This window comes from Paenibacillus sp. FSL H7-0735, from assembly GCF_038008505.1.
In the GTDB taxonomy this organism is placed as follows: domain Bacteria; phylum Bacillota; class Bacilli; order Paenibacillales; family Paenibacillaceae; genus Paenibacillus_AQ; species Paenibacillus_AQ odorifer.
Genome location: NZ_JBBOZH010000001.1, coordinates 5,305,783 through 5,421,125 on the forward strand (window position 1 = coordinate 5,305,783; position 115,343 = coordinate 5,421,125).

General features: G+C 45.6%; 80 protein-coding genes and 1 pseudogene (2 of these 81 only partly in view). 9 read left to right on the forward strand and 72 right to left on the reverse strand.

Features of this window, described 5'->3' with window-relative positions:
* The 21 genes and pseudogenes from NSS82_RS24230 to NSS82_RS24330 form a co-directional block, all read right to left on the reverse strand.
* A pseudogene (locus tag NSS82_RS24230) lies at window positions 1–788 on the reverse strand (cysteine ABC transporter substrate-binding protein) (it extends 87 nt beyond the left edge of the window).
* A 19-nt stretch (window positions 789–807) separates the two neighbouring features.
* Complete coding sequence (locus tag NSS82_RS24235; RefSeq protein WP_076272184.1) at window positions 808–1,563, reverse strand: amino acid ABC transporter ATP-binding protein; 756 nt, start codon at window positions 1,561–1,563, stop codon at window positions 808–810.
* Window positions 1,564–1,585: 22 nt separating this feature from the next.
* A complete protein-coding gene (locus NSS82_RS24240) occupies window positions 1,586–2,263 on the reverse strand; it encodes an amino acid ABC transporter permease (RefSeq protein WP_036683130.1) in 678 nt (225 codons plus the stop codon).
* Window positions 2,244–2,909 (reverse strand): amino acid ABC transporter permease, encoded by a 666-nt coding sequence (locus NSS82_RS24245; RefSeq protein ID WP_076272185.1) that lies wholly within the window; start codon window positions 2,907–2,909, stop codon window positions 2,244–2,246. The genes NSS82_RS24240 and NSS82_RS24245 overlap by 20 nt, the downstream gene beginning before the upstream one ends.
* Window positions 2,910–3,131: 222 nt before the next feature.
* Complete coding sequence (locus NSS82_RS24250; protein ID WP_076272186.1) at window positions 3,132–4,247, reverse strand: glycoside hydrolase family 88 protein; 1,116 nt, start codon at window positions 4,245–4,247, stop codon at window positions 3,132–3,134.
* Entirely contained in the window at window positions 4,237–6,102 is a 1,866-nt protein-coding gene (locus NSS82_RS24255; RefSeq protein ID WP_256718382.1) for a DUF2264 domain-containing protein, read from the reverse strand. The genes NSS82_RS24250 and NSS82_RS24255 overlap by 11 nt, the downstream gene beginning before the upstream one ends.
* A gap of 24 nt (window positions 6,103–6,126) precedes the next feature.
* Window positions 6,127–7,725 (reverse strand): response regulator transcription factor, encoded by a 1,599-nt coding sequence (locus tag NSS82_RS24260; RefSeq protein WP_036683135.1) that lies wholly within the window; start codon window positions 7,723–7,725, stop codon window positions 6,127–6,129.
* Window positions 7,700–9,499: a cache domain-containing sensor histidine kinase gene (locus NSS82_RS24265; protein ID WP_076272187.1), complete on the reverse strand. Its 1,800-nt coding sequence runs from the start codon at window positions 9,497–9,499 to the stop codon at window positions 7,700–7,702. The genes NSS82_RS24260 and NSS82_RS24265 overlap by 26 nt, the downstream gene beginning before the upstream one ends.
* A gap of 104 nt (window positions 9,500–9,603) precedes the next feature.
* A complete protein-coding gene (locus tag NSS82_RS24270; RefSeq protein ID WP_076272188.1) occupies window positions 9,604–10,968 on the reverse strand; it encodes an ABC transporter substrate-binding protein in 1,365 nt (454 codons plus the stop codon).
* A gap of 140 nt (window positions 10,969–11,108) precedes the next feature.
* On the reverse strand, window positions 11,109–11,891 hold the full coding sequence (locus NSS82_RS24275; protein ID WP_052097522.1) for a carbohydrate ABC transporter permease: 783 nt from the start codon (window positions 11,889–11,891) through the stop codon (window positions 11,109–11,111).
* Between the two features lie 63 nt (window positions 11,892–11,954).
* Window positions 11,955–12,860, reverse strand: coding sequence for a carbohydrate ABC transporter permease (locus NSS82_RS24280; RefSeq protein WP_036683142.1), 906 nt, complete (start codon window positions 12,858–12,860; stop codon window positions 11,955–11,957).
* A 191-nt stretch (window positions 12,861–13,051) separates the two neighbouring features.
* Window positions 13,052–14,434, reverse strand: coding sequence for an MATE family efflux transporter (locus NSS82_RS24285; protein WP_076272189.1), 1,383 nt, complete (start codon window positions 14,432–14,434; stop codon window positions 13,052–13,054).
* A gap of 18 nt (window positions 14,435–14,452) precedes the next feature.
* Window positions 14,453–14,884, reverse strand: coding sequence for a MarR family winged helix-turn-helix transcriptional regulator (locus tag NSS82_RS24290; protein WP_038572665.1), 432 nt, complete (start codon window positions 14,882–14,884; stop codon window positions 14,453–14,455).
* A 156-nt stretch (window positions 14,885–15,040) separates the two neighbouring features.
* Window positions 15,041–17,971, reverse strand: coding sequence for an insulinase family protein (locus tag NSS82_RS24295; RefSeq protein WP_076272190.1), 2,931 nt, complete (start codon window positions 17,969–17,971; stop codon window positions 15,041–15,043).
* 71 nt (window positions 17,972–18,042) lie between these two features.
* Entirely contained in the window at window positions 18,043–20,184 is a 2,142-nt protein-coding gene (locus NSS82_RS24300; protein WP_076272191.1) for an S-layer homology domain-containing protein, read from the reverse strand.
* Window positions 20,185–20,352: 168 nt separating this feature from the next.
* The gene (locus NSS82_RS24305; protein WP_076272192.1) at window positions 20,353–22,158 is read right to left on the reverse strand and encodes a DUF4838 domain-containing protein; all 1,806 of its coding nucleotides are present in this window, start codon (window positions 22,156–22,158) and stop codon (window positions 20,353–20,355) included.
* Window positions 22,159–22,184: 26 nt separating this feature from the next.
* Window positions 22,185–23,345: an N-acetylglucosamine-6-phosphate deacetylase gene (locus tag NSS82_RS24310; protein ID WP_076272193.1), complete on the reverse strand. Its 1,161-nt coding sequence runs from the start codon at window positions 23,343–23,345 to the stop codon at window positions 22,185–22,187.
* Entirely contained in the window at window positions 23,342–24,127 is a 786-nt protein-coding gene (locus NSS82_RS24315; protein WP_306031460.1) for a glucosamine-6-phosphate deaminase, read from the reverse strand. The genes NSS82_RS24310 and NSS82_RS24315 overlap by 4 nt, the downstream gene beginning before the upstream one ends.
* 37 nt (window positions 24,128–24,164) lie before the next feature.
* Complete coding sequence (locus NSS82_RS24320) at window positions 24,165–25,727, reverse strand: extracellular solute-binding protein (protein WP_076272195.1); 1,563 nt, start codon at window positions 25,725–25,727, stop codon at window positions 24,165–24,167.
* A gap of 44 nt (window positions 25,728–25,771) precedes the next feature.
* A complete protein-coding gene (locus NSS82_RS24325) occupies window positions 25,772–26,641 on the reverse strand; it encodes a carbohydrate ABC transporter permease (RefSeq protein WP_076130282.1) in 870 nt (289 codons plus the stop codon).
* Between the two features lie 15 nt (window positions 26,642–26,656).
* Window positions 26,657–27,637, reverse strand: coding sequence for an ABC transporter permease (locus NSS82_RS24330; protein ID WP_081386549.1), 981 nt, complete (start codon window positions 27,635–27,637; stop codon window positions 26,657–26,659).
* Between the two features lie 263 nt (window positions 27,638–27,900).
* Between NSS82_RS24330 and NSS82_RS24335 the strand changes: the two genes are divergently transcribed.
* On the forward strand, window positions 27,901–30,189 hold the full coding sequence (locus NSS82_RS24335) for a helix-turn-helix domain-containing protein (protein WP_076272196.1): 2,289 nt from the start codon (window positions 27,901–27,903) through the stop codon (window positions 30,187–30,189).
* 75 nt (window positions 30,190–30,264) lie between these two features.
* Here the strand turns inward: NSS82_RS24335 and NSS82_RS24340 are convergent, their stop codons facing one another.
* The 5 genes from NSS82_RS24340 to NSS82_RS24360 form a co-directional block, all read right to left on the reverse strand.
* Window positions 30,265–32,244 (reverse strand): beta-galactosidase, encoded by a 1,980-nt coding sequence (locus NSS82_RS24340; RefSeq protein ID WP_340960910.1) that lies wholly within the window; start codon window positions 32,242–32,244, stop codon window positions 30,265–30,267.
* Between the two features lie 50 nt (window positions 32,245–32,294).
* Window positions 32,295–33,719, reverse strand: a complete 1,425-nt coding sequence (locus NSS82_RS24345) for a family 43 glycosylhydrolase (RefSeq protein ID WP_076272198.1) — start codon at window positions 33,717–33,719, stop codon at window positions 32,295–32,297.
* Between the two features lie 86 nt (window positions 33,720–33,805).
* Window positions 33,806–35,479, reverse strand: a complete 1,674-nt coding sequence (locus NSS82_RS24350; RefSeq protein WP_076208408.1) for a hypothetical protein — start codon at window positions 35,477–35,479, stop codon at window positions 33,806–33,808.
* A 41-nt stretch (window positions 35,480–35,520) separates the two neighbouring features.
* Window positions 35,521–36,390 carry a carbohydrate ABC transporter permease gene (locus NSS82_RS24355; RefSeq protein ID WP_081383383.1) on the reverse strand — a complete coding sequence of 290 codons (870 nt, stop codon included), beginning with the start codon at window positions 36,388–36,390 and terminating at the stop codon, window positions 35,521–35,523.
* Between the two features lie 42 nt (window positions 36,391–36,432).
* Entirely contained in the window at window positions 36,433–37,389 is a 957-nt protein-coding gene (locus NSS82_RS24360; protein WP_081382600.1) for an ABC transporter permease, read from the reverse strand.
* 228 nt (window positions 37,390–37,617) lie between these two features.
* On the opposite strand from NSS82_RS24360, the gene NSS82_RS24365 reads away from it, so the two are divergent.
* From NSS82_RS24365 to NSS82_RS24375, 3 genes are all read left to right on the forward strand, one after another.
* Entirely contained in the window at window positions 37,618–39,348 is a 1,731-nt protein-coding gene (locus tag NSS82_RS24365) for a sensor histidine kinase (RefSeq protein WP_076272199.1), read from the forward strand.
* Complete coding sequence (locus NSS82_RS24370; protein ID WP_076272200.1) at window positions 39,329–40,684, forward strand: response regulator; 1,356 nt, start codon at window positions 39,329–39,331, stop codon at window positions 40,682–40,684. The genes NSS82_RS24365 and NSS82_RS24370 overlap by 20 nt, the downstream gene beginning before the upstream one ends.
* 75 nt (window positions 40,685–40,759) lie before the next feature.
* On the forward strand, window positions 40,760–41,638 hold the full coding sequence (locus NSS82_RS24375) for an AraC family transcriptional regulator (RefSeq protein ID WP_076272201.1): 879 nt from the start codon (window positions 40,760–40,762) through the stop codon (window positions 41,636–41,638).
* Between the two features lie 1,212 nt (window positions 41,639–42,850).
* On the opposite strand, the gene NSS82_RS24380 is transcribed toward NSS82_RS24375, so the two are convergent.
* On the reverse strand, window positions 42,851–45,040 hold the full coding sequence (locus NSS82_RS24380) for an alpha-galactosidase (RefSeq protein ID WP_076272203.1): 2,190 nt from the start codon (window positions 45,038–45,040) through the stop codon (window positions 42,851–42,853).
* Between the two features lie 235 nt (window positions 45,041–45,275).
* Window positions 45,276–47,741, reverse strand: a complete 2,466-nt coding sequence (locus NSS82_RS24385) for a beta-mannosidase (RefSeq protein ID WP_341109902.1) — start codon at window positions 47,739–47,741, stop codon at window positions 45,276–45,278.
* Between the two features lie 134 nt (window positions 47,742–47,875).
* Here NSS82_RS24385 and NSS82_RS24390 point away from each other — a divergent pair, with 134 nt between their 5' ends.
* On the forward strand, window positions 47,876–48,727 hold the full coding sequence (locus NSS82_RS24390) for a helix-turn-helix domain-containing protein (protein WP_076272205.1): 852 nt from the start codon (window positions 47,876–47,878) through the stop codon (window positions 48,725–48,727).
* 69 nt (window positions 48,728–48,796) lie between these two features.
* Here NSS82_RS24390 and NSS82_RS24395 read toward each other — a convergent pair whose 3' ends face one another.
* From NSS82_RS24395 to NSS82_RS24405, 3 genes are all read right to left on the reverse strand, one after another.
* Complete coding sequence (locus NSS82_RS24395; protein ID WP_076272242.1) at window positions 48,797–50,410, reverse strand: extracellular solute-binding protein; 1,614 nt, start codon at window positions 50,408–50,410, stop codon at window positions 48,797–48,799.
* A gap of 107 nt (window positions 50,411–50,517) precedes the next feature.
* The gene (locus NSS82_RS24400; protein WP_076272206.1) at window positions 50,518–51,408 is read right to left on the reverse strand and encodes a carbohydrate ABC transporter permease; all 891 of its coding nucleotides are present in this window, start codon (window positions 51,406–51,408) and stop codon (window positions 50,518–50,520) included.
* Between the two features lie 26 nt (window positions 51,409–51,434).
* Window positions 51,435–52,391: an ABC transporter permease gene (locus tag NSS82_RS24405; protein WP_051491272.1), complete on the reverse strand. Its 957-nt coding sequence runs from the start codon at window positions 52,389–52,391 to the stop codon at window positions 51,435–51,437.
* 257 nt (window positions 52,392–52,648) lie between these two features.
* Between NSS82_RS24405 and NSS82_RS24410 the strand changes: the two genes are divergently transcribed.
* Complete coding sequence (locus NSS82_RS24410; protein ID WP_162164272.1) at window positions 52,649–54,373, forward strand: cache domain-containing sensor histidine kinase; 1,725 nt, start codon at window positions 52,649–52,651, stop codon at window positions 54,371–54,373.
* Here NSS82_RS24410 and NSS82_RS24415 read toward each other — a convergent pair.
* The 4 genes from NSS82_RS24415 to NSS82_RS24430 all read right to left on the reverse strand — a co-directional run bounded on the left by NSS82_RS24415 (window position 54,353) and on the right by NSS82_RS24430 (window position 65,264).
* Window positions 54,353–54,550 (reverse strand): hypothetical protein, encoded by a 198-nt coding sequence (locus tag NSS82_RS24415; RefSeq protein ID WP_038572698.1) that lies wholly within the window; start codon window positions 54,548–54,550, stop codon window positions 54,353–54,355. The genes NSS82_RS24410 and NSS82_RS24415 overlap by 21 nt on opposite strands.
* Window positions 54,551–55,754: 1,204 nt before the next feature.
* Window positions 55,755–60,776 (reverse strand): S-layer homology domain-containing protein, encoded by a 5,022-nt coding sequence (locus NSS82_RS24420; RefSeq protein ID WP_076272207.1) that lies wholly within the window; start codon window positions 60,774–60,776, stop codon window positions 55,755–55,757.
* Between the two features lie 382 nt (window positions 60,777–61,158).
* Entirely contained in the window at window positions 61,159–62,700 is a 1,542-nt protein-coding gene (locus tag NSS82_RS24425) for a response regulator (protein ID WP_076272208.1), read from the reverse strand.
* A gap of 242 nt (window positions 62,701–62,942) precedes the next feature.
* A complete protein-coding gene (locus NSS82_RS24430) occupies window positions 62,943–65,264 on the reverse strand; it encodes a glycoside hydrolase family 95 protein (RefSeq protein ID WP_076272209.1) in 2,322 nt (773 codons plus the stop codon).
* Between the two features lie 211 nt (window positions 65,265–65,475).
* Between NSS82_RS24430 and NSS82_RS24435 the strand changes: the two genes are divergently transcribed.
* Window positions 65,476–66,345: a helix-turn-helix transcriptional regulator gene (locus tag NSS82_RS24435; protein ID WP_076272210.1), complete on the forward strand. Its 870-nt coding sequence runs from the start codon at window positions 65,476–65,478 to the stop codon at window positions 66,343–66,345.
* A 53-nt stretch (window positions 66,346–66,398) separates the two neighbouring features.
* On the opposite strand, the gene NSS82_RS24440 is transcribed toward NSS82_RS24435, so the two are convergent.
* The 10 genes from NSS82_RS24440 to NSS82_RS24485 all read right to left on the reverse strand — a co-directional run bounded on the left by NSS82_RS24440 (window position 66,399) and on the right by NSS82_RS24485 (window position 83,217).
* Window positions 66,399–68,453 (reverse strand): alpha-galactosidase, encoded by a 2,055-nt coding sequence (locus NSS82_RS24440; protein WP_076272211.1) that lies wholly within the window; start codon window positions 68,451–68,453, stop codon window positions 66,399–66,401.
* Window positions 68,454–68,701: 248 nt separating this feature from the next.
* Window positions 68,702–71,086 (reverse strand): glycoside hydrolase family 95 protein, encoded by a 2,385-nt coding sequence (locus NSS82_RS24445; protein ID WP_341109903.1) that lies wholly within the window; start codon window positions 71,084–71,086, stop codon window positions 68,702–68,704.
* 11 nt (window positions 71,087–71,097) lie between these two features.
* Window positions 71,098–71,259, reverse strand: a complete 162-nt coding sequence (locus tag NSS82_RS24450) for a hypothetical protein (RefSeq protein ID WP_178420309.1) — start codon at window positions 71,257–71,259, stop codon at window positions 71,098–71,100.
* Between the two features lie 13 nt (window positions 71,260–71,272).
* Entirely contained in the window at window positions 71,273–71,608 is a 336-nt protein-coding gene (locus NSS82_RS24455; protein ID WP_218642160.1) for a hypothetical protein, read from the reverse strand.
* Window positions 71,605–72,738: an SGNH/GDSL hydrolase family protein gene (locus tag NSS82_RS24460; RefSeq protein WP_076099832.1), complete on the reverse strand. Its 1,134-nt coding sequence runs from the start codon at window positions 72,736–72,738 to the stop codon at window positions 71,605–71,607. Before NSS82_RS24460 ends, NSS82_RS24455 begins: the two co-directional genes overlap by 4 nt.
* 96 nt (window positions 72,739–72,834) lie before the next feature.
* A complete protein-coding gene (locus NSS82_RS24465) occupies window positions 72,835–74,460 on the reverse strand; it encodes an extracellular solute-binding protein (protein WP_076099855.1) in 1,626 nt (541 codons plus the stop codon).
* A 137-nt stretch (window positions 74,461–74,597) separates the two neighbouring features.
* Window positions 74,598–75,500 (reverse strand): carbohydrate ABC transporter permease, encoded by a 903-nt coding sequence (locus tag NSS82_RS24470; protein WP_036683268.1) that lies wholly within the window; start codon window positions 75,498–75,500, stop codon window positions 74,598–74,600.
* Window positions 75,501–75,515: 15 nt separating this feature from the next.
* A complete protein-coding gene (locus tag NSS82_RS24475) occupies window positions 75,516–76,370 on the reverse strand; it encodes an ABC transporter permease (RefSeq protein ID WP_038574727.1) in 855 nt (284 codons plus the stop codon).
* Window positions 76,371–76,720: 350 nt separating this feature from the next.
* Window positions 76,721–78,931: a helix-turn-helix domain-containing protein gene (locus NSS82_RS24480; RefSeq protein WP_081382526.1), complete on the reverse strand. Its 2,211-nt coding sequence runs from the start codon at window positions 78,929–78,931 to the stop codon at window positions 76,721–76,723.
* A gap of 365 nt (window positions 78,932–79,296) precedes the next feature.
* Window positions 79,297–83,217, reverse strand: coding sequence for a X2-like carbohydrate binding domain-containing protein (locus NSS82_RS24485; protein ID WP_256718385.1), 3,921 nt, complete (start codon window positions 83,215–83,217; stop codon window positions 79,297–79,299).
* A gap of 365 nt (window positions 83,218–83,582) precedes the next feature.
* Between NSS82_RS24485 and NSS82_RS24490 the strand changes: the two genes are divergently transcribed.
* On the forward strand, window positions 83,583–84,425 hold the full coding sequence (locus NSS82_RS24490) for a DNA-binding protein (protein ID WP_143761235.1): 843 nt from the start codon (window positions 83,583–83,585) through the stop codon (window positions 84,423–84,425).
* Window positions 84,426–84,502: 77 nt separating this feature from the next.
* Here NSS82_RS24490 and NSS82_RS24495 read toward each other — a convergent pair whose 3' ends face one another.
* The 3 genes from NSS82_RS24495 to uxuA form a co-directional block, all read right to left on the reverse strand.
* A complete protein-coding gene (locus NSS82_RS24495; protein ID WP_076272213.1) occupies window positions 84,503–84,943 on the reverse strand; it encodes a hypothetical protein in 441 nt (146 codons plus the stop codon).
* Between the two features lie 472 nt (window positions 84,944–85,415).
* Complete coding sequence (locus tag NSS82_RS24500) at window positions 85,416–87,026, reverse strand: mannitol dehydrogenase family protein (RefSeq protein ID WP_076106082.1); 1,611 nt, start codon at window positions 87,024–87,026, stop codon at window positions 85,416–85,418.
* A complete protein-coding gene (gene uxuA, locus NSS82_RS24505; protein WP_038572722.1) occupies window positions 87,027–88,103 on the reverse strand; it encodes a mannonate dehydratase in 1,077 nt (358 codons plus the stop codon).
* 219 nt (window positions 88,104–88,322) lie between these two features.
* Here uxuA and NSS82_RS24510 point away from each other — a divergent pair, with 219 nt between their 5' ends.
* Complete coding sequence (locus NSS82_RS24510; protein ID WP_036683283.1) at window positions 88,323–88,976, forward strand: GntR family transcriptional regulator; 654 nt, start codon at window positions 88,323–88,325, stop codon at window positions 88,974–88,976.
* Between the two features lie 158 nt (window positions 88,977–89,134).
* Here the strand turns inward: NSS82_RS24510 and NSS82_RS24515 are convergent, their stop codons facing one another.
* The 24 genes from NSS82_RS24515 to NSS82_RS24630 form a co-directional block, all read right to left on the reverse strand.
* Window positions 89,135–90,595: a glycoside hydrolase family 1 protein gene (locus tag NSS82_RS24515; RefSeq protein ID WP_076272214.1), complete on the reverse strand. Its 1,461-nt coding sequence runs from the start codon at window positions 90,593–90,595 to the stop codon at window positions 89,135–89,137.
* A gap of 18 nt (window positions 90,596–90,613) precedes the next feature.
* A complete protein-coding gene (locus tag NSS82_RS24520; RefSeq protein WP_036683289.1) occupies window positions 90,614–91,912 on the reverse strand; it encodes a PTS sugar transporter subunit IIC in 1,299 nt (432 codons plus the stop codon).
* A 3-nt stretch (window positions 91,913–91,915) separates the two neighbouring features.
* Window positions 91,916–92,221 (reverse strand): PTS sugar transporter subunit IIB, encoded by a 306-nt coding sequence (locus NSS82_RS24525; protein WP_036683292.1) that lies wholly within the window; start codon window positions 92,219–92,221, stop codon window positions 91,916–91,918.
* Between the two features lies 1 nt (window position 92,222).
* A complete protein-coding gene (locus tag NSS82_RS24530) occupies window positions 92,223–92,561 on the reverse strand; it encodes a PTS lactose/cellobiose transporter subunit IIA (protein ID WP_038572728.1) in 339 nt (112 codons plus the stop codon).
* 27 nt (window positions 92,562–92,588) lie between these two features.
* Window positions 92,589–94,511: a BglG family transcription antiterminator gene (locus tag NSS82_RS24535; protein ID WP_076272215.1), complete on the reverse strand. Its 1,923-nt coding sequence runs from the start codon at window positions 94,509–94,511 to the stop codon at window positions 92,589–92,591.
* Window positions 94,512–94,848: 337 nt separating this feature from the next.
* Window positions 94,849–96,270: an amidase gene (locus tag NSS82_RS24540; RefSeq protein WP_076272216.1), complete on the reverse strand. Its 1,422-nt coding sequence runs from the start codon at window positions 96,268–96,270 to the stop codon at window positions 94,849–94,851.
* Between the two features lie 15 nt (window positions 96,271–96,285).
* Window positions 96,286–97,914 (reverse strand): ABC transporter substrate-binding protein, encoded by a 1,629-nt coding sequence (locus NSS82_RS24545; protein ID WP_076272217.1) that lies wholly within the window; start codon window positions 97,912–97,914, stop codon window positions 96,286–96,288.
* A gap of 19 nt (window positions 97,915–97,933) precedes the next feature.
* Entirely contained in the window at window positions 97,934–99,088 is a 1,155-nt protein-coding gene (locus tag NSS82_RS24550) for a M20/M25/M40 family metallo-hydrolase (RefSeq protein WP_256718383.1), read from the reverse strand.
* Window positions 99,089–99,112: 24 nt separating this feature from the next.
* Window positions 99,113–99,991, reverse strand: coding sequence for an oligopeptide ABC transporter permease (gene opp4C / locus NSS82_RS24555; RefSeq protein WP_143761236.1), 879 nt, complete (start codon window positions 99,989–99,991; stop codon window positions 99,113–99,115).
* A gap of 15 nt (window positions 99,992–100,006) precedes the next feature.
* Window positions 100,007–100,957, reverse strand: a complete 951-nt coding sequence (locus NSS82_RS24560) for an ABC transporter permease (RefSeq protein ID WP_076272219.1) — start codon at window positions 100,955–100,957, stop codon at window positions 100,007–100,009.
* The gene (locus tag NSS82_RS24565) at window positions 100,954–101,958 is read right to left on the reverse strand and encodes an ABC transporter ATP-binding protein (RefSeq protein WP_038572738.1); all 1,005 of its coding nucleotides are present in this window, start codon (window positions 101,956–101,958) and stop codon (window positions 100,954–100,956) included. The genes NSS82_RS24560 and NSS82_RS24565 overlap by 4 nt, the downstream gene beginning before the upstream one ends.
* Window positions 101,945–102,940: an ABC transporter ATP-binding protein gene (locus NSS82_RS24570; RefSeq protein ID WP_076272220.1), complete on the reverse strand. Its 996-nt coding sequence runs from the start codon at window positions 102,938–102,940 to the stop codon at window positions 101,945–101,947. Before NSS82_RS24570 ends, NSS82_RS24565 begins: the two co-directional genes overlap by 14 nt.
* A 296-nt stretch (window positions 102,941–103,236) precedes the next feature.
* Window positions 103,237–104,115, reverse strand: a complete 879-nt coding sequence (locus tag NSS82_RS24575) for a LysR family transcriptional regulator (protein ID WP_038572742.1) — start codon at window positions 104,113–104,115, stop codon at window positions 103,237–103,239.
* A 140-nt stretch (window positions 104,116–104,255) separates the two neighbouring features.
* Complete coding sequence (locus tag NSS82_RS24580) at window positions 104,256–105,146, reverse strand: AEC family transporter (protein WP_256718384.1); 891 nt, start codon at window positions 105,144–105,146, stop codon at window positions 104,256–104,258.
* A 148-nt stretch (window positions 105,147–105,294) separates the two neighbouring features.
* Complete coding sequence (locus NSS82_RS24585) at window positions 105,295–106,752, reverse strand: glycoside hydrolase family 1 protein (RefSeq protein ID WP_178944179.1); 1,458 nt, start codon at window positions 106,750–106,752, stop codon at window positions 105,295–105,297.
* Between the two features lie 18 nt (window positions 106,753–106,770).
* A complete protein-coding gene (gene licT / locus NSS82_RS24590; RefSeq protein WP_076272223.1) occupies window positions 106,771–107,607 on the reverse strand; it encodes a BglG family transcription antiterminator LicT in 837 nt (278 codons plus the stop codon).
* Between the two features lie 44 nt (window positions 107,608–107,651).
* Window positions 107,652–109,556, reverse strand: a complete 1,905-nt coding sequence (locus tag NSS82_RS24595) for a beta-glucoside-specific PTS transporter subunit IIABC (protein ID WP_076272224.1) — start codon at window positions 109,554–109,556, stop codon at window positions 107,652–107,654.
* 261 nt (window positions 109,557–109,817) lie between these two features.
* Window positions 109,818–110,954 (reverse strand): amidohydrolase, encoded by a 1,137-nt coding sequence (locus NSS82_RS24600; RefSeq protein WP_076272225.1) that lies wholly within the window; start codon window positions 110,952–110,954, stop codon window positions 109,818–109,820.
* A 31-nt stretch (window positions 110,955–110,985) separates the two neighbouring features.
* Window positions 110,986–111,438, reverse strand: a complete 453-nt coding sequence (locus NSS82_RS24605; RefSeq protein ID WP_052097244.1) for a MarR family transcriptional regulator — start codon at window positions 111,436–111,438, stop codon at window positions 110,986–110,988.
* A gap of 164 nt (window positions 111,439–111,602) precedes the next feature.
* Window positions 111,603–112,295 carry an SDR family oxidoreductase gene (locus NSS82_RS24610; protein ID WP_052097246.1) on the reverse strand — a complete coding sequence of 231 codons (693 nt, stop codon included), beginning with the start codon at window positions 112,293–112,295 and terminating at the stop codon, window positions 111,603–111,605.
* Window positions 112,296–112,334: 39 nt separating this feature from the next.
* Entirely contained in the window at window positions 112,335–113,111 is a 777-nt protein-coding gene (locus NSS82_RS24615) for an ABC transporter ATP-binding protein (RefSeq protein ID WP_038572752.1), read from the reverse strand.
* Window positions 113,112–113,131: 20 nt separating this feature from the next.
* A complete protein-coding gene (locus tag NSS82_RS24620) occupies window positions 113,132–114,280 on the reverse strand; it encodes an ABC transporter substrate-binding protein (RefSeq protein WP_076272226.1) in 1,149 nt (382 codons plus the stop codon).
* 16 nt (window positions 114,281–114,296) lie between these two features.
* Window positions 114,297–115,100, reverse strand: a complete 804-nt coding sequence (locus NSS82_RS24625) for an ABC transporter permease (RefSeq protein ID WP_076272227.1) — start codon at window positions 115,098–115,100, stop codon at window positions 114,297–114,299.
* A 53-nt stretch (window positions 115,101–115,153) separates the two neighbouring features.
* On the reverse strand, window positions 115,154–115,343 hold the 3' portion of the coding sequence (locus NSS82_RS24630) for a VOC family protein (RefSeq protein WP_169744797.1). The gene runs 653 nt beyond the window's last position; the window shows 190 of its 843 coding nt (coding positions 654–843); the start codon falls outside the window, past its right edge — the gene reads right to left on this strand; its stop codon occupies window positions 115,154–115,156.

A 115,343-nucleotide genomic window follows, 5' to 3' on the forward strand; every position in this document is an offset into this window, starting at 1 on the left:
GATAAATTGTTCTTTACCAAGGGTATCAAGTTCTGTATTAATCCAGTCCAATAATTCCTTATTCCCCTTTGCCACTGCTGGAGCAATTGTATCCTGACCCCCGAAAGCAGGAATGCTGACCGTAAATCCAGGATTTGATTTAGCCCAGGCAATGAGTTCTGTATTATCGTTAGCGATTGCCGCCCCCCGACCATCTTTAAGCGCTGCAAAAATCTCTGTGTACTGATCAAATTTGAGCAATTCAATATCCGGATATTCTTTGGTAAAATAGGTTTCCGCTGTCGTACCTTTAGCTACAATGAGCTTTTGCTTGTTCCCTTTTAATTGATCAATGGAAGTGATTGGAGCACTGTCTGGGGATACGACCCCAAAGGACAATTTCATGTACGGATTAGCAAAATCCACTTTTTCTTTTCTTTCCTCGGTGACCGTAAAGTTAGCCATAATGATATCAACCTTACCCGATTCAAGATAAGCCACGCGGCTGGCAGCATCAACTAATACAAATTCAACCTTCGATTCATCTCCTAGCAGATCCTTGGCAAAAGCTTGGCAATATACACATCAAACCCTTGGTTTTTACCCTCAGAGTCCACATAACCAAAAGGTGGTTTGTCTGCAAATACGCCGATCTTAATCTTCCCTTTCTTCTTTAGCTGTTCAATAGAAGTGAATTTAGAAGATGCTGAGTTTCCATTGTTATCCGAACTATTGCCACAAGCAGCCAATCCCATCAATAATATACTTACACTTACCAGCATCGTTAGCCATTTCAAACTTTTCTTCATCTCTCTTCCTCTCCTATTTCTATAATTTTTCGTACTGAAATATATCCAGAAAATGCTGGGCACGTTCTGTCGCAGGGTGGGTAAAAAATTGTTGCGGGGCAGCGATCTCACATATCTTGCCTTGATCCATAAACACGATCCGATCCCCAACCGATTTGCCAAACCCCATTTCATGAGTCACGATGATCATCGTTATTCCTTGCTGAGCAAGCCCTAAGATCACATCAAGCACTTCCCGAACCATTTCCGGATCCAAGGATGCCGTCACTTCATCAAATAACATAATCTCCGGATTCATACATAAAGCTCTTACTATAGCTATTCTCTGCTTTTGTCCACCGGATAGCTGCCGTGGATAGTCAAGTTTACGCTCAAGCAGCCCAACCCGCTCTAAGAGCTGTTCCGCTTGCTGCGTTGCTTCTTTGAGCTCTCTCTTTTGTACTTTCAGAGGACCTAAAAGAATGTTATCCATAACCGTCATATGCGGGAATAACTCATAATTTTGAAAGACCATTCCGATATGCTGCCTAACTTCACGCCAATCTACAGCAGCCCCCGCAAGGTTCTGCCCACGATATTGTATCGCCCCTTCCTGAACCGGCTCCAAACCGTTAAGACAACGCAGGAACGTACTTTTTCCACAACCAGAGGGACCGAGAATAACGATTACTTCTCCTTTTGCCACCTGCAATTCAATGCCGTCCAGAACCTTTCGCTCTCCAAAATATTTGTGTAATTGTGTAACCTCCAGCAGGAGTTCTCCGGAATCTGCCATTACAACCGTTCCTTCCTAAGCCTTAATTTTGCCATCTGCTTTCAACTTTTTTCGAAAGTCTGGATAACGGAAAACATACAGAAAAATATAATATAAAGATAAAGCCGTATACCCAGAAGGAAGCGGTGGGCGCTTTTATCACGCCGAGTTCAATAATCTGCTGCCCGATCTTTACCACCTCAATCACTCCAATCAGCACCACCAGTGATGTTGTCTTGATCATTCGTGTGGCAAGATTAATCATTCCCGGCAGCATTCTGCGTACAGCCTGCGGAATCAAAATATGCCGATAAAGTTGACTGCTGCTCAGACCTAGCGCCCTGGCAGATTCCACCTGATGTTTTGGCATAGATTGCAAAGCTCCACGAACAAGATCCCCAATCTCCGCAGCTCCCCATAAGCTGAACACCAATATAGAGGTAGCCTCCCCGCTGATATCGATATGAAGTAATGGAGAGAAACTGAAATGTACTACATACAGCCACACTAGAATCGGAATAATTCTAAAGGTCTCCAAATAAAGACGTAATATAAACCTTAAAGGCCTCGATCCCAGCGTCCGGAGCAATCCCATAAGGATACCTAATAACGTACCGATTCCAATAGAGAGGAATGAAATTTCAATCGTTACAAGTAAGCCCCCTAATAATCGTTCGAAATTAGAACCTTCAAAAAGCACCTCAATCCCCGAATTCTGCATATCTCACCTTCCTTTCCACCCAAGTCAATAAAAGCGATAAGGGCAGGACTAACACAAAATAGGCGAGTACCAGAAGGAGCAGAGACTCCGCTGTTTTGTAATGCATGCCGATCAAGTCTTTTGCCACATTCATCAAATCCATTAAAGCAATGGCACCTACAATAGAGGTCTCCTTCAGAAGAAAGATCGCATTTGCCCCTAAAGAAGGAATACTTATCGCAAAGGCTTGGGGAAAAATAACATATCTGACCAGCTGCAGCTTAGACAGTCCAATGCTCTGACCTGATTCAATCTGCGATTGGCTAACTGCCTCGAACCCACCACGAAAAGCCTCCGTCATATAGCTCCCGCCCAAAAATGTCATGCCTACAATCGCACAGGTCATCTCACTAAAGTGAATTCCGATCTTAGGTAAGCCATAGTAAAGAAAAAAGAGCTGCACAAGTAAAGGGGTGTTCCGTGAAAGCTCAATGTAGATCTTAATAACATCACTAACGATTTTGACTTTATAGTACAAGACGATACTGAACAGTAAGCCAATAAGGAGTGAGAAGACAATAGCTAACAACGCTAGCTTCACTGTCAGCCACATCGCCTCACTATAAAGCGGCAAACTCTCATAGATAAACTCCCAGTCTAAATTCATATCTGAGTAACCCGATCCCCTTTTCTTAATTTCTAATAATTATCAAAATCTTACATTAAACCTTACGTGTGGTGATATGATTTTATTCATACTATTCCAAGTAAATAACTATGTTTTAAAATTCTTGTATAGTAGTCCACAAAAAAAAGAAAACCGCTAAGAGATTAGTCTTAGCAGTTTCCTTTTTCTATAGGCTAAACCTTTCCACATTCTAACATCCCACTACCAATAGCCTCGGATGCCAGTCTGCAAGCGGATCAACGCTTCCAAATAATAATAATCTCCCCAAATCATATGACCATCAGGCACACGTCCACCTCTCACATGATAAGAACCATGCTCTAAAAGTCCCTCTGCTTCCGGATTTCCAGATGTCGCATAATGTTCCACTAGGGATTTCATGCTACGGTGTAAAGCAACTTCATAAATGGCCCGGTCCGGATCATCTACGCCTAGGTGATCGAGCAGTTCCAAAAGACCGGCCGCAGCAATCGCCGAAGCCGAGCTGTCGCGAGGGGTATCCGCTCCCACTGGCACATCGAAATCCCAATAAGCCACACTGTCCTCCGGTAGATGGCTGATAAAATAATCCGCTAGGCTCTTAGAGGTCTTAAGAAAATCCTCATTCTGCGTATAGCGATACGCCAGAGCAAAACCGTATATTCCCCAAGCTTGACCCCGTGTCCAGGTCGATCCGTCCTCATAACCTTGATGTGTTCCTCCACGAATTGCATTTCCGGTAGCCGGATCAAAATAAAAAGTATGGTAAGAGGAGGCATCCCCACGCACAAGAAATTTCCGGCTCTTAAACGCATGTTCGAGCGCTATTTCATAATAGCGCTTATCTCCTGTTTCCTCCGCTGCCCAGAACAATAGAGGTAAATTCATCAAGCAGTCAATAATAATACGTCCCGCATTCTCCGGGTCACTCTCCAGTCCCCAGGCCTGAAGAATCCCTGCTGGTTCACGCCAGCGCTTGCACAGCGTGTCCGCAGCTTGCAGGCCGACAGCTCGCGCCGCTTCGCTGCCCGTTATTTTCCACTCCGCTACTGCAGTCAGTGTATACAAGAAACCAATATCATGATGGTCCAGGGCAATGTGCTGATCCAGACGATGCTTGAAGTCCCCTAACCAAGAGGCTGCCGCCTCCTTATAGCATGAATCCTTACTATATTCATAAGCAAGCCACATCATCCCAACATAGAAACCCTCTATCCAGTCGTCGTTGTCTCCCCATTCGTACTGTTGCCCCTCAGCGATATGAGGCAGTTTGCCCGGATGGTTAGCAATATTGCTCCCAACTTTGTGAATCGCATCCTCAATAGCCTTATTCCACATCTTTGTTTCTCCCTTCCCTTAAATCAACAGTATGCAAAAGTGTATCGTTACTAGGTTCGTATACAGCAACCCTTCCGTCCGAGTGCCATTGAATAAGCGGTGGTGAAGCAAGACTTGCCTGGTTCTCCGGAGTATTCGTCGCTCCGAAGACAGCAGATATCAATACTTGATCTCCCGGTTCCAGTCTGGAGCACAAGCTCGGAAGAAGTGTCCGCGGCTTCAGCAGATTGGTATTCGGCTCGGGATGTACGCACTCTCCCCGATCAAAGCCGCTTAGCCTATGTATGGCACTGATTCCCCAGGGCAGCTGCACCGAAACAGCAGTGTTTGATACCTTAATGGTTTCCCGTTCACTGTGCGAGAAGCCAGCTGACTGGCCAATGGCAAATCCACCCTCCGCTACATCCAGCCGCCGGGCAGTATGAATGCTGTGAACACGAACATGCCATAGACCTGCCGGAATAATCCATGTCTCCACGTGTACATCACTCCAGGGATGCCAGCGGGAATATACATAGCTGTCTCCGATTTCCCAGGTCTCGCAGAATCTGCGTACCCGATAGTGTTCATCACATTCGCATAGTGCGAGTGTAGAATCGTAAGCGCCTTGAACCAACCCGTAACCCGCTTTCGGGACACTAAAGCCAAACAGAGTGGAATATGCAAATTTAGAATATTTGGCTGCGCTATGGGCCATATCAAAGTTAGCCATCTGGCCAGAGGTATAGGCAATAACATGCCGATTTGCTTCCGGGCGACTCACTAGCATACGCGCCTCTTGGAGAGCCCGTACCTCTTTCAAAATAGGCAGCGGCTCTTCCTCCGCCTGCCAAAAAGGATGATCATCTGGCAAGGCAAGAATAAGCATAGCTTTAAAGGCCCAATACGGAGATCCGGGGGCGTTGTAGCTCTCTGTCATGACTAGATTCGGATAAGCATATCCGATGCTAAGCAGTCCGTCTAATCCCATAATAGGTTGTTCAAACCACCAACGAAAATGACGCATAATGATTCCTTTAAGAACGCCATATGAAAAAGGAACCACTTCTGCATACACCAGCGCACTCCAGAAAGAAACCTGTGCAAAACGATAGGTCAGGCTACGACCAAAAGGAAGTGCACTTCCGTCCTCAGCGAACCAATAAATGAAATCCTCGGCAAATCGTGCGGATCTTTCCCGATAAACAGCAGCTCTCTGAGGATCATCATCCGCCATCAACTTAGCGTATATCAGCGTATAATAATGCATAGCAAAAGCAATATAATAATCCCTCTGATCGGTCAATCCATCGGAATACCAACCGTCACCAAGATAGTAATTATCGATCTTCGCTAGATAATCATCCATTATGCTCTGATCATAAGGCAATCCGACTTTCTTGAAGCCCACATTCACAAGAACCGTGAACATCAGCCAGTTATTCGGATTGGAACGATCCACATGATTAATCTGATTCAGCCAGTTATATACATTCATTTTCTGCGTGTCGCTCAGCGGCTCCCACATTTTATGTGGTGCAAGAGCAAGCCCCAATCCCAACACGGCCTGCTCTACCATACGCTGATCTTTGGTAGTAAATCGCCCCCAATATTCTTCATGCTCCGGGTCTGTCCCGTTGATGATCCCTTCCAGAAACATCGGCCAGAGTGCACTTTCCCCTCCACCGCTGGCATGGGGAACAAGACCCCATAAAGGACGGGCGAAAGCTTCCATAAGCGCTGTAGCTTCATTGTAAATCGATCCTGTAGCGCCCATATTAATTCCTGCACAGCCAGAAGTAAATCTGCTCTCCAGTGGAGTATATAGTTCATTTAGGAACATCTGTAATTCATTTTTAGTACCCTTTATTTCCACAGCAATGTTTCCTCCTGTCCACACTCAATGCCAAGCCGCATATTCACTAGGCCTCATGCCCATTTCCCGTTTAAACAGCTTGATGAAATAACTTTTGTTGGCATATCCCAGATACTCGGAGATCTCTTCCACTGTCTTTTCAGATTGGTTAAGCAGCTCCTTTGCCTTCTGAAGCTTTAGCATATTTACATATTCAATGAAGTTCTGGTTGGTTTCCCGTTTGAATAAGCGGCTGAAATAACTGGCATTTAAGTTAAGGCGGCCTGCCATGTCCTCCAGCGTTATTTTCTCCGTCACATGACTAATCACGAACTGCTGGGCTTTGATGACTTCACTCCGTTTAGACTTGATGGAGAACATACTTATTTTCCGCGCTAATTCCTCCAAGTACTGCACCAGCCATTGTTCCAAATGCTCCAGAGTTTCAATGTCACCAACCACGCTAAATAGCTTTTCTTCGGTTATAGGCAATGGAGATTGCAGAAGCTGTTTCGTCTTCATCTGCAAGTCCATCAGCAAGCGAAGCACACATTCCTTGACTTCATTCGGATGGAATTTTTGCGAGGCCACCCATTCCCTCCATTCCTTTACATGAACGCGAAGCTCCGTGTTCCTGTTCAAGGCAATATCATCATTGATAACAGCGTACAAGGTTCCATATTCAGCATAAATATCTTCTCCGGAAAAGCAGACTTCTTCAAAACGGTGAATTCCCGCCGCAGGGAGATAAAAGCGCTGTATTTTCTCCTTCAGCATCCGCTGCAATGTTCCGCGAATTTCCTCAGGACTGCGCGCCTCAGCGCCAAATAAGCAAGAGACAGAAAGTTTAAGATATTTCTGAACCGCAGAGGCTGCATTTTGAATGGAGTGATAGATTGCCTGGTGATCTTTGGAAGGCTGGTCGCTACAAAAGAGAATGACTATCTCCTTATGGCTGTATCTCGAAATAAACAGACTGTGATCAGCCTCAAGCACTTCCTGCATAATATTCTCAACCGCAAAAGAAATCGTATATTCACTCATCCGGCGCACCCTTGAAGCTTCCTCTGGACGGTCAATTACAATAACCAGCGGGATATAGTTTTTGGCATGGATCATAATTCCGTTTGATCGGGCCTGCTCGATCCAAGCCCCCTTGTCCCAGGATTGATACAAGGTATCTTTTAGAAACTTTTCCTTCAGCGCGGCGCGATTTTGAGACTGCTTTTGCTTATAAACCAGCATCTCCGTATGCTGCTGCCTATTCAGTCCCACTTCCGCCACAAGGGTTCTAATCGCTTGCTGTAACTGCTCAATATCCAGTGATTCCTTTAAAATATATTCTCCTACGTTTAATTTCAGCGCTTGCTGGGCGTATTTGAATTCGTTGTGGCAGGAGAGAATAATCGCACGGATTCCGGGCTGCACAGCTCTGAATAGCTCCAGCATCTCCAGCCCGTTCATCTTGGGCATGCCAATATCGGTAATAATGAGATCTGGTGGACTCTGCTGTGCTTTTTCCCAAGCCTCGAGACCGCTATAATAACATCCGGTGAGTTCAATACCGAGCTCGCTCCAAGGTACGGCCTGCGACAAATAACGGATAACCGGATAGTCATCATCCACCAATATTGCCGTCAGCATTCTCCACACCCACCTTTCCGTAATCCAAAGGAAACTCCAGACAAATCTCCGTGCCCACATCAGGTTCACTTTGAATATTCAGCTTAAAAGAAGCCCCATAAATCATACTGAGGCGTTGGGCCACATTGCGTAAACCTATGCCGGAGAACCCTTTTCTGTCCTCCTCTGTAATTTGTTCGCTGCTGTATGCGGTTTCACGAAGTCTTGTTAAAGTTTCCGGTGACATCCCGATCCCATTATCCTTAATGGTGATAACCAAGCTTCCCGTAGTTGCAACAATACGAGCTTCAATAAAAATCTCGCCACCAAACTGCTCGAAGCCATGGATGATGGCATTCTCGATCATGGGCTGAATCATAAATCGAGGCACCAGTGCTTCAGCGCTCCCGTCCGCTAAATTCATTTCCAGCCTGACCTGATTGGCATGGCGAAAATTCATTAAAGTGACATAATGCGATATCGTATCTGTCTCCTCACAAAGCGGGATAAACTCATTGTCCCTGTTAAAGGTCATACGGAGCAAAGACGACAGCGAACCAATCAACTCAGCATTCTCCCGATCGCCTTGCATCAGAATATTTAAGCGAATCGAATTCAGCAGATTAAACATAAAATGTGGATTGATCTGCGCTTGCAGCATCTCTAGTTCGGCTTTTCTTTTTCCCGTCTGTTCATAAGTGATTTGTTCAATCATAGACTCGATCCGATCTAGCATCTGGTCAATGGTGCGGGCGAGCTGTGCTGCCTCATTATTCCCTCGAATGAACGAACGTTCATCTAACTGACCACGACCTATTCGCTTTACAAAAGCGCTTAATTTTACGATAGGCTGAGTCAGCTTTGAGATTAGAACGGTTAAGAGAACGGAAAACAAAGTAAAGAAAAGAATCTGCACCGCCAGGCTGATAAATAAAATCTGCTTATTTTTTGACAAGGCTGCCTTCAGCGGGATAATGCTGACCATCCGCCATTTGTTGCTGCTCAGCTCCTGATCAACATATAAAAACTTTTCTCCGTCGATTTCCACAGTGTCAAGCTCGCCATCCTTTTTCAACCACGTCATCGTCTCTCCGATTCGGGCCTTATCAGCATGGGAAACTACAGTTCCCTTGTCATCCAAAAGCATCATCTCTTTATCATTATCGTTATTTAGATAAGGACGGAGCTTGCGCTCATTGATATTAATAATTAAATATCCGATGGTACTGCTAGAGGTCGATTGAATCGGCCTTGCAATGGTTACCCAATCAGCTGAGCCTTTATCAGAATAATTGTAGTAAGTATCGTGCTCCGCTCTCCAATAAGTCGAGATGGGTTGAATTTGTTTCAGCAACGATGTCCAATTCTTGTTGTAGAAATTACTCGGATTAAAGTCACTGTAAGGATAGCTGGTATAAATAAGACCATTTTTTCCGATTAACGTCACCTTCAAATATTCTGTTAAAACAAACATATCATCCAGCATCCGCGACATACGGTTATACTGAATGATCTGCTTTGGTGCACGGAGCGACTCTGAATCGGCAGACATCATCTGCCTGATCTCGCTGTTCTGGAGCACAAAGTTGGACTGTTCCAGTGTCTGTTCAAATATGGCATTCATATTGGCGCTGGCTGCATTTAAAGATTCTCTTGCGCTACCAACCGCTTTCTCCAGAATGAGATCCCGGGTCAAATAATCAGTAACCATGTAAATGCAGATCAGCGGGATCAGGACGCAGATCAGCGATGACCACACAAGTTTCTTACGGAGGGATAGATGCTTTCTAAACACGGATTACAGGCCCCACATCTGTTTGAATTTGGAGCAGGAGGCAGAAATGCTTTCCTGCCCCCACATTATAAGCCCCCTTTGAAAAGCGTACAATCAGCCTCCGCTTACTTTCCGCTATTGTTCTGAACAACTTCCGTTATTTTTTTATCGATATTGGCAACTGTGACATCCAGATCCTGTTGGCCTAGGAGATACATCTCCGCTTCTGGAATAACGTTGTTCTTAGCTTCATCCGCATATTTAGCCGGAACCTGCGTTGCACCAGGTGTCGAGTTCTCCATCGTATATTTCAGAGAATCGACGTCAATCTTAGAGGCATCCTTAGAACCACTCACAATTGTATCCACTAATTTGTTCGTATCCGATTTGGCCCAGCCAGAGAAAACGCGTCCACCGATTTCCAGTCCTTCTGAGGTATACCAGCGCACAAAGGTATAGGCAGCCTCCTTATGCTTGGATTTAGCGGCTATTCCCATGTAGGTCGGCTGTACGGGCGAGTAGTGTTTGCTCTCACTGTCAAGTCGGGGAATCGGCGCAAACGCGGTAACAAAGGTTGCCGGAATGGCATCCGTTCCACCCGATTCCGCAACCATCCAGTCGCCCATCGGAAGCATCGCTGCTAAACCGTTAAAATACTGATTCCGGTAGGCTAGTTTTTGCGAAATAATATCCTCATAAGGAGTGGCACTCTTATCTTCGTACATCATTTTCTTCATCATCTGCAGATTAGCCTTAAATTGCGGGTCAAGTGCATTGGAGGTTCCATCAGCTTTTAGAAAAGTATTATCCGTAGACTTGCTCATCAGCTGGAGCTGGAAATAATCCGGCCAATTATGCAGATATGCGCCAAAACGTTTCGTTGCGCCCTCACCCTTGGTCAATTTCTTGGCATACTCTTCGAAATCCGCCCATGTCCAGTCGGTCGGAACCGGAAGGCCCGCCTCATCTAACATTTCTTTGTTAAGGAGCACGAACCAGCGCTGCATGGAAGACGGTAATGCATAGATTTTGCCATTGACCGTAGTGTCCACCAGATATTCATCTGCGAGCTTATAACCTTCCTTCTGAATATAGTCATCCATCGGTTCCAACAAACCGATATCTGCACGCTGTGAATAGTTGGTATAAGGCAGTTCGACAATATCCAGCGGATCGCTCGCAGCCGCCATCAAATCCAGCTTCTGCATAGAGGCTACCGAATCACCTTTTTCATTCAGCAAATCTACTTCCACATGAATATCGGGATGCGTCTTCTCAAACTCCGCGATAATCGTGCTCCATTTCGCTTTGGCTTCTGTCTGCCAGGTGCTCAGCTTCAGGGTAACCTTCTCTGCTGCAGGCTCTGAATTCCCGCCAGCATCGGGTGCATTAGTCGCCCCTGCATTATTGGTTTTCGCATTTCCGCCGCAAGCGGCCAATGATAACGCCATCGATGTGATGATGAATGCAGATAATAATTTCTTTTTCATATAGACCCTCCTATAAATGTGTTGGGCATTACTCGCTTAATAACCAGCGACTATGTAACTGCTTACAAGAACATCCTAACATGCAGGATTGACGAGGAAAGTTCTCATATTCTACCGAAGAGAAACTATTTTGACTTTTATTATCCTTTCACACCTCCGAGGGCAATTCCCTCAATAACCTGCTTCTGTCCGAGTGCAAAAATGATGAGCAACGGCAGAATTGCAGATACCGCACCAGCCATCATGAGTGAATAGACATCCCCGTATTGATCCCCGAACAACCGGATCCCCAGCTGAATCGTAAACAACTCTTTAGATTTCAAAAAAATGAGTGGATATTGATAGTCGTTCCAGGTCCAAATAAAGCGCAAAATAGCATAAGTAGCTACAGCGGGACGGATCAGCGGAAAGGCAATCTGTAGAAAAGAGCGAAAATGCCCTGCTCCATCCATCCGCGCCGATTCAAGATACTCGTTGTTTACCCCCATAAAAAATTGCTTGAGCATAAACGCTCCAATAATACTAAAGCTGTTAATCAGGATCAATCCCAAATGTGTGTCAATTAAATTCAGCCAGTTAAACAGTAGAAACTGTGGAACCAACGAAGCCTGCGGAGGAACCATATAAAGTGCCAATACAACTATAAACATCGCATCCCTGCCCGGAAAACGCAGCTTGGAGAACCCATAAGCAGCAAGTGCGCATATCAGCACATTAATTATAGTCGTAGCCAGCGTAATATAAATGGAATTTCCATAATAGCGAGCGAAGTCACCCGACCATACCTGTTTATAATTTTCAATGAGGTTCCACTGCTGTGGCAACCATTGAATCGGAAAGTTAAACACATCTTTCTCCAGCTTAAAGGAAGTGGATAACATCCATAGGAACGGTAAAAGAAATGCGATACCTAGCAGTCCCATGGCGATGGTCCAGAAGGTTCTGGATAGAAGCTCTTTTTTCACTGTAATTTCTCCTTTCCGCCTTTAATAGTTGACCCATTTTTTTTGCGCCAACATCTGCAAGGCTGTAATAATCAGGCAAATAAGGAACAAAACGAGTGCCATGCTAGAGGCGTAACCTGTCTTCAGCTGATTGAAGGCTGTATCATATAACTCGTAGACGATAACGGTCGTGGAGTTAGCCGGTCCCCCCTGGGTCAGCACTTGTATCAGATCAAAGATTTTAAATGAACCGATAACCCCTGTTACCAGCAGGAAAAAGGTAGTGGGCGAAATGCAGGGAACCGTGATGTTGCGGAATTTGCGCCAGACGTTGGCACCATCGATATCAGCCGCTTCATAAAGATCCTTTGGAATACTCTGTAAACCTGCGATAAAAATAATAATGTTGTAACCGAGCTGAATCCAGACTTGAATCAGCATCAGCGACGGCAGAGCATAATGGATATCCGCTAACCATTTGGGTGGGTTGTTCCACCCCAGTGACATCAGGAATTGATTGACGGGTCCCAGCGAAGGGTGAAACATAACCTGCCAAACCATAGCGATGGCTACTACACTGGAGATATAAGGAAGGAAATAAATCACTTTAAACAAATCCTTCAGAAAAACCTGTTTATCAATCAGGATAGCCAGCAGCAGGGCAACGATGATCGTAACTGGTACTGTGATAATAAAAAGCAAATTGTTCAACAAGCTTTTCATAAAAGCATCATCATGAAACAGCCTGATGAAATTATCCACGCCCGCGAACTTAATGCCCCCTAACCCAGCCACAAAGTTCCAATCCGTGAAGCTTAACAGCAGTGAGCCCAGCACCGGGATCAACGTCAAGATGATCAGCCCAAGCATAAGCGGTGCAACGAATAGATATCCCGCCATCGCTTCGCGTGTGTCCATGTTAAGATGAAACCTTTTTTTGCGTATCATAGTTCTCCTCCTTTACTTATCCATAATTGTAGAAAAAGTAAGCAGTCATCATAAGAACTAGAATTGTTCATTTTGGAACGAATTTTACCGATCCAGCAGTTTTATATTCCTTTTGCACAACGTAAAAAAAGCGCGAGCTAAGCTCCCGCAGCAAACAAAATCCATATTGAGTTTTACATAAAGCAATCGCGTTATACCGGCGTAACCTCTACAGCGCCTTTTCCATCCCCGCCCGCACTATTCAGTTTTTTCCGAAAAATCATAAACAAAACCACACCCATCACACTCGTTATTACCTCAGTCACAGTCATCGACCAAATCACACCGTGCAGGCCAAAAATAGAATGTAATACGATAATCATCGGTATAAATAATACACCTTGGCTTATCGCCATAATAGTGGTGGGTGTGCCTTGCCCCGTTGCTTGAAAAATGCTCATAAATAATCCGGTAAATCCATTAAATAAAGCCGAAATCAGCATAGCTGCCAAAATATAAGTTCCCATGCTTAACACAGAAGGATCGCCTGAGAACCAATGAAGAATCGTTCCTCTAAACACATATACTAGACTCACAAAAACAACTGCAATGCTGCCTATATATGCAAAAGCGTATTTGATGCTGGATTTAAGTCTCTCCGTATTTTTACTAGCAAAGTTAAAAGCAAATAGCGGAATCAATCCCAAAAATAAACCCATCGATAAAAATTCTGGAATCTGCACAATTCTTAAAGCCACACCAAATCCGGCGACCACACTCTCCCCATATTGAATGGAATAGTTATTTAACAAAAGCGTGCTGACAATTAAAAAACTGGCTTGCAATAGCTCCGCTGTACCTATTTTATAAACCTCAAGCTGATCTCGTACAGATATCTTGAAATGCTTCAAAAATCCTCTTAAATGCTCACTTTTCGTTTCCAAAAAGTAAATATAATAAATGGCAGAGCCCAAATTTGCTAAAACCATAGCCAAAGCAGCTCCGGCAACATGCCAATTCAGCACGAGAATAAATAAAGGATCAAAAATCAAACTTAAAGCCGTACTGATAAAAATACCATACATTGATTCCTTCGAGGCCCCTTCCGAACGGACCAGTTGTTCCAAAGCAAAATTAAGCACAACAGCAAATCCGCCTGCAAAAAGAGTGAGCGCATAAGACTTCGTAAAGTCTAAGGTAGCAGCATCTGCACCAAGCATTCGCGTGATCGGATTAATAGCTAACCAAGCGATGAGCGCGATAAGAAGCCCCACTACAATACTCCCGTAAAAAGTATATCCGGCAACCTTTTTCCCTTTTTCCGTCTCTTTTTGCCCCGCCAAGCGGGTTATAAATGTTCCTCCGCCTACCCCCAATACATTTCCAAAAGCCATTAAAACGGTGAAAATAGGCAGGCCCAGCGTGATTGCGGTCAGCATACTTGTATTGTGCAATAAGCCGATGAAGTAAGCATTGATTACATTATAAATAGTACCCACAGACATCCCAATCATCATGGGAATCGATAAATGAGCGATCGCTTTTTTCATGGGCGCCGACTCTAAATAATATTGATTTGAGAACTCATTTGTCATAAGTGAACCTCCGAACGTTTATAAACTTGAACTAACTTTTTGAAGTAAAGACTTTAGGGTTGCAGTTTCTTCCGGACTAAGCGCCTTAGTAATGCTTGCTTCTACCTCAGAGAAAATCTCATTGAACTCTTCCACTAAAAGAGCACCTTTTTCCAATACAAAAATACTCTTTTGACGTTCATCATTTTCAGGAGTGACACGCTGGATATACCCTTTCTTCTCCAACCCCTGAAGCATACTGGTGATGCTCGCCCCCTTCCTGTTAAAGACCTCCGCTAAATCCTTCTGAATAACCCCTTCTGCTTGATTCTCAAAAATATAGCCGATCATGCGGCCTTGTTGTGAGTTCAGACCTAACTCATTTAACCTGGTGTCAGCTGTACCTTTTATTTTCATCCCAATCTCTCGTATTAAATTAGAAAATGGTGTGTCTACAACGGGTTTGTTCATTGTGATTTCCTCCTCTTGCGGATTAGTTAGAACTCTAAGTAACATCATTATCATAATAGTTAGAACTCTAACTGTCAAGGTTCTAACTAAATACAAAAAAACTCCTCTCCAGCACTTGTCGGCAGACAGGTACTGAAGAGGAGTTTATAGAGAGAATTACATTACTAGTTCTTCTAGGTTTCCGAATAAGACTTTTTTCGCTTTCAACTTGGAGGCATTGCCGACAACTGTGAAATAATTTTGTTCCGTCACAGCCTTAAGCAAATAGGCATACTGTCTGATGTCTTCCGGTGTGGTCGACAAGATTTCATCCCGTTCCTGCTGCAGCTCGGCCCCGGTTACCTGCTCAAAATAATGCCGGTCCGCCCGCCGTCCCTGAGCGCTTGGGCTCAGCGGCTGGTCCAGCATGGACAGGGTGCCGATAATTGCTTTGGTCATCTCGTCGGCATCCGCTTCATATCCTTCGGTGAATCGGTACGCCTGATCATAAACCTCCAGCGTCTCCTGCAAATTGGGATCACGGTAGGAAGTGAACATCAATATCCCATCTCTGCGCAGCATCAGGCTTCCGCCATAAGCTCCGCCCTTCACGCGCACGGCATTCCACAGATAGGTGAGGCTCATGATTTTTTTGAGCACCTGCATTTTGCCGGAATACGTAAATCCTAGCTTGTTGAAGTCGTAGCCTTTAACCACATATTGCACCTGGCTGGAAGACATAAAGCCTTCATTATCCGCATGCCCCTGCGCCGTAATCTTAGGTTTATTCACCACTGGCCGATCCTGAATATCCAGCTTCGCTACATTAGCGGCGAATTCTTCATACAAATCAGGGGTACCCGTCACGCTGATGATTAAATTCTGTTTATTGAATAAAACCGTGCAGATATCCTTCAGCGTGTCTGCCACCTCAGCTCCCTGCTGATCGATCTTCTCGGCAAGCTCACGGATAAAGCGGTAATAGGCCACGCCACCCTGTTGTTCCTGATACGCTCCCATGTCCGAAAAATAAGACATCAGGCGGCTGGCCGCGATTTCATTGCCTTTTTGGTTCAGAACCGATTCCATCTGCGAAGCTTCCCGGCGCACGATTTCCTGTAGCTTCGTCAGGTTATCGAGCGCGCTGGTATAGAGCAGCTCGCGCAGCAGATCCAGCGATTCACCAATATGCCCCGCCATCACCTTAACCTGCGCAGTGAATTTAGGCTGATAACTGGCTCCAGTATCTTTTGCAGCGCCAAAGATCTCATTTTTGAAATGAATGCCTCCGGTTTTGATCCCAATTTCACTAGTGAGCTCTTCAATGCTGTAAGAAGCTGTCTCCATTTGGCCCAATACCTCTGCCAGCAGCACAAGATAAGGAATTTGCTCAGGAGCCACAACACTCGTATCCCAATAAAACTTGCAGTACGCAATCTTTTGAGTAGATACGTTATGGTGGATCAGCTTTAGACCCTCAAGGTTATATTCATGGGATGGCACCTGAGGTTCAGCACTGCGGTTAATATCCTGTAGAGATAAACTTGGCAGCTTCTGCAAATCCTCGGCTGCATCTGCACGGCCTTGCCGCGCCAGAAGATGCTGTGTACTCTGCACAAGCTGCTCCAGCTGGTCTGGTTGCTGCGATGATTTGTATTCACTTAATTGACACTGGGTGCTCGCTTCCTTGTCGGCTGCAATCGTCTTGGACGGGTTCAGCACCACCAGACTGCAATGATCACTATTCAGTAAGTAGACCTCAATCAGCTTCTCAAAATAACGATCCGTTATTTTTTCCCGAATGGTAGTGAATACCTCTTCATAAAGCATAGGAGTAGACGGCTGACCGTCATAGAGCCAGGACTTCATCACTTCGATATTGTAAGTAAGTCCCTTTGGATATCGGCTAAAGTCCGCTTCCCGCAGTTCAAATTCCTTGCTGTTGACCGCCGCCAGCACCAGCTTCTCATCCAGCCCGTTCTTAACCAAGCTGCTTAATGTGGTCTTCACCAGCTCCACGAAGGCATCTTTGGCGGAGGCGTTCGAATGTGTCAGGGTAATGCCAAGCAGCGGCTGAACCATACTGTCGGAATAAAAAGCAAAGGCATCTTTACCTAGACCGCTTTCCAGCAGGGCTTGCTTAAGCGGAGCTGCATTGCTGTCCATCAGCATGCTTTTCAAAATATCAAAAGCCAGATTCAGTTCCCGATCCGTAGAGGTTCCAATTACATAGTTCAGACTCAAATATGTTTTGTCGTCGGCCGTTTCTGCTTCCAGAATCGGATAATCCGCTACCAGCTCCGTCATTCCGGTAGGCTGTTGTAGGGGAATGGTGGTATCAAAGCTGTTTTTTTCATAACGGCTAAGGTATTCCTGGTCTATAAATTGCAGCTTCTCTTCAATAGAGATGTCTCCGTACAGATAAAAATAACTGTTGGACGGGTGATAATAATTGCTGTGCGCCTTAAGGAATTGCTCATACGTAAGCGCAGGAATCTCCTGCGGATCTCCACCTGAAGAATGGCGGTAAATCGTGTCTGGATACAACGACTTTTTGATCCTGTCCATCAGCACTGTAAACGGCGAGGAATAGGAACCCTTCATCTCGTTGTAAACCACGCCTTTATAGATCAGCTCGTCTTCTGTTTGCTGAAGCTCGTAATGCCAGCCCTCTTGCTCAAAAATCTCCTTTTGCTTATAAATATTCGGCTGAAATACACTATCCAGGTAGACCTCCATCAGATTGGAGAAATCCTGCTCATTCCGGCTCGCCACCGGATACATCGTCTTATCCCCAAACGTAAATGCGTTCAGGAATGTCTGCATCGAGCCCTTTAGCAATTCTACAAAAGGTTCCTTCACCGGATATTTCTCCGAACCACATAATACAGAATGCTCCAAAATATGAAAGACCCCTGTACTATCTTCAGGAGGGGTCCTGAAGCTCACGCTGAATACCTTGTTGTCATCCTGATTCTGCACGAAAAGCAGCCTGGCGCCGCTCTTCAGATGTTCCATCGTGAATACGGCGGAATCGATCTCCCGGATAAATTCCTCATTAACGACCTGAAATCCATAATATATGTTGCCTGTGATCAAGCGGCTCATAGATTTGCCTCCTCTGCACTGGATGTGATAACTCTATCTGAAGCTTATCATATCCCTGGACGTTTATTCCATTAATAGAAGGCTTCCGGGATTAATTTCTGCAGTCTGACTAAAATTGCCGCTGCCTGCTCACGCACCAGAATCTGCTTAGGATCGAAACGGCTCCCGCTGCCGGTCATTACTTCATGTTCATTCACGGCCTGAATCGCCTGGCGGCTCGCCTCTGACAAACTGGAAGTATCGGCAAACTTCACACGGTCCGGGCTGCCGTACGTAGACAACCGGGCAGCTTTGGTTACCATATCCGCCGCTTCTTCCCGCGTAATACCGCGGTCCGGTTCGAACTTGCCGGCTGAAGAGCTGATAATGCCCAGCTCCTCAGCCTTGGCGATGGTACCGCTGTACCATTTGTCCGCCGGAACATCCTTAAAGCTAGAAGTGGCCTTGGCATCGGGGAACTCATGCAATAGCCGCAGCAGCAGGGTCAGAAATTCAGCCCGGGTCAGCTTCTGCTTAGGAGCCAGCACATTTCCGCTGGCACTCACGCCCTGAATATATCCGCTGCTGAGCGCTGTTGCGATATCCAAACGTGCCCAAGCTGCGACTTTATTGGCATCCGTAAAGCTGGCCAATTCCGGGGAAGAGACATGCAGCGCAAACGTCCGTTTGGAAAGTGCTGGAGCGGCATCTTTACGGTATTTGGTGACTTGCACAGGATAGACACCGGGCTTCATCCCGGCAAAAGACACCTTTCCCGTGCTGTCAGCCACTACGCTTTTTCCTTGAAGTGTCACTGTAGCGCCGAAAGCCGGAAGACCGCCCAGCTGACCGTTTGACTTGGTGATATGGAGGGAAAACGGCATATTGGCGCTTGCGTATCCACCCATTTCCTGGCCGTTTTTATCTTTCCACTTCACTTCCATCCGGTCAAGCAGTTCTGTATCGTCCGCGTAGTAAACGAGCAGCTGATCCCCATTGCCTATCGTCAGTCTGTACGGGCTATTCTCAGGATACATCCATGCACTGCCCCCGCTGAATACAGCAATCTTCCATTCTCCGCGTCCATTGTATCGCCCGTTCTGAATCCCTTCTATAGCTGTGAAGGCCGGTTTAGCTGCATCCGCATTCAGCTTATACGCCAGACCCTTCGCCTGTAAAAAAGCTGCCGCTGCCTTCACAGCATCTCCGCCAACAATATGCCCCCCGGCAAGGGTGCCACCGGGTCCTTCGACCTGAATCGTTGCCCGGTCAAGTCCAGCATGATGTAGTCCGCTATACAGCATGCCAGCCTGCTTGGACAGCAGCTTATAGGAAGTCAAGGCAAGGTAGGCTTGCACAGTAGCGGGACTATCGTTTCCTCCGCCTGCTGTCTGCGCAAAGCCGCCACCCGGAAGCTTCCGCGCCAGCAAATGGTCCAGCAACGAGGCTCCGCCTTCCTTGGTGAAATCTGCTGCATCAACTCCCTGCGAGGATAAAGCAACAATCACCTGCGCTGTCGTCGTAGTTTTACCATCGAATCCTCCGTCTAGCTGCTGCTTGCTCTTAAGCCACTGCAAAGCCTTCTCAATCAGCTGCGCAGTTTGTTCTGAACTCACTTCGGAAGCAAGTGCCGTCAGTACCCAGGCAGTAGCTACCAGATCTCCTTGCTTCTGCCCGGCCAGCGGCCAGCTGCCATCCGCTAGCTGCATATCAAGCAGCTGATAAAACAGCAAATCGGGGTAACGGTTTGTCCGCTCCAATGAATTTGAAATGGAGTTCTTCGAGGTAATATAGGCGGCTGCTACCGCTGCTGCCCCTTCCGAATCAATTCCGGCATGATTCATCAGGAATGGATAAAGATCAATACCCGCGATGTTGTTGATGTTGCCCCCCGCAGCACTGTAAGCCAACGCTGTTCGAGTTAGCTCTGCCACCTTGGTGAACTTGCCCCGCTGTTCCAGAATCTTATCGGCAGTCTGCTCCAGATATCCCTTGGGCAGACTGCGCCCATTCTTGAAGAAACCTACGGCTGCTTCGTCCGGGAATGGCTGTATCGTAAGCAGCACATTCTGCGCCCCTTCCAAGGTACTCTGCATCTCCGCTGTGAATACCGCGGTTGTCTTTTGTGCCGGAGACGGCTCCGCCATTACCCTGCCACTCAGCAATACAAGCAAAATACATAATGCGGTAAGTGTAACCTTCCTTATCGTCCTGTTTATGGGTGTTGCTCTCATATTCATTCTCCTCCAATGTAGTTTGCTAGAACTTTATAAGGTTAGACGCAGCGAAATGGGATTTTGTTCCTGACTATGTTTCAATATACATTTTTTATCCAGATAAGAATAACAAAAGACCGCACAGCTACCCGCTTACACGGTAGCCGTACGATCTTTTCAAAACCTTTATTCAGCCTGGCCAAACCCCAGCTCACGGTATAATGTCTGCTCCAGATAATCGTGAAGATAGAACCGGGATTTCACAAAATGCTCCGCCATATCGGATGGCTGGTAACGCTCCAAAACCGCTTTCATGCGAGGCAAAACGTTCTCACGTCCACGGCGATTTCTCATGTAATTGTTCAGCAGCGAATGCCATTCCGCATCGTCTCCCGGATAGAGCTCCCAGCGGTAGACATATTTGTGGATCGCCCGCGAACGGTCCGTCGCCGCTTCAAAATCATGCATAATGGCAATCAGCTCTGCTTCATCCTTGTGATCCTTCACCTTGTCCAGCAGCTTCCAGATAACATCATAATAATCTTCCAGCTGATAATTCCCGAGCTGAGCATGACCTGTTCTAGGATCAATGCCATGAAACCGCTCCATGAATCGATCGATAAATGTTGAGGCGTCCGCTTTGCGGTTCCAGGCCAAATCGGCGTGCAGCAGCATCGGATACCACGTCGTCTCGAAGATACCATAAGGAACGCCAAGGCTGAACGGCCCCGTCCAGTTCGTGGCGACGATGCAACCGAGGTCCAGCTTATCCGCTGTCTCCGCCCATTGGAGCAGATTATCCGTCCGGTTCAATAGTACCGGATAATTCTGATGTTCAGCCCAGTCAAAGCTGCGAACCGCCGGTGCTCCCATAACCTCGATGCCTAGTGACCTGAATTTATCCGCAAGAGAAGAAACCTCAGCTTCAATATTACGTCCGTTGTATATCCAGATCATCGCCGCACTCCGCTTATCCAGCTTTGCCAGTTCCTCCGGCGGGCATTTGTCCAGCATGTCATGCCAGAAAATCACTTTTTTACCACGGCTGGCTGTAAATTCAATCAAAGCGTTCAAAAAAGCGATAAACGCCCGCTCCCGTACCCCTCCGAACAACGTTTTACAGCGTTCGCATTCACATAAGCTGTACACCTCGTCGCAGCCAAGGTGAATATAACGGGAATCCGGATGAGCTTCCATCATCTCCTGCAACAAATCAGTAATCAGCTCGAAGGATTCCGGATGCGACGGGCAGATCTCCCCCAGGGATAACTCCGTTTCGCGCAAGTGCCGCCAGGTGCCGTGGCGGAGTACATACTCCAGATGCCCAAAACTCTGCTGCAGCGGAATGATCTCAATAAAATATTCATGGGCTGTGCGTTTCAGCTCTTCTAGCTGTGTGAGACTTAACGAATGCTGTGGATGCACGAATTCCGGGTACTTCTGGAACGGGAATTTATCTTCGTATTCAATCAGAACCGCATTCGTTTTATACCGGGCAAAATCCGCCAAATACGATAGCAGCAGCTCTGGCTTGGAAAAAGTCTGGCGAAGATCAAAATTCATCGCCCGCAAAGTAGTGTCAGGCCAGTCCATGATAGACACGGCAGGAACTTCCCCTACTGACTTACGCAGTTGTAATAACGTTTGTAACCCGTAAAATAGACCCGGCGCGTCCAGTGCACGAATTACCACCCGGCGCTCCGACACTTCCAGCCTGTACCCTTCCGCCCGGCCGTTAAGCAATTTCAGATCTACTTCATCTGGCTGTGCTCCTTTCGTTTCTGGCTGCGAGAGACTCTGAAGAATAAGTGAATATCCCCTCCCCGAGATAACATGTGTACATTCCAGCTCCGGAAACGCCCGGCGGCAATGAACCACCAGTCTCAGATCATGCCGCTCCATATAGAGGCTCAGGCTTACATCCTCGCTGAACTGAAAAGCTTCGCCATCTTTCGCTTGGATCTGCTTCGGTTGCGGTATCAAGCTCTGCATCGTTCTCCTCCTAATCTTTGCTGTAATTAATTACTGCAAGCCTTGCTATGACCCTTTTTCCAGCATTCCAGCACGTTAAGTGTCCTGTCGTCATAGCAGAAGCTCACGAGATCGGCAGGTGCTCCAGCCCTTAGCCCTGCCGCCTGCTCCAGCCCCAGCAAAGTGGCCGGATGAGCAGAAGCACAATCCCAGGCTTCATCCAGCCGGGCTAATCCAGCCTCCGCAAGATAGGCCACCTGATCTGGAAGCATCATGGTGGAACCTGCCAGCAGCTGAGAATTGCCGGCCAGATGCAGCCGCCCTTCTGCTGCTAATACAACCTCTCCACCAATGTGCAGGTGATAAGTTCCCGGCGGCATTCCGCTCAGCGATACAGCATCGCTGACCAAGATGGTGCGGCTGCGCTTCATCCGCAGAATTACTTTCAACAGAGCGGGCGGCAAATGTTGGCCATCTGCAATCATACAGCCGTAAAGCTCATCCGCCGCCAGCTGCTCCCACAAGTAGTTGGGATGACGGGGCAGCGTCAGATGTGTACCATTGCCGAGATGCGTAGACATCACCGCTCCTGCCGCAACCGCTTCCCTAATCTGCTCGGAGGAAGCTGCTGTATGCCCTATGGAAACAAGGATGCCTGATTCACTGCACCGGGCGATAAATGCAGCGGCGTTTGGCCATTCCGGAGAGACGGTGAGGATACGGATAAGCCCTTCAGCCGCTTCTTGCCAGCGGCACAACATATCCCAATCCGGCGGGCCAATATATTCCCTTGGATGGGCGCCGCGTGGACCCTCTTCTGGTGACAGAAAAGGACCTTCCAGATGAATTCCTACAATCCCCTCAGCATCTTCCGGATACAGCGAAGCGGCTTCCGCAATGGCGGAGACCGCTTGTGCCAGCGCTTCTTTGCCATTAGTAATCAGAGTTGGACAATAGCTGGTTACCCCGTTTCCTAGTAGAAGTCGGGACAGTTCCAATATCGTTTCAGGCTGCAAAGGCAGCGTGTTGAGATCCAGCCCCCAGCCCCCGTTCACTTGCAGATCCACCAACCCGGGTGCCAGCCAGGGCCAATCGGCCCTGGCTGGACTCTCCGCAAGTTCGGTGACCGAAGTGATTCGCCCCTGCTCGACACTTACCTCAACCGGCAGCCCAGTCTTGTAGTGCCTTCCTTTAATTGGCGCGTTCATAGGCCAAAGGCAGCCCGATCCGTGAACATCGTGATCTCCGGATGGGTGCGCAGTATAGTAGCTGGACATGCCGTGCTGATCGAATCATGGAGCGCCGCCTGTAAAGCATTGCGTTTGGACACCCCAGGTACAATTCCGTACAGGTGACGGCCAGCCAGCAAGGCTGGTACCGTAAGCGTCAGCGCATGGGTTGGCACCTCGTCCAGCCCGGTAAAACAACCGTCATTCACCTGCTGGCGACGGCAGGCTTCCTCCAGTTCGACCGCTTTGACCAGCTGCGGGTCGGTAAAATTAGCAACTGGCGGATCATTAAACGCGATATGCCCGTTTTCCCCGATCCCGAGGCAAACGATATCAATAGGAGCCTCGCTCAACAGGGCCGAATATCTCTGGCATTCCTGCACCACATCAGCGAGACCATCCAGCAGTTCTACCCGGCCAGGGTTAACCCGACTATATAGCCGATCTGTCAAAAAACGGCCGAAACGCTGGGGAGCCGAAGCCGCAAGGCCAATATATTCATCCATATGAAAAGCATTGACCCGGGACCAATCAATCCCCTGCTCCCGCACCAGCCCCTCGTACAGTTCATTTTGCGAAGGTGCGGCAGCAAACACAATTCGGACCTGACGCGCAGAATCTTGAAGCAAAGCTCTAATTTTCTGCGCAACCTGCGATGCCGCCGCAGCGCCCATTAGGCTACGATCTTCATAAACCTGAACGGACATCTGCTCTACTCTGTGTGTCTCTAAAGGCTTAATGATGTCATTCATCCCGCTCATCCTTTCCGGGCAACTATTGCCCTTGGCACCAGACAGATTAATTCCCGTTTAACTGAATGTTCTGAACACGGTCGTAAGCTTCCTTATAAGTAGCCAGCAGCTTATCCACGCCGAGATTGTTCATCTCCTCCACATATTTGTCCCAGTCGGCCAGCTTTCGGGAGCCGGTAACAAACTTGGCAAAGCTTTCATCGCGGTGTTTTTGGATCGCCTGGCCGGTTATCGCAATAATTTCATTCTCTTTCTCCGTAAATGCAGGCCGTGGCTGCATCATGGACGGATCATATTTCGTCGCTTCTTCAAAGGCATACTTTAAATTGTCTGAGAACAACGACAGATGTGCCCCAAAGTCGATCCAGGTGTATGTTCCGCTAGTCTGAAGTCCTGTCTGCTTCCGCATTTCGATCACATCGTTGTACTCTGGTTTGAACTTAATCGTGTCGCCTTCCTTCACATACGTCTCGCCCTCCACGCCCCAGCTGCTGAGCGTACGTCCCTCTTCGGAATAAAAAAAGTCCATATAGCTCATCACATCATCGATGTTCTTTGAGGTTGATGCCACGGTTAGGCCACCTTCCATATAATGAAAATACGGGTTCAGTTGCTTGCCGCCGGCAATGCCCGCTGGAGGAGCCATGAACTGCATGTTGAACTCCGGATTTTCCTGCTGCATCGCATTGTTAAAAAAATCGATCCGGCTGATGTAATCAATGGTCACAAACGATTTGCCCGTGGACACCATGTCCTGCCATTGCTTAGTTTGCAGAGATAGAAAGTCGGGTGGAATCAGCCCTTCGTCATAAAATATTTTCCACATGCCAACCATTTCCTTGTAACTATCTTCCGTGGGTCCAAAAAGCCACTCTTTTTTAGCAAAATCATAATAAGCCCCTTCACCCGTCCCGTAATTCACTGTCATATTGGCATTCATTTCATCGGGAATTTGTCCGTAGCGGATCGAAAGCGGATAGCTGTCCGGATATTTTGCCTTCAAGGTTTTTAGAGCTGTATGCAGCTCCTCATATGTGGCTGGTGCCTGGATTCCTTCTTTGTCAAAAATGTCTTTACGGTATAACCAGATCATGCGGTTCGTCTCGCCAAAGCCCTGATTCGGGAACATATACATTTTGCCATCAGCAGACAGTGCAGCCTTCGCTTCCTCTGGATACTGCTTTACCCAGGCGGACAGATTCGGCATTTTGTCCATATACTCCATCAAATCCACCAACGCACCCTGTTGCCCGAATTTATTCGATTCTTTGCGGTTAGGCATATACATCAGATCCGGCATTGCCTTCGAGGCAATCGCCAGGTTCAAGCTCTCTTCAAGCTTTCCGGAAGGGGTCTGCACCTCGAGTGTGACACCGGTTTTCTCCTTCAGCCAGCTCCAAATGGGCCAGCTTTTCGAATAAGGGAACGTAGCATTGTTGTCTAAGAGCGCAGTGAAGGTTTTTTCCGTTTTGGACGAGTCAGTAGGTGAAGCGGTACTGCTGCCCTGAGTACTACTCTGCGGCGAGGTGTCATTGCCCCCTCCGCTGCAGCCAGTTACTACGGTTGCTGCAATCATCAGTGGCAGCAGTACAGATTTCCATTTGTTCATTACGATCTCTCCCTTATTCTGAATTTGTGACGGTTCCACCCGCCTCAGCCTTTAACCGCGCCAATCATAGCCCCCTTAACGAAATACTTCTGCACAAATGGATATACAATCAGAATCGGAAGCGTCGAGACCATAATCGTCGCGTACTTCAGCGATTCTTCTATCACCATGTTGTCACCTCCAATGCTAGTGACATCTCCCGAGCTAGCACTGCCAGCCAGCACCAGATTGCGCAGCAGTACTTGCAGCGGGAACAAATCCGGTGAGCGCAGGTAGAGCAGCGGGTAAATAAAGTTATTCCACATGCCAACCGCGTAAAAGAGCGCTATGGTGGCGAAGGAAGCCTTGGAAAGCGGAACAATAATACGGATAAATATACCGATATCATTCAGTCCGTCGATGCGGCCTGACTCCTCCAGCTCTTTAGGAATGCCGGAGAAAAAGGTCCGCATCAGAATCAGATTCCAGGTGCTAACCGCACCCGGCAGCACCATACCCCATACGGTATCGACCAGATCCAGGGAGCGAACCACGAGGAATGTGGGAATCATCCCTCCGCTGAAAAACATCGTCACCACAATCAACAGTGTGAAGCTCTTGCGCAGCGCCATATCACTGCGTGAGAGTGCATAGGCACCCGTGGAGGTGACCACCAGCGAGATCAGGGTGCCAAGCACGGTGTAAATGAGTGTATTTTTGTAAGCCACCCAGATTTGCGAATCTCCGAGTACAAGCTTATACATATTCAGGTTAAAACCCTTAGGCCAAAAAGAAACTGTATTCTTCATGACATGCACATCACTACTGAGAGAGACAGCGAGCATATGCAGGAACGGATAAAGCGTGACCACCACAACCACAAGAAGGATAAAAGTGCTCACGACATTAAACCAGGATAAACGGGGTGATCTCATCACCACACCTCTTTTCTACCATAAACTTGTCTCACTTACACGACGGCTGATGTAATTTGCTGTATAGATGAAGATCAAGCTAATCACGCCCATAAAAAGATCAATAGAAGCGCCATAGCTGAAGTTCCCCTGCACCATACCCACCCTATAGACATAAGTACTGATAATATCCGCTGTGTCGTAGATCGCCGGGTTCTGCATCAGGAATACCTTCTCGAAGCCAATCTCGAGCACTTTACCGATATTAAGAATCAAGGTGATCACGATGGCGGGTGAAATGCCGGGCAAGGTGACATGCCATATTTTACGCATGCGGCTGGCTCCGTCCATATCAGCAGCTTCATACAGCTGAGGGTCGATAGCGGTCAAAGCGGCCAAGTAGATAATAGTCTCCCAGCCGATATGCTGCCAGATTTCCGACAGGACATAAATACCGCGGAACAATCCAGGTTCATTCATGAAATTGATCGGTCCAATCCCTATGGCACCAAGCAGATTATTAATCAGCCCTCCGGTTGGGGATAAAAACATGATTACCATACTGGCTACAATGACATTTGAGATAAAATGTGGAAGATAGCTGACGGTCTGCACAACTCGTTTGAAAGCAGCCTTGCGCACCTCATTAAGCAGAATCGCCAGTAGAATTGGTGCCGGGAAGCCAAAAAACAGCTTATATAAACCAAGCAGAAAAGTGTTTTTCATCAGCGGCCAAAAATCGGGATTCTCTATAAACATCCTGTAATATTTGAGTCCCACCCAATCACTGGCCCAAATCCCTTTAAAAAGATTGTAATCCTTGAAAGTGATAACTAATCCAAACATCGGTGCATAGCGGAAGATCAAATAATACAACAGGCACGGCAGGAACAGCAGCCAGAGCGCCTTGTTTTTATTCCAAGTTCGAAGGATTCCCGCTTTGTGGCGTTGAGGTCGTTGGGGTCGCCGGTGCACTTTCTTTCGCATTTTGTCCTGCACTACGCTAGCTTGAGCCATATGCATGTCTCCTCTTGTTAAAATGATCATAACTCATATAGATGTCAGATTACTTCCCCCTTTTTTCCGGGATTTGTCTCCGAATTATAGCTGCATTTCTTTGGAAAGCGCTATCTACATGTTATATAACATTTCGCCTTAACTGCGGATTTCCATAGAATAGCGTACAAATCAGCAAAATTGCATATTGTTGGTGTTAGCTTTTTGCCGCTATGATAGAATTAATCCAATTCATTTACGGGTGCATCCAAAGGGGGATACATATGAAGGGATCGGTTACTGGCAAATTTGCGCTGAATGCCCTGTTCGTTAAGCTGATGCTAAGCTTCCTCAGTGTCATCTTGATTTTGGCATCATTTAATCTGTTCTCCCATCTGTATTTAAGCGGCAAAATCTATAAGGAGATGATCCGGCAAAATGAGCTTGGCCTCGCACAAACGGTCGAAGGCTACGAAAATCATTTCCGGTTGACCCAGAACATCATTCTTGCCCTCACCCAATCCGATTCATGGACTGCCAATCTGGGCATTCTAAGTCACCTCAAAGAGAACCGCCGATATGATATCCCGGCAGAAGTGATATCGGATCTCTCAACGCTGTATGCTAATCCTTTTCTGCATATCGAAAATTTCATTCTCTATTTTAAAAAGGAAAATTATGTACTGGAGAGGGAGGGCCTAAGCAGCGCCGCAGATATGTTCGGTAAATACTACTTCAGTGCAGAATACCCTCCGGAGTACTGGAGCCGGCAAACGATGGACAATCAATTTTTAAAAGTCATGCCCGCCGCAACCTTTACCGAGAAAACCATAAATTCCACCCGTACGCTCGGAAGGTTAATGCCAGTGCTGGTCAAAGCGATTCCTTATGAGGAGGTGTACGGCATTGTCATGCTGAATCCACAGCGGATGCAGGCTGCCTACGGAGATGCCGGCAATACCCCGTTCTATATTCTGGATGCGCAGAAGAATCTATTGTTTTCCACATCAGAGGGTAAACTGCAAACAAGCCAGCTTCTGGAAAGTGACAATGCCCATGAGCGGGTCGGAGATCAATATTACTTCTATGAAAAAGGTAAACAAACCGGATTCACCTATATCCGAGTGACCGAGGTAGCGGCTATTGCCGCAGAAATGCGTGGTATGCAGCTATTGCTGGCTGTGTTACTCTCTGCGGCAGTACTGATCAGTGTTCTCTCATCCCTGATCTTCAGCCATCGGCTTAACCAGCCGCTCCAGCGCCTGATTGCTGCCTTGGACCGTAAAGCGGGCAGCCGGCCAGAAAAATTGAGCAGTGTGAAGGAATTCGCCATTATCGGCGACCGCCTGAGCTCCATTTTGGAGAATAACCGATTCATCCAGACCGATCTTGATCATAAGAACTCACTGGTACGCCAATATGCCTACACTCATAAAGTGAAAAATATCCCGCTGAGTAAAAGTCTTGCGGAGCTTGAAGATGTCCGGCAATCCGAACTACCCTATGCCTCCATTCTGTTCAAGGTCAGCTTCAAAACCTTGCCGGACGAATTTGAGAAACACACACTGATGTTATGGAAACTAATCCAAACCTTGATCACCGGAGGTGAAAGCGACAGCGTCGCACTCCAGCCGGAGCAGGATCAGCTCTTGCTGCTCCTGTTCAACCCCGGACCGCAGAGCAGTTTTCTGCAGGCTCTTGATAAACTGAAAGAACTGCTGGATTCGGAGACATCCTTATATCTGACTATTGCTGTAAGTCCGGTATATTCAGGCGAAACCTCATTTACCGATGCCTACAATAATCTATCGATGTTGTTAAATGAGCGTAGATTGAACGGGGAAACACAAATTATCGTAGAACCTAGAGCCTCGTCCGCCAAATCCTTTCATTTAAAGGTGACCCACGGAGAGGAGCTGCACAATCTGCTGCAGTCTGGCAATGAGGAGGCTGTATTCGCTTGGCTGGATCGTCAGCTGGAGCAGCTGCAGCACAAGGACGCAGCGGCGGCGGATTTTCGGGCATTTGCCTTGGGAGCAGCGGAACAGACGAGCAAAACGGTGACGAAGCTGAATCTGCCCCAAGCGGAAGCGGAGCGTCTCTTACCACCCCGACTAGAGCCATTTAACGCTTTCCACTCAATGGATCAATACAAGGAATGGCTGCGTGATCTGGTTCGTCCTGTGCTCGTGGTCATCAGTAACCGCTCGGAATCGCGCGACCCCATTATCAGCTTTGTGCTGGATTACTTAGACAAACATTACGGCGAGGACATCAACCTCAACCTAGTAGCAGACAAGTTGAATTTAACTCCAGGTTACCTGTCCAGCATTTTTAAAGAGAAGACAAACATCAACTTCAGTGAATATCTGAACAATCTGCGGATTGAGCGGGCGAAAGAGCTGCTAATGAATCTGGAACTGCGGATTCAGGATATCGCGCTTCAGGTCGGTTATCAGAACGTAAATTCCTTCATCCGTATGTTCAAACGTTGTGCGGGAATAACTCCGGGCGAATACCGCAAGCGCTATTCCCGTGATGATTCACTCCCCTCCTCCGGCCTTGGCTTGTAAAGGGGCTACATTTCAGAGGAGAGGACAAAAAAGGCCCCCATTGGCTGGGGGCCTTTTTGTTGTAAAGATTTGCAATCAGAATCCCGTTTTTGGAATCTCTATTGGCACAATATTATAGGGCGCTGTCATACCCGTCCGCACCCGATACATCTGGTCATGAGCCTTTCTCGCTGCTTGTACGAAAGGTTCATATGGACGGTTGCAGACATCCACTACACCTATTTGATAGTTTTCTCCGTCATAACGTCCAAGCACGGGCTGATCATTCCACTGAAAATAATGAACTCCGATCAGCTGCGGGATGGCTGCCCCCTGCTCCACATAATAACGGTAAGCTTCACCGCGCTCCTTCTGAGTTGCCACCGCACGGATCCCATAAGCCAACATGCCGCCTTCAGCCGCACCAAAATGATATTCCCCAATCATGACTGGTTTGTTCAGTCGTCCGCTGATCTGGGCGATCTGTTCCTTGTCAGGACTGAACTGATAGCAGTTCATAGAGAATACATCAAACCATTCGCAGCCCTCCAGCACCTCATCACTGCCAACCCAGGCATAACGCATTCCCAAATTCAGATGATTCGGATCCGTCTGCTTGCAAAGACGGGCTGGCACTTCTACATACCGCCGGATCATGATCCGGTTGAACTGGTTATAATCCACTTCTCGGGCAGAAGTGAGATTATCCCCGGTTACATTCACATTCGATACATCGTATAAATCCTCGAACTCTTCAAAAACGCTATCCCACGCCTTGTTTAATTGCTCCACTGTTTTGTACTTTTCTGCAAGCCAGCGAATGAATTCCTTCTTGCTGGCATAACGGACCGGAGATTTCAGCATCTGCCCGGTCAAATTCAAGCCATCCACGAATGCCCAATGTGGCTCATTACGCATGAAATAGCCAACCATTCTCTGGTCCTCCCTTAATGGAAGAAGCTGCTCCGCAAAGCTCCCGGCATTCCGCTCATACTCCGGGCTAAACACATCCGGGAAATCGCGGAAAATAGATTGCTCCGTCATAGGAAAGTCCACTAGAGGATAAACATACGGAAGCTGAGATTCCTTAATGAAAAGATCATTGGACCAGTTACCGATGGTGTTGTATCCCCATTGTTGTAAGCGAAAATCCGTCATAGCCACCCAGTTAGGGCGCCACTCCGCCCCAAAAGCAGTGATCAGATTAGCAATCTCGAAGCTGAATTCCTCGCCATCCTGTGACCAAGCTTCTTGATAGATTCCTTCCCGCTCCGGCAACGAGGGTATCAAGTGTTCCATACCCGTTACATGCATAGAACAGGCTGGACCCACACAGTCCATACCCGTACTAAACAGGGCATAACCCTCTGGATCAACGAACCACCAGCGGCTGCCGTCAAACTCCGTGCGGAAATATCCGGTTGCCGCGAAACTCAGCGCTCTCCAACCTCCGTACCTGCTGAGGTCACCTCCACTGTGATCAACTTGTGCCACAAATTGCCGCTCTGCGCGCAGCCGATCGGTCAACGCTTCTGCATCAACCGTTTTTCCTGGCCAATCCCTTCCCTTTAATTGGCCCAGATCATCTATATATGGTTGCTGTTCATACTCAAAGGCGGGCTCAGTTAGACTTAGAGCCAAGCCACTAATTTGCACAGCTCTACTTGTTGTTGAAGGGAGAGTAGCGATAGAGAATCGGGTGATATGCTTGCGATCGATGCCTGCATCTCCCCTCAGTACTGTCTGCATCACACCCGGATAACGGGGAAGGAACAGCTTCTCCCCATTTAAATGAATCAAGGGTAAACAAATTTTCGTGCGTACACCAGGTAAAATTCCTACATGATAAGTAATGACGCGATGATCCCGATCATAAAAACTGAATAACAGCACCAGAACGTCATGGCTTTCATGGTAAACCTCCGCATTAACGAAACCATAATCGCACCAAGCGGCGGATTCCAGCTGCCCTGGCTGAAGCTCAAATCCACCACCTTCTGGTGTAGTGATTAACTGAAACGCCTCAGAGGAAGTCGCAGTAAGTTGTGTATGGGGGGCACTTTTAAACCATTCCATAGGGAAGGAGACAGATAAACTCATCGGTATACCTCTTTTCTCTAAACTGTTTACCTTACTGAAATCAGTTGAAAAAGCTGCGGGTCTGCACCTAGACGGGGATCATGGTAGCGTTTGGATTCAAGAAACACACAACCCCAGCCCCCACGCTGTTCTCCTGCTACGGTAAGAACTCTTCCGTCATTGCTCCCAATAGTCAGTGAACCTGCTTCTGACTCTGTAAGCAACCATATAAACTGATCTTCGTTGTCACGAATAGGCTCCAGCAGCAAGGAATTCAACGGGCCAATAGATAAGGCCTTTTCACTGTTTCGAATTCTTGCCCTACCCGTCTCCCCGTATTCAACCGTCCATCTCTGCTGCTGATCTTCATACGAAAGCGTCCGGACTTCGACGTTCAGGGTCCCCTCATGTTCAATGGATTGATTTCCCGCCGCCAGATAAAGCCCCATTCCTAAGCTTTTCAATCTGAACAGATCACTACCAGAGCTGCATTCCACAGCTACGACTCCCTTCCTAAGGTCAATCATCGTTCGCTCTGCCCAGTCAAGCTTCATTTCCCGGCCAGAAGGAAAGCTGAGCGGCAGAAATACATAGGAAGAGGCATAATAATCCGCAGGGTCCCAGCGATCCCCAACATACAGGTAAGAGCACTGGTCATTGTCTGTTCCTACAATAGGAACTATAAAAGCAGGCTGGCTGTCGTATGTAGTGATGTCGCCCAAAGGCAGCAAGGGTGACCAACGACCAAATAATTCCTCAGACCAGGCATAGGTTCCTTGGTTAGGCAACCAGCCCGTACAGGCGGACGAGATGAGAAAGTATACACCCTGACGTTTCATTAATGCAGGTGCTTCACGCGCTTGTCCGGGCCACAAGGTCTTGACCTGTTCTTCTATGCTGAGGTAATCAGGTGACAGACGATACATAATAAGATCAGCATTTTCCCTTGCCGCGGAGATAAAATAAGCCGTCCCATCGTCATCCTGGAACAGGGTGCAGTCACGAGACATGTTACCTATCGGATTAAAGCTGCCCCGGTAAACATAATCCCCATCTACCGTCCCGCAATCAGCGATCGCGCAGCGCGCATCAGAGTAGTCGCGTCCATTTTCCCAATGCATCCACATAACAAATCTCCCTGTAAGTTTGTTGTAAAGTACTTTTGGACGCTCAATTACCGCACCCGTTGGGCGACCCTCCCTGTCCAAGGGTTCAAGCTCTAATGTGGTGCGATGATAAATTGGCTGTACCGGTGAATCGAGTGTGAGCACATCATTGCGCCATTCCCAATTCACTAGATCCACAGACCGGTAGCAGCTCACTCTCCGCCGATCCATCCGGTTCTCACCAAACCAGTAATAATATCCATCCGTACAGAGCATATGTCCACCGTGTGCATGTACAGGATTTCCGTTCATATCCAGAAGCGGAGCGCTATTTAGTAGGGTGACTGTATTCGCGTTTTCGTCCATGATTATCCTCCAGAGGATCAGATTTTTATACAAAAAAGCAGGTTCGGCCAAGGATGATCTTAACTGAACCTGCTGTTCTTGCGAACTTATTTCAATCCCATCTGAGACATCACATCCACCTTGCTAGCATTGTTATACCATTCGTTGATTTCTTCGGAAATTATCGTACCGCCTTTGTCATGCCATTGCTTCACGAAGTCATCGTACGCAGTTAGCGGCTCTTTACTGTAAATAATTTTGGTGAAGGTTTCCTTTTCCATCGTATTCAGTTGCTCCCAGGTTGTCTGCATAGTCTTGGTAGGAGGACCGTTAAATGCATTTGGAAGCAGCGACTCTCTATTCTCATAGGAAATCACATATCCCTCTTTGGCTGTTTCATCATTTGCTGCCGATCTGATCAAGACCCCATTCTCTGCTTTTGCACCTTTGGAAAGATCATAAAAAGATTTACCTGGGCCATCAACACTTGGTGTATTTTTGGTAAAAGCCATTTTTCCTACACCTTGAGCGGCATCCAAAGGAGTATTGAATTTTTTGGAATCGAATACCACTTCATCGCCTACGATGTCATAATCATATCCCTGAGCATAACCATATTTGAAATCTCCGGTACCAAATGCTGCATCGTAAAGCTTGTCATAATACAAGAAGAAAGCTTCCATATTGTTGAAGTCTTTATTAAACATAAAGACACCATCGTTCTGTTGACCGGATTGGTAGGTTCGATCCCCACTTACACCGTTGATTGTTGGGTAAGCTTTGATTTTAGCCCCTTTTACGTTAGTTTCCACATCTTTAACACTGCCGTACAGCCAAGGACGGCCAATAATAATCCCTGCTTTGCCTTCAGTGAAATCCGCCAGTGCATCCCAGGCACCCTGTGTAGCTAACTCCTTATTTAAATACCCTTTGGAGTACCAATCGCGTAGTTTAGCTAACGCATCTTTTGTCCCATCAGCGACGGAACCGTAAGTGAGTTTACCATTGTCGTTATACCATTGGCCGGGGAGACTCTTCCCTGTATAAGCACTAAAAATCATTACAGAATCGCTTACCCAGCCCGTGTTGTAAGAATCTTTTCCCGAGAAATCAAATCCATAAGTATCATTTTTTCCGTTACCGTCCGGGTCATCATTCGTAAAAGCAGCGATTACCTGTTCAAATTCATCTATATTTGTTGGCGCTTTTAAATTTAATTTATCTAACCAATCTTGACGGATAAGCATGACTTCACCTTCAGTGAGATTGGGCGAGATCGCCATCCCATAAACCTTGCCGTCCTGGATAACCGGGTTGAACGTTGTTGGATATTGTTTATATATTTCTTTCAGACGCTCAGGCATATATTTGTTAATGTCTTCCGCAATATCTTTTACAAGTCCAGATTGAATCAGATCATTTTCTAATGAGGTGTCATACACTGGCAAAACATCCGGAAGCTTCTCGGAACCAGTGAGCGCTAAACGAAGTTTCGTATTATATTGGGAGGCATCACCGCCCAAAAGAGTAGTTTGGATGTTAATTCCTAGATTCTCGACACCCCAGCGGGTCAACACATTATCATTTAAGCTCTCCCCGTTGATATATTTACCGGCATTCTCATCTTGTTGCTTGGCGATGTTGATAGTAATAGGAGGATCGTATTTGCCGTCTTTGAGAACCGCTTCTGCCGCATTAGATTCTTTACCGTTTGAGCCGCAGCCCGCTAGCAATCCTGCCATCAATACAGTAGTCGTTATTAAGGCCCCTGTTTTTTTCATCAATAAGCTCCTTTGAATTAAAGTTTTATATGTTGGTCACGTTATTCTTTTACAGCACCCAGAACGATGCCTTTGACAAAATACTTCTGTAGAAACGGGTACACAAGGATAATGGGCAGTGTGCTAATAAAAATTTGCGCAGCTTTGATACTCTGTTCTGACAACGCGGCTGCTTCTGATTGACTAAGTGCCATACTCTGCGCTGAACCTTGCACAACTACAGTCTGTAAGAATGAAGCTAACGGATAGTCCGTTGTATTCGACATATACAAAATCCCATCAAACCATGCGTTCCAGCTCCCCACCATGATAAACAATCCGACGGTTGCCAGACCGGGAAGGGAAAGCGGAAGATAGATTTTCCGGAAAATGACGAAGAACGAAGCCCCATCGATAAATGCCGCCTCTTCAAGCGCCTTAGGGATTGTTTTAAAGAAATTCATAATCAGAATCAAATTATAAGCTCCGAAGGCACCGGGAAGCACGAGCGACCAGATCGTGTCCTTGAGCCCAAGTTTCGTAACCAATATATAAGAAGGAATCAAACCACCGGAAAACAACATCGTGAATATAAAAATCCACATTAAAGCATTACGCCCCCGGAAATCTTTGGACAAGGCATACCCTGCCGTTGTAATAATAAACATACTGATTAACGTCCCCAGCACCGTCCGGACCACTGAGATTCTCATCGAGCCTGTAAAATTCGTGTTTTTAAAAGTTTTCACATAGGCTTCGATATTAAAGTCCACCGGCCAAAAGGATACCAAATTCCCATTTACCGCTGTCTTACTACTAAATGATTGTGCTAGCAAATGAAGCATAGGCAATAAACACGATAAGGCTACTAGAATCAGGAGGATATGATTGAAAATCGAAAATATCCTATATCCCTTGGATTTATAATACACTCCCATTCCTCCTAACAGTTTTGTAAGCTTAACAACGTCGATTTAAAATATCTTGTAGTTAGCTACCTTGTAAGCAATTCGATAGGAAATTACGATTAATATGAAGCTGATGCCGGATTTAAACAATCCAACAGCGGTACCAAAACCGTATTGGCCATTCAATAAGGATGACCGGTAAACATAAGTATCGATGATATCTCCCGTACTATAGACGAGTGGATTGTATAAGTTAAAGATTTGGTCAAATCCTGCATCCAGGATATTCCCAAGGCTTAACGTTGCAATTACGATGATCATCGGCATCATACTCGGTAAAGTAACATGGCGTATTTGTTGGCGGCGTGAAGCGCCGTCGATCTCGGCTGCCTCATAATAAGAAGGGTCGATCCCTGTAATCACCGCTAAGTAAACAATCATGCCAAATCCGAAGTTTTTCCATAAATCACTGATGATGATCGTCGGTCTGAACAGCGTAGGATCGCCCAAAAAGAAAATCGGTTTCAGTCCGAGGAAATTCGTAAGAAAATGATTTATGCCCCCATCCAGACCTAAGATATCAATCATGATTCCGGCAACGGTTACCCAAGAGAGAAAATGCGGTAAATAGACCAAGGTTTGAATGCTCTTTTTAATCCCCATGTTTCTAATCTCGCTTAGCAGAATCGCCATAAAGATAGGAACTATAATTCCGACTATAATTTTGATTACAGCAATAATGAGGGTGTTGATAATGGATTGTGTGGCCTCTTTATATTGAAAGATTCTTGCGAAGTTATCCCAACCAATCCAAGTTGAACCTGTAATTCCAAGCCAGGGCTTGTAATCCTGAAAGGCCATCACTAATCCGACCATAGGACCGTAGGCAAAAATTAGAACGAATACCAAAGCTGGGATACATAAAACATACAATGGCCAATTTTTTTTGATTTCCTTTTTCCAAGGATTTTTTCTGCTTTTTTTAACGTTGGCCTTCTCACTCCATTTAAGCTGGGTATTCATTATCTGTGCTATTGTGCTTACCCCCTTTTACATTCTTGGCTGCTAATTTCTTTCTGGTTTAATGTTAACAAAAGCGCTTTCATTCGAAAATGTCTCAAATTAAATATCATAACCACTCGCTAAACATCTTTATAAACGCTTTCATTTTGCAAAGGCTCTTCTCTTTTTCTTTTGGAATATATGGCTTATGATGAATTCACAAGAGTCCTAGCGACAGGAGTAATGCTTATGATTAAAAAAGTAAATATGAAACGATTCATATATTTTTTCGTTTTTTTCCTTTTACTGACCTTAAGTTTGTTTTTCGTAATGAACTCCCTAGGTTCCAAAACCATTCAAGAGAGCTTGGTTAACTCCTCCAAAAATCAGCTAGCTTATACGGAAAGCATACTGGATGGCATCATCTCTGAGGCAAGTTTGTATGGCATCCAATATACAGCCGACACCTCCGTACGTTTCTATCAAAGCAAAATACAAGAGATGAACAATTACGATACACAGATGAAAAAAAACGATATCTATGACCGCATATCAGCACCACTCCTCTCCAGTCAGGCCATTGAATCTATCGGTATCTACTGGAAAACGGACGGCACTTTTATTTTTACGGGTCATGATTCGCTTGCCAAACAGCCCTTTCAGAAGGTAACGCAGCGAGGCTGGCAGATTGTTAATAACAATTTGTATTATTTTTCAATCTACCCTTATATTCATGAACCTAAGAATCCTGCCAATATTCAGTACATTGTGGGTGTTAAGCTGAAAAAGGAGTATTTAACAAGTCTGTTAGAGAAAGCAGTGAGTGGCGGTGAGAGCTCCAATGCCTTTTTGCTTGTGAACAAGAGTTTAATGATTAGCAATAAAGCGGTGGATATTCGAATCGAGGAAAAAGCCAAGGAGACGATAACACCCAATGCACATGAAATTCTAAAGTTTGACTATCATATCAACGATGACGATTATTATGTTTTATCAAAGTATATTGAGCCGATTGATACGTATCTAGTTACCTATACGCGAATGAGTGATTTTTTGAATCCGCTTAACCGGAATAAACAGGTGTTTTTTGTCAGCATCTTAATGATCTTGATCATTGGCCTTATCGTGATTTTTATGTTCTATCGAAACTATTATCGCAATGTATATCTGCTCGACAAGAAATTCTACCAAGTGGAACAAGGGAATTACAGCACCAGAATTAGTGAGAACCCGGACAATCAATTTTATAGTCTATTTAAAAGCTTTAACCACATGGTCGCCAAAATACAGGCTTTATTCGCTTCATTAAAAATAGAAACCGAGCTGCGCAGAAACGCGGAAGTGAAACAGCTGCAGGCTCAGATCAATCCACATTTTCTTTACAATAATCTGTTTTTCATTATGGCTGTGGCAAAAACTTCACCGGAAGCCGTAATGCAGATGAGCAAACATTTAGCAGAGTACTATCGTTATTTAACAAAAATGAATTCAGATAATGTTACGTTGGCTTCTGAATTGCAGCTTGCCGATCATTTTTTATCCATCATGTCACTTTCCAAAAAAATAAATTATGAAATCAACCTGCCCCCTGAACTGGGAGAGCATCTGATTATGCCACTGATTATCCAGCCTATGGTCGAGAACGCGATTCAGCATGGGATTGAAGAACAGCAAGGGGCTTACCGCGTTACTATAGATGTAAAAGCACTTGATACTGGAGCGTTAATTATTGTAGCCGATGATGGTAAGGGGCTTACTGCTGAGGAAATACACCAGCTAATGGCCAGGCTTGAGAATGAATCCCCTCCTGAAGGATCAAGAGGAATTGGTCTTTGGAACATTCATCATCGCCTCAAAAATGCGTATGGTGAATTAAGCGGACTGCGGTTCTTCATTAATGACTGGGGCGGTTTATCCGTGCTGGCATTCATAGATTTCTCGCTGGATGAAGGAGGACAATATGCGATTACTGATAGTTGATGACGGGCATTACATCGTTGAATATTTAAAACACCTGCTGGATTGGAACAAATTTGGAATTGAGCATATGGAGACGACAACAAATTCGATTGAAGCCAAGGAGCTATTGAATCAGAATCATATAGATATCCTTATTACAGATATTCGTATGCCCGAAGTATCCGGCATTGATTTACTGCATCATGTTCATGAGAAAAAGCTCAATACCAAGGTAATTTTCCTCTCCGGTTATTCTCAATTTGATTATGCACAACAAGCCATTCGTCTGGGTGCACTCGATTATTTACTCAAGCCGGTAGATAAAGAGGATATGGAAAAAGCCATGAGTCAAGTTATTAAGAGTATCGCAGAGAACCCCCCAAAAACTCCAGTGGCAGAGAAAAAGATAGATGGGCTAGGTTATTTGCTTTCTGTTATTAGCGATCCTTCCCCACTACGTTATGATCACAGTACATTCGATCCTACCTTCCGGAATGAGCATTTTTGCTTTTTTCATATCTCAGGGGCTACTGGGAAAGATGAAATGATGTTAAAAGATCATAATGGTGGACGAGACTTTATTTGGACCACTCCATCAGCCATTACTGGAATTATTCCAGAATCAAATATCGAAACTGTGACAAGCAGCGTCGATTCCATTTCTTTTTCCGAGCCGTTTGAATTTTCTCAAAAGCATGCTGTTCGGCATATTTTTTATCATTTCTTTTTTAATGAAAATATAGGTACCAGTGACTTTACTATGCTGCATGACTCTAGTGCTCTCCCTAAATTAGAGCTGGGAGAATGGGAGCAAACCAGAAAAAACATTTTAAAAAACTTTGCCAAGCTCACTGTCAAAAAACAAAAGCTCCTCTACCTGCTCGAATTCATTAATTTGCTGTATTCCACAACCGCTAAAATACAATCAGCTGAGGCCGCAGACTGGATTTTCAATCAATTATCAGAGCCAAATACGGCTCTTCAATCCATCTTGCAGAGCCTCACCCAATTAGATAGAAGCGCTAAATTTTCCAATCAAAATATTGTTCATACCATTCAAGCCTATATCTCCAATCATATTAGTGAATGCTTGAGCCTGGAGGACTTAGGGAAAATTGTTCACCTCCATCCTGTTTACCTGTCCAAATTTTATAAGCAGGAGACGGGCGAAAATTTATCGAGCTACATTTCTTCTAAACGCTTGGAAAAGGCCTCCAAGTTATTGATCGATTCCAACTTACATGTGCTCGATATTTCACATCTAGTCGGCTACAAAAAGCCACAATATTTCATTAAGCTGTTCAAAGATCAGTATGGCATTACGCCTTATCAATATCGAAGACAGCAGATTAAATGAAACAAAAATTGAACAGATCAGCAAAAAAGTTTACACTTTGAATGAAGTAACGAACCATGGAAAGGAAACCTGCTAATGTTGCGCTCCTCCTACACCATTCGCTCGGAAGAACAAGCTTCTATGCTTCTGTTTGATTCAATTGGCTGGGAACAAGCCGAGACTCCGGCATATTCATTTAACGGCCAGAACCGGACGGAGAGAAGTTGTGTTATTTTTCAGTACACCTTATCTGGAGAGGGTAGAATTGAAATAGACGGGGTTGTTCACCCATTAACGAAGGGCAAAGCTTTCCTAGTGACTGTCCCCAGTATACACAGATATTATTATCCGGAGGAAGGTACAGAGCCCTGGGAATTCATTTGGCTGAATGTACGAGGACCTCTAGCTATTTCACTCTGGAACCAACTGATCGCACATGGCGGTCCCATTATAGAACTCCCTCAGGAATCGGTTCCGATGGATTTATTGTGGAGTATGTTCAAGGACATACAGGTTGATGAGGAAAGAGATTTGCATTTTCTAACGGGGAAAACCTTTCAGTGGATATTGTCCATGGAGAAATACCTCAAAAAACCGAGTTTGTTAACCACCTATATAAAAAATGACAAACTCCATGCCGCTATACAATTTATGAAAAATGATCTGCACAATAATAACCTTAGCTTAGACGATGTCGCCGCACATGTTGGAATTTCCAAACATCATCTTTGCAGACTATTTCAAAAAAACATCAATCTTTCGCCTTTTGAGTATTTAAGAAGGAGACGGATCGAGCTGGCAGCATCTATGCTGAAAACAACAGATCAGACGATCTACCAGATCGCTGTGGACACCGGGTTTGACAATGCCAGCTATTTTGGCAAAGTCTTTCGTTCCTATTTTGGAGTCAGCCCCTCCACTTACCGCGAGCAGGATCTGGAGTTCCTGTCCAAACATGTGTTTTTTGAAAATTGATGTTGCTCGGCATAACCGTTCGGCTTCGATAGAGCTGAGTGGCATGCGTGGCGTGCTAATTCGGGTCCGGTGGATGCAAGTAGTAACCATTCAGATTTGGTGGCGCCAACTCAAAACCATCCCCCGCCGCTTTCGGACTCAGATGACGCTATTTGCTAATTTTTCGCCTTTTGAGCACAGTTTCGGACTCCAGTGCAGCTATTCCTTCGAAAGAGGTGCATATTAGGTACTTTTCGAGTCAATAGCGACTATGCGGTCCGATAAAACTCCAAATGTGTGAAAAGGCTGCGGTTAGCGGCAGTTGAGTCCGATAGCACTACGTTGGATGGGTAAGCAACTTTCATGTCGCATAATTGGCGTCCAGCAGGCCCCGGCTAGGTAAGCATCTTGCTAAACACCCTAATTCGTGTCCGGCAGCACCGACTCACAACCATCCCCCGCCACTTTCGGACCCCAATGACGCTATTTGCCAATTTCTCGCCTTTTGAGCACAGTTTCGGACTCCAGTGCAGCTATTCCTTCGAAAGATGTGCATATTTGGTACTTTTCGAGCCAATAGCGACTATGCGGTCCAATAAAACTCCAAATGTGTGGAAAGAGAGCGGTTAGCGGCATATGAGTCCGATAGCACTGTGTTGGTTGGGTAAGCAACTTACAAGGCGTACCAATTCGCGTCCAGCAGTCCCCGGCTAGGTAAGCATCTTGTTAAACACCCTAATTCGCGTACGGCAGCACCGAGTCACACCCATCCCCCGCCGCTTTCGGACTCAGATGACGCTATTTGCCAATTTTTCGTCTTTTGAGCACAGTTTCGGACTCCAGTGCAGCTATTCCTTCGAAAGAGGTGCTTATTAGGTACTTTTCGAGCCAATAGCGACTATGCGGTCCGATAAAACTCCAAATGTGTGAAAAGAGAGCGGTTAGCGGCATTTGAGTCCGATAGCACTGTGTTGGCTGGGTAAGCAACTTACATGGTGCACCAATTTGAGCCCGCCGGCTTCAGTATAAACAATCAGCTCCAGTGGCGCCAAGCTACTTGCAAGTAGCACTAATTCACGTCTGGTAGTCCCCGGCCAAGTAAGCATATCTCGCAAAGCGCCTCATCCAATAACAGCTTCGGGCGCGCAGCTAGTCACAAAAGAACTCAAAAAAGGAGAAAAAAAAGGAAGGTGCCCAGCAGCCAATGGCTTTCGGGGCACCCTCCTTTTTTGATTAAACTTCTCTAAGCACGAAAAGTAGGCTTCTGAAATCGCCCTCGAGCTGTGGAATCGTGAGTCCGAAGTGCATCAGCTCATCCCCTCTGTATACTCCGCCGTTAAGCTCAAGCTTATACGATTTTGCAGGGTCGAGTCCTTTCAGACGCAATCTGCGCAACGGTGGATTAGGCCCGGCCAGAACTTGGAAGTAGGTGGCGAAGGCTTCTTTTTTATCAGCGGAAACAAACATCCATGCCGTCTCGTTTCCTTCAAAAGGACTAAGCAGTCGATAGAAATCACCGTACTGAATCAGCATTCTCAGTTCCTTGTACTCCGAAACCTGCTTGCGGATATCCTCGCGTTCAGCTTCAGTAAGCTTGGTCAAATCCAGCTCGTAGCCGAAATTACCCGACATCGCGACATGACCACGTGTCTCCAAAGGAGTAATACGATGTACCTGATGGTTAGGAACAGCCGACACATGCGCACCCATTGAACTCGCAGGATACACCATACTTGTTCCGTATTGGATCTTCAATCTTTCCACGGCATCCGTATCATCGCTAGTCCAGGTCTGTGGCATATAATACAGCATTCCCGGGTCAAATCGTCCGCCACCGCCGGAGCAGCTTTCGAATAAAATATGAGGGAAACGGGAAACGATACGTTCCAGCACATCATAAAGTCCAAGGATATAACGGTGTGCCGTTTCGCGTTGACGTTCGGCTGGAAGAAGCGCTGATCCAATCTCTGTCATATTCCGGTTCATATCCCATTTCACATAAGTAATCGGAGCAGATGACAATACCGAGCTAACTGACTCGACGATATAATCGCATACATCCTTGCGGGATAAATCCAGCACTAGCTGCTGGCGGGCTAACGAACTTTTATGCCCAGGTACATGGAGACACCAGTCTGGATGTTCACGGTAAAGATCACTTTCTGGCGATACCATTTCTGGCTCGAACCATAATCCGAATTCCATGCCCATTGCCGTGATATCTTCCCCTAGCTTTCCAAGACCTTCAGGCAGCTTGCGACGATCCTCTACCCAGTCTCCCAGGGAGCTGTCGTCATTATCACGTTTGCCGAACCAGCCGTCATCCAGCACGAACAGCTCCAGGCCTAGCTCTTTGCCTGCTTTAGCAATTTCTTTGATTTTATCCGCGTTAAAATTAAAATAAGTCGCTTCCCAGTTGTTAATCAGAATAGGACGCTTGCTATCGCGGAATTCACCTCTGCATAACCGTGTCCGATAAAGACGGTGATAGGTTCTCGATAACCCACCAAGCCCTTCACTGGATCTTACCAATACGGCTTCAGGAGCTTGAAAGGATTCGCCCGGTTCAAGCAGCCACTGAAAGTTGAAAGGTTGAATACCGATCCCTACTCTGGATATTCCGTATTGATCCACTTCTGCTTGGGCGAGGAAGCTACCGCTATACACAAGGCTGAATCCATAAACTTCGCCATGATCCTCTGTTGCATCTTTTGCAAGCAAGGCCATAAAAGGATTCTGCTGATGGCTGCTGGAGCCGCGTTTGCTGTCAATCCGCTGGATGCCAGGAACGAGTGGTCTTTTGTGAATATGGCGTTCTCTAGTCCAAGTACCGGATAATTGCAGCATGTCATAGTCAGAATCATGGAAGTCAACATTCGCGCTTAATACTCTTTTCAGAACCAGATTATCCTTACCCAGATTCTCAATCCGCACGGAACGTGTTATAACATCCTGATTGTTAAATACGGTATAGCTCAAGGCAGCGATCAATCCTGTTTTATCATCTTGCAGTATAATTTCCAGGGTCTCTGCTTCTTCTTCACTTTCAACATAAGTAGCAGGCAGACCCTTGAGTGCAGGTTTTCCTTTATTAATGGTGTGGCTCTTATAACGGAAATCCGTTACGGTCGTGCCATCTACTAGGTGAACCTCAAGTGCCGGCTCGCGGAAATCACCGTTTCCATAAGAAGGGAATTCGCTTGGCAAGGTGTCGAGGGAGATATTTTTATCCTCCTGCAAATAAGTTGGACTAAAAGAGCAACGTTCCACCAAATTCAACGTGTGTTGAAATTTTCTCCCTGCCAATTTTGGGCCCCAGTAGACATGCGCTGGAATAACACCTTTGATCAATTCAATAATATAGCTGGATTTCTCAGACTGTAAATGAAACACCTTGCGGTTGTCATCATAATAAATACCCATAATATGTTTGCACTCTCCTTAAGGTAGCTCAATAGAACGTTTATAGTTTGTAATTAATGCTTCTTCGAAGTCTATTTTAGAGTGAAATGGAAGGGTATACAATCTTAATATCTATACCTATTATAGTAAAATATTGATCTAGCTATACGCAGGATCTGAACCACTAGAATATATATCATCAAACTGTCATTTGGAGATTGACAGCCTAGGATATAGTAGGAAAATAACCTTTTGCTCAAATATCAAAGACGGAGCGCACAGTAAGCTGGGAACGCAATTCCTCAACCGTAGCTGGTTTGTCGAGATCTTTTTTGGCAATCGTAACGGTTCTTGAAACGCCAGCTGATAAATCGAAATAGTTATCACTGAAGATCGCATCTCTTTCCTTGAAATCAAGCCCGACGAAACGGGCATATGCTTTTGACTTCACAGTAATAACGAATTGTTCTGCTTCCTCAGTGAGTACGGCTTCAAGCTCAGGATCAACAAAGCTGAAATGTTTCGGCTTAACGAACAAGACGGTTCCCCCGCTTATCGTCTCCCTCTCTACCTCAAATACATATTCCAGATAGGCTTCACGTTTCTTCTCTTTTGTATCCAAGACATGACCAAAATCAAGCCGATCGAACTCGGCACTGCTTAAAGCCTCAATCTTCACCGACTTCGCACCTTCCATTAGAACCTCTGATGTCGGAGTAAGCAGTCTCCATCTTAATTCACCACTCACCTTCTCTCTGCTCTCATTAGAGACATGCAGGGAAACTACGGTTCCTTCGTCATGTGCAGAAGCAAGAACTGGAGCAAAAAAACGTCTAGCTGTATAATGCATTGCTTTCCACCGGCCATAATAATCGATGCTAGACCAGGAAGCAACCGGCCAACAATCGTTCAACTGCCAATACAATGCGCCCATGCAGCGCCCTCTATGTCTACGCCAATGCTCTACGCCACAGCGCATGCCTTCGGCTTGGATAAGCTGGGACGCATAGAGAATAGATTCAAAATCCTTCGGATATTTGTAGGTCTCGCCGATATAATAGAGAATTTTCTCATTTCCGATATTGTTCTTCTGGTGGGACTCCATGACATAGCAGAAAATATTGCGATCCTCCGGCAGCGTAAAGGATTCAATCGTCTTCAAGCTTGGGAAGGATTGCAGGCCAAACTCAGACATATAACGCGGATAGAGCTTCCGGTAATCGGTAAAAGGCTCCTTGCCATGCCAAACGCCCCAGTAATGCATGTCTCCATAGTTCTCGTCATTCGGTTTATCAAAGCTTCCTTTAGAGGAAGGAGAGGCACGCCAGTAGAAGGTATTGGGATCAACTTCCTTAGCGATAGCCGGCAGAAGCACTTCATACTGCTTGATATAGTCGGCCTTTAGCTGGAGCGAATAATGATTCTCCCAATCCCAATCGACCCAAGCCATCTCCTGTTCGCTGTTACCGCACCACAAGCCTAACGATGCGTGATGGCGTAAGCGCTTCATGTTGTCCATCGTCTCATGTGTGATATTGTCCTCAAAAGATTCTGTCAGTGCATAGATCCCGCAGGCATACAGATGATCCTGCCAGACGATAAGCCCATATTCATCGCATAGATCATAAAAATAATCGTCAGGATAATAACCGCCACCCCATACACGAATGGTATTAAAGTTAGCAGCCACGCAGCTTTGGAGCAGGCGATCCGTGCGCTCCTTAGTCACGCGAGGCAGAAGATTATCTTCCAGAATATAATCGGCACCTGTAGAAAAGATAAGTACGCCGTTGATTTCAAAAGCGAATGATTGTCCCCACTGGTCTTCTTCCTGCTTTACAGAAATCGTTCTTAATCCAATCCGCAGTTCTCGACGATCCAACTCCTGTCCCTTCTGCAACAGTACGACCTCGACGTTATACAGGGGTTGTGCACCCAGATTATTCGGCCACCACAGCTCTGGCTCCATAATTTCCAGTGTAATATGATGATCTTCTCCGGCAGTTTCGGACACACGACGTTCAACGGCCACACCTGCTGGAGTGTGAACGCTGACTACGATTTCCCGTTCAACCTCCTGCCAACTCTCTGTTCTTACCCGAACATCCAGAGTAACCTTATCCGGCTCGTGAAATTGTGTAATATAAACATCGTCAACACGGGCACTGTCATACCCCTGAATGGAGAGACTTCTCCAGATTCCAAGATCGGGCAGCTTCGGACCCCAGTCCCAGCCGAACATGGAATGTGCTTTGCGCAGATGGGATATTCCCTCCACTGCATCAGCACAACTGCTAAGCGGCAGCTCCGCTTGCTTCCGCAGAGCAAATTCCACTGGGGAACGAAAAATCGCGTGAATGGTGTTATCGCCTTGCTTCAACACTGACTTAATGTCCACTTCATACGTCCGGTGCATATTATCACTGTTCAGAATGTTAGTTCCATTCACAAAAAGCTCGCATAACGTATCCAGCCCCTCACACAGCAGAAATACGCGGTCATGCTGTAACACTTCAGCTTCCACTTGAAAGCAACGCTGATATTCGTAATCGTAATTGGATAATTCCAGAACCTCATATTCCTGCTCACGATAGAATGGATCCGGCATTTCTCCGGCACTCAATAAATCGTGATAGACAGAACCTGGCACACTAGCCTCCAGCCAGCTCGGCTCATGCAGACGTCTCATTTTCCATTTTCCATTTAGATCTACAAGATGCATTTTCTCCCGCCTCCAAAATGTGCTATTTTGCCTTCTTATAGATCAAGTCTATCAATAATATCTTTATATTTCTTGTGTTGTGTTCTCGAGAATCATGTGCTATTTTAACATCATTAATACACTGGAGGACGAACATGCTCAAATACACCGAGGCAAGCCATATGAATCCTGAACTACTAGCAGACCCTTTCTGGGTGGAGTCCTTAAGTCAGGTATCTCCAGAACATACGCATGATTTCTATGAATTTTTCATTCTCACAGAAGGCAGATGTCAGCATATTGTTAACGGGACAGCGCAGCTGCTTCAGACTGGCTGCCTTGTCTTTATTCGGCCCAGTGATACCCACAGATATGAAGCAGATGGTGATAGCGATTGCCGTTTCCTGAACATTCCCTGCCGCAAAAGCCTCATTGAAGATGCTTTAACTTATCTGAATGAAGAGGAGTTTTTGCACGGATTGCTGAACACGCCTCTCCCCCGAATCGCCATGTTATCTCAGCTGGAAATAGCTAGTTTCGTCCGTTCTATGGAACGCATTCGCATCCTATCAACCCTAGACAAGGTTAAGTCCCGGATTTATCTAAAAGGCCTGCTCGTCGATACACTCACCCAGCATTTTTTCTCCGCAGAGACAGTCGCTCAACCAGAATTCCCGCTCTGGCTAGAGCATGCCATAACCAAAATGCATTTAAAGGATAATTTGCACCGTGGACTTCATGCCTTGTACGAGCTGTCAGGGAGAAGCGCCGGCCATGTGAACCGCGCCTTCCGGCAATACTTGAACCAGACGCCTACGGAATATATCAACCAGCTAAAGCTCAATGTAGCCCGCACCCTACTGCTCACTACCGAGCTGCATGTGGTCGATATCGCTTTGGAATCCGGCTTCGAGAATGTCAGTCATTTCTATCATCAATTCAAAAAATTCTATCATCAAGCCCCGCTTGATTTCCGCAGGAATGCACATGTTAATCGGCTGGTTTAGCTTTTTTATACAACAAAAAGCTTCCCTCTGCTGAAATGCAGAGAGGAAGCTTTTACATAGATAAATATATTATTTTGAGTTCCACAATTCCATACGTTCGCTATACTTCTGATTGAAGATTTCTTCTACTTTTTCATCCCCAGCTTTTTTCATATCCGCAAGCATCTTGTCGAATGTAGAATTGGCTTCGGCTTCAGAAGGAGCGATGATTACTCTCGTAATGCTTTGGTCCATAATATCTTTTACTTTTTGCGCTGTCAGCGCTTCAGGCGTTCCGCCGTCAGGGCCTAAGTTATCAAATTCTGCTGTATCCCATACGGAATCTCCAAGGCTCTTAATGGCCATTTCGTCAATTTCACTACGTTGGTATTTAACGGCCATATCGTATGGCTGTTCATTGGCATCCAGACCATTTTTAACAAACCACAACCATTTACGAACCCCGCTCTTCTTCACAGCATCGTCCCAGTTATCCTTGAAGCTTTGCAGGAATGCAGGGTCTGGTTGTCTCTTTCCATCCACCATGGTGTACTGCTCGCCTTCCTTACCCCATAGCAGCAAATGTTGTCCTTCGTCACTCGCTAGGTAGTTGAACAGCTTGATAGTTTCTTCAGGGTGTTTGTTATTTTTCGTAATGGCAATAGCATCCCATCCAAGTGAGCTTCTTGGTCCGAAAGTTGTTTGGGAGGCGTCTGTGCCTGGTGCTACAACCTTGTACGGGAAGAACTGATTATCATCTCCGCCATCCTTCTTCAGAGTACCATTTGCATTACCTGGGTCCCAGTATGCGCCTGGTGTGGAGAACACTGCGCCGGTAGCCAGCTTTTGAATCCAGGTTTGTGTTTTGCTGATGGCAAACTCTTTTTCGATTAGACCTTCTCTATACAGACTGTTCACATAAAGCAGCATCTCGCGATACTTTGGATCCTTAACATCATATTGTAATGTTCCATTATTATCATAGTAGGTTCTCAGACCCCACATCCCTTTAAATGTACCGAGGTTGGCGCCCATATTCTCACCGTTCATCGTCATTGGAACAGTTTCTTTTCCATCAATTGTCTTGTTTTTCTCTTTAAAATTCTTTAAAAGTGCTTCAAACTCATCCGTTGTGAGTGGGGTGGAGCCATCTGCCTTATCTGGAGCTAGGTCCGCAACCAGATTTTTTCTCATCAACATACCGAAGACAGGATCACTATCCAAGCCATACCAGTTAGCTAGGTAATAGTTTTTTCCATCTTTATAACGTGTTTTGATCAATGTGTCGCCGTACATTTCTTTAATGTCTGGTCCACTTTTCTCAATTAACTCATCGAGCGCTATAAATGCGCCACTTGTAATGTATTTATCGAGGGAAGCATCGCCCCGGCTCATTACAACCACATCTGGATAGTCACCACTGGCAAGCATCAAGCTCAGCTTTTCCGTAGGATTACCCGTTGGCTGCTGGATTGAGATCGAAATGCCTGTTTTTTTGGTGATTTCCTGCGCAATAGCATCAGTGAAAGGTTCTCCCTTGGTATTTGAATCAAACCAGGTCAATGTAATCGGCTCTTGTTTTTTATCGTCTCCGGCCGTTTGGTTTGTATTGTTTTTTCCATCATTTGAAGCACAACCCGCTAATACACCAACGGCTAATGCGGCAGTAATACTCACGTTCAACCATTTATTTTTCTTTATCATAGACACCCTAATTCCTCCCATTAAGTAAGTTACTTCATAAGTCTATCAAGCAACCAAGCAAGTCTGCCCGTTCACCCCCCTTCAGGGCCGCTATTTATTTAATCATATTAACTCTTAACCGCTCCCAAAGTCATACCCTTAACAAAGTACTTTTGCAGGAATGGGTATACCAGTACGATAGGCAATGTTGCCACCATCGTCGCTGCCATCCGGATAGTATCACTTGAAACCGCATTCCGCTTAGCCGAGTTAGCTAGCATTTGCGATTGCGATACCATGCCTCCGGTCTGGAATTGGCTTAATATTTTCACGAGTACGGCTTGCAAGGTCTTTAAGTCAGAACTATAGGTAAACGCATAGGAGTCAAACCACGAATTCCAATGTGAGATTGCCTGAAAAAGTCCTACAGTCGCAAGCACGGGTGTGGTCAACGGTAGAACAATCCGGAAGAAAATCATCAGGTCATTCGCCCCGTCTACCTTCGCCGACTCCTCGATCTCACCAGGCAGCCCCTCCATAAAGGTACGGACAATAATCATATAGAAGACATTCATCAGCCCTGGCAAAATAAATACGGAAAACGTGTCAATCATATTCAGCGCTTTAAGCACCATGTAATAAGGAATCAGTCCGCCTCCAAAATACATTGTGAAGACAAAATATAGATTCCATCCTTTACGTCCCATCAAATTCCGGCGGCTTAGCGGATAAGCAAGCATCGTAATGACAAGGACAGATAGCGGCGCGCCAATTACGGTACGTTTGACAGTAACCCATAATCCATTCAAAATCTCGCTATCTTTTAAGATTTGACTGTAGCTATCAAAGGTGAGGACTCTGGGCCATAAATAGACGCCACCACGTACGGTATCCTCAGCAGCATTTAATGAAAGAACGAGAATATTCCAAAAAGGGAGAAAGGTAACTAGCAACACAAGTATAAGAATGAGATAAACTATAAATTTAAAAATATGATCCCCGTATCTATTCGAAATCATCACAAGCGCTCCTCTCTTTTTCGGGTTTAGAACAACGCTTGGTCGTTCACTTTTCTAGAAATTCGATTCACAATTACAACAAGTATGAAGGCAATCACGGATTTAAATACCCCAACGGCCGCCCCGTAGGAGAACATGCTGTTTTGTAGCCCGTATTTATATGCATAAATATCGATAACCTCTGAATACTCAAGCACGGTATTATTTTGCAGCAGGTATTGTTGTTCAAAGCCCGCATTCAAAATGCCTCCGACGGCAAGAATCCCTAAAATAACAATGGTTGGACGCAAGGCTGGCAACGTAATATGCCACATTTGCCGGAAGCGACTGGCTCCATCCACTCTAGCTGCTTCGTAGAGCTCTGGATTAATAGCGGAAATTGCAGCAAGATACATAATGGCGCTGAAGCCCATTTCCTTCCACATATTGGACAAAGCGATAATCCACCAGAATAGCGGTCCATTTTGTAGAAAAGCAACCGGTTCCTGAACAATGCCCAACGTCACCAATAAATTGTTAAACATCCCATCGGAAGCCAGCAGTGTAATCACGATGTTTGCAGCGATAACCCATGAGATAAAATGCGGCAGATAAGAAACCGTCTGTACAAATCTTTTGAAAAATCCCTGCCTAGCTTCATTCAGTACAAGTGCGAGGATGATCGGTGCTGGAAACCCGAATAACAAGGTCAGCAAGCTTGTAGCGAGCGTATTGCGCATTACACGGTAGAAGTCTCCGGTAGTAAAGAAATACTCAAACCACTTGAATCCTACAAACTCTGCATGGAAAAATTGTTGAAAAAATGTTCCTCCGCCCGGCTGATAATTCGTAAACGCCATATACATCCCAAACATAGGACCATAAGAAAATAGCAATGTCGCAATTAAGGCAGGCAGCATCAGCAAAAATAACCATTTCTGCTCTTTTAATCTGTACCACAGATTATTGCCTCTGACTGTTTTGATAGCGCTTGCTTTATGCATCAAATACCCTCCCTTTTTATTTAGTGCAGCATGTCGAGCCACATCTCGATTCAACTTCTCTCCTATTCATCTTAAGTCCGCAACAGGTGGCTTTCTATACTTCAATCCTCCGAATGATAGCGCTTTTTAAAGGAGTTTCGGCAGATTCGAGCATTGGATTTCGATATTCAGTCTGCTATGATGAACATGGCAAACAGCGAATTTACAGTAAAGAAGGGACTTCTTCTATGCGCCATATATATAGGAAATATATTTATATGCCTTTTATCGATTTAAGCTTTCGCTCCAAGCTGTTCAGCGTATTTGTGCTAGTGACCATTGTTCCGATGATGCTTTTCGCCTACCTTTCCTACGAATTAACAAAATCAAAATTAACGGATCAGATTTACAGCAATATGATGAATTCAACAGCTCAGATTAATAAAAATTTGGAAAACAAGCTGGACAGCTATGAACATATTTCAGCTTCCATCTACCTGGATAACAGACTTGCCAGCTACCTCACGAGTGAATACCAGGATGATCCTTCTTATCTGGATGTCTATCAATACATAGGCAACCGCATGGACACGATAATGACTGCCTATCCTGATTTTGATAGCGTTTTCATTTATTCGGACAATGAATCACTGCCCAAAGATGATTACTATATCAAGCCGGTGACAGCTGAGGTTAAAGAGACCGAGCTGTTCAAGCAGCTTCAGCAGTCACATGGGAATATCATTCATCTATCCTCACCGCAGACCGAAGATAGTCCGGCCATGTTTACCTTAGCAAGATTTTTGAACAATAACCGCAATCAATATCCCTACGGTATTCTGGTCTTCAGAATCTCCGAATCGGTCATCTATTCTTTAATGGAGGAAGAAGCGGGCGGGAAAGATATTTTTATTATTAATGACAAAGGGCTTATTCTCTCAGCAGCTGACAAGCACTTATTAAATACGAGCCTGCCGGAATTGCTTGATCAGAAATTCGATGAGTCACCATCGGGCAGATTTGATACAACTTACAAAGGGGTAAAGGCATTCGCGGTCTACAACACGCTCAAAAATGGATGGAAAACTGTATCTATCTTCCCCTATGACAGCATCATTCAGGACGCTAAATCACTCTCAGATCTGATTATCAAAATCTCACTGGGCTTTATTGGTGTGGCCCTCCTGCTGATTTACATTACGGCGTCGCTGTTCAGCAAGCGTATCCGTACTTTAATCCGGATGATCCGCCGCCTGGAACGGGGCGATTTCAATCATAGTACAGAAGAACATTTGGGGAATGATGAGATTGGCCAGCTGCATTTTGCCTTCAAGCAAATGACCACCCGGCTCAAAAGTCTCATTACCGAGGTGTATCAGAAGGAGCTGCAGAGTAAGGAGGCCGAGCTTGACCTGCTGCAAGCGCAAATCAACCCTCATTTTCTGTACAACACGCTGGGCTCCATCTCGTCGCTTGCCCTAAAACATCAAGATACGCGTATACAAGATTTGGTGCTTCATCTAGCCAAGTTTTATCGAATCTCCTTGAATAAAGGGAAAAGTATATTGACCATCCACGAGGAATTAAAGCTGACCCAGAGCTACAACGCCATTCAGCTAATCCGCTTTAAAGGCCAACTGAACATTACTTACACAGTAGATGAAGCGATCCTGCCCTACTCTACTGTCAAGCTTGCCTTACAGCCTTTTGTGGAGAATGCAGTGCTGCATGCCGTGTGGAGCCAAGAAAGTCCGCTGAACATTCATATCAAAGGTGTCATGGAAGCAAACGATATTATCTTGTCGGTAATCGATGATGGCATGGGGATGAGCCGCGAGACGCTCAGTTCTTTGCTTGAGGATAAGCCTGGACGAGGGTATGGAATCACTAACGTTGATCGCCGCATCAAACTGAAATTTGGTGAGCACTACGGCGTTAAAGTGTTTAGCAGACTAGGAATAGGCACCACCGTGCAGATTCGTTTACCACAAAAAGAGGTGTAGGAGCGGTGACGAGGGGATTCTCCATTGTGAGAATCCTTTGGCTTGCTTCTCCTTGGATTTGATGGGATCGATGGGATCGTTTGGATCGAAGGGATCGTTTAGATCGAAGGGATCGTTTAGATCGAAGGGATCGAAGGGATCGTTTAGATCGAAGGGATCGTTTGGATCGTTCGGCACTATTTGCTCCCTCCTCATTCGTATCGGACCGAGGAGACCTTATTTCGATGATTCGGGGCATTTTGCTCGACTATCGGACTCAGATGCAGCAATTGACTCGTTTGTACACTAATTCTGGACAATTTTATAGCAATAAGAGCTATACAGTCCGAAATCTTTGTAAAATGCCTCAAATACCCGAAATAGCTGCAATACGGTCCGATGTGTTCTACTTTTGCGGGGGATTCTACATTGCTGGGGTGTGGTCAACTTTTGCGGGGATTCTACTTTGCTGAGGAGTGTTCTACTTTTGCGCGGGATTCTACTTTGCTGAGGTGTGTTCAACTTATACTCCTTCCTCTTACGCATCAGACCGAGGGGACCTTATTTCGATGATTCGGGGCATTTTGCTCGACTATCGGACTCAGATGCAGCTATTGACTCATTTACACAGTAATTCTGGACAATTTAATAACTATAAGAGCTATACAGTCCGAAATCTTTGTAAAATGACTCAAATTTCCGAAATAGCTGCGACACGGTCCGATGTGTTCTAACTATGATCTACTTTGCCGATGTGTGCTCGACTTTTGCGGGGGATTCTACATTGCCGGGGTGTGTTCTACTTTTGCGGGGGATTCTACTTTGCTGAGGTGTGCTCGACTTATACTCCTTCCTCATTCGTATCGGACCGAGGGGACCCTATTTCGATGAATCAGGGCATTTTGCTCGGCTATCGGACTCAGATGCAGCTATTGACTCATTTACACAGTAATTCCGGACAATTTTATAGCAATAAGAGCTATACAGTCCGAAATCTTTGTAAAATGACTCAAATTTCCGAAATAGCTGCAATACGGTCCGATGTGTTCTACTTTTGCGGGGGATTCTACTTTGCTGGGGTGTGGTCAACTTTTGCGGGGATTCTACTTTGCTGAGGAATGTTCGACTTTTGCGCGGAATTCTACTTTGCTGGGGTGTGTTCGACTTTTGCACGGGATTCTACTTTGCTGGGGTGTGCTCGACTTTTGCACGGGATTCTACTTCGCTGGAGTAAGTTCCGATAGATAGTAAAGTGCGGTTTTAGTAACTGCCGAACAGCAATGTACCTAATAATAATGTAGTACCTATTAGTAAAGTTCGATAAAATAGCTAATTTCATCAACTGATCTATCAAAAGGGCGACTCTCAGGTTAATCGAGTCGCTCTTTTGTATAGATTCAGCTTACTTCAAAATCAAATTATAGATCACTTGAGCCGCTTCTGCGCGCGAAGCGATTCCTTTTGGTGCAAACCGTTCATGACTTTGACCTTGAATCAGTCCTAGACTGGCCGCTTCATTAACAGAAGCAGTGGCCCAAGCAGACACCTGATTCATGTCGGTGAACGCTGCAGCAGTTGCGCCGTTAGTTGTTGCACCGTTGGTTGTTTCACCATTGGTTGTTGCACCGTTGGTTGTTGCGCCGTTGGTTGTTGCACCATTGGCTGTTACGCCGTTGTTCAGCTCGTAAGCCTTCATTAGCATCACCGTGATTTCTTCACGGGTGATTTGTGCTCCCGGCTCAAACTTGGACGCACTTCTACCACTCACGATTCCCGCCTTGTAAGCGATTGAGATAGGCTCCGCATACCAAGCGGATGGAGCAACATCAGCAAAGCTTTCTTTTCCTGTCGCGGTCAGTCCAAGGGCATGAACAAGCATCGAGGTGAACTCGGCACGTGTAACTGCCCGGCTTGGTTCAAACTTTTCTTTGCTTGTGCCCTGCACATATAGCTTGGACGACAGCTCTTGGATTACTGGGTTAGCCCAGTGATTGGCCGGCACATCGACAAAGATGCGGTTCAACTCCAGCACAGCATATTTGCTGAAGTGGCTGACCTCAGCTTTTAATACACCGTTAGCATAATCAGCTTGGATATATTCCAGCCTGCCATTGTCCGCGATATAATAAACACCGCCTCGTTTAGCATTGAAGCCTTCTGCCACTGGCATGATGAGTGTTATTGGCTTATCAAATGTAGCGAGTGTGTCTGTAATGCCTGACTTGGTGGTAATAGAAAGACTAAATTCATAGATGTCTCCCTTGAGTACAACAGCCGCATTAGTAGAACTAGCCACTGTAGCAACTAACTCATCGGCCTTGCTGCTGAGGTTCACCATCTTCAGGGCAATCGTGCTATCTTCCCGCTGTCCCTCTGGCAGCTTGTTTTGTAGCTGGTGAATTAGCTCCGCTGGTACCTGCAAGGAGAGCTTACCCGCATTCAAAACTAGGGTGTGGTTCGCCAACTGTCGGACTACAGCAGAGGATAACTGAAATTGTTGGATGTCCCCTTTAATCTCAACCACTACCTGGCCAGTAGAACTGTCCAATTCCAGCATATCTGGCATGAGAATCAAAGTGCCCGCAGCATTCACTTGACCCGAAGTACTGCCAGAGGTACCGCCATTGTTTCCTGGATTCCCAGGATTGCTCGGTTCTCCCGAATTTCCTGGATTCCCAGGATTACTAGGCTCTCCTGGATTACTAGGCTCTCCTGGATTGCTCGGTTCTCCCGGACTGCTCGGTTCTCCTGGATTACTAGGCTCTCCCGGATTGCTCGGTTCTCCCGGATTGCTCGGTTCTCCCGGCTCTCCTGTAGAGGCCTCTTTGACCGTTATTTCTGCCGATGCTTTGAACCCACCGTCTACCGTTTCCACAGTAATGGTGGCCTTTCCAGCTTCTACAGCGGTTACTGTTCCGTAGACTACGGTAGCTACAGAGGTATCGCTCGAAGTCCAGAGGACTGCTTTATCCGTCGCATCTTCCGGCGATACCGTAGCCGTCAACTTGCCGGTTTCACCAGGGGTCAACGAAAGCTCTGTCTTATCCAGTGTTATACCGGTTACTTTCTTAGGTGCAGCCGTCAATTTTACCAATATCGACTCTGTCGGCTGCAAGGACAATTTCATAGTTCCTGTGACAGAGGAAACTTCTCCTGTCCAGAGATCTAGCGTAGTATAAGTCTCTGCAGCATCCAGTCCAGCGCGGCCAAGATCAACTTGCTTATCTGCCGAAGCAGATGCACTGTAATTGAATACGGCCAGATAATAATCATTGCCATCCTTCATAACAAAAGTATCAGCGGCATTAGCGTTTGTATTTCCTTCAAGTGGCTTGAACACTTTTCCTTTTAAAGCTAAATCGAGAACATCCTTGTTGTTGAACAAAGCGGTCATGTACTCCTGTGCTTCTGGATCGTTAACATTGTCAGAGCCAAGCAGTACTGTTCCAGCGATAACGCCAGAGTTCATACGGCTACGCGCTTCAGTCAAGCTGGTAGCACGGGCCAATGCCAAATGATCAGGATCGGTGTAGGTGTAGATCGTGCCATTTTGCCAAAAGCCATAGGTTAATGAATTCAGCATATATTCGGTTTCATTGATCTTGCCGTATGTGTCGCAGGAAATTCGTCGGCTATGCGCATATTGGCTCGGGAAAATAGGCGCAATTGATGCGCTAATGAACATTTTTCCATCCAGACGTTCTTTCACATAACGCATTCCTTCATTATAAGCTTGGATTCCTGTCGTTATAGTTGGATCGAAATGTTGCCCCTCAAGCGAACCATGCGTTAAAAAATCTAATTTGATGAAGGTGAAGCCCAGACCTTTAAATTTGTCCAAAAAATAGTTCATGCGCAATTGGGCACCAGGATGTGTTACATCCAAAGGAAAAGCCCCGTCCAGAGTCGGCAGCGGTTGACCCGCGGCATCCTTAAGGACAATATCGCCGTAAGTATATTTATTGTCAGTTCCCTCTACAATCTGGTCCATATTGTTGCCCCAGTATACAAACGGTGCCCAATAAATACCCGCATGCTGGCCATTCCCTTTAATAACCGATACGGCGTCAGCCAGCTGCTTATCATTCAGATTATCCCAATAAGAATCCATGTTAATAAATACATTGCCGTTATTATTGAAATTTTGCAGATTCTCTTTATAGTAATTGGAGACATCCACTACATCCTGATACGAAAGCGTACCCTCGTAAGCTCCCCAGCTATTAAAACCAACCGGTACGCCTTGTGGCAGCTCGGGGTTTAGCTCAAGTGCAGGTGTAATGATCGCATTAGCTTTACCATACTCCTCAAGCCCTGTACGGTAATCACTGAAAGCCCCTACCATGATCATAGGTGAGGATAAGTTTGTTCCACTTAAGCTGCCATGAGGCTGGGTATCGCGGGTGACATCACTAGCTGCACCGCCATATACGACCAGTTCATTCAGCCGATTGGCGGAACCTTTCCAGTCGATGCCTGTCTTCCAGGTATCATGAGTTACAGAGCCAAGCACAAGGCCGCTGCGTGTCGAGTTGTTAAACACAGTAGTCACCTCATAGCTGGTATCTGCACGGTTCATAGATTGAGATTTATAACGAATCCAAGCATCGTTGTCAAAAGGAACTGTAAGCACACGATTATCCGCACTAGCTCCGTTATCCACACCACCTGTACGTTTTACGGTAATAGGTGACATATAGTTGGTCTTGACCGCTGTATCGCTGGCGACATCCAGACGGGTCAGAAAATACTTTTGATCGTCATAAAACTTGTAGACCTGCTTTAGCGTCGGTTTTCCTGTGGAAGTGTGGACAAAAGTTAGCTCCACGCCTTTGCCGAAACCATCCTGAATTTCTACCGGAGCACCAATAATTGTATGACTCTCATAGCTTGTAGTCTCAACGAGCGTATCGCCGATTTTGATACTGCTATAGATCCCATGCAGCTTCTGTCCGTCAGCCCAGTTATAGCTTGCATATCCAGACTTGGTATTATAGGACACTTCATATTGGCCATTTGATACAAGCAGTCCGTAAGTATATTCGGTAACTGTGATAGCTCCGTAGTTCTTCGAAGCGCCCGGTGTTCCTAAATCACCGTCTTCCTCCACTGGGGGATTAGGATCCACACCCATGGCTGGCTCAACTATAATTCGGTCCAGATCTGGCGCATACCAGTTGCCATCTGTAAATTTGATTGTATTCTCGCCTTCGTTCAGTGGCAGTGTAAGTTCATACATTCCAACCGTATCCCAGTCCGGTGTCTTGGGCAGCTCATAATACTGTTCTGCACCACCATTCGCACTAACGTAAAAGCTGCGTGGGTCACCTGAAATGTAGGCGACTGTGATTCGGTAATCACCAGTCATAGGGGCTGTAATCTTGTTGAAGGTTATGGAACTGCCGCTATTCAAGTACCCTACCTTCTGGCCACCCGAAGCATTCGGGCTTTCGGAAACTTGGGCCTCACCTGTCAAAACATTGAGCGGAGATTCTGCTTCATAGCTGAGGGTATAAGGAATAATTTCTATCCGGTCGAAATCTGGAGAATACCAATCATGATCTGAGAAGGTGATAGTATTCAAACCCTCTACCAAAGAGGCCTCCACATCATAGGTTCCCACGGTGCTCCAGCTTGCCGTCTTTGGCAGGTCGATCATTTCATCCATTCCATCGTTAACCTGCATATAGACAGGACGTTGATCGCCGGAAATATAGGAGATGCGGATTAAATACGTTCCCGCTGCTGGTACTGCAACATTTGTGAACTGTAAGGAACTGTTTTTGTTCAGATCCGTTACGATTTTACCGCCAGAGCCCACACTGCTGTCCGCCACTTTGGCGTTGCCTGTAAGCATATTCTCAGTAGCCTCGGCTTCCATGATCACACCATGCAGCTTCTCCTTCCAGTCACCTCCGGGTCCTTCACCTGGATCGCTGTCGTCTAGTCCACGGATTACGATCTTATCGATGTCTGGAGAATACCAGTTGTTGTCATCGATCAAGATGTTATTAGCACCCGCGTTCAGCGGAAGCGTCACATCATAAGTGCCTACCGTATCCCAGTCCACAGTCTTGGACGGTTCTTCAAATTGCTTGTCACCGCCATTGGCACTGATATTAAACGGGCGCGAATCGCCAGAAATATAATACACTGTAATTTTATAATTCCCCGGCTCGTTTACGGTCACATTATTGAACAACAAGGAGCTGCCTTGATACATGCCGCCAACTTTTTTCCCTCCGGAAGCCGCTGGGTGGTCAGAAATTGACGCATTACCCGTCAGAATATTCCCATCCGCTTCAGCTTCATAGCTATTTGTATCCTCGGCGTAAACCTTGCCGGCAAACTGACCACCGCTGCCTAACACTAAGCTGATCATAAGAAAGAACAAGAACCCTCTTTTCATTACACGTCCAAACATTTAATCCCTCCATTTAACTTTCTGATATAAGAAAAGCCTTCCGGTTGCAATTCATCAGTTGTTCCTCTTTCCAAATAACGTCTTCAGAACTCCTCTCCTTGTTGTAAGTAACGTCATGTAAGGAATGTACGGCCCGTACCGATTACTCTCTCAAGAATGCTGTATCCAACTATTGCCGTCTGGATTTCTTGAAAGCGCTATCGCAATTAGATTTGTAAAAAAGCTTCCTTTAATCGCAATAATGAATCAAGCCCCTCACATGTGCTGAGTTGTAATACATGCTTATTGTAAAAAGCAAAGGGGCATCTTTCCATATCGCAAGTTTACAATTCATAAAGGAAAGCGACTTTTCTTTCTATTCAGTAAGCAGAAGTGCGGAAGGTTAAATATTTTTCCTATACTCGTTAGGTGTGACCCCAAGGTTCTTCAGAAATAGAGAAATAAAATAAGACGTGCTTTCGTACCCCACTCTCTGGGCAATATCTTGAATCTTCAGTGACCCGTCTGCGAGCAGCTCCTTAGCCTTATCAAGCCGAATACGGGTTAAATAATCGTGGATCGTGATGCCTGTTTTATCCTTAAAAATAGATCTTAAGTAGTTCGGTGACAGATAAACCTGATCAGACAGACTATTAATCGTAATCGGCTGATCGTAATTTTGTTCAATCACGGTGCGAACCTTGTGGACCAGCTTTGTATTTTTATCCATAAGTCGCTCACCTAGCATGCTCACGGCATCACCCGCAGTGCCCAGGATTAAATCCTCGATCTCATGTAAAGTCAGCGCATTATAGATGGAATGATAGAGCTCCGCCCGCTTAAAGCCCTCGGGAACCGACTGATGCAGCTGCTCTAGCAGTTCATCAACAAGATCAATCGCCCAATTACAGATGATTTTTTTCTTGATTCTCAGCGTGGCCAATCCCACGAAATATTGATGCAGCTTTTGTGCGGCCTGCTCGAAGTCCAGCTGATTGATAGCTTCAAACCACTCTTTTCTCTCAAAAGGTGGCATATGTTCACTGTCGAACTGATTCGAAATAGCCGCGGCATGAATAATTAAGCCCGTGCCTTTATAAAAACGTTCATTTAAAATCACACGCGTCTGCTTATACAGATTATGGACCAGCGCTAATTCTGCTGCCTGCGCCCCGACTGCTGCCGTCACCGTAAAATCCAGCGCACTACGAATAGCCACAGCTAAATCCTCCCAAGCATAATAGCCAGGCTGTTGAGTTGCTTCCATAAACACACCTGTCTCGCCATCCTTGTAAGGAACAAAAACAACCTCTATATTTTTCGCCTTAAAAAAGTGATCCAGATAAGAGATCAGCCTACTCATACACTCTTCCAGACTCTGCTGCTCACCCTCCGCCTCTTTGGGATCGATGCTGAACAGTGCCATGGTATAACGATTACTCTCTGGGAGACGTGTCAGCCTGTTGAAGTTATTTGCCAGCTCTGCGGCTTGCTCCGCATTTTTTTCAAAAGAAAGTTCCTTAAGAATTTTAGTTTTAGCAGCCTCCATAGAACGTTGTTTCATCTGAACCTCTTCGCAGCGTGCTTTAACCTTTTCGATAACGCTTTCAATTTCAGTCAAATCTAGCGGCTTCAGTAAATATCCGACAGCTCCTACATTAAGGGCCGATTTAACATAGTGGAATTCATCATGTCCGGTGAGGAACATAATTTGCATATGGTCATAACATTCATGTATTTTTTTAGCCAACTCAATTCCATTCATTATCGGCATCTGAACATCTGTAAGAATAATATCCGGTTGAAAAGCCTCTATTTTCTCCAAAGCTTCTCTACCATTGCTCGCTGTTCCAACGACATAGATACCCATCTCTTCCCAGCGGATATAATCTCTCATCATCTCAAGACCCATTTCTTCATCATCTACCAGAAAAATACTATACACCTGAGGTTTCCTCCTACTTGTTGTCTGTATTTGCTCCTATTATATTCTTTTCCCCTTAGGCGATCATCGACCAAATTAATGTAAGTCATTTTCAGGCATGAATCGTTACTTTGTAAGATCTAATCCCAACGTGCTTGTAAAAAGGCTATCGGGTCCTAAGCAGACCAGATAGCCCTTCGATACCTACTCATCATTATTCGGACGCATAATGAAAACGGAGGCTCATCGCCCCCGCCGAATCATTATAACAGCTCCAATTGGCTGTTGAAATAGTAGCTTCCTCCTGTTTCTGCTTGGAAGGTATTTCTCTGATCTCCCCATCGAAGGGTCACCGTTCCCGGTGAGTAGGTGCGAAGCGTAGCTTCCGTCAACTGCCCCTTCTCCCAAACTACGTCTACCTCAATCTTTCCTTTGGCTCGTAATCCAGACACCGATCCTGTATTCCAGGCTTGCGGGAGCGCTGGCAACAGATGAATTTCATCCGCGTGGCTTTGCAGCAGCATCTCTGCAATGGTAGCCGTCCCGCCAAAGTTGCCATCCACGACAAAGATATTGCACTCTGCCCCACCAATCCCTGATTTGGAGAAACTGAACAGATTATCGAAGCACAATCCGCTAATCAAATGAGAGATATGCTTATACGCCTTCTCCCCGTCATATAGTCTGGCAAAACTAAGGCCGAATAAGGCGGCGGTGAACTCTACATCCTCCAGTTCTTCCTGAGCCATCCGGTTCTCCAGCGTTACCCTTGCTGCCGCACTTAACTCCGGTGTTCTGTCCGGTGTAATCTGGTTGCTTGGATACAAAGCGAACAAATGAGCCAAGTGTCGATGCTCAGGTTGTGCTTCCTCATAATCTTCAAGCCACTCCTGCAGCTGACCTCTTTTGCCAATCTGTAGCGGGGGTAACTTAGCAATAGCTTCCTCTAGCTTCAGCTGAAGCTCAACATCTGTATCAAGTAGCACCGCAGACTTCAGGCAGAACTCGAAAAGATCCTGCACGAGCACTTGATCCATGGTCGAGCCCATAGACAGCTGCTGTGCACCCTCGCTGCTATCTGCGGGATAGAAGCTGTTCTCTGGCGAGTTCGAAGGCCCCGTCACCAGCCAGCCATATTTCGGATGAATCGTCATATAGTCGAGGAAGAATTCTGCGGCTTCTTTTAGAACAGGATATGCCTGGCGCTCTAGAAATACACGATCCTGACTATATTCATAATGTTCCATCAGATGGGTTGCAATCCATAATCCGCCTGTGACATTGAGCCCCCATGAGGTTTCCCAGCCCGGAGCTGTAAAACCCCAGACGTTAGAGAATACATGCGCCACCCATCCTTTGCTGCCATATAAATCGCGTGCAGTTGATCTTCCCGCCTGAGATAAATCTTCAATATATCGCATCAATGGAAGGTGGCTGTCCCCAAGGTTCACGACTTCTGTCGGATAATAATTCATCTGTGTATTAATATCGAGATGATAGTCGCAGCTCCAGCCCATACGACAAGCCTCACCGTCATTCCAGATTCCCTGCAAGTGCAGTGGAAGAGGTGAATCTTCCCGTGATCCGGCAATGGTCAGGTAGCGGCCATACTGGAGGAACAATGCGAACAAATGAGGGTCCTCCACCTGATCCTGTGCCAGCAACCTAATCCGCTGATCGGTAGGCAGACTTTCTTTCCCGGAGCTTCCCAATTGAATATCCACCTTTTCATATTCCTGACGGTAATCTTGAATATGATCTTCTTTTAACTGTGCATAACCTTTGGTTAAAGCCTGCCGTAGGTTGCTGTAGCTCTCCGTCTCCCAATCCTGGTTGCTCCGGCGATAATCGGTACTGACCCCAAAATAAATCCGGGCCTCATTAGCTCCGGAAACTCTTAATCGGCCATCCCCCCTGTAGATCGTACCGCCGGATAGACTTACTTTGAGCTGCCCTTTTGCCCATACCCCGCATTTACCATTACTATGCACCTTTTCTGTAGCTTGCCCCTTGAATTCAATGGTGTCGCCATCCACAACCTCAGTCGTAAACGATTCTGTCCCACCTTCGATGGCAAGCGTAAAGGATACACCTCCAGGCTTATCGCTCCAAATTCTTGAAACTAACAGATCATCGGCATGTGAAGCGAAGACCTCTCGATGGATGGTTGTTTCGCCGCTCTCATAGACCGCCCCAGCCACTGCACTTGTCAATTCCAGCTCCCGCCGAAACACACCGCCTGATTTAACATCCGCATCCTGGGCAAAATCAATAACAACCTCGCATAATCCCAGGTTCGTACCGAAATTTTGTTTTTTAGGCTGTAAATACTGTTTGGCTAAACGATCACCGCTGTCATAATCGCCGGCAAAAAAGTGACTTCGCGCCTCTTCAAGCGCAGTTCTACCTCCGGCAGGAGCAGGGTCGGGATCCTTTTGCCCAGACCAATAGGTCACCTCGCTCATGCTCCAAACCTCACGATGCGGCGCCGCCATTATAACAGCACCTATTCTTCCGTTGCCCAATGGCAAACCTTGCAACCAGCTTGTTGCAGGGGTTGAATACCACAATTTAAAATCGCTCATTAGATCGTCTCCTGTCTGTAATAGACCTCAAAGTGTTGTTAATTAATTCGCTTATTTCTTTATTAGCATTGTCTATTTATCGCATTTATCGTAACATTGTCGGTATTAATAGTCTTTGTTGACTCGTTCATTCATTTGACAATTTATCCGTTATCCCAAACATTTAACTACAGGCCAGAATTAAGAAATGCTGCTAGAAAAGGGGTATAGTATGAACAAACTATCTGAAATCACACCGTATGTTGGAGCAATCATGCCTTATCTGTACGACGGCAGCAGCAATGAGCATCTGCGCGTCGGCAATGCCTACGCTTTTCATCTGTTTACCGATGGCCCCGGTGAGATGGAAATCGACGGAATTCGTTATCCGATTGAGCGTAGAACACTGGTGTTTCTCCGTCCCGGCCAGCCACATGCCTTTCATATTTTCCCTTCTCATCCACTCTCGTCCTACAATGTCTATTTTGATTTGTGGGACAAGCAGTCGCCTATGTCTACTAATCTTTCTTTTATCCATGCGCCTGAACCCTTAAGGCTTGAGAAAAAGGCCACCGAAGTCCCCTGCGCCGAGCTGAACGAATTGCCTTGCGTCTTCCCGCTAGCTAAATATCCACAGCTATACGATAGTCTTGTGATGATTGCCAAAATATACAATGAAGCGATATTCTACCGGAATGAAGCGGTCCATAGCTTGTTATACGGTTGGATATTAAGCTGGTATAATGCCCTCCATCAGCATCAGCCAAGCGATTATCGGATTGTCCGCCTGTTGGAGTATTTGAACACTCATCCCGAACGTGGTAAATCTATCGAAGACTGGGCACATCTCTGCGGACTCAAGCGAACCTATTTTCATGAGCTGTTTCTGCGAGAAACCGGGATGACGCCGCGCGCTTATCATCATAATCTCGTTATGCGACGGGCGGCAGGTCTGCTTCTGGAGAGCGAGCTAAGTGTTACTGCCATTGCTGAGAAATTAGGCTATCCTTCGATCCATCCCTTTTCCAGACATTTCAGTGCCTGTTACGGCATAAATCCCACACAATACCGCCTTAATCCGCTAAGCCGAATACAAATATAGGTTATAAAAAAAATACGCGCTATCCGCAAGAAGCAGAGGGCGCGTATTCTTTTTTATTTTGCTGTCAATTTGAAGATTTTAGATTCTGCGGGTTCAAGCGTAACTTCCAGCTCTCCTGAGGTTTCCCCTTCTACACCTTCCCATAGGTCCAGCAGCTGGTAAGCACCTTGAGCATTCAGCCCTGCACGTTCTAATGAGATAGATCTAGGAGCGGATTTCACGGCATCGTAATTGAAGACGGCTATATAAAAAGCATTTTCTTCTGCAGATTCGAGCACAAAAGTATCACAGGATTGCTTGCCGAGGTCCCCTTCTATCGGTCTGAAGGTTTTGCCAAGACGAGCAACATCCATAATGTCCTTATTGCTCAGCCAAGCTTTGGCCCGGGCGGCGGCTTCCTCTTTTCGGAAGTCATCCCCTAGCAGCAGCACCGTTCCCGCGATCACCGAAGCGGTTAGCCGGCTGCGACCTTCATGCCAGCCCGTGGCTTCCTGGTTATGGCTCTTGTACAGTACGGAATGGTCAGGATCATTGTAACGGTACAATGAATCGCTCATCCACCAGCCATGGGTTAAAGAGTTGAGCATGTATTCTGTATCCTGCAGCGTGCCAAAAACATCACAAGAGACACGCCGGCTATGTGCAAATGCATAAGGGAACAACGGTGCGATGGACAGATTAATAAAGAACGGTCGACCAATTACCTCTAGAGACAGCTTGTTCTGCAAGTAGGACATACCGTAGTGATACGCCGCAATGCCCGTCGTAATCTCCGGATTGTGATGCTGCCCTTCCAGTGCGCCATGTGCTAAGAAATCCAGCTTGATATACTCGAATCCTTCCGAGATGAATTTATTTGTATACCAATCCATTCTTTGCAGGTTCCCCGGATGTGTGGGGTCAATGGCTAGCCCTCCATCAACATCCGGCAGAATCTCTCCTTCGCTGTCCCGAAGCAGGATATCGCCATAGGTGTATTTACCGTTCGTACCCTCCACGACATCTCCGAACTGAGAAGGACTTCCCCAGAAAGCGAAAGGGGTCCAGTAGGTTCCCGGTCTATGACCATTCTTCCGCACTAGCTCAAGTGCATTTTTCATCTCTTCTGCTGTGAAATTATCCCAAAAAGCGTCAAAGTTGATGTACAGCGTATCCTCATTCTGGAATCCTAACGGCTGCACTTCTTTTTTCAAAAACTCACTGGTCGACGTATACAAATCATAATCGAGTTCAGCCATTGCGGCAGACCAGCTATTCCAGCCAACAGGAACGCCACCCTCCCAAGCCAGCGGAGCTTCAATCCATGTATTGGCCCGGCCGTAAGCTTCAAGACCTTCTCTGTAATCGTCATAAAAACCTACGAATACGAGCGGTGACTCCACTCTTTTGCCTTTTACATAACCGTGCGGCTGAAAGTCGCGGGTTAATTCACTCACAGCCCCACCGTAAAGATCCAGCTCCTCGATCTGGCCGCTTCGCTCGCTTTTGATACGGATACCCGTTTTCCACACCTTATGAGTTATGGAACCCATGATAATCCCTCGCCGGCTATCCGGCGCGAACACTGCTGTTACCTCGTAGCTCTCTGTATCCATAGGTGGCTTCACCACTGTATATCTGACCCATTTATCGTTGTCGTAAGGCACACGCAGGATGCTTGGTTCATCCGGTTGACCTGACTCGCCGCCGAGTGATACCGATTTGCTCTGAATGACCGCCATGCGGTTCGCTTTGATATCCTCATCGCTTGCGATCGCACTTTGCATCAGCACATATGAGGATGACTCATAAATATAAAAATGCTGCTCCAGCTGTGGCAGCAGGGATGTTTCATGCACAATCACTAGATGAACACCTTTGCCAAAACCTTCACGAACAACCTCTTCCTGCAACTTCAGCACGTGGCTCTGATAGTGCTCAGTATTATATTCCCGGCCCTGCCAGCGAAAGGCGCTGCGAATCCCCTTTACATGTGCAGAAGTCCCGCCGATAACGGATGACTCACCTGTTCCGAGATCAATCTTCAGATTCACCAGGCCATTGGTTACACGGATAAGAGACGTTGTGTCTGTATTCACGTTTACGGTTGTATTACTGTCAGTTAGCATAATTTGCCTCCTTGTTGCTGCATTTTGGACCTTGAAGGCGGTAGTCTCAGTAGCTGTATCCCCCAAGTATGACCTCATTATAAAGAGCGGATAAAGCGTTTTCTATACAACGATCTTCCGATCCATACCGCGATCTAACACATCTTACCTAAACACTGCTGGTCCTGAAGATTCATGCAGCAATACAAAAAACAGCAGCAGGACCAGACGTTCAGGTCCTACTGCTGTTCATACGCTTATAAAACAGATTATTGCTGATCACCAATGATAAGCTTGTAGGATTGTCCCGCGGTTGTAGCGAAGCTTACCCTTCCTTCGGCAGAATGTTCACACTGTAAATCGTGGCTGCCACAGGTTACCTTAAGTGGAGTATCCATGCGGATCACACATTCTGTGCCCAGCAGGGAAGTGATCTGCGCTTCCACTAGCTTGCCGTTGTCCCACTGAATGCTGACTTCAAAGCCACCGCGGGCACGTAAACCTGCAACGCTTCCCTCCTGCCATTCATTTGGCAATGCAGGCAGTAGTTCGAGATAGCCGCGGTGAGATTGCAGCAGCATTTCGGCAATCCCGGCGGAGGCTGCGAAGTTGCCATCAATCTGGAACGGCGGATGCGCGCCGAGCAGATTGGCATAAACTCCGCCGTGATTATACTGCTCCGACTCCCCGTCCTTCACCAGCCGCAGCATGTTGGAGAGCAGACGCAGGGAACGGTTTCCATCCCGGAAGCGGCTCCATAAAGCGACTCTCCAGCCCAGACTCCAGCCTGTGCTTTCATCCCCGCGCCGCTCCAGCGAGGTTCTTGCCGCAGCAAATAGCTCAGGGGTCTCTTCTTCTGACAACTGGCGGCCCGGATAAATACCAACCAGATGCGAGGTATGTCTGTGATACATGTCCTCATCCTCAAAATCAGAGGACCATTCCTGCAGTTGCCCGTACTTGCCAACCTGCAGTGGAAATAGACGCTCACGGGTACTTTTCAGCTCTTCACGCAAAGCTTCATCCGTTCCAAGAATCACAGATGCCTCGATACAGTTCGTGAACAACTCCCAGATCAGCGATATATCCATTGTGGCACCCGGGCTGACCGCAGCCACACCTTCCACTGTCCGGAATTTATGCTCTGGTGAAGTGGACGGGGAGGTCACAAGATTGCCTTTGCCATCGTCAATTAGCCAATCCAATGCGAACAGAGCCGCCTCTTTCATGACAGGATAAGCCGAAGCCCGCAAGTATTCAGTGTCTCCGCCAAAAGCATAATGTTCCCAAAGATGCTGAGTCAGCCAGATACCCCCCATTGGCCAATAAGCCCAGCTTGGATCTCCATCGCCATAATCACCTACCGGTGCAGTGTGTGCCCAAAGATCCGAGTTATGATGAGCTACCCAGCCCCGGGTGCCATAGTTGGTCCGAGCGGTATCCGCCCCTCTCTTCGCCAGATTGCCGACGAAATCCAAAAGTGGCTCATGACATTCTGCCAGATTGCAAATCTCAGCGGGCCAATAGTTCATTTCTGTATTGATATTCAGTGTATAGTTACTGCTCCAAGGCGGACGAGTAGAGGCATTCCATATTCCCTGAAGATTGGCAGCCTGCGTTCCGGGGCGCGAGCTTGCGATCAGCAAATAACGTCCGAAATGGAACAGCAGCTCAACTAGACCCGGATCTTGCGCGGAGTAAGTCGTAATCCGCTGCTCGGTTGACATTCCTTCTGGTGCCAGCGGCTTGCCCAGCCGAAGCTTCACCCGATCGAAAAGTGCCCGGTAATCAGTGATATGGGCTTGAAGCAGGCTGGTGTAAGACTTGCCTTGAGCACTTGCCAAGAAAGAAGCTGCAATGGTGGAGGCATCTTTTCCTTCAATTCCCGGGATTAGGTCATACCCTTTAAAACCTGTAACCGCACTGAAATAAAAGGTTGCCGCTGTCGCACCCAGCAAATGAATCCCACTGCCATCAACCGTTACTTGGCCGTCATCCGCCGTCACGGAGAGTTGTCCTTCGAAAGCCATTCCCTTGCTGCTGCCTGATTCACCGTATCGGATGGGATTGTCGCTCCCGAAATAGCTTGGATCTACATGCTCCGGTGCCGTTCCCGATAGAACATAGCTCTCACCTTGCAAATAAAGGTTGTGACGAAGTGGACTTTCCAGCGTGGCATGCACATTCAATGCGCCTGGCACACTCGCGGTCAAACGAAGTACAAGCAACTGATCAGGATGAGAAGCGAACATCTCACGGGTATAAGTAACATTGCCAATCTGATATTCAATGCGATGCAGCGCATTTTCCACATCCAGTGTACGCTGATAAGAATGATAGACGTTGCCATGTTCAAAACGAAGCAATAGATCACCAAAAGGTAAATAAGATTGAGTATACGGCCCCATCATTTCTCTGGTCAGCGTGTCCGCCTCAACATAGCGGCCTTCTTGAATCAGCTGTCGCACCTTTGGCAGAACATTCTTAGCACCGGGATTGTCACCGTCCTTTGGGTATCCTGACCAAAGCGTATCCTCGTTCAGACTAATTTTCTCCTGCTCCACACCACCGAAGATCATACCGCCCAGACGTCCATTCCCAATTGGAAGACCTTCCGTCCATACATATGCTGGCTTGTCATATTGAAGTTTCATACGCGCTCTCCTCACCATCTGTCATTTAATAAATTATCAGCAATTTCAACCTCATTGCAGGCATTTAATTCAATCGCATCATCAAGATTCGAAAGACTCGCCTCACCACTGCCTGCCGGAATTCCATTGCACTTAAAGACCAGTCCGCAGGTGCTCTTGGTACTAAGGGCCAACGCATCAATACTCTCAAACTTGGATTAGTGACATCCCGGTTCTCTTCCTCGCTGGCAGTATTCGAGATAAAATAAGGTTTCCGGATGGCCTCGTCCGGATAGAAATGATAGCAGCCCTTCGGCAATCCAGTAGTCCCGGGCCGGGAATTTCAGCGACAATCTGAATAGCCCGAACCATGGCTGGCTGCGCGTCTAAACCAGAATCCGGCAGTACTCCATAATCCGTCAGGCGGATTACACTAGGAGTAATTAAGGCATTATTCTCGGCAGAAGTGATCATCGGCACCGCCTTTCTTTTTTGTAAACGCTTAATATTTGGCAGTATAATATCTCCGCTTAAAATAATCAATTGTGCAGCAGTTTCAGAATACGCAGGCTGGTACCTTTACTCTGTTCGTCCTTCAGCCCCGTAATGCGTACTGTAACCCGCAGTTCTTGACGTTGTTCCTGGATCGGAAACATGGCGATAATAGGCCGAAAGGCAAGCGGACACCATTCATCGAATAAGTTCACAGCTTTATAAGAACTGCCATTAAGCGAATATTCAAAAATCCCGCTGTCCGGTCCGTAGAGCAGCATCAAGCCTGCGCTTTGCCCGGTTACGGTAAAAGAAAACATAGCCTCCTTGCTATGGGTATACAGATGCTCTGTTCCAAAACGCCAGTTCATCAGCGGATCTCCTGCAGACAGTTCGCGAAGTTCGTAACCGTTCACATGATCAGCCGCGCGGAAATCAAGCAAACTGCCATATTCATAATTTTGCACCGCCAAGGGTGGAATATCTAAAGAGCTTTCGCTGCTCAAATTCGTCTTGCCAGGAACAAGCGCTGTCTCCAGATACTCTCGCAAAAAAGAAGCATACAGCGCATGACCGTCATCATTGGGATGATATCCATCCGGTGCCAGCTTAGTCCACTCCATTTGTCCCGCCTCTAGCTGCGCATAGACTCTAGCTGCAAAATTAACAGAGGGAAGCTTATAATGCTCAGCTACTTCTTCATGGACAGCGATATTAAAGGGATTGCTCCCGGAGAGATTCTTCTCTGCTGCCGTATACAAAAAGCAAATATCAGTGCCCGGTGACAACCGTCTGCATTGGCGGACAATGCCCTCCATCCCTCTAATGGATTCTTCCCGGTCACTGCCGTCATTGACGCTAAATTCAACGAATAACAAATCAATTGTGCCCTGCTGCAGGACATGCTCCTGTAATCGATGAGCACCTAAAGTTGAGTTCGTTCCCCCCACTCCTGCGTTGATGAAGCGGAACTCCTGATCCGCAAACCGTTCCTGAAGATACTTACCGGTGAGCGCTCTCCAGCTATATGTGTCTGCTTCGGATGCACCTGCCCCCTCCGTAATTGAGCCGCCTAAAAAGGCAACGGTCACAGTCCCTTTTTCCGTAAGCCTGCCGCTAATTTGAGGTAGTCCACGGCGCGGAACTACAAATGAATGATTGCAATGTTTCTCGTCTGTCATAACTCAACCTCCATCCATAAAAAACCATATTTCTCCTTGAAATCAAGAAATCAGGTGCGGGGTCTATCATACAGCACCTGATTCTGATTTCAATATTTATTTTTTTGAAGTATCATAAGCCTTTTGTAAAATTTCGAGATAACGGTCAAGCTTCAAGTTCTGCAATCCCTTTACATAAGCGTCCCAGTCCTTGTTCAGATCCTTGTTGCCTGTGATGAATTGCAGCTCATTTTGTTCGATGTAATTTTTCAAATTTGTCTGCAGCAAGCTGGCTTCATCAATCTCACTTGGATCAATCCAGATCGACCAGATAGGGAACAACTCTTTAGGCTCATGACCTTCGTATAGCAGAGTCGCATCATACAATCTACGTTCGTAACCATCAGAAGCAAAGATGTCGGTACCTTGAACGTAAGTATCACGGTATTCTTTAGGCTCATAGAAGTGAGCCATACCACTCCAGCCCGCATTACGTGGTGCTGCGCCTTCTTCACCTGGAATTAATTTGATCATCGGTTTAACATCTTTACCCAACGCCACATCGCCTTCAACCGGATCGGTCCAATCGGTTCCCTTCAGGCCAGCTGCGCCATTCGTTTGGCCTTCTGGTGTGAACATATAATCCACCATCTTGATCAGTGTAATTTGCGCTTCTTCACTTGCTTTGTTTGTGATCACGAATTTTGCACCCGGGACTACGCCGCCTCCATCATGAGTCGCATAAGAAATTCCTGAAGGTCCCGAAATCGGAGGAAGCGGGTTGTAATGTGTTGAGCGGGTATTCCCCGGGTCGATGTTTACGAAGATCGCTGGGTGCATACCCGCACCGGCACCTAGAATTTCTGCATCAGCATTTTCACCGATTTTCTTAAAAGCTTCCGCGTTTTGTGTAAAGGCACCCGGATCAATCAAACCTTCGTCAAACAGAGATTTAATATAGGTCAATCCTTCTTTCCACTCCGGGGTAATGGCAGCAGATTGGACCTTTCCATCCTTCATGTTCAGGTAATTGCGATCATCATCATAAACAAATGCGTTCATCAAGAAAGGAACGATGCGTACGCCGAACTCCTCGATGGAACCGCTTAGCGGCACTTCATCCGCTTTGCCATTGCCGTTCGGGTCTTGCGTTTTAAAGGCTTTCAATACATTTTTGAATTCCTCAGTGGTCTTCGGCATCTCCAAGTTAAGCTTTTTCATCCACTCAGTATTCAGCCACATTTTGCTAGGATAGGAACAGTGGAAACATTCTGTATAAGCTACAAGTCCGTAAATGTTGCCATCAGGTGCAGTATTAAACGTTCTTAGGTCAGAGTTCTTTTCCATGGCTGCTTTAATATTAGGAGCATATTTATCAATCAGATCATTTAGCGGAATGAGTACACCTTGCTTGCCGTATTTCAGTAGATCGGCCTGTGAGAATTGATCAATATAGTGAGTAAGCAGGTAGGCATCTGGATAGTCGCCACTCGCCAGTGAGATCTGGCGTTTTTCCTGAGCACCATCCGATGGATTGATCTGCCAGTTGAATTTGAAATTAAATTTCTCTTCTACATGTTTTGTGAATTTATTGGTCGAAAGGTCGATGCCGGATTCCTGAACTGAGAACACGCTGATCTCAACCGGCTTGCCAGACGACCCCGAACCAGAGCCCTGCTGCGTGCTGGATGCGTTACCTGTATTTTTATTTGCACATCCGCTAATTACAACCGTAAATGCCATGACCAGAATTAGTAAAGTTATCAAGCTTTGCTTCTTCAAATATTATCACTCCCTTTTGTAATTTAGCAGGTGATACGATGATACCTTAAGTGTGTACTCCGGGCATACCTCCTTTCCAAAAAAAGAGATTCCTAAGATCAACCCTTGACGGAACCAACAAGCATCCCCTGTACAAAATAACGCTGTACGAAAGGATAGATAACAAGTACCGGCAAGGTGGCAATCACAATTAAGGAATACTTCAGCAGCTCGGAAAGCTGTTGTTTCTCGACCAGTTTCCCCACGTCCATAGCCCCACCAGCGCTGTTGTTCTGAATGATGATGCTTCGCAAGACAAGCTGTAAGGGGAACAAATCTGCTGATTTCAGATAAATCAACGCATCGAAATAGGCATTCCATTGACCTACCGCGTACATAAGCACCAACACTGCGAGAATCGGCTTGGATAACGGGAGCACCACGCTCCAGATGAATCTCATATCACTACAGCCGTCGATTTCACTAGCTTCCAAAAGCTCCTCCGGAATCGAGGATTGAAAGAAGGAGCGGGCAATAATGACCTGCCAGACCCAAATGGCGTTCGGAATCAGCAGCGCCCACCGAGTGTCGATCAGATGCATCTCCTTCACTACCAAATAGGTGGGAATTAGCCCCCCACTGAAGATCATGGTGAAGGTAATGATCATCATCAGTGTATTTCGTCCGAAAAAACCTTTTCGAGACAGTGGATAAGCAATCATAACCGTTAAAGTTATACTAATCAGCGTTCCCGCTGCGGTGTAGAAAATTGAGTTTCCATAACCGGTGATAATCTCAGGCGTATTCAGCAACACTTTAAAACCTTTGAAGGATATATCTACAGGCCAGAGCCAGACACGACCAGAGGTTACGGCTGCCGGACTACTGATTGAGCTGCTGATGATAAAAATAAGCGGATAAAGTACAGCGATTACCACAAGAGTGAGCACAATATAGATTGTGATCAGGAACGCTTTGTCGCCGACGGATTCTTTAATCTTTTTTTGAACTGCTGCTGCCATAGATGAGCTCCTTTCCTACCAGATGCTGTTCTTCGTGATTCTTTTCGCCAGACCGTTTACTGTAAATAAGAGAACCAGGTTGATGATGGAGTTGAACAGGCCCACCGCAGTTGCAAAGCTGTAATTGGCATTCAACAGACCGACCCGGTAGACATAAGTGGCAATGATCTCAGAATTAACGAGGTTAAGCGGGTTCTGTAGCAGGTAGACTTTTTCAAAGCCGATCGCCATTACATTCCCTACATTCAGAATCAAAATGATAACAATAGTTGGCACAATCCCTGGCAAATCGACGTGACGGATTTTTTGAAACCGCGAGGCTCCATCAACTTTGGCAGCTTCATAAAGTGTTGGATCTATCCCTGCAAGCGCTGCCAAATATACGACTGCACTGTAGCCCGCTGTCTGCCAAATATCAGACCACACATAAATCGAACGGAACATGCCGGGTTCACCTAGGAAGTTAATAGAATCCAGTCCGAAGAAGTTGAGTGCAATGTTGGCAAAACCGAGCCGTGGGGCCAGAAATAGCATAACGATTGACACCATGACAACCGTCGAGATGAAATAAGGAGCAAACGATACAAGCTGAACGAATTTCTTAAACCTTCCTCCCCGTACCTCATTAATCATGAGCGCAAGAATAATCGGGATTGGAAAACCCGCCAGCAACTGATAGCCACTAAGCATAATAGTATTCTTGAGCAGCGTCCAAAACTGCGGATTCTCAAAGAAGAGCTGGAAGTTTTTAAATCCGACCCATGGACTTCCCCATATCCCTTTTATGACGTTATAGTCCTTAAAGGCTAGGACAGTGTTCAGCATCGGATAATACTTGAAGATGATAAAAAACAGCAAAGGCGGAATCACAAGCAGATGTAACTGCCAGTGCTTTTTTATGCTTTTGCGAGCATTTTGTAAGAATGCGGGGCCTTTGCTTTTCGGCAACGACTTGCGATGTAATACTATTTCTTTCTCCAGAACAATTCCCCCTAAGCAGATGTCTGTGATTTTTGATAGCGCTTTCTACGGATTGATCATAGATGACTTTTATCTCCAAAAGAAAGGTACACTTGGGGACTTCAGCGTACAAATCGCCTTATCTGAGGAGCACAAAATAGCAGTAGAACAGCCATTTTTCCGAATTGCAGGGTTGAAATCAGAAAAAAGACTGCATCGTCCAAAGTGGACAGTGCAGCCGTATGTTATGGCATATTTTTTTATTCATCCACAGATTGTCTATAGGTACTCGGGGAGACACCCATCAACCTTTTAAATGCGCGTCTGAAGGAATGTGAACTGTTGTAGCCCACCCGCACGGCAATCTCATCCACCGTTAATCCATTCTCTTTGAGCAGGATAATGGCTTGATCCATTCTGACTTTTATCAAATGGTCGGAGAAGTTGACACCCGTTACCTCTTTAAACAGCTGGGAAATGTATTTTTCCGGCCGCTCCACCTGTTCCGCCACCCGGTAGAGGGTCAGTTCCGTATCCGAATAGTTTTTTGCTGTGTAGTCCTTAATCTGCTTGATGATTTGAATATGAATATCTTTCTTTTTATTCGCAATGAGTCCGCACAGCTCTTCCATAATGTCAAAAAATTCGTTCTGGATCGTCTCAAGCGACTCTGATGAGCCAATGTCTATGACCCGCCGTTTGACACTCTCGATATCTGAATATTCGGTAAATGCCTTTTGATCCAATAGCTTGAGAAAAGTCCCCTTCATTTCCCCGACAAGCTGGTGCTTCATTTCGATGGATAATTCTCGCTGCTCCATATTCTGGGCGATAATCGCACGCACAATCCGTTCGGCTTCTTCTAGCTCTCCGGCTCGAATCGTGCTGATTAACCGTTGCTCCGAATCCAGCGGATAATAATAAGTTGTATTCTCGATCTGAGCTTCGCTACTCCAGATAATTCCTTTCTTATTCATGTAAACTGCATATTCCAGCGCCTGCTTCGCTTGATCATACGAAAGGCTAACCTCCGTTACCTCTGTGAATAGATCCCCGAAGCCCGCCAGAATGGTAATGCGGTACTCATTAAAGACATTTTGAGCGAGCTCCTCCATCGTCTGGGTGATATTCGCTGCTTCCTGTTCCTTGTCAGCTCCTTTTTCCCTAGAAAAGAACAGCGTTACAACTTTATCAGAGCCCATATCCGTCATCAAGACATCCACGCCAAGATCAGCCAAGGTCTGTTTCAGCAGCAGCCGGGAAGCGCTCAACTCGTTCAGAATTTCAACACTGTCCATACCCGCATATCCGTTAATTTGAACAATTCCTACGTAGCCAGTATCCTGATTCATGCTGATATCCGCCTGCTTGGCTGCAGAGATAATTTCATCCCGCGTCTTGAATTCACCGGCAATCAGCCGTTTCAGGAAGGCATCTCGGACCAGAGGAAGCTGGCGGTTAAGCTCGGACTCGAGCAGCTTATTTTTGGTAATCATATCGGCAATATTTCCGCTCAAAAAGTCAAATTCATTCCTCTCCGAGGCTTCTTCTTTACCGAATTGCTCCTTCATGACGCTGAGCATACGATTGATTGGCGCGCTGTTACGGTAAGCTAATATCAGTCCGGCAATCAAACCGATAATTAGAGTGCCTCCTGTAATTTGTATGGAGATTCTTTTGATCTTGTTAGCATTCTCCATCAAAATATCTTGAGGAATCCCGGTCTGATACACCCAGCCATTGGAATCGGAACGGGTAGTAATCACCAGATCATCCTTGTAGAACTGACTGACCTTATTCTTATCAAAAGCTGGATCGTCGAGCATTTTGACCATTTTCTGCTCATCGCTTCCTTGCAAAACAATCGTATTCCCTTTAGCGTCACTAATATGCACCCAGCCCCCGTATCGCTCGGTCAGGCCTGAGAGCAAGCTGGAAATATTTTTTTCATCAATAATCACGACTGCGACAGCCGGCGAGGAATCATTAAAGCTATCCAAGGGGAGTGACTGCATATAGGTAATAACCGAGGTTTGCATCCCCCTGCTGACAAAATCACTAAGTGGCTTGATCTCGCTGCGGTGGGTTGTCTCAAGCACTTCTTTTCTCCAATCCTGTAACGAAAGATCCTTATAGTTGAAATTAGAGTAGTAATGCTCCGGACGATAGGTCGAACCTGGGGTTAGGATAAGATTATAGTTGGCGAGGTAAATATAATAGTTTTGCAAAAAATCATTAGTCTGACCGAAAGTCAAAACATTCCGCATCGTTTTCCAAATCCCATACACATTCGTCTCATTTTCACTTTCATTCATAAGAACATTTAGCTCCTGGTTGACCGCCAATTGCCTGGTAAAGCCTTCAACCTCCGCCATACGGCGCTCCAATATCTCCTGACTTTTCTGAAGCTGAGTGACTCCATTCTCAATCGAGATGGACTGTGTCACGGAGATTGAGGTTAGATAGGACATGTACCCGCCAATGCTGGGTATGACCAAAATGACCACATAAGAGATTAGAAATTTACGAAAGATATTGGAATATTTCAGCGTAGTTAGCCTCCCTCAATATGACATTTCGATAGCGCTATCATTACCATAGATTAAAACATTTTGCTTCATAGTCAAGGGTTCGAACTCTCTTCACCCTCCTGCACCTCTTCAGAAATGGAAAAAAAACAGCGATCTACGCCGTTATCACTGCCTTTTATCGGCAATTCCGATATTTTATCTATAGTGTGTCAGCTGTTTCGATGTGTGACCCTTACATGGCCCTCCTGTCATTTAGAAAAAAGGGGCCAGTAACGGCCCCCTTCATCATTGCTTTGGCTAGACAATCAGTTCTTCTTCTGATCTCTGGCCTCTAATCCAGATGTAAAGACATGATCCGTCGAAGCTTCTTCAATGTCGCCGAAGGCCCAATGTGTTGCCGGAACATCTGCCCACTGTGGATTCGTTACATTGATTAGGGGACCTCTGCCTAAAGCTCTATTCATAGCCACAACAGCTTCGGCACGAGTAAGCTTGGCATTAGGACGGAAAGTCCCGTCATTATAACCAGTGAAAATGCCAGTACCTTGGGCTTGCAAAATCGCCGCCTGTGCCCAATGTCCATTGATGTCAAAGAAACCGGAACCCTTCTGCGTCGAATCCGTTCTAAGCAGGGTCACCAGAGTGGCCATTTCTGCACGCGTCAACGTTTGATTAGGTTTAAAGGTGCCATCGCTGTAACCCTTTATTAGTCCCATCTTCGCTACTTTAGTTATGGCATCAGCACCCCAGTAACCAGAAGGCACATCACTGAACACGACACCTGCTCCAGTAGCCCCCTTCTCAGAAACATTGGCAAGAATCGTTGCCATCTCAGCACGCGTAATTTCGTGCTCCGGCTGGAAGAACCCACCCGGATAACCTTTGATATATGCGGTATGACGGATCGTATCAGACTCGCCATTCCCTGCAGATCCATCCTCGTTTCCAGTTGCCGGAGTTGGCGTCGGAGTCAAGGCAGGTGTGGAAGAAGGCTTAGCTGGAATGTACGAGCCACCCGAATCCGTTGATGTTGGTGTTGGTGTTGGTGTCGGTGTAGAAGTTGATGTTGGTGTCGGACTTGGCGTTGGTGTCGGAGATACAACAGGAATCGTTGAAACTGTGAATTTCAATTGATCCGTCAGCATGAAATCACCAGATTTCTTCACAGCTTTAAGCGTGTGTATCCCGCCTTCCAATCCCGAAATACTATAAATTTCCTGACGGCTCAGGCGGCTCTGACTATACGCATTCACGGTTTGGACCCGTTGTCCATCCACATAAATATCCATATCACCTTGCTCTGGACCAATAGGTGTAATCAGGCTGATTCCGGTACCCTTGAAGGTATATTCAAAGGAATCACCGTCCACTGATGTAGAGTGAACATCATTAAGATAATCTCCCCCTACAGTAAACTTAAGGTTCAGCGTGCCCACTGGCTGTGCAGCAAGATAAGATTTATTCAGTGTAACACGGTTACCTGCTACTGAATAATCAGTCCCCAGAACCAGATCATATGATCCGTTAGTAATGCCGGCAAAGCTTTCCGCTTGCTGCAGTAATGTCACCTCAATATCTTCCTGAGCGGAAGCAGCTTTATCAAAGCTGGCAGCGATCGGATTAATCATATTCGGAATTTCTACCTTGAGCATATCAAGAAGCATAAATCTGCCTGATTTCTTCACAACCTTGAGCGTGTGCATACCATCCGGTAAGCCAGAAATGCTGTAAAGGTTCTGAAGTGACATTTGTCCATGATGATAGGCACTGACTGTTTCCTTAAATCGATCGTCAACATAAATATCCATATCACCCTGTGACTCATCTACCTCTGTGAACAGCTGAATCCCCGTTCCTCTGAAGGTATATTCAAAAGAATCACCATTCTGCTCCGTATATTGCACATCGTCTTTATAGTCGCCCAATCCTCTGCCACTGCTGCGGTTCCAAGTGCCATTGTACTTAACTGTCGAATCATCGTTATTAATCATCACATAACGAATGCCTGTAGAATCGCTAATTTGTATCGACAGGGTCTGTGGATCACCAGCGTTAAAAATGAAAATCAAGTCGGTTGTGCCTGCCGGCTGCTGCGCAAGGTATTGCTTATGGATGGTCAACTTGTCATTCGTCACCGTAAAATCGACTTCCGAAAGTGCCTCGCCATTATTTTCAATACTGCTCAGTATATTACCATTCAAATTCAGGGTGACAGTAACATCCTCTTGTTGTTCTGTTACTTGTTCAAATCTAGCAGATGTCGGAGTAATGGTACTATTCTGTCCTCCTGCTGGAGTTTCTGTAGTCACCTTAAATGCGTCAAGCAGCATAAAATCACCTGAGCTTTTGGCCACTTTAAGCGTGTGAGAGCCGTTAGCCAGTCCCGAGACACTGTACAGATTTTGCTGTACCTCTCTTGATCCCGTTTTATAAGCACTAACGGTCTGTGCAGCCTCATGGTCCAGCGTAATAATCATATCTCCCTGAGATTCATGCTTTTCGGTCAGCAGGTCAATGCCAGTGCCCGTAAAGGTGTACTCAAAGGAATCACCGTTCTTCTCGGCATAATGCACATCGTCTTTATAATCACCCAATCCTCTAGATGAGCTTACCTGCCATGCGCCATTATATTTAATGCCGCTGTCATTATCATTAATGTATACTACATTAGTGACCGTTGCCTTGTTCGCAGCAGACGAATTCTCAGACGGGTCAGTCCCATAGTTCGTAACATCCGATTGTGAAGCCATCGACGGAGCAGACGAGGAATCCTTGATCGTAATGCTCAAATCTTGCTTTCCTTCTAGCAGCTCTTTGCCACCATTTCGCTTCCAATCCCCGCTGTAGCGCATACCTGTATCATCATCATTGACTGTAGAGGTGCCACCTAATGCTGTAACTTTAAGCATCCGCGACGCATGAGGTTCAAGTATCCCTCCGCTAAATTCCTTCTCAAAGTCTCCCAGCTCAGTGTGACTCCATAAATCGCGAACGGAAGCCGGGCCCTCAAGGCCGAGATCACTCCATTTGACTTTCACCTCCGCACTCTGACTGCCCAAATTGAACAGAGCTACGCTGTAAGTGCCATCTCCATTATTGGCATACCAAACCTGCTGCTGGGTATCCATAGATACCGGATGGCCTGGACGTCCTGCCTGATTTACGGCAATTACCTCATCATTGGTAAGCAGTTCTAGACCATAGCTGTCCAGCCTAGTCATGTCATTACCTGTATACAATGGCACGGAAGAGATTGACCAGAATGTCATCGCGGATTTCCGCTCGTCTTTGGTCAGACCATCCATAGATCCGTTACCAACGTTCAGAGAATCAAAATCATTCCAACCGCCAGGACCTGCATCCCTCCACCAAAGTGCTGCTTTGGGGAACAAGCGGGAAATACTCGGCCAGGCTGTCAGCCCACTGCCATCGTAAGCTTCAACATCCCAGTCAATTCGCCAACCGTTGGCATACTTTTTCCAGAAATCCACGTAATTGTGATCGAGCGCCCAGGACAGCTCAAACCAGATGTTATTTCTGTCAAAAGCCTCAGACCATGCCTCTACATCGCCGCGCGCATCACGGCTTAAGTTGTCACTCCCCGAGCCAGGAGTCACGCTGTCAAATTTGACGAAATCAATGCCCCACTCGCCAATCATATCCGCAATGGAATCCACATACTTCTGGGCACATGGATTCGTGAAATCAATTTTATAAGTGTAGGAATTCCAATAATCCATAATGGTAAGCGGTTTGGCTGTAATGTCCTGTATACGGCATTGGCCACCCGTTCCGTAAATCTCTAGATTCTGATTATAGGCATCGATGGATACCCCCGGAATCATATAGATTCCAATTTTCTGTCCATTATTATGAACATAGTCGATGACCTCTTGAAATCCGTTAGGATATAAGGTCTCACTTGGAATCGGTCTGCCGTATTCATCCATGCTGCCATTCCAGCCCGCATCAATATTGATGTATTCATAGCCATGGGCTTGCAACTTCTCATGCATAACATCCGATTGTTTTTTGATGCTTTCGGCCGAGGTCCAGTTACCTGCACCGTCGTACACCTGCATGCTGTAACTGCTCCAGCCCATATAGGGCTTTTGCGCCATACTCTTCTCAGCTGCTAGTGCCACATTGCCCTGTGTTCCTGTGAAACCGAACTGCGCTGCTGCAATTATAAATACCAACAGACTCATTCCCAGCTTTTTTCCCATTCGCTTCAAATCATCCTTACCCCCTCATAAAATGTGGTCAAAATTTCTTTGATAGCGCTTTCTTTACGGGATGATCATAAAGGAAGAACGAGTTCCACGATAGGTACATTTCCGCATTTTACGTACAAATAACCCAAAAACAAGGGGACAAATAAACAACGGAACAAACATAATCCCTCCAACACTAGAAACTTGAGGAAGATAATATGGGCTGGATCTATTTTGAAAATTATTAATAAAGACCCTTTTAACCTTATGTAACGTGATGGAAATCACATGATTTAATGTAAAATAAATGAATAATTTAGAAATGAAATACAATTATCATAATCGATGCATGATATGCTCTAGAAAGGGAGATAGGATTGAAGTTGGATTTGGAAGGGTTGAATGTGGATTCCTTGATTCAGATGCTTAAGGCATCATTTTCATTTGAGAATTGGGATGCCATGATTGAAATTGCAGACAAGCTACACGAACAAATTTCCATCATATATGAAAACAATAGTAACCTCATACGAGGTCCTAAACTGAAACGGAGTATCCCCTATTATTTTGGATATAGCTCATGCGCAAAAGGTATAGCACTACAAAAATCCGGTAAGTTTGACGAGGCAAAAATATGTATTCAGAAGTATGCTGACCTAGGCTGGATAGTAGGTTTAGATGAAGAGGGTATTAATGAAGTCGAATATTACCGCAATATAGCAAAAGCCAATTCATACGTTATCGATCTGCTGGAAGGCAAAATGGGAGTCCTACATAAATACGTTGAGTTTATTAGAAAAAGTGATGATGAAGAATTATTGCCGGGACTCATTACAATCTTAGAATCTTCGATAATACATGATTATTCCGTTGATTGGATTCTGAAGGAATTCAAAATCAATGTTGATGACATAGGAGAACATGAGACTATTGTGAATATCAGATACCATGAGGATTACATTTATCTGCTGGCGATGTATTACTATAAACAAGAGAATATGTACGATACAATCAACACTATTCTAGAAATCTTATTATTAAGCATCAAGCTAGACGATGATACAGGCTTCAAAAAATCAGCAGCGCTCTTTGAACTCCCTAGAGACCACGCCGATCATTCACAACTCAAAGTACATCACAATATCATGAAAACAATAATCGAAAAAGAGTTTACTAGGTCCTTCAGCTCGCGAATCGAGTTCAGCAATTTACACAGTTAACGATCACGGAGGTCGTCGTTGATTGGATTATAAAGTTGGCTATAAAAAAGGAGTGGTTCTCCGGTTAATGGGCGGAATCACTCCCTTAAGGTGTATTGATCCGGACCGGACCGGACCGGTCCGCTCGATCCTTTGCTTTCTGCGGGATTTATACCGTTCATTTCACCACATTCGCCCGATCCGCTGCATTCTGCGGGATTTTTACCGCTCATTTCTCCGCATCCGCCCGATCCGCTGCATTCTGCGGGATTTATACCGTAGATTTCACCGTATTCGCTCGATCCGATATATTCTGCGGGATTTATACCGCTCATTTCCCCGTATTCGCCCGATCCGGTACATTCTGCGGGATTTATCCCGTAGAATTCTCCGTATATGCTCGATCCGGTACATTCTGCGGGATTTATACCGTAGATTTCTCCGTATTCGCTCGATCCGGTACATTCTGCGGGATTTATACCGTTCTTTTCGCCACATCCGCTCGATCCGTTGCATTCTGCGGGATTTATCCTGTTCATTTCTCCACATCTGCTCCATCCGCTGCATTCTAAAGCAATTATCCCGTAGATTTCTCCGTATTCGCCCGATCAGCTGCATTCTGTGGGATTTATCCCGTTCCTTTCGCCACATCCGCTCGATCCGCAACATTTTAGGGCATTAATGCCTCTATTGTCTCCGCAACCACTCCATCCGCCTCATTCTACGGTATAAATCCCGCTTCCTTTTCGCCGCTTCTACTCCAGCCGGCCTTTCTGCCCGCCCCACAATATGGTGTTGAACCCCCTCAAAATTCGTCGCTCAGTTGACGAACACCGGTTATTCGCCATGTTTTTAGTTTAACTTTCGTTCTTCTCATTTTATATAAGATTCTTTTCACACTTTGTTTGGATTTTTTAAAATCATACAAAAAAAGCCCCGATTGATTGCCTAGGGACTTTTTTTGCTTTATTTTCTCCTATATTAAATCAAATCTACTTAACTACCTAGCTTTCACTTCAAATAGTTCTCTAATGTTCTCCGTACCGCTCCTGGGCCTGCCATCATTTCCTGGAACATAACCTCAATCTTATCGCCTAGACCAATTGCGTACAACGGAACCCCAAAAAGTCGCTCATCTTCAAGAATGGGGCGCACACTTGCGGTTTGGTCTCCAAGCGAAACTCCTTGCAGGTAACCTTGCAGTGTTTCTAGTAACGGATCTGAACTCAATGTGAAGACCTCTCCAGCATCATTCACTCCAAGTAAGTAACGACACCACACCGCGATAGCTAGTGGAATCGCTGTTAGCTGCGCTGGATCGAGCTCCTCCCGTCGAATATAGGATTTAATAGTTTCACCGAACCGTATACCCACCTTCTGCGAAGTGTCTGTAGCAATCCGCTGTGGAGTATCGGGGATAAATGGATTGGCAAAACGCTCCGTAAGGACTTCGTCCAGGAACTGCTTTGGACTGAGAATTCCTGGGTCCACTACGACGGGCAGACCTTCTTTGTAACCGATTATCTCCACAAACCTCCGCAAAGTATCATCCTTCATCTCATCCGCGATCAAGGTGTAGCCAAGCAGACAACCGGAAACAGCAAGCGCCGTATGCAGCGGATTAAGGCAGGTCGTTACTTTCATCGTCTCCACCTTGTTGACTGTCTCCCGGTCCGTAAAAATAATTCCGGCTTCCTCTAGTGGTGGACGTCCGTTCGTAAAGTTGTCCTCCACTACAAGGTATTCGCTAATCTCGGCATTTACGAAAGGAGCGGTATATGTGTTTTTGGAGGTAATGATTACATCCATATCACCAATTCCCTGTTCCAGAAGCGCGGCCTGTACACTCTCCGAAGGACGTGGTGTGATTTTATCGATCATGGACAATGGAAAGGTTATTAATCGTTCATCTTCCAGATAGCGCACAAAGTCTTCCACAACAAGTCCTCTTTGGGCCCATTCCTTAGCGATGGACACGACACCGTTTTTCAGCTTGTCGCCATTGTGTGAGCAGTTATCCATACTGACAAAGGTCATCGGATATTGGCCTTTCAGATATCTTCGATAAGCAAGCGAAGCTACAATACTCATGACATGAACAGGATGCTCCGGTCCGCTCTCGATATCCTTTTCCACAATGCCAAGATATTTATCGTGCGGATCCGTCAACGAGTATCCCTTCTCCGTGATGGTGAAGCTGGCCATTTGCAGGCTCGGATTCTCGAACACCTCGATCAATCGGCGGTACTCCGCTTCACGGTTTTTGTCCGCTGCAATTCCCTCCACAATACTGCTTACTACTCTTTTCTGAAAATCACCACGAGCATTCATCAGCACTAAAAGGGTCAGATTGTCGTAAGGCTTGTAGACTCTATCAATCATTTCGAAATCAAAGGTTTCCACCGCAATAATACCTGTATCCGACTTCCTGCCATCCAACAGCTTCTGATGAGCATTTGCCACGAATCCCCTGAAAATATTACCTGCACCGAAATGAATCCATTCCGGTTTAAGCTGTGTATTGTTTGCTACCTGCTCATAGTCGAACTGTGGAAGCTCCACTCCAGCAGCTTTCCAAGCTGCTTTTTCCCCTTGGATACTGCTTCTGGTCAGATGCAGCATTTATTTTGCCTCCTTGACGTTGTCCAAGCTATCCCAGACACCAAGCAAATACATGATGCCCATAGCTCTATCATACAAGCCATAACCCGGGCGGCAGTTCTTCTCTTCCCCCCACAGATGACGCCCGTGATCCGGACGTACATAACCAATGTATCCGTTCTCATGATAGGCTTTGACCACCTCGGCCACATCAACGCTTCCGTCACGCCCACGGTGCGACACCTCAATGAAATCACCGTTCTCAAATACCTTCACATTGCGGATATGTGCAAAATGAATACGGTCATGGAACTCGCGGATCATCGCTGGCAGATCGTTATCCGGATTCGTGCCGAGTGACCCTGTGCAGAATGTCAAACCGTTGTACGGGCTGTCCACCAAATCCAGAAAGCGGCGGATCATATCCCGATTGCGGATAATACGCGGCAGTCCAAAGATCGGCCAAGCCGGATCATCCGGATGAATAGCCATCTTGATGTCCACTTCCTCGCATACTGGAATAATGCGTTCCAGGAAATACTGGAGGTTGTCGAACAGTTTATCTTCCGTCACATCCGCATAAGCCGCAAACAGCTCATCTAGCTTCGCCAGCCGCTCCGGCTCCCAGCCCGGCATCGTGAACTGTCCAGCTCCCTTAAGAATCCGGTCCACCATCTCACGCGGATTATCGGTAATGGCAGCCTTTTCATAAAAGAGAGCATTCGAGCCATCAGGCAACTCTTTATACAGCTCTGTGCGGGTCCAATCGAAAACAGGCATAAAATTATAGCAAATCACCTTAACGCCAACCTTGGCGAGTTTACGAATGGTGTCGATATAAATATCGATATATTTATCACGGGTCGGCAAGCCGATTTTGATATCATCATGAACGTTGACGCTTTCTACTACAGCCGTGCTGAAACCCTTACTGGTGATTTGATCCGCCACTTCTTGGATCCGTTCCATTTCCCACACTTCTCCAGCTACTTTCTCGTGCAAAGACCAGACAATCCCCATTACACCCGGAATCTGCCGAATATGATCCAGCGTGATATTGTCATTGCCCTCGCCGTACCATCTCCACGTCATGTTCATTGATAAACCCTCCTGTGAATTCGTTTTCATCTATCTTGTATACAAGATTTACTTGATCATAGAATAAGAACAATTCTTTGTCAATCACAAATTCATCAGGAATTTTATCATAAAAACAAGGAATTTCCACCCTATTTTCATCTCGATAATTTTAATGAACGAACTTATCATGTATACTAGTACTGTATCTGTCATCAACAATTGAAAGCAGGAACAGAAATGTCAATCAAAGCTGAAATTCTAAACACACTGAAGCAAGAAATCCTCACGCTGGCGTTAAAGCCAGGTACCATTCTAAGTGAAACAGCCTTGTCTGAGAGGTTTCAGATTTCACGTACGCCGTTGCGTGATGTTCTCAAGCAGCTTGCACTGGAATCTTATACCGATATCTACCCGAAAAAAGGTAATATTGTGTCCTTTATTGATCTAGAATCTGTTGAACAAATCACATACTTGCGTTGCACACTGGAAAAGGAGATCCTCAAGGATCTTTCTGCACAGCTTTTACTACCCGGGGTGCACGAACTGAAGGAGATTCTTAAGAAACAAAAAGAGGTCATCGGGCAGGAGAATGCTGTAGATTCTTTCCTTAATTTAGACGACGAGTTTCACCGGGCCTTGTACAGGCTTGCTGGACGTGAGTATCTGTGGACTCTGATCCAGCAGTCGAATGTACATTATCTCAGGTACCGCAGACTGCACATGCTCAAGACCGACAAGCTGGAAGAAATCTGGAGCGAACACCAATCCATTCTTGAGCTTATGGTGCAAAAGGAAACTACCAATATCGGTCCGCTAATCCACCACCATCTTCGGGAAGATATTCATTCACTGGACTTTCAGGAGAACTTCTCGGAATACCTAAAAAAATAGTCGGCCAAAAAGCGGCTTGCCCATAAGTTAAGTGCCTTCCCGGATAAAACTTCGTGATAAGAAGAAACACATAAAATTTCTATTCCCTATTAAAAAAACAAAAAAACCTTGATTTCTCAAGGTTTTCGTAAAAAATGAACAAGGACTATAACACCACACTAATATCTTAAATCTACACCGTTAGAGGTTATGACCTTTTTGTACCAGTAAAAGCTGTCCTTACGCAGACGCAGCAGCGTTCCATTGCCTGCATCATCCTGATCAACATAAATGAAGCCGTACCGCTTGCGCATCTCCGAGGTGGAAGCCGAGATCAGATCAATACAGCCCCAGCTGGTGTAGCCCATTAGCTCCACGCCATCGGCAATGGCTTCCGCCATCTGCTCAATATGCTGTGCCAGATACTCTATCCGGTATGGATCACGGATGGTGCCATCCAGTTCGAGTACATCTGCAGCACCCAGACCATTCTCTACTACAAACAAAGGAAGCTGGTAGCGGTCATGCATCTCCTTGAGCACAAACCGCAGCCCCTTTGGATCGATCTGCCAGCCCCAGTCGGAAGTTTTCAGGAAGGGATTCTTCAGCCCTGAGGACAGGTTACCTTCCGTGGTGGTCGTGATACTCTCATCTACACTGACTACTGAGGACATGTAATAACTAAAGGAAAGAAAATCTACAAGATTGTCCCGCAGTAAAGCTTTATCTCCCGGCAACATGGTTATTGTCACTTCATGCTGCTCCAAATGCCGGCGGATATAAGAAGGATAATAGCCTCTAACCTGAACATCGGAGCAGAACATTGCCATTTGGTTCTCCGCTTGCGCTTTCAGTACATCACCGGGATGACAGGAATATGGGTAGAGCAGCTTGCGGGCCAGCATGCAGCCGATCTGGAACTGCGGATTGATCTCCCGGCCCCGCTTAATCGCAAGCGCACTGGCTACGAACTGGTGATGCAAAGCCTGAAAAGCAACCTGCTTCTCATTTGACTTGCCATCCAGAATAATCCCTGCGCCCAGAAACGGCGCTTTGAGCGTACAGTTGATTTCGTTGAAAGTCAGCCAATACTTCACCTTATCCCGGTAACGGGTGAACACAGTCTCCGCATAACGGACGAACAGTTCAACCAGTTCTCTGGATTCCCAGCCGTTGTATTTGGTGACTAGGTGCACAGGCATTTCATAATGGGAAATGGTGACCAGCGGCTCGATATTATATTTGCGCAACTCATCAAAAACATCGTCGTAGAAACGCAGTCCCGCCTCGTTGGGTACCTGCTCATCGCCATTCGGATAAATACGTGGCCAGGAGATGGACATACGGAATACCTTAAAACCCATCTCAGCGAACAAGGCGATATCTTCTTTGTAGCGGTGGTAGAAATCAATCCCTCTGCGTTTGGGGTAATTTCCCTGATTATCATCCTGTATGGCCTCTTCTAGCTGTGGACCGGACATGGACAATAGCTGCTCCAGGCTCTGCCGTTCCTTAGGAGGACAATATTTGACTACATCAGCAGTGGACAAACCCTTGCCGCCCTCATTATACGCGCCTTCGACCTGATTGGCGGCTACCGCACCGCCCCACAGGAAGTTTTCCGGAAATGGATAAGTCATCGGTTGAGCCTCCTTTTATTAATTGGTGGCAGCAGTTGCTGCCGCTTTAGCTTCAGCCTGCTGTTCTTGCTCCAGCGCTTCGGCATCGGCTTTTTTGAAGAATGGATAGTAGATCATGAAGCTTGCGCCAATCATAACCAGCTGGAACGCACTTACGCGCCAGCCCCCGTTCATCCAGCCATTAACCAGCACCGGAATGCCCAGCGGTACCTGAATCCCGTGCAGCACAGGAAGGATACCCAGCGTCGTCAGAAGAATCGCCAGACCACTACTCACCAGCGGAGTCAGGATAAACGGAATCATAAACCGAACATTCAGCACCAATGGCATCCCGAAAATCACCGGCTCATTGACACCGATCAGACTTGGGATAATTGCCAGTTTACCAAGTGTCTTATAACGTGTAGATTTGGCGAACAACATCGCAATAATGAGACCTAACGTTGCCCCCGCACCACCGATCAGTACATAAACCGGGAAGAACGGTGAACCAATGATATGCGTACCTTCCACACCTCTTTGGTAAGCGTCCAGATTCTCAAGTCCCAAAGCCACCCAAATCGGGCCGACAACGGAATAGACTACCAAGGTGCCGTGAACTCCAAAGAACCACAGCAGGTGAATTACGAAGATGCAGATCAGCATCGCCCACCAGGTACCCCCCAGACTAGTCAGTGGCAGCTGGATAATCGAGAAGACAAACTCGTGCATATTGCCATATTTCGTTGCGGCGAAAATCGCCGTCAGCACTAGCATCAGAACCGCTACGATAAAACCAGGCGTAAGTGCGGCAAAAGATTTCTCGACCGTGGGCGGAACACCCTTCGGCATTTTGATATAGAATTTCTTTTCCAATACAAAGGTATAGATCTTACCTACCAGCAGTGCCAGGATGATTGCCACAAACAATCCCTTGGCGCCTAACCAGGAGTAACCAAATGCTTTGGTCACACCGTCATCCAGCAGACCTTTTGGTGTAACTAGCAAGAAACTCATCAGCGCCAAAATCCCTGCCGAGAAGCCTTGCTGCTTATGTTGGGTAGCGAAATTATAAGCGATGGAGAACACCGCGTAGAGTGCGATCAAATCAGTGGTTACGGTTGCCGGAATCGAAGTATAAGTTTTGAGTCCAGTGCTTTCCAGGAAATTCTGATAAGGATCAAGCTTGAGTGCATTAATCAGGGAAAAAATAGCGCCCAGAATCAATATTGGCATCAAGGCCATCAGACCGTTGGAAATAGCGCTGATATAGGTGTTTTTTTGGATTTTCGTGCTGACTTTCTGGATCTTGGCTCTCCATTCTGCGCCGCCTGCCATGACTTAAGCCCCCTTCTCCATCAGTTCAAGTGCTGTAGCCAGCACCTTGTCCCCATCCATCATGCCATAGTCCATCATATCGATCGTAGTTACTGGAATGTTCGGATATTCTGCGGCCAGATCGCCTTCGGCGTGTCCCATTTGTGGTCCAAGCATAATGATGTCAAAAGGCTTTTGATCGGCGATATCACTCTCCGCCACTGCATCAATAACCACTTCAACCCCTTGTGTCCGTGCCGATTCTTTCATCCGTTCCACCAGCATACTTGTCGAGAATCCGCCTGCACAGGCGAGCAATATTTTTTTCATCTTAGTTCACCGATCCTTTCAATTCTAGTTCGAGTGCTTTGCGTTCTTTGATTTCTTCGATCAATTCCACAGCCAGTTCTCTAACCGTCAGGGCATTCATCAAATGATCCTGCGCGTGAATCATCAGCAGCGTAATTTCTGTCTTTTCGCCCCGGCCTTCAGCCTGGATCAGCCCCGTTTGCACTTTGTGTGCTTTGGTCAGGCTGGTCTTGGCGTTCTTAATCATCTCGCCCGCTTCTTCCAGGTTTCCGGCGCGCGCGGTTCTTACCGCTTTTAGGCTAAGGCTTCTTGCCTCTCCGCTGCTGGCAATAATCTGCATAATCGTTTGTTCATAATCCATGGGTTCTCCACTCCGTATCGTCATTTTTTATAGTAGGTTCTCTATCTCATTCATAAATTGCTCATAACTATTCGTGTTTAGCAGCCGGTTACGGCTGTCTTCCTTCTCCATTAGAACCAGTAGCAGCTTGCTGATCTCTTTGTGCAGGAACAACTGCCCCGGACCCAGATTGATCAGAAAAATAAATTGGACCGGCTTCCCCTCATAGATCAGCGGTTTCTTCAACACGGTTACACTGATACAGTCGCGGATCGCGCTCATCCGCATCGGATGCGGGCCGGCCACCCCATTTTTGTAAATGGTGGTGAATTTCTGCTCTCTGAGCAGCACTTGTTCAGGGAAATCGTCAGCTGCATAATGATTGCCCACGATCTCCCGGCAGCGCTGCTTTAACAGCTCCATGTAATCTTCGTCCGAACCAGACAGATGGAACAGCTCCCTGCGGAACAAATCCTTGAAATCCATCAGCTTGTAGGACGGTTCTGTACGATTAATCTGCAAAGACAATATTTCTTTGATCCGCTGAATCTCTTGATCATCCAGCAGCTGTTTGATATGGATCACCGGTTTTTCCTTAATCTCTGTTGCCAGCGGTACAGTAGAGAGAATCAGATCCACAGGCTTGCTGCTGATCTCCTCCACCTCCGTAATGGAGGCTGTGATCACCGACGCTTTGGGGAATACCGCTTCCAGCTTCAGCCGGATTAACTGGGCACTGCCCCCTCCCGTCGAGCAGATCACGGCAATCCGCTTGAACTTCTCCAGATTGCGCTGCTGCATCCGTTCCAGATGGGTGGCAAAATGCAACGCGACATACCCTGCCTCATCGCGCGACATCCGAAACCCGTACTGCTCCTCTACAATCTCAGCGAAGCGGAAGGAAATGACGAACACATTGGCATACTGGCTGTAAACATCCTCCACCAATGGGTTGCCGAGTTGAAGATTGTAATACAACCGGTTCAGCAGCGGGAACATATGCAATAGAAGCGCTTCGCGCAGCTCGTGATCTTGCGTGAATCCAGTGAGGAACTCGCGGTCCAAGCGCTCCAGAATAGCCGTAATTCCCTCCCGCAGATGCGATTTGGTCTCTTCCGACATCCGCTCCATAATGGTCTTGCCAGAAATGTGCAGCGCCAAATAATCAATTTCATCCGCCGGAAGCTTAATCCGGTAGTGAGAGGAGATAAAATCTGCGATGCTCCTAGCAATATCCTGATACAGCAGCTCAGGTGTTCCCTGCAAGGCTTGACCAGCCACAATGAAATTGTGCTTGGAAACCCGGTATAGAAGAATGAACAGATGGGTCAAGATATTATCCAGAAACACATCTGAGATCTTCAGTTCTTTTTCCTTGAGGATTTGCAGTAGAAATCCCTTAAGCTGCTCAGCATCAAAGTCCTGACTAAAAGCATGAAAATCCTCCGTATGCTGCAGCGTATGACCCGATTGCAAGATAAAGTAAGAAAAGGCTTTGCGGAAGTCTTGCTCTTCCCCCTCGATTTTCATGCCATAATGAGCCCGACGTTTCAAGCTAAGCCGGAAAGCGGCCAGTCGCTGCTCTACCTCCTTCAGATCAGAAATAATGGTAGAACGGCTGACGCCGATTTCTTCCGCCATGTTATCCATAGACTGATAGCCATCATTCTGTAAGAGATAAAATAGCAAATACTGCTGGCGTGACTGCTTATTATCGAGATCCACCTGATCCAGCTGCAGCATTCCTTTTTCCTGGTAGCTACTGAATTTGGCTTCATCACCAATCTCCAGCAGATAACCCTGGCCGCGGATCATGCGGATACCAAAACCATTCGCCTCTCCTGTTTTGTCGAGTGCACGGATTACGTCACGGAGAGTCCGTTCAGACAACCCCACTTCGGCAATCAGCTCACTCATGCGCACAGGACTCTTGCGGGTATATAAAATATTAACAATCGTATATTCTCTCACCTTAAATTCCCTCATTTGTGATACTAGTATCGGATGAAGCACTCAGCTGGTTATGAATACATCATACGTGGAAGCGTTATCTTCTGAACAGTTTGTATTCTGCTGTTTGGAACGGCAGAAACTGACGGATAGGTAAATAACGGATTAAATTCTTAGCATACATTATTTGTGGCCACAAATCAGGAGGAAATATACAACAAAGAGGAGAGTGCCGATTAATTTGAGATCATCTTCTATAGATGCGATGTGAAAGAATCAAAAATCCCAAGGTCAGTGTAACTGACCTTGGGATTTTGATGGAAGAATTAATATAAGATAAGGAAAAGTCTCATACTGCTTATTTGCTAATATCCCCCAAACTCAGGGAAAGGTCCCCTGTCTTTAGACATATTGCGTCACGTGTCTTGTAAAATTCATGAAGAAAGTTTTGTTCATACGTATAACCGGCCTTCATCAGCATGCCCTCCTGATTGGGAGCTGCAATCAGTTGCACACTGGCAGGAAGGTTCTTAGTTGTTATGCCACATGGCAAAGCTAGGGCCGGGTAACCGACAATGTTAAAAACAGCGGTGAACCTATTCATACAATGAAATATATCTTCTATTTTTGAATCAATAAGCACTTCTTTAACCCCAATTTTCTGAGGCGTTTTTGGCAATGTCGGCGTGATCAGCAGATCAATAGATTCGAACATTTCATTAAAAGCAGCAAGATACTCATCCCGTCTAAACATGGACCCAATATACTGATAAGCAGGAAAACTCCCCATTTGCTCGATATAGACTTTTAGATCTTCTCCCAATAGTGCAATTTGAGATTTATTCGACATAACTTGCTTAAAAATATGTCCCGCCTCAGAGATGGCAATAGCTAGTGTAAGATCGAAAAAGTCAGAGATATCTGGAAGTTCAACTTCAACAATGTCACAACCTAAACTTTCGAATTGGGAGATGGCTGTGGTATAAAAGTTATAAAGCTCAGCATCCAATTGTTCATTAAAAAAGGAAGTTGGAACCCCTACTTTTACACCTCGAAGATCTTCAATCAGCTGGTCGGACAAGTTCTTATCATCCGAGAGCACGCCTGTTACAATAGCCATGTCCGTCATATTAGCTGCAATAGGTCCAACATGATCAAGCGTCCATGAAATATGTTTTGTCCCTTGTGGCGGAATAAGGTTTCTGGTAGGTTTCAAGCCAACAACGCCATTAGAAGCGGAAGGTCCTCTGACAGATCCCCCAGTGTCCGAACCTACAGATACAACTGATAATCCCGCTGCCACAGCAGCTGCCGAACCGCCGCTGGAGCCTCCAGCTACATGTTCTTTATTCCATGGATTTTTAACGGTTCCATAATGAGGATTCTCCGAGGTAACCCCAAATGCAAACTCATGCATGTTGTTTTTCCCGATGAGTACCACTTCTTCTTTGCGGAGGCGGCTGAAGGCAATAGAATCACGCTCAGGAATTCGATCCTGTTCAATTTTCGAGCCCGCTGTCGTTCGAATTCCATGTGTATCAATATTATCTTTAATAGAGACCGGAACTCCGAATAAGCTTCCAATCTTTCCACCACTCATCAATAATTTTTCCAAGCTTTTGGCTGTGCTAAGCGCCTCTTCCGCAGCAATAGTTATATAGGCATTCATTTCAGGATTAATTTCTTCAGCATATTTCAGATATTGCTTAGTAATTTCAACAGGGGAGATTTCTTTATTTAGATATCCGTTATGCAGGTCTTTTATATTCCAGCGTATCATTTATTCATCCTCCTTTTATTCAGCAATATCCCATTCATTCACATTATTCATCATGCCAATGGCCTTCGGTTCTCCCACGAGCACATTTTTAGAAACAGCATTAAATGTGTTCTGTTCATAAATGGTTACACTAGGCATATCCCGGACAAGAATCTGTTGGATTGAATAATAAATCTCTTTACGCTTAGCCGAGTCCGTCTCAGCAGCACCTTTTCTCAATAGTGCATCTATTTCAGGATTACTGTACTCACCAAAATTGTAGAGCGCACCAGAAGCGTAAGTACCACTGATATCCGGATCGATTGTAATCGTTGAGCCGAACATCGCAAGATCAAAATCATGCTCTACGCTGGCTTTGTTAGCAGCCGTTACAAAATCAAATTTATCCACTTTGACCTTTACACCAATATCCTTTAAGTTCTCAGCCAAAATGTCGGCAGCTTGTTCTCTCACTTTATTTCCGGTAGGCACAACTAGTGATAATGTTTGACTAAAATCATAGTTCGCCTCTTGCAAGAGCTGTTTAGCCTTATCAGGATCATAAGGTGTTAGTGTCAAACCGCTGTCAAAGTAAGGATGAATGGAAGTGTATGGAGCATCAATAACTTTGCCATAACCACGCAGCAGATTCTTCGTAATCAGTTCTCTATTAAATGCCAGCACAATAGCTTGACGAACGCGGGCATCTGAAATTCTTTTGGTATTCATGAATAAAGACTGAATGCTCAAAGGTTTACCAGTGACAACACGCACGTTATCCATCGCTTCGACAGTTGCATAATCTTCAGGAGCTATATTCCCTTTGCTTGGGTAATTCATATTCAGTTCACCGCTCTTGAGCTGGGCCACAATATTGGCGGAAGGTAATATTTTTATGAACAGCGAATCGATTTTGGGTGCACCCAGGAAATAATCCGGATTGGCCGCCAGTTCAAAATATTGATCCTTTGCATTCTCCTTAAGACTGAAGGCACCATAGGATACCGTTGGATTGATCATGTATGGATCTTTGTTAACCTCTGCAGGATTCACATCTTTCAAAATGTGCTCCGGTACCGCCCGAAGATTGATCCCGATTTTCTCCAGAAATAAATTGGTATCTATAGCATTTTTCATATGAAAAATAAGGGTATGATCATCCGATTTTTCAACAGCTTGATCAATAGAGGCCCCGGCCTCTAACTTCCCCTTGTCGTCCATACCCTGTAATAAATTAAAGCCTTGGCCGGACGCTGCAATAACATTTGGGTCTGCTATTAACTTGGCCGAAAAAAGCACATCATCAGCAGTCAATGCTTCACCATCAGTCCATTTGGCATTTTCCCTTAAGTTCACTGTGAAGTTTTGATGATCTGTGGTATTTACCTCTTCTGCAAGCATCATATCAAATGACAACTCTTCATTAGGCAATACAAGAGGAGGAAAGATAATATCGGCAATTAATGGATCATCCATTGAGTTAATCGGATTAGCACCGGCAATGGTATTGGTAATTCCAACAGTAATGATTTTTGAACCAGCACTCGTTGACTTAGCCCCACTCGTGTTCGTTCCAGTTTCACTATTTTGTGTATTGGCAGAAGTACCACAAGCAGATAATAATAAGACCATTGTTAAACCGATAAGTACTTTCGCTCTTTTCATTAGATGTCCCCCACATTAATCATTTTTTCTGTGATTCATACCAGTTCTGAATAATAGCTAGCGTAAGACGGGCGGTATTGACGACATTGGATACACTTACGTTCTCCTGGAACGTGTGGATTTGGCGAAATCCATTCCCAAGGGTAATGCACTTTAAACCAATCTCATTTAATGCATTGGTATCTGCTCCACCTAATGTTCTGGTGATATCAGGCACAACACCTATTTGAACCGCAGATGTAATAGCCGTTTTCGCAATAAAATCATCCTCTTCAATTTTGAAGCCTACATAGCGGTCATCTATTGACACTTTAGCGTCACCACCGTGACTTTTTGCCGCCTGTTCAACCGCCTCTTTCATGTGCTTCAGTTGCTCTGACAGATCCGTTCTATTAAATGAACGAACTTCCCCTATCATTTCTACAGTTCCGGGAACAATTGACGTCATATCACCCCCTTGCAAAATTCCAATGTTGGCATTCGTTTCGCTATTGATAATGCCCAGCTTCATCGTCTTTAGGCCATCAGCTGCGATCACCAAAGCATTAACAGCCTCTGGATTTAGTACAAAATGTCCGGATTGGGGTTCACCCGTTTCGATATCAAAGTGTATCCGCGTGCTGTTACCTCCCTGCAAGATAATTTGCCCAACATCACCGTTACAATCAAAAACATACCCTTCCTTGCTTTTTACTTTAGTGATATCTAAAGCATGTGCCCCTTTTAAACCTCTCTGCTCGCTCACAGTTAGGATTAACTCAATAGGACCACAAGATATTCCATTCTCTTGTATGGTATTAATAGCCTCAAGATAACCAGCTATAGCACAACGATCATCTGCGCCAAGGATGGTTGTGCCATCCGAATAGATAACTCCGTCCTTGATCACAGGCTGCAATCCTTTTGTCGACCATACAGTATCCATATGAGCTGAGAAAAATAACGGCGGAATGGACGAATCCGTGCCCTCCCAGTAAGCGATAAGATTCCCGCATTCACCACCAATTTCTTTATGCGCCTCATCGATTTGAAAAGTAAAACCCTTCTGACCCAAAGCCTCAATCAAATAATCAGCCATTGGTTGTTCAAATTGGCTAGGCGCATCAACTTTGCAAATCTCAAAAAAGTCTTCAATTAAACGCTTCTCGTTCACACTAAAAATAGTACGACTCATCTCCATCTCTCCCTCTCACATCTCTTATTTTGCATTTCTTGGATCAAGGGCATCTCTAAGCCCATCTCCTATAAAATTCACAGCCAGCACAGTGAGCAGTATAGTAATGCCCGGCGGCAACCAAAGCCATTGCTGATGAAGCAGAACACTAATCGATTGCGCATCCATGAGCATATTCCCTAAGCTGGCTGCGGGTGGTTGTATTCCCATGCCCAGAAAACTCAAAGCAGATTCTGTCATGATCGCTCCAGCGACACCAAAAGTCGCATTCACAATAATAGGGCCCAGCGCGTTCGGAATAACATGCCGGAATAATATCCTCGTAGGGCTTAATCCCAAAGCAACTCCCGCCTTGACAAAATCCCTTTCTTTCAGGGAAAGCACACTTCCTCTAGCGATTCTGGCTACCCCTGCCCAAGAAAACGCTGATAGGACAAAAATGATCGTGCCCATGTTTGGGGTAAGAATACTTACTGTAACAAGGATAATAATCAGTTGTGGGAAAGATAAGAAAACATCTGTAATTCTCATAATAACCATATCTACTTTGCCGCCAAGAAAACCCGCTATCGAACCCACAATAGTGCCAACCACTACAAAAATAGCTACAGAACAGACGCCAATTAATAGAGAGACCCGTGTTGCGTAAATTAAGCGGCTAAACACATCTCTCCCCAGTGAGTCCGTACCCAACCAATGATCCATAGACGGACCTTCATTAAAACTAGTGCTTAAAGCACTTTGGCTGTAGGGTGCAATGAATGGAGCGAGGAGAGCAATAAGCGCCATGACTACAAAAAAGCCAAATCCAACCACGGCCATGCGATGTTTACGAAAAATACGTAATGAATTCCGGAATACATTGTCAGGAACACTAATTGATACTTTTGCTACCTCTTCCACATGTCCAATTCCTCTCTAGTTATATTTAATTCGCGGGTCAACAACAGAGTATAGAATATCCGTTATTAAATTCGCCGCCAGCATAACGATCGCAGCTAGTATACTGATGCCCATAATGACCGGATAATCTCTGGACAGGATAGACTGAATGGTGAGTTGCCCTAGCCCCGGCCATTGAAATACCTGCTCAGTTACTGCCGCCCCGCCTAAAAGCTCACCTACTGATAACCCCACTAATGTAAGGATAGGAATAAGCCCATTACGCAAAGCATGCTTTCCAATCACAAAAAACTCTTTCAACCCTTTCGCACGAGCAGTACGCATATAATCTTGTCCAAGAATCTCAATCATGCTGGAGCGTACATACCGGGTCACCGTTGATGCAGTTCCGATAGATAGAATACAGGCAGGCAAGATTAAATGATTAATAATATCCCATGCTCCTCCGCTGTTCCCTAACGTTTTCATTCCTCCGCTGGGCAGGAGATTGAGTTGTAGTGCAAAAATAAATATAGCTACTAAGCCTAAGAAAAAGGTTGGGATTGAGAAGCCCAAGAAGGAAAATCCGGTTGAACAGTAATCCACGATTGTATTACGTTTGATTGCACTGATAATACCAAGCGGTAATGCGATCAGTAGCCCGATAATTAGCGCACTTCCGGTCAAGAGCAGCGTCGGTAAGATCCGCTCTCCAATCAGTTGAATCACCGGCTCATTGGTTTTTAGAGAATAACCGAGGTTACCTTGAAATAATTGGCCAAGCCATTTTAAATATTGAAGCCAGACAGGATCATTTAAGCCCATTTGATCTTTCAAGTTAGCAATATTCTCTGCAGAAAGCTGCGGACTGATATACATATCAGCGGGGCTCCCTGGCGCCATCTGGATAATAAAATAATTGATTAGAGTCACTCCAAATAGGACAGGAACCGAGATTAATAGTCTGCGAATGATGTAATTTATCACAATAACCCTCCAAACTCCTCTACTTTTAAGCAGGCAACAGCATGTTCCCCACCTTTCAGCAGAGGTTCTTGTTGCGTACATTCCACAGATGCAATTGGACAACGAGTGTGGAACCGACAGCCTTGGGGAGGGTTTACTTGACTCGGCACATCTCCCTGTATAATCACCCGTTCTTTTTTTCTCATTAATGGATCCGGAATGGGGTACGCTCCTAGCAATGCTTTCGTATACGGGTGTTTCGGATTTGCCATTAGCTCTTCTGTCTTCCCGGTCTCCACAATTTTTCCCATGTACATTACCGCAATTCGATCACTGATATATTTAACAGCACCCAAGCCATGACCTATAAAGAGATAAGAAAAGTGAAATTCTTGCTGTAAGTCCTTTAGTAAGTTCAGGATTTGAGATTGGATCGATACATCAAGTGCAGATACCGGCTCATCACAAATGATCAATTTGGGGTTTACAGATAATGCCCTCGCCACGCCAATTCTTTGCCTCTGTCCCCCTGAAAATTCATGAGGGTAACGATTGATATAAGATTTAGACAACCCGACCATTTCCAGTAGCTGATTCACACGAAGCGAAGCTTTATCCGGTTCAACAAGACGATGCACTTTGATAGGCTCTTTTAAAATATCACCGATGGTCATTCTCGGGTTTAGGGAAGAGAACGGATCCTGAAAAACCATCTGCATCCCTGTACGGATGTTTCTCATCTGTTTTTGTGAATAGGAAGTAATGTCCTGTCCCTGAAAGTGGATACTTCCCTCCGTTAGCTGCTCCATACGAATGACCGATCGGCCAACGGTAGATTTGCCGCAGCCGGATTCCCCCACCAACCCAAGCGTTTCACCCTTATTGATCATAAAATCCACACCATCAACAGCCTTCACATGGCCAACAGTTTTTGATACAATTCCTTTTTTGATCGGATAATAAGTTTTTAATCCTTTTACGTCTATTAAAGGTTCCTCAGCGGCACTCTTATTCGTTGGCATCTGCATCTGTCTCCTTCATCATGGATTCCACCAACCAGCATCTGGCTTTTCGAGTGCCGATTTCATATAAAGGCGGTGCCTGTTGGCATTTGTCGTGTACTTTAGAACAACGCGATTGGAACCGGCAGCCGGTTGGCATCTCTTGGATTGAGGGTACAGAGCCTGGAATGGACTCCAATCTGGTTTCCCGTTGATTGTCTAAATGGGGGATGGACTGCATTAACCCCTGAGTATAGGGATGTAATGGGCTTGCGAATAATTGGTAGACATCAGCTTCTTCAACAACTTGTCCCGCATACATGACTATGACTTTATCCGCCATTTCAGCAACTACCCCTAAGTCATGAGTAATTAGAATAAGTGCAGCACCAGTTTGTTCCTTCATCCGATTCATTAGATCTAGGATTTGCGCTTGAATCGTCACATCCAAAGCCGTTGTGGGTTCATCTGCAACGATTAATTTCGGACTGCAACTTACCGCCATCGCGATCATTACCCGCTGGCGCATTCCCCCAGAAAGGGCATGTGGATAGTCTTTCATAATGGATTCAGCTCTCGAAATCCCTACTTCCTTAAGTGTTGCAATACAATGTTTCCGGGCTTCGGCAACAGACATTTTTAAATGATTTCTTACACCCTCGATCATCTGATTGCCTATCGTGAAAACCGGGTTCAAGGCCGTCATCGGCTCTTGAAAAACCATTGCTATTTCTTTTCCTCTCACTCTCTGCATTTTGCTTTCGGACATAGCTGCAAGATCACTATCTTCAAAAAATATATTTCCGTTTGTTATTTTCCCATTGTTACTGAGGAGCCTCATGATCGCCAACGAGGTCACGCTTTTTCCACAACCGGATTCACCGACAATCCCAACGGTTTCACCAGAATTAACATTGAAGTTGATTTGATCTACAGAGATAACCTCACCATGATCCGTATTAAAAGCCACTTGAAGATTTGATACTCTAAGAAGACTACTCATTGATTCTCTTCACTCCCCCTGTAATGCAATGAACAAATATACCATTTTGTGTTATATAACTTTACACATTATATTATATATTTGTATATTAGCAGAATCATTTTTGCCTATCCAATACTTAAATCGTTGTTTGCATATACAAAAATCGTATAATCAACATAAAAATCTTATTCTAAAATATATTATGAGTGATATTATCTAACATATATATTTGTACATAACAAAAAGACTTGCCGTTTTAATAACGACAAGCCCTGTAACCATCCTATAATATAGCTCTATTTTTCATCCTGTTACTATTCAAATAATTCCAGAAAGAGGCGAGCCTGCTTGGATAAGTAACGTTCTTTCATCCAGATCACTGCCGATTCCATTTTCAGCGAGGTATCTTTGAGATTTAGAATTCGATATTTAGGATTCGCCGCATGCTGAACAAAAAATGCAGGGAATATAGCAGCACCCAAACCGGCATTTACTAGAGCCAAAACGGATTCCACATTATTGCTTTCACATAATATATTCGGTGTGATCCCCAGTTTACTGCATTCATTTAAAATGATCGGCTGCAATCCACTTTGACTGTCCCGTTTTAAAATAATCCAAGGAATATCTTTCAATTCGTACAGAGACACGTCGTGGCCTGCGAAGTCCCCTCCTATATTATTCGGAACAGCACACGCCAATCCATGATCCCCAAAAATTCGCACAGAGAAATCGTCCATAGGGATAGGCAAATTCACAAAAGCTAAATCAATTGTTCTGTCCTTCAGCAGCCCAATCAGTTGCTGGGGTTCATGTTCCAATATTTTAAAGGTGACCAAAGGATACTTATTCGAGAATATCCTAATCTTCTCTGCAATCAGACCTGAATAAAAATCGTAAATCCCTATATTCAGTTTCCCCCTTAGACCCTCTGCCGTCTCCATCACTTCACAACGTGCATCCTCTATAGATTGCAGGATCTTAACAGCTTGCTGATATAAAACTTCCCCCGATTGTGTCAAATAGAGCCTTTTCCCGTGGCGTTCGAACAAACTAACCCCTAGCTCCTCTTCAAGCAGTTTCACCTGTTGACTTAAAGGGGGTTGGGCTAAATTCAATAACTTGGCCGCCTTTGTTATATTCTGATCCGAGTCCACAATGGTTACGAAGTAACGCAACTTGCGTGTATCCATTAAAGCCCTCCTCCTTCACTTACAACATAGACGAGCTTTAATAAGTATAGACAATCTCTTCATTTTTTAATAGTTTCTTGCGAATGCAAAGCAAAAGCACTCCATACATAATAAAGAACCCCTCTCATCAAGGGGCTAGTCTAAAAAAGAAATAACAAAACAGGAATCGTCACCAGCGAAAAAATAGTAGACATAAAGATGCCCTTCGTAACCAGTTCAACATCTCCGTCATATTCCAGGCATAACATGGACACATTGCCGGCTGTCGGCAAACTTGTTAAAATAACGGCTATCCCCAAAATCATTGCGTCGTGAATAAAAAATTGAAGAATAAACCACAGCACTCCTGGGATTAGTACGATTTTCAAGAAGGTAAATTGATATAACGTCTTATCTTTTATAACATCCCTTATACTTACTGCAGCTAGAGTAGATCCAATAACGATCATCGCCAGTGGTGTGGTGACACTCCCAATAGTCGCTAACAGTTTAACAAGCGGAAGTGGAACCGGTATGTCTAGGATAAATATGACTAAGCCTAGGATTGCTGATATAATACCTGGATTAATCAAATTTTTAAAAATCCCTACACGGCTCGCATCATCCTTCTGAATAATGGAAATCCCATACGAAAAAAGACTTATATTAAATAACATCATATATATCGATACATAAAATATAGCACTCTCACCATAAATACTAGAAATAATAGGAATGCCCATAAACCCTAGGTTGCTGTACACCAGCATGATTTCATAAGTTTTGTTCATTTTCAGCTTTTTCACAAAAAATCTACCGAAAATAGGAGTTATAATAAACACTGCCATCGCTACTGCGAATACGGTCATGGCTTCCATTTTGTTGTCCATATTCTGACCAATCGATGAACTGATTATCGTTGCTGGGATAGCAATATTAATAATAAGCTTAGAGAAACTCCTATTACTACTTTCGTCTAAAATTCCTCTTTTGTTTGCTATAAACCCAATAGCCATTAAACCAAATAATATCAATATTTGTGTTATGATCATCTCTATCATTTATCCTTTCCGTCAACGTCATTGCTTAATTCAGCGCGACAGAAAAATCCTACCATAGGTCAAATCATATTCCAAATATATATATAATCTAGTTTTAATACTTAAAAGATATAAGCACTTATAACATCAACACTTTAACTTACAATCCATTGTTTGCAATTACATCTTTATACCAATAGAAACTCTTTTTGCGCTTTCTTTCGAGCGTCCCATTTCCTTCATTGTCTAAATCAACATAAATAAATCCATATCTTTTCTCCATTTCGGAAGAAGAATAGCTGACAAGATCTATCACGCCCCAACTGGTGTAACCCATGAGCTCCACACCATCCAGAATAGCCTCGTGCATTTCCTCGAGATGAGCTTGGAAATAAGCGATTCGATAATCATCCTGAATTGTTCCGTCATCTTCTATTTTGTCATGCGCTCCAATTCCGTTCTCTACAATAAATAGCGGAACTTGATACCGGTTGTAGAGATCGTTCAGAGAAATCCGAAGACCAATGGAGTCGATTTGCCATCCCCAAGCATTGGTTTCTAAGTATGGGTTCTTTACGCCCCCCATAGTGTTTCCGCTAACTTTCTCTAGACCCTCGCTTTCAGCGCTGGCAACCAATGACATATAATAGCTAAATGAAATAAAATCGACCAGATGTGATTTTAAGATTTCATCATCACCCTCTACCTTATGAATATTTATACCTTTATCACTGAAGAAGCGTTTAATAAAGTTAGGGTATGCTCCACGTACCATCACATCTGTAAAGAAGTAATTGAACTGGTTATCCTTAAAGGCGGCCAGAACATCTTTGGGACTACAGGTATGGGGATACATCATGAGCCGAGTTAGCATGCAGCCAATCTTTGACCCAGGAACAATTTCATGGCAGTACTTTACTGCCAGTGCACTAGCTACGAATTGGTGATGCAATGCTTGATAAACAGCTTGTTCAACATTGTCATGACGATTTGGAACAATCCCGCCACTAGTAAACGGATGACGTACAATACTGTCAATTTCATTAAACGTAACCCAAAGCTTCACTTTGTTTTTATATCTTTCAAACACCGCTTTGCAGAAAGTAATAAAAAATTCTACGACACGCCGATCTGTCCATCCCCCATATTCATTAACAAGGTGCATCGGCATTTCATAATGGGATAAAGTAACCAGTGGTTCTATCCCTTGCCTATGCATTTCATCAAACAAATTATCGTAAAATTTCAACCCAGCTTCATTAGGATGTTCTTCATCACCATTCGGGAATATCCGTGTCCATGCTATGGATACCCGCAAGGTTTTTAAGCCCATCTCTCCGAATAAGGCGAGGTCTTCTCGATATCGGTGATAGAAATCAATACCTCTGCGTTTTGGATAATCCCGGTCTGAAGCATCCTCCATAGCCATCTGAATCTGCTCTTCACCCACCGTATTATGTTTTTTATAGTCACTTTTGCTTAGATTCTTTTTGTATATCGCTATATCAGCGGTTGATAATCCCTTACCCTCTACATTCCAAGCTCCTTCCGCCTGATTAGCCGCAATTGCCCCTCCCCACAAAAAACCTTCAGGGAATTTTCTTTTTAAATGTTCTATCACTTTTATGGCTCCTCTCTAATTCCGATGAATAACACGGTTAATATGAATAATTAGATACATCATTTCTTCATTTGATATGGTGTACTCGAATTTCGCTTCTATATAATGTTTGATAGATTCGACGCATCGTTCTTCTTCCGGATATTTATTTATGATCTGCCCCAAAAGTTCATGATCATGAGATTCCAGCATCTTGTTTTCTAGTAAGCGCTGGACAAAAAACTGCAAATGGGTTAAAAAACGTGAGTAATTAATACTCTGGGTATTAAGTTCAATTCCATATTGAATTTTGATAATGTTAAGTATGTCTTTTACTGTACTCGTCATGAGTAGGACCTGATTCATATTGTCATCGGTTTGTTGAGCATTAACCAGATGGAAGGCTATATTAGCCGCTTCTTCTTCTGGCAGCAAGATTCCCACTTGACGTTCAATAAGTTGAAGGGCTTGGACTCCAATACCAAATTCAACTGGATAAAACTTTCTGACTTCCCAAAGCATCCGGTTCTGAATTGTAAGATTATCTTTATGACGTTTGACCGCCATATATAAATGATCCGTCAGAGAGATATATAAATGTTCGCTGAGGTGCCTGGAAAGAACGGTTTTGGCATTAGATATGATTTCGTCCGCAAGAATCAAGTACTCCTGGGGAGTTTCCTTCATTAAAGCAGTCAAGTTGGAAGACATGCTTTCATTTTCAAGCACATATACCTTTTCGATCTCGTCCTCATTAATACTGTCACCCGGTCTGCTTTTATACCCGATGCCTTTGCCCATTACGATAACTTCTTTTTGATCTGCACGCTTGGCAAGAACGATGCTCGTATTGAGAACTTTTACTACTTCCATATAAAATGACCTCTCACTTTCCAGGCATATTTTCTTTTTCCAAGTTAAAACGCAGTAATCAGCGGCTTATCTGGTCCAGTTAAACCTGGGCTATCATGACCCAGAACTTCCAGATAGTCAGCCGAATTTGTGACGATAACCGGTGTAGTGGTATCAAATCCTGCCTTTCGGATCTCATCAAGGTCGAACTCCATCAGCAGCTGCCCGTGCCGGATCTCATCGCCTTCTTTCACATGGAGATTAAAATGCTGACCTTTTAATTTCACAGTATCAAGCCCTACATGAATAAGTAATTCAATGCCGTCAGCTGATCTTAACCCAATGGAGTGCTTTGTACGGAAGACTGTTTCCACAGTGCCGTCAAACGGGGCTACAACTTTTCCGTTAGCAGGTTGAATCGCCATCCCTTGGCCCATCGCCTCTTGAGCGAAAGCCTCATCGTTAACCTCACGAAGCGGCAATACAGTTCCTTCAATCGGTGCAAAAACAACATATTTAGCTTTGGTATTTTGCGGTTTAATTGGCTGTTCGGCAAGCTTGTCTTTTCCGTCAGCCAACGTTGGCTCACCTGAAGCGGGTACAGCTCCCTCATCATTGAAACCGAGGATAAAAACAGCCACAAACGTAACGATGATGGAAATAGCCATGGTAATCAAAGCGTTTATGAGGTTTGAGCTGTCCTCGCTGATAAACATAGGAAGCGAAGCCAAGCCTGGACCAACAGCAGCATATCCCTTAAGATTCACCAGCCCAGCGTATAGTCCAGCCGTTCCCGCACCGATCATACAGGCAAAAAGTGTTTTTTTCAGACGTAAATGTACTCCATATAGAGCTGGTTCAGTAATTCCGAATAACCCAGATATTCCAGCGGGCAAAGCAATCTGTTTCAATTTAGAGTCTTTAGTCTTTACAGCAACGGCTAAAGCGCCTGCTCCTTGGGCCATATTGGAAGCCAGCATAGCAATCAATACCAACGTTTCGTAACCTGGTGATGCGATAGCGGCAAAAATAATCGGGTAAAACACTTTATGCATCCCGAACATAACGATTAACGGCATCAAAATGGAGAGAATGACAACCGTTAACCAACCGATCCGCTCCTGTATCCAGAAAACACCGCTGGAAAGCCCTGTACCTACATAATTCCCCAACGGCCCCAAGGCAATCAAAGCAACGGGAGCAACAATTAGAATAGTAATGAGTGGCTTAAGGAAAATTTTTACCGGTCCAGGTGAAATCTTATCCGCAAATTTTTCAATGTAAGACATAAACCAAATCGTTAAGATAATAGGGATAACAGAAGTTGCATAGGTGACAGAAGCAACTGGGAGCCCAATAAAACGAACAGGTTCTTCACCGCCAAGCAAACTGATTAAATTCGGATGCAGTAAAACCCCTCCTAAAGCAACTGAAACATAAGGGTTTGTTTTGAATTTTTGCGAACTTGAAAAGGCTAGTAATAGCGGAAGGAAATAAAAAGCAGAATCTGCCATCACACTAAGGATCGTATAGGTCTGCCCTTCCTTAGAGAGAATCCCGGTTACGGTGCTTAATAGAAGCAACGCCTTTAGCATTCCGGCAGCAGCAATTGCAGGTATTATAGGCTGAAAGATCCCCGATATGATAGCAGCAAAGCTATTAAACAACCCTTTTAGGCTACGGTCAGGTTTTGCTGATATCTCCTGCGCTGGAGCAGTCTTGTCTGAATCGAGTAATTTTACCATTTCGTTATAGACATACCCTACATCATTTCCAATAATGACTTGATATTGTCCGCCACTATAAACAGCTCCCATAACTGGAGTCAAAGCTTTAATTTCCTCTGTTTTCGCGAGACTAGGATTGTGGAGGTTAATTCGCAGTCGGGTCGAACAATGGATAACCCCGCTAATATTCTGATTTCCGCCTACTTTGTCAAAAATCAACTGAGCCGTTTCTTTGTAATTCATATGGGATACACCCGCTTTCCTCAAATAGGGAACAAAAAAAGACCTAAAGAGGGTAGGAAAATTTCTCTACCCAATTTAGGTCTTGCCTGCCGAACAGTAACACGCCTGTATTGGATTACGCTTTATGAAGTTATAGTGAATTATATAAGTATTATTATAAGCAGCGATTCCCGGGTCATTTCGCCTAAAACGCTTACATGCACACTATATCATCTGCTAATTGAAAATGCAAGAGCTTCTGTGACAGGTTATTTTTGTATTTTATTTGCTCAATTCTTTCAGAGCCCGCACGCTCAGGGTAGCAAAATATTCTGCTGCTGGAAGCAGCAGGGTCTCATCGGGCGCAAACTTTGGATGATGTAGATTATAGGTAGCCCCTGATCCGATCATTACAAAAGCTCCAGGAATCGTTTGCAGATAATAAGAGAAATCCTCTCCTCCCATCTGGGGACCTATCTCAAGAACTCGATAGCCTTGCTCTTCAGCCACCGAACTCATAAATGCAGTCCATCTGGAATCATTTATGGTTGCAGGCGGTCCAGGATACCAGTGCAACAATGCTTCTGCCCCAGCGGCTGCAGCCAACCCCTGAATAATTTGCTCCATTCGGCGGGGAATCTCCTGCTGAATCGATGTATTTAAAGTTCGAACTGTCCCTTCAAGGACCACGGTTTCCGGAAGCACATTCCATGTATTTCCTCCGCTAATCCGTGTTATGCTCACTACTACAGATTCTAGTGCACTAATAGACCGGCTGCTAATGGTCTGCAAAGCCAGCACAATTTGTGAAGCCAACACAATCGAATCTGTACCTTTCTCCGGTAACGCAGCATGAGCTCCCGTTCCGTTAATTGTAATTTCAAATCGGTCTACGCCTGCAGTAATTGCACCGACCCTGTTTCCTAATTCACCTACCGGAAGTTCGGGCCAATTATGCAAGCCGAAGATTGCTTCAACATCTTTGAGACCTCCAGAATCTATGATCTGTTTGGCTCCATGTCCAGTCTCTTCAGCAGGCTGAAAAAGGATACGCACAGTTCCAGACAATTCTTTCTCCCGCTCTTTAAGACTATAAGCGGCCCCCAGAATCACTGCCGTATGTACATCATGTCCACAAGCATGCATCTTCCCGGCCACTTGAGAGCTATAGGGCAGCCCCGTCTCTTCTTGTATCGGAAGAGCGTCAATGTCTGCACGAATGGCTATGATGGGTGCTTGTCCTGTACCGATCTGCGCGACGAGTCCTGTTCGTAGAGAGGGTGTATCCAAGATATGAATTTCCGCCTCTTCTAACCAGTCCCTCAGCTTGCGAGTTGTCGAATATTCCTCGTTGGATAACTCCGGATTTTCATGCAAATTATTACGAATCTCCTGCAATTTCTGCTCCAAGTTCTTCAATGCATTTCCTCCTAATGACTAGACAATAGCCTTATTCTAGATAACGTCCCATTTCCTCCGTGTACATGTGAATGAACCTCAGGATGATCCTCTGCTCTTCAGGAGAATAATTGTCGAATTCTCTATCAATATCCGAACTTCTCGCCTCATGTAGCTGATAGTGACCTTCAAAGGCTCCTTGTCCCAGTTCAGTCAGTCTAAAATACACTTCCTTCTTGTTCCCTTCAACCTGATATTTCGAAACAAGACCTTTTGCTTCCAGCTTGGATAATAATTTGGAAGTGGTGCCTTTGGTAATGTTAAGAACATTTGAGATTTCTGTTAATTTACAGTCGGGATGATGCCCAATCGCTTCAATCATATGAATTTCAGATAAATATAAGACGACCCCAGAAGTATACTCTCTTGGTCTCTTGTTTAGTGCATTATAAACTTCGAACATTCGAACCAACGCGCGGTCCAGTTCAACATGAAATTTCTCCAATCTTTAACGCCCCTCTTGAAATTTTGTTTTCTTACGAAACAATTTCATACTATACGTACTCCACAAGATTCGTCAAACAAAAATTTCATTCTCATCAATGCCCATGACGAGTTCAAAGGCAATCTCATGTTGAAAGCTGGGGCGCGGTATTCTCTAGGTTGTTTTTAGTAAGTATCACCGAGCATAGGACGAATACTAATCTCTTCCACAACTGCCTGTGGGCTTAGCTCCAGCATCATCTCAACGATCTTGGCTATATCATCTGATGCAAGAAATCTATCCTCAGCAATCCCTTCTCCCGGTACTCTTCTTTCAGTAAATGTTGCCCCAGGATGAATGAGGGTCACGCCTACGCCGGATGTTTTTAGTTCCTCTCTTAAGCCACGGGCATAATTGCTCAAGGCTGCTTTGGATATAGCATAAAAAGAGCTGTCCGAACGAAGAGCCGCCGTTGATCCTATGAAAAATATACGTGGGTAACTTCCGGTCTTAATAGCTGGAAGGAAAGCCTTTACCAAAGCTACATTCGCCAGTAGATTCACCTGTAATATACGATCTAGTTCGGCCACATCGGGTTCAATCACCGAACGGCTTGCATCATAGAAGGCTGCAGCATTAAGCACCAGCACATCTGGCGAGAATGAATGTTCTTCGGAATATTTGACAAGCCGGTTAATAGAAGATAAGTCCCCAGCATCTGCAGTCAAATACAATGCATCCTGAGGTAGTACTGCGGCTGCATTTTCGAGATGACGTTCTTCCCGCCCAGATATGAGCAAGCGGTGGCCCCCCGCACCAAGCCTCCGGCTGATTGCAAATCCAATTCCTCCGCTTCCCCCGGTAATTAATATATTCATCGTGTCACCTCCGTGGCTAATTTATTGAAATGTGACTTATTAAATAAAATACTCGGTCTGATCCTCAGGGGGATTATTGATACTGATATAGATCTTCTCCACAATGTTCAGAATCTCGGCATCATTTCTACTGCGCGGTCTTTCAAAAGGAACATCAAAAATCTTATGGATCCGTCCTGGACGTGGACTGAGCAGGACGATACGTGTAGCCAAATATACGGCCTCAGCCACATCATGAGTAATGAAGAATACCGTCTTCTTCTCCTGTTGCCAGATCCGTATGATCTCATCTTGCAGCGTTAGTCGTGTCAGGTGATCGACAGCACTGAAGGGTTCATCCATCAAGATGACTTGTGGATCTGCTACCAGCGTCCGGGCTAAGCCGGCTCGCTGGCGCATACCTCCAGATAATTGGTGCGGATATTTGTCAGCAAAACCGCCTAGCCCTACAAGATCAATCGTGCGGATTGCCCGCTCACGTCGCTCTGAACGAGGAACCCCTGCAATTTCCAAGCCGAATTCTATATTCCGGCGAATAGTACGCCAAGGAAATAAAGCGGAATCCTGAAATACAACTCCGATATCTCTGCTCGTTCCAGACTGCACCTTGCCATCCAAAATAATCTCACCAGTGGATTGTTTAAGTAAGCCCGCCACGATTTCGAGCAGCGTGCTCTTTCCGCATCCGCTTGGCCCAAGAACGCAGACGAACTCGCCATCACTCACCTGAAGATTTATATTTTTGAGCGCTAGAGTCTGCTCATCGTCCACACTGGAGTATTCCTTGTTGATGTTACGGAGTTCAATAGTAGGCATAAGCGCTCCTCCCTGTGTGATTATTGCTGCTTCGCATATTTTCCAAGCAGCAGTGTCTTCGCAATCTTTTCGGCAAATGTGTTATCGACAACACCGTCAACAGAAATCGCTTCACGTTGCATGCCATATTTGGTTAGCAGATCTTCAGTAACCTGAAGACGTTTCGTATCGACGATCGGATTGTTCTCCCATAATACAATCTCGGAATTAATAGCCGTCTTAACTGTTTCTTCATCCAGATTCAGATATTCGGCTGCCCAAGGATAAAATTCATCAAGATGAGTTTTGGCATATTCATTCGCATAAAAGTAAACTTCAAGCAAGCGTTCAACAACCTCCGGCTGTTCATCAATCAACTTCTGGCTGGCTACAAGCACACCCGTCTGATATTCGGGGACAAACTCCCAGGTTTTTGCAAGAACATGTCCTGTTCCTTCTTGTTCAGCTAACGTGGCGAATGGCTGGTGAATGATCGTAGCGTCAACTTCACCCTTCACAAAAGATGCATAGGCTTCTTGAAAAAAGTTATTCGCCGCATATTCCACATCATTTTCATAATCAATCCCGTTCTGGCTAAGAACCTCCTTGAGAGTCAAAGGCATGCCACCTGTGGCTTGACCGGTTCCAATGGTTTTGCCTTTCAGATCTGCCCATGTCTTAATCTCCGGTTTGGCAATAATCCAGTAGGCGCCTCGACTTCTCCACATATTGCTGACTATTTTCATCTTAACGCCATTAGCGATGGCTGGAATATAAGTACCTGGGTCACCATCGGCAATGTCTACCTCGCCCGCGCCGAAAGCAGCTACAGGATTGGGAATATCAACGATATCAAGATCTATACCAGCATCGGAATACCAACCTTTCGCTATTGCAAATTGATTGGCTATCCCAGTCATTCCTTTGGCGAAGCCAGCATTGATTTTAACAGGTTCATTGTCGCGGCCTTGCCAAGGAGGGATTCCATCAGCTGGGCTCAAGGACGTAGTTTCCTCATTGTTTGCATTTGAAGGAGACGCGGTAGCTGCAGGGGTATTACTTGTATTGGAATCGTTAGCGGATTTATTGTTCGCAGCATTTGAACCAGGGTTAGATCCACATGCTGTCAAGATGAGGGATAGAATGAGAATTATGGATAACAGGTTGATTATTTTATTACGCTTCTTCATATGGATCGCACCTACTCTATTTAGATTGATGTGGGCTCGTCATCCAACGGCGGCAAGTGATCCGCTCGACAAGATTGACGATGTTCACGAATAAGACGGACAAGATCGTTACGATGATAATAACGAGATATAACCTGGGTGTATTAAGTACAGCTTGAGACTCATTTAGCATAAATCCTAATCCGCCCTTGGAGGCTGCCATCTCTGCAAAAACAACGCCGGTAATCGCTGTGGCCGCAGTGACCCGCAGCCCGTTGAAAATGCTTGGCAGCGCCGATGGCAGAAGTACCTTAAATACTGTCTGAGCTCTGCTTGCCTTGAAGACCCTGGCTAGTTTGATATGATCGTTCCGGGTCTGTTTGGCACCTGTAACGGTGTTGTAGAGAATATTAAAAAAACAAAAAAGAATAACCAGCACGACCTTGCTCGTAAACCCAATCCCAAACCAGACGATGAGCAGCGGCATAATCGCTGTCTTCGGGATAGCCATTACTGATGCTACCAGTGGATCTATCAGCTTTTCCAATGTTGGGAATGACACGAAGAGTACACCGAGTCCGATTCCGGCAACAACAGATATCAAATAGCCTACTGTAACCTCCTTCAGACTTAAGATCAGATGCGGCCACAATGTATTTTCTTGAATGGTATAGACAAGTTCATTCCAAATTTGTGTTGGTGAAGCCAGGAAAACTCGACTCACCCAGCCTTTGGAGACCGCAATTTCCATCCACCCCAGCAGCAGAATTACAAACGCCACCTGAACAATAATAATCCATAGAGGTTTTTGCCCCGTTCGGCCTTTCCTCTCTTTGGCCATACAGTAACCCCCCTTCTTTGCCTGTTTTGTCAGAAGAAGTCCGACATGCAGCCTCAATCCAAATGATATAGTGAACCGTGAATATCAACATATTGCTGCTGACTTCCAGGTTCTTCGGAACTTAACCCTACAAGGAATGGTCGCTGTCCGCGCAACTTCAAGGCTTCTGCAGCCGGCCCCTCTTCCACAGGCTCGACAAAGCTGAGTACAGTCCCTTGCAGATCAAGAGTCTGCCGATTGCCT

Excerpts from the sequence above, each read along its gene's own strand:
- NSS82_RS24235 (WP_076272184.1), bottom strand. The coding sequence starts at position 1,563 with ATGGCAGATTCCGGAGAACTCCTGCTGGAGGTTACACAATTACACAAA.
- NSS82_RS24240 (WP_036683130.1), bottom strand. The coding sequence starts at position 2,263 with ATGCAGAATTCGGGGATTGAGGTGCTTTTTGAAGGTTCTAATTTCGAA.
- NSS82_RS24245 (WP_076272185.1), bottom strand. The coding sequence starts at position 2,909 with ATGAATTTAGACTGGGAGTTTATCTATGAGAGTTTGCCGCTTTATAGT.
- NSS82_RS24250 (WP_076272186.1), bottom strand. The coding sequence starts at position 4,247 with ATGTGGAATAAGGCTATTGAGGATGCGATTCACAAAGTTGGGAGCAAT.
- NSS82_RS24260 (WP_036683135.1), bottom strand. The coding sequence starts at position 7,725 with ATGCTGACGGCAATATTGGTGGATGATGACTATCCGGTTATCCGTTAT.
- NSS82_RS24270 (WP_076272188.1), bottom strand. The coding sequence starts at position 10,968 with ATGAAAAAGAAATTATTATCTGCATTCATCATCACATCGATGGCGTTA.
- NSS82_RS24275 (WP_052097522.1), bottom strand. The coding sequence starts at position 11,891 with ATGGGACTGCTAGGTATCGCATTTCTTTTACCGTTCCTATGGATGTTA.
- NSS82_RS24280 (WP_036683142.1), bottom strand. The coding sequence starts at position 12,860 with ATGATACGCAAAAAAAGGTTTCATCTTAACATGGACACACGCGAAGCG.
- NSS82_RS24285 (WP_076272189.1), bottom strand. The coding sequence starts at position 14,434 with ATGACAAATGAGTTCTCAAATCAATATTATTTAGAGTCGGCGCCCATG.
- NSS82_RS24290 (WP_038572665.1), bottom strand. The coding sequence starts at position 14,884 with ATGAACAAACCCGTTGTAGACACACCATTTTCTAATTTAATACGAGAG.
- NSS82_RS24295 (WP_076272190.1), bottom strand. The coding sequence starts at position 17,971 with ATGAGCCGCTTGATCACAGGCAACATATATTATGGATTTCAGGTCGTT.
- NSS82_RS24300 (WP_076272191.1), bottom strand. The coding sequence starts at position 20,184 with ATGAGAGCAACACCCATAAACAGGACGATAAGGAAGGTTACACTTACC.
- NSS82_RS24305 (WP_076272192.1), bottom strand. The coding sequence starts at position 22,158 with ATGCAGAGCTTGATACCGCAACCGAAGCAGATCCAAGCGAAAGATGGC.
- NSS82_RS24310 (WP_076272193.1), bottom strand. The coding sequence starts at position 23,345 with ATGAACGCGCCAATTAAAGGAAGGCACTACAAGACTGGGCTGCCGGTT.
- NSS82_RS24315 (WP_306031460.1), bottom strand. The coding sequence starts at position 24,127 with ATGAGCGGGATGAATGACATCATTAAGCCTTTAGAGACACACAGAGTA.
- NSS82_RS24320 (WP_076272195.1), bottom strand. The coding sequence starts at position 25,727 with ATGAACAAATGGAAATCTGTACTGCTGCCACTGATGATTGCAGCAACC.
- NSS82_RS24325 (WP_076130282.1), bottom strand. The coding sequence starts at position 26,641 with ATGAGATCACCCCGTTTATCCTGGTTTAATGTCGTGAGCACTTTTATC.
- NSS82_RS24330 (WP_081386549.1), bottom strand. The coding sequence starts at position 27,637 with ATGGCTCAAGCTAGCGTAGTGCAGGACAAAATGCGAAAGAAAGTGCAC.
- NSS82_RS24335 (WP_076272196.1), top strand. The coding sequence starts at position 27,901 with ATGAAGGGATCGGTTACTGGCAAATTTGCGCTGAATGCCCTGTTCGTT.
- NSS82_RS24340 (WP_340960910.1), bottom strand. The coding sequence starts at position 32,244 with ATGGAATGGTTTAAAAGTGCCCCCCATACACAACTTACTGCGACTTCC.
- NSS82_RS24345 (WP_076272198.1), bottom strand. The coding sequence starts at position 33,719 with ATGGACGAAAACGCGAATACAGTCACCCTACTAAATAGCGCTCCGCTT.
- NSS82_RS24350 (WP_076208408.1), bottom strand. The coding sequence starts at position 35,479 with ATGAAAAAAACAGGGGCCTTAATAACGACTACTGTATTGATGGCAGGA.
- NSS82_RS24360 (WP_081382600.1), bottom strand. The coding sequence starts at position 37,389 with ATGAATACCCAGCTTAAATGGAGTGAGAAGGCCAACGTTAAAAAAAGC.
- NSS82_RS24365 (WP_076272199.1), top strand. The coding sequence starts at position 37,618 with ATGATTAAAAAAGTAAATATGAAACGATTCATATATTTTTTCGTTTTT.
- NSS82_RS24370 (WP_076272200.1), top strand. The coding sequence starts at position 39,329 with ATGCGATTACTGATAGTTGATGACGGGCATTACATCGTTGAATATTTA.
- NSS82_RS24375 (WP_076272201.1), top strand. The coding sequence starts at position 40,760 with ATGTTGCGCTCCTCCTACACCATTCGCTCGGAAGAACAAGCTTCTATG.
- NSS82_RS24380 (WP_076272203.1), bottom strand. The coding sequence starts at position 45,040 with ATGGGTATTTATTATGATGACAACCGCAAGGTGTTTCATTTACAGTCT.
- NSS82_RS24385 (WP_341109902.1), bottom strand. The coding sequence starts at position 47,741 with ATGCATCTTGTAGATCTAAATGGAAAATGGAAAATGAGACGTCTGCAT.
- NSS82_RS24390 (WP_076272205.1), top strand. The coding sequence starts at position 47,876 with ATGCTCAAATACACCGAGGCAAGCCATATGAATCCTGAACTACTAGCA.
- NSS82_RS24395 (WP_076272242.1), bottom strand. The coding sequence starts at position 50,410 with ATGATAAAGAAAAATAAATGGTTGAACGTGAGTATTACTGCCGCATTA.
- NSS82_RS24400 (WP_076272206.1), bottom strand. The coding sequence starts at position 51,408 with ATGATTTCGAATAGATACGGGGATCATATTTTTAAATTTATAGTTTAT.
- NSS82_RS24405 (WP_051491272.1), bottom strand. The coding sequence starts at position 52,391 with ATGCATAAAGCAAGCGCTATCAAAACAGTCAGAGGCAATAATCTGTGG.
- NSS82_RS24410 (WP_162164272.1), top strand. The coding sequence starts at position 52,649 with ATGCCTTTTATCGATTTAAGCTTTCGCTCCAAGCTGTTCAGCGTATTT.
- NSS82_RS24420 (WP_076272207.1), bottom strand. The coding sequence starts at position 60,776 with ATGTTTGGACGTGTAATGAAAAGAGGGTTCTTGTTCTTTCTTATGATC.
- NSS82_RS24430 (WP_076272209.1), bottom strand. The coding sequence starts at position 65,264 with ATGAGCGATTTTAAATTGTGGTATTCAACCCCTGCAACAAGCTGGTTG.
- NSS82_RS24435 (WP_076272210.1), top strand. The coding sequence starts at position 65,476 with ATGAACAAACTATCTGAAATCACACCGTATGTTGGAGCAATCATGCCT.
- NSS82_RS24440 (WP_076272211.1), bottom strand. The coding sequence starts at position 68,453 with ATGCTAACTGACAGTAATACAACCGTAAACGTGAATACAGACACAACG.
- NSS82_RS24445 (WP_341109903.1), bottom strand. The coding sequence starts at position 71,086 with ATGAAACTTCAATATGACAAGCCAGCATATGTATGGACGGAAGGTCTT.
- NSS82_RS24460 (WP_076099832.1), bottom strand. The coding sequence starts at position 72,738 with ATGACAGACGAGAAACATTGCAATCATTCATTTGTAGTTCCGCGCCGT.
- NSS82_RS24465 (WP_076099855.1), bottom strand. The coding sequence starts at position 74,460 with ATGGCATTTACGGTTGTAATTAGCGGATGTGCAAATAAAAATACAGGT.
- NSS82_RS24470 (WP_036683268.1), bottom strand. The coding sequence starts at position 75,500 with ATGGCAGCAGCAGTTCAAAAAAAGATTAAAGAATCCGTCGGCGACAAA.
- NSS82_RS24480 (WP_081382526.1), bottom strand. The coding sequence starts at position 78,931 with ATGTCCTATCTAACCTCAATCTCCGTGACACAGTCCATCTCGATTGAG.
- NSS82_RS24485 (WP_256718385.1), bottom strand. The coding sequence starts at position 83,217 with ATGGGAAAAAAGCTGGGAATGAGTCTGTTGGTATTTATAATTGCAGCA.
- NSS82_RS24495 (WP_076272213.1), bottom strand. The coding sequence starts at position 84,943 with ATGAACAGGATAAATCCCGCAGAATGCAACGGATCGAGCGGATGTGGC.
- NSS82_RS24500 (WP_076106082.1), bottom strand. The coding sequence starts at position 87,026 with ATGCTGCATCTGACCAGAAGCAGTATCCAAGGGGAAAAAGCAGCTTGG.
- uxuA (WP_038572722.1), bottom strand. The coding sequence starts at position 88,103 with ATGAACATGACGTGGAGATGGTACGGCGAGGGCAATGACAATATCACG.
- NSS82_RS24510 (WP_036683283.1), top strand. The coding sequence starts at position 88,323 with ATGTCAATCAAAGCTGAAATTCTAAACACACTGAAGCAAGAAATCCTC.
- NSS82_RS24515 (WP_076272214.1), bottom strand. The coding sequence starts at position 90,595 with ATGACTTATCCATTTCCGGAAAACTTCCTGTGGGGCGGTGCGGTAGCC.
- NSS82_RS24520 (WP_036683289.1), bottom strand. The coding sequence starts at position 91,912 with ATGGCAGGCGGCGCAGAATGGAGAGCCAAGATCCAGAAAGTCAGCACG.
- NSS82_RS24525 (WP_036683292.1), bottom strand. The coding sequence starts at position 92,221 with ATGAAAAAAATATTGCTCGCCTGTGCAGGCGGATTCTCGACAAGTATG.
- NSS82_RS24530 (WP_038572728.1), bottom strand. The coding sequence starts at position 92,561 with ATGGATTATGAACAAACGATTATGCAGATTATTGCCAGCAGCGGAGAG.
- NSS82_RS24540 (WP_076272216.1), bottom strand. The coding sequence starts at position 96,270 with ATGATACGCTGGAATATAAAAGACCTGCATAACGGATATCTAAATAAA.
- NSS82_RS24545 (WP_076272217.1), bottom strand. The coding sequence starts at position 97,914 with ATGAAAAGAGCGAAAGTACTTATCGGTTTAACAATGGTCTTATTATTA.
- NSS82_RS24550 (WP_256718383.1), bottom strand. The coding sequence starts at position 99,088 with ATGAGTCGTACTATTTTTAGTGTGAACGAGAAGCGTTTAATTGAAGAC.
- NSS82_RS24565 (WP_038572738.1), bottom strand. The coding sequence starts at position 101,958 with ATGCCAACGAATAAGAGTGCCGCTGAGGAACCTTTAATAGACGTAAAA.
- NSS82_RS24570 (WP_076272220.1), bottom strand. The coding sequence starts at position 102,940 with ATGAGTAGTCTTCTTAGAGTATCAAATCTTCAAGTGGCTTTTAATACG.
- NSS82_RS24575 (WP_038572742.1), bottom strand. The coding sequence starts at position 104,115 with ATGGATACACGCAAGTTGCGTTACTTCGTAACCATTGTGGACTCGGAT.
- NSS82_RS24580 (WP_256718384.1), bottom strand. The coding sequence starts at position 105,146 with ATGATCATAACACAAATATTGATATTATTTGGTTTAATGGCTATTGGG.
- licT (WP_076272223.1), bottom strand. The coding sequence starts at position 107,607 with ATGGAAGTAGTAAAAGTTCTCAATACGAGCATCGTTCTTGCCAAGCGT.
- NSS82_RS24595 (WP_076272224.1), bottom strand. The coding sequence starts at position 109,556 with ATGAATTACAAAGAAACGGCTCAGTTGATTTTTGACAAAGTAGGCGGA.
- NSS82_RS24610 (WP_052097246.1), bottom strand. The coding sequence starts at position 112,295 with ATGAATATATTAATTACCGGGGGAAGCGGAGGAATTGGATTTGCAATC.
- NSS82_RS24615 (WP_038572752.1), bottom strand. The coding sequence starts at position 113,111 with ATGCCTACTATTGAACTCCGTAACATCAACAAGGAATACTCCAGTGTG.
- NSS82_RS24620 (WP_076272226.1), bottom strand. The coding sequence starts at position 114,280 with ATGAAGAAGCGTAATAAAATAATCAACCTGTTATCCATAATTCTCATT.
- NSS82_RS24625 (WP_076272227.1), bottom strand. The coding sequence starts at position 115,100 with ATGGCCAAAGAGAGGAAAGGCCGAACGGGGCAAAAACCTCTATGGATT.